The 115343-nt window shown below is 47.0% G+C and carries 110 protein-coding genes, 3 pseudogenes, 1 riboswitch and 1 other annotated feature; of the genes and pseudogenes, 76 read left to right on the top strand and 37 right to left on the bottom strand.

Translation table 11 applies throughout. The features are described from left to right. Positions 1–272: 272 nt before the first annotated feature. Positions 273–641, top strand: coding sequence for an O-methyltransferase (locus IEY34_RS11620; protein ID WP_189011556.1), 369 nt, complete (start codon positions 273–275; stop codon positions 639–641). 77 nt (positions 642–718) lie between these two features. Here the strand turns inward: IEY34_RS11620 and IEY34_RS11615 are convergent, their stop codons facing one another. After that, positions 719–958 (bottom strand): alpha/beta-type small acid-soluble spore protein, encoded by a 240-nt coding sequence (locus IEY34_RS11615; protein ID WP_189011554.1) that lies wholly within the window; start codon positions 956–958, stop codon positions 719–721. 161 nt (positions 959–1119) lie between these two features. Here IEY34_RS11615 and IEY34_RS11610 point away from each other — a divergent pair, with 161 nt between their 5' ends. The 6 genes from IEY34_RS11610 to ilvD all read left to right on the top strand — a co-directional run bounded on the left by IEY34_RS11610 (position 1120) and on the right by ilvD (position 7906). After that, complete coding sequence (locus IEY34_RS11610; protein WP_189011553.1) at positions 1120–1632, top strand: hypothetical protein; 513 nt, start codon at positions 1120–1122, stop codon at positions 1630–1632. Then, positions 1619–2266 (top strand): ribonuclease H, encoded by a 648-nt coding sequence (gene rnhA, locus IEY34_RS11605; RefSeq protein WP_189011550.1) that lies wholly within the window; start codon positions 1619–1621, stop codon positions 2264–2266. Before IEY34_RS11610 ends, rnhA begins: the two co-directional genes overlap by 14 nt. Before the next feature lie 164 nt (positions 2267–2430). After that, a complete protein-coding gene (locus IEY34_RS11600) occupies positions 2431–3528 on the top strand; it encodes a sugar ABC transporter substrate-binding protein (RefSeq protein ID WP_189011548.1) in 1098 nt (365 codons plus the stop codon). 69 nt (positions 3529–3597) lie between these two features. After that, entirely contained in the window at positions 3598–5109 is a 1512-nt protein-coding gene (locus IEY34_RS11595; RefSeq protein WP_189011546.1) for a sugar ABC transporter ATP-binding protein, read from the top strand. A 1-nt stretch (position 5110) separates the two neighbouring features. Beyond that, complete coding sequence (locus IEY34_RS11590) at positions 5111–6097, top strand: ABC transporter permease (protein ID WP_189011544.1); 987 nt, start codon at positions 5111–5113, stop codon at positions 6095–6097. Between the two features lie 123 nt (positions 6098–6220). Then, positions 6221–7906: a dihydroxy-acid dehydratase gene (ilvD, locus tag IEY34_RS11585; RefSeq protein WP_189011542.1), complete on the top strand. Its 1686-nt coding sequence runs from the start codon at positions 6221–6223 to the stop codon at positions 7904–7906. A 462-nt stretch (positions 7907–8368) separates the two neighbouring features. Here the strand turns inward: ilvD and IEY34_RS11580 are convergent, their stop codons facing one another. Then, on the bottom strand, positions 8369–9439 hold the full coding sequence (locus IEY34_RS11580; protein WP_229757606.1) for a permease: 1071 nt from the start codon (positions 9437–9439) through the stop codon (positions 8369–8371). A gap of 287 nt (positions 9440–9726) precedes the next feature. Continuing rightward, positions 9727–9995 (top strand) — a binding site (T-box leader). 46 nt (positions 9996–10041) lie between these two features. On the opposite strand from IEY34_RS11580, the gene trpS reads away from it, so the two are divergent. Continuing rightward, entirely contained in the window at positions 10042–11022 is a 981-nt protein-coding gene (gene trpS / locus IEY34_RS11575; RefSeq protein ID WP_189011540.1) for a tryptophan--tRNA ligase, read from the top strand. A 69-nt stretch (positions 11023–11091) separates the two neighbouring features. Here the strand turns inward: trpS and IEY34_RS11570 are convergent, their stop codons facing one another. Continuing rightward, positions 11092–11274, bottom strand: coding sequence for a DUF5325 family protein (locus IEY34_RS11570; protein WP_189011538.1), 183 nt, complete (start codon positions 11272–11274; stop codon positions 11092–11094). 153 nt (positions 11275–11427) lie between these two features. On the opposite strand from IEY34_RS11570, the gene IEY34_RS11565 reads away from it, so the two are divergent. The 3 genes from IEY34_RS11565 to IEY34_RS11555 all read left to right on the top strand — a co-directional run bounded on the left by IEY34_RS11565 (position 11428) and on the right by IEY34_RS11555 (position 13898). Further along, a complete protein-coding gene (locus IEY34_RS11565; protein WP_079409854.1) occupies positions 11428–11661 on the top strand; it encodes an alpha/beta-type small acid-soluble spore protein in 234 nt (77 codons plus the stop codon). Between the two features lie 138 nt (positions 11662–11799). Further along, positions 11800–12984, top strand: coding sequence for an NAD(P)/FAD-dependent oxidoreductase (locus IEY34_RS11560; RefSeq protein WP_189011536.1), 1185 nt, complete (start codon positions 11800–11802; stop codon positions 12982–12984). Positions 12985–13037: 53 nt separating this feature from the next. Continuing rightward, on the top strand, positions 13038–13898 hold the full coding sequence (locus tag IEY34_RS11555) for an RNA polymerase sigma-70 factor (protein ID WP_189011534.1): 861 nt from the start codon (positions 13038–13040) through the stop codon (positions 13896–13898). 49 nt (positions 13899–13947) lie between these two features. On the opposite strand, the gene IEY34_RS11550 is transcribed toward IEY34_RS11555, so the two are convergent. Further along, positions 13948–14931, bottom strand: coding sequence for a metal-dependent hydrolase (locus IEY34_RS11550; RefSeq protein ID WP_189011532.1), 984 nt, complete (start codon positions 14929–14931; stop codon positions 13948–13950). 156 nt (positions 14932–15087) lie between these two features. On the opposite strand from IEY34_RS11550, the gene IEY34_RS11545 reads away from it, so the two are divergent. Then, positions 15088–15381: a hypothetical protein gene (locus IEY34_RS11545; RefSeq protein WP_189011530.1), complete on the top strand. Its 294-nt coding sequence runs from the start codon at positions 15088–15090 to the stop codon at positions 15379–15381. A 50-nt stretch (positions 15382–15431) separates the two neighbouring features. Here the strand turns inward: IEY34_RS11545 and gerQ are convergent, their stop codons facing one another. The 7 genes from gerQ to urtA form a co-directional block, all read right to left on the bottom strand. Beyond that, positions 15432–15887, bottom strand: a complete 456-nt coding sequence (gene gerQ / locus IEY34_RS36730) for a spore coat protein GerQ (protein WP_229757590.1) — start codon at positions 15885–15887, stop codon at positions 15432–15434. Positions 15888–16108: 221 nt separating this feature from the next. Beyond that, positions 16109–16798, bottom strand: a complete 690-nt coding sequence (locus tag IEY34_RS11535; protein WP_189011528.1) for a response regulator transcription factor — start codon at positions 16796–16798, stop codon at positions 16109–16111. Between the two features lie 222 nt (positions 16799–17020). Beyond that, positions 17021–17716 (bottom strand): urea ABC transporter ATP-binding subunit UrtE, encoded by a 696-nt coding sequence (urtE, locus tag IEY34_RS11530; RefSeq protein ID WP_189011526.1) that lies wholly within the window; start codon positions 17714–17716, stop codon positions 17021–17023. Next, the gene (gene urtD / locus IEY34_RS11525; protein WP_189011524.1) at positions 17709–18500 is read right to left on the bottom strand and encodes an urea ABC transporter ATP-binding protein UrtD; all 792 of its coding nucleotides are present in this window, start codon (positions 18498–18500) and stop codon (positions 17709–17711) included. Before urtD ends, urtE begins: the two co-directional genes overlap by 8 nt. Positions 18501–18546: 46 nt before the next feature. Next, positions 18547–19623 carry an urea ABC transporter permease subunit UrtC gene (urtC, locus tag IEY34_RS11520; protein WP_189011521.1) on the bottom strand — a complete coding sequence of 359 codons (1077 nt, stop codon included), beginning with the start codon at positions 19621–19623 and terminating at the stop codon, positions 18547–18549. A gap of 19 nt (positions 19624–19642) precedes the next feature. After that, positions 19643–20548, bottom strand: a complete 906-nt coding sequence (gene urtB, locus IEY34_RS11515) for an urea ABC transporter permease subunit UrtB (protein WP_189011520.1) — start codon at positions 20546–20548, stop codon at positions 19643–19645. A gap of 93 nt (positions 20549–20641) precedes the next feature. Beyond that, positions 20642–21916, bottom strand: a complete 1275-nt coding sequence (gene urtA, locus IEY34_RS11510) for an urea ABC transporter substrate-binding protein (RefSeq protein ID WP_229757589.1) — start codon at positions 21914–21916, stop codon at positions 20642–20644. A gap of 281 nt (positions 21917–22197) precedes the next feature. Here urtA and IEY34_RS11505 point away from each other — a divergent pair, with 281 nt between their 5' ends. From IEY34_RS11505 to IEY34_RS11470, 8 genes are all read left to right on the top strand, one after another. Further along, positions 22198–22500 carry an urease subunit gamma gene (locus tag IEY34_RS11505; protein ID WP_189011518.1) on the top strand — a complete coding sequence of 101 codons (303 nt, stop codon included), beginning with the start codon at positions 22198–22200 and terminating at the stop codon, positions 22498–22500. Positions 22501–22525: 25 nt separating this feature from the next. Beyond that, complete coding sequence (gene ureB / locus IEY34_RS11500) at positions 22526–22909, top strand: urease subunit beta (protein ID WP_189011516.1); 384 nt, start codon at positions 22526–22528, stop codon at positions 22907–22909. Then, on the top strand, positions 22890–24605 hold the full coding sequence (gene ureC / locus IEY34_RS11495; RefSeq protein WP_189011514.1) for an urease subunit alpha: 1716 nt from the start codon (positions 22890–22892) through the stop codon (positions 24603–24605). Before ureB ends, ureC begins: the two co-directional genes overlap by 20 nt. Positions 24606–24641: 36 nt before the next feature. Then, on the top strand, positions 24642–25364 hold the full coding sequence (locus IEY34_RS11490; RefSeq protein ID WP_189011512.1) for an urease accessory protein UreF: 723 nt from the start codon (positions 24642–24644) through the stop codon (positions 25362–25364). Between the two features lie 36 nt (positions 25365–25400). Continuing rightward, positions 25401–26060, top strand: coding sequence for an urease accessory protein UreG (gene ureG, locus IEY34_RS11485; protein WP_189011510.1), 660 nt, complete (start codon positions 25401–25403; stop codon positions 26058–26060). After that, complete coding sequence (locus IEY34_RS11480; protein WP_189011508.1) at positions 26053–26913, top strand: urease accessory protein UreD; 861 nt, start codon at positions 26053–26055, stop codon at positions 26911–26913. Before ureG ends, IEY34_RS11480 begins: the two co-directional genes overlap by 8 nt. A gap of 264 nt (positions 26914–27177) precedes the next feature. Next, on the top strand, positions 27178–28155 hold the full coding sequence (cyoE, locus tag IEY34_RS11475; protein ID WP_308423003.1) for a heme o synthase: 978 nt from the start codon (positions 27178–27180) through the stop codon (positions 28153–28155). A 17-nt stretch (positions 28156–28172) separates the two neighbouring features. Continuing rightward, the gene (locus IEY34_RS11470) at positions 28173–28805 is read left to right on the top strand and encodes an SCO family protein (protein ID WP_189011505.1); all 633 of its coding nucleotides are present in this window, start codon (positions 28173–28175) and stop codon (positions 28803–28805) included. A gap of 30 nt (positions 28806–28835) precedes the next feature. On the opposite strand, the gene IEY34_RS11465 is transcribed toward IEY34_RS11470, so the two are convergent. Both IEY34_RS11465 and IEY34_RS11460 read right to left on the bottom strand, forming a co-directional pair. Further along, entirely contained in the window at positions 28836–29189 is a 354-nt protein-coding gene (locus IEY34_RS11465) for a toprim domain-containing protein (RefSeq protein ID WP_189011503.1), read from the bottom strand. 168 nt (positions 29190–29357) lie between these two features. Next, positions 29358–30524 carry an MFS transporter gene (locus IEY34_RS11460; protein WP_189011501.1) on the bottom strand — a complete coding sequence of 389 codons (1167 nt, stop codon included), beginning with the start codon at positions 30522–30524 and terminating at the stop codon, positions 29358–29360. A gap of 111 nt (positions 30525–30635) precedes the next feature. Here IEY34_RS11460 and IEY34_RS11455 point away from each other — a divergent pair, with 111 nt between their 5' ends. From IEY34_RS11455 to IEY34_RS11420, 9 genes and pseudogenes are all read left to right on the top strand, one after another. Next, positions 30636–30791, top strand: coding sequence for a hypothetical protein (locus IEY34_RS11455; protein WP_189011499.1), 156 nt, complete (start codon positions 30636–30638; stop codon positions 30789–30791). A gap of 53 nt (positions 30792–30844) precedes the next feature. Next, positions 30845–31279 carry a hypothetical protein gene (locus tag IEY34_RS11450; RefSeq protein ID WP_189011497.1) on the top strand — a complete coding sequence of 145 codons (435 nt, stop codon included), beginning with the start codon at positions 30845–30847 and terminating at the stop codon, positions 31277–31279. Between the two features lie 26 nt (positions 31280–31305). Continuing rightward, a complete protein-coding gene (locus tag IEY34_RS11445; RefSeq protein WP_373291228.1) occupies positions 31306–32454 on the top strand; it encodes a transglutaminase family protein in 1149 nt (382 codons plus the stop codon). Between the two features lie 160 nt (positions 32455–32614). Further along, on the top strand, positions 32615–33340 hold the full coding sequence (locus IEY34_RS11440) for an HAD-IA family hydrolase (RefSeq protein WP_189011495.1): 726 nt from the start codon (positions 32615–32617) through the stop codon (positions 33338–33340). 18 nt (positions 33341–33358) lie between these two features. Then, positions 33359–35425, top strand: coding sequence for a peptidoglycan D,D-transpeptidase FtsI family protein (locus tag IEY34_RS11435; RefSeq protein ID WP_189011493.1), 2067 nt, complete (start codon positions 33359–33361; stop codon positions 35423–35425). Positions 35426–36257: 832 nt separating this feature from the next. Further along, entirely contained in the window at positions 36258–36812 is a 555-nt protein-coding gene (locus tag IEY34_RS36725; RefSeq protein ID WP_229757588.1) for a penicillin-binding protein 2, read from the top strand. A gap of 53 nt (positions 36813–36865) precedes the next feature. Beyond that, complete coding sequence (locus IEY34_RS11430) at positions 36866–38197, top strand: peptidoglycan D,D-transpeptidase FtsI family protein (RefSeq protein WP_229757587.1); 1332 nt, start codon at positions 36866–36868, stop codon at positions 38195–38197. A gap of 73 nt (positions 38198–38270) precedes the next feature. After that, positions 38271–39626 (top strand): annotated as a pseudogene (locus IEY34_RS11425) (CRISPR-associated endonuclease Cas3''); the annotation flags it as partial. 10 nt (positions 39627–39636) lie between these two features. Then, positions 39637–39966 (top strand): annotated as a pseudogene (locus tag IEY34_RS11420) (IS66 family transposase); the annotation flags it as partial. A gap of 82 nt (positions 39967–40048) precedes the next feature. Here IEY34_RS11420 and IEY34_RS11415 read toward each other — a convergent pair. Both IEY34_RS11415 and IEY34_RS11410 read right to left on the bottom strand, forming a co-directional pair. Further along, positions 40049–40219 (bottom strand): hypothetical protein, encoded by a 171-nt coding sequence (locus IEY34_RS11415; protein WP_189011489.1) that lies wholly within the window; start codon positions 40217–40219, stop codon positions 40049–40051. Between the two features lie 9 nt (positions 40220–40228). Next, entirely contained in the window at positions 40229–40387 is a 159-nt protein-coding gene (locus IEY34_RS11410) for a hypothetical protein (protein ID WP_189011487.1), read from the bottom strand. A 258-nt stretch (positions 40388–40645) separates the two neighbouring features. On the opposite strand from IEY34_RS11410, the gene IEY34_RS11405 reads away from it, so the two are divergent. The 6 genes from IEY34_RS11405 to IEY34_RS11380 all read left to right on the top strand — a co-directional run bounded on the left by IEY34_RS11405 (position 40646) and on the right by IEY34_RS11380 (position 47724). After that, positions 40646–41449: a DUF6973 domain-containing protein gene (locus tag IEY34_RS11405; protein WP_189011485.1), complete on the top strand. Its 804-nt coding sequence runs from the start codon at positions 40646–40648 to the stop codon at positions 41447–41449. 95 nt (positions 41450–41544) lie between these two features. Then, positions 41545–41982 (top strand): hypothetical protein, encoded by a 438-nt coding sequence (locus IEY34_RS11400; RefSeq protein ID WP_189011482.1) that lies wholly within the window; start codon positions 41545–41547, stop codon positions 41980–41982. A gap of 851 nt (positions 41983–42833) precedes the next feature. Continuing rightward, the gene (asnB, locus tag IEY34_RS11395) at positions 42834–44708 is read left to right on the top strand and encodes an asparagine synthase (glutamine-hydrolyzing) (RefSeq protein WP_189011480.1); all 1875 of its coding nucleotides are present in this window, start codon (positions 42834–42836) and stop codon (positions 44706–44708) included. 36 nt (positions 44709–44744) lie between these two features. Continuing rightward, complete coding sequence (locus IEY34_RS11390; protein WP_189011478.1) at positions 44745–45488, top strand: Cof-type HAD-IIB family hydrolase; 744 nt, start codon at positions 44745–44747, stop codon at positions 45486–45488. Between the two features lie 40 nt (positions 45489–45528). Beyond that, positions 45529–46008, top strand: coding sequence for a DUF456 domain-containing protein (locus IEY34_RS11385; protein ID WP_189011476.1), 480 nt, complete (start codon positions 45529–45531; stop codon positions 46006–46008). 27 nt (positions 46009–46035) lie between these two features. Further along, positions 46036–47724 carry a putative polysaccharide biosynthesis protein gene (locus IEY34_RS11380; RefSeq protein ID WP_189011474.1) on the top strand — a complete coding sequence of 563 codons (1689 nt, stop codon included), beginning with the start codon at positions 46036–46038 and terminating at the stop codon, positions 47722–47724. A gap of 33 nt (positions 47725–47757) precedes the next feature. Here IEY34_RS11380 and IEY34_RS11375 read toward each other — a convergent pair whose 3' ends face one another. Further along, positions 47758–49023 (bottom strand): DUF2515 family protein, encoded by a 1266-nt coding sequence (locus IEY34_RS11375; protein WP_189011472.1) that lies wholly within the window; start codon positions 49021–49023, stop codon positions 47758–47760. Positions 49024–49217: 194 nt separating this feature from the next. On the opposite strand from IEY34_RS11375, the gene IEY34_RS11370 reads away from it, so the two are divergent. Genes IEY34_RS11370 through IEY34_RS11355 form a run of 4 tightly spaced genes read left to right on the top strand, consistent with a single transcriptional unit; the run spans position 49218 to position 52362 of the window. Beyond that, entirely contained in the window at positions 49218–49604 is a 387-nt protein-coding gene (locus tag IEY34_RS11370) for a GntR family transcriptional regulator (protein WP_189011470.1), read from the top strand. Continuing rightward, positions 49601–50290 (top strand): ABC transporter ATP-binding protein, encoded by a 690-nt coding sequence (locus IEY34_RS11365; RefSeq protein WP_189011468.1) that lies wholly within the window; start codon positions 49601–49603, stop codon positions 50288–50290. Before IEY34_RS11370 ends, IEY34_RS11365 begins: the two co-directional genes overlap by 4 nt. Next, positions 50287–51120 carry a hypothetical protein gene (locus IEY34_RS11360; RefSeq protein WP_189011466.1) on the top strand — a complete coding sequence of 278 codons (834 nt, stop codon included), beginning with the start codon at positions 50287–50289 and terminating at the stop codon, positions 51118–51120. The genes IEY34_RS11365 and IEY34_RS11360 overlap by 4 nt, the downstream gene beginning before the upstream one ends. Positions 51121–51132: 12 nt before the next feature. Next, positions 51133–52362 (top strand): hypothetical protein, encoded by a 1230-nt coding sequence (locus IEY34_RS11355; protein WP_189011464.1) that lies wholly within the window; start codon positions 51133–51135, stop codon positions 52360–52362. Positions 52363–52459: 97 nt separating this feature from the next. Here the strand turns inward: IEY34_RS11355 and IEY34_RS11350 are convergent, their stop codons facing one another. Next, the gene (locus IEY34_RS11350) at positions 52460–52654 is read right to left on the bottom strand and encodes a type II toxin-antitoxin system antitoxin (RefSeq protein WP_189011462.1); all 195 of its coding nucleotides are present in this window, start codon (positions 52652–52654) and stop codon (positions 52460–52462) included. Positions 52655–52665: 11 nt separating this feature from the next. Next, positions 52666–53505, bottom strand: coding sequence for an SPFH domain-containing protein (locus IEY34_RS11345; protein WP_189011460.1), 840 nt, complete (start codon positions 53503–53505; stop codon positions 52666–52668). Positions 53506–53738: 233 nt separating this feature from the next. Here IEY34_RS11345 and IEY34_RS11340 point away from each other — a divergent pair, with 233 nt between their 5' ends. The 7 genes from IEY34_RS11340 to IEY34_RS11310 all read left to right on the top strand — a co-directional run bounded on the left by IEY34_RS11340 (position 53739) and on the right by IEY34_RS11310 (position 64048). Then, on the top strand, positions 53739–57665 hold the full coding sequence (locus tag IEY34_RS11340) for an FG-GAP-like repeat-containing protein (protein ID WP_229757604.1): 3927 nt from the start codon (positions 53739–53741) through the stop codon (positions 57663–57665). 182 nt (positions 57666–57847) lie between these two features. Next, positions 57848–58192: a thioredoxin family protein gene (locus tag IEY34_RS11335; protein WP_189011456.1), complete on the top strand. Its 345-nt coding sequence runs from the start codon at positions 57848–57850 to the stop codon at positions 58190–58192. A 248-nt stretch (positions 58193–58440) separates the two neighbouring features. Continuing rightward, the gene (locus IEY34_RS11330) at positions 58441–59340 is read left to right on the top strand and encodes a COX15/CtaA family protein (RefSeq protein WP_189011454.1); all 900 of its coding nucleotides are present in this window, start codon (positions 58441–58443) and stop codon (positions 59338–59340) included. Positions 59341–59783: 443 nt separating this feature from the next. Beyond that, positions 59784–61547 (top strand): UbiD family decarboxylase, encoded by a 1764-nt coding sequence (locus IEY34_RS11325; RefSeq protein ID WP_189011755.1) that lies wholly within the window; start codon positions 59784–59786, stop codon positions 61545–61547. Continuing rightward, the gene (locus IEY34_RS11320) at positions 61544–62506 is read left to right on the top strand and encodes a DMT family transporter (protein WP_189011452.1); all 963 of its coding nucleotides are present in this window, start codon (positions 61544–61546) and stop codon (positions 62504–62506) included. The genes IEY34_RS11325 and IEY34_RS11320 overlap by 4 nt, the downstream gene beginning before the upstream one ends. A gap of 32 nt (positions 62507–62538) precedes the next feature. Then, entirely contained in the window at positions 62539–63249 is a 711-nt protein-coding gene (locus IEY34_RS11315; protein ID WP_189011450.1) for a Cthe_2314 family HEPN domain-containing protein, read from the top strand. 7 nt (positions 63250–63256) lie between these two features. After that, a complete protein-coding gene (locus IEY34_RS11310) occupies positions 63257–64048 on the top strand; it encodes an SDR family oxidoreductase (protein WP_189011448.1) in 792 nt (263 codons plus the stop codon). 530 nt (positions 64049–64578) lie between these two features. Here the strand turns inward: IEY34_RS11310 and IEY34_RS11305 are convergent. Further along, entirely contained in the window at positions 64579–64824 is a 246-nt protein-coding gene (locus tag IEY34_RS11305; protein WP_028558591.1) for a NifU family protein, read from the bottom strand. A gap of 95 nt (positions 64825–64919) precedes the next feature. Between IEY34_RS11305 and IEY34_RS11300 the strand changes: the two genes are divergently transcribed. Further along, positions 64920–65174 (top strand): YuzB family protein, encoded by a 255-nt coding sequence (locus IEY34_RS11300; RefSeq protein ID WP_189011446.1) that lies wholly within the window; start codon positions 64920–64922, stop codon positions 65172–65174. On the opposite strand, the gene IEY34_RS11295 is transcribed toward IEY34_RS11300, so the two are convergent. Then, positions 65175–66239 (bottom strand): NAD(P)/FAD-dependent oxidoreductase, encoded by a 1065-nt coding sequence (locus IEY34_RS11295; RefSeq protein WP_189011444.1) that lies wholly within the window; start codon positions 66237–66239, stop codon positions 65175–65177. Positions 66240–66283: 44 nt separating this feature from the next. Next, positions 66284–67384 carry an aminofutalosine synthase MqnE gene (mqnE, locus tag IEY34_RS11290; protein WP_189011442.1) on the bottom strand — a complete coding sequence of 367 codons (1101 nt, stop codon included), beginning with the start codon at positions 67382–67384 and terminating at the stop codon, positions 66284–66286. A 340-nt stretch (positions 67385–67724) separates the two neighbouring features. Between mqnE and IEY34_RS11285 the strand changes: the two genes are divergently transcribed. From IEY34_RS11285 to IEY34_RS11275, 3 genes are all read left to right on the top strand, one after another. Beyond that, on the top strand, positions 67725–67901 hold the full coding sequence (locus IEY34_RS11285; protein ID WP_189011753.1) for an aspartyl-phosphate phosphatase Spo0E family protein: 177 nt from the start codon (positions 67725–67727) through the stop codon (positions 67899–67901). A 148-nt stretch (positions 67902–68049) separates the two neighbouring features. Beyond that, on the top strand, positions 68050–68421 hold the full coding sequence (locus IEY34_RS11280; RefSeq protein WP_189011440.1) for a HesB/IscA family protein: 372 nt from the start codon (positions 68050–68052) through the stop codon (positions 68419–68421). 446 nt (positions 68422–68867) lie between these two features. Continuing rightward, positions 68868–69548 carry a glycoside hydrolase family 73 protein gene (locus IEY34_RS11275; RefSeq protein WP_189011438.1) on the top strand — a complete coding sequence of 227 codons (681 nt, stop codon included), beginning with the start codon at positions 68868–68870 and terminating at the stop codon, positions 69546–69548. 72 nt (positions 69549–69620) lie between these two features. Here IEY34_RS11275 and IEY34_RS11270 read toward each other — a convergent pair whose 3' ends face one another. Next, positions 69621–69782 (bottom strand): mechanosensitive ion channel protein MscL, encoded by a 162-nt coding sequence (locus IEY34_RS11270; protein ID WP_189011436.1) that lies wholly within the window; start codon positions 69780–69782, stop codon positions 69621–69623. 341 nt (positions 69783–70123) lie between these two features. Between IEY34_RS11270 and IEY34_RS11265 the strand changes: the two genes are divergently transcribed. Next, positions 70124–70279 carry a sporulation histidine kinase inhibitor Sda gene (locus tag IEY34_RS11265; RefSeq protein ID WP_189011434.1) on the top strand — a complete coding sequence of 52 codons (156 nt, stop codon included), beginning with the start codon at positions 70124–70126 and terminating at the stop codon, positions 70277–70279. 106 nt (positions 70280–70385) lie between these two features. On the opposite strand, the gene IEY34_RS11260 is transcribed toward IEY34_RS11265, so the two are convergent. Next, positions 70386–71387 (bottom strand): NAD(P)/FAD-dependent oxidoreductase, encoded by a 1002-nt coding sequence (locus tag IEY34_RS11260; protein ID WP_189011432.1) that lies wholly within the window; start codon positions 71385–71387, stop codon positions 70386–70388. Between the two features lie 418 nt (positions 71388–71805). On the opposite strand from IEY34_RS11260, the gene IEY34_RS11255 reads away from it, so the two are divergent. Beyond that, positions 71806–72996, top strand: a complete 1191-nt coding sequence (locus IEY34_RS11255) for an NAD(P)/FAD-dependent oxidoreductase (protein WP_079409798.1) — start codon at positions 71806–71808, stop codon at positions 72994–72996. Positions 72997–73023: 27 nt separating this feature from the next. Then, positions 73024–73305: a hypothetical protein gene (locus tag IEY34_RS11250; RefSeq protein WP_189011430.1), complete on the top strand. Its 282-nt coding sequence runs from the start codon at positions 73024–73026 to the stop codon at positions 73303–73305. Positions 73306–73423: 118 nt separating this feature from the next. On the opposite strand, the gene hemQ is transcribed toward IEY34_RS11250, so the two are convergent. Continuing rightward, positions 73424–74170 (bottom strand): hydrogen peroxide-dependent heme synthase, encoded by a 747-nt coding sequence (gene hemQ, locus IEY34_RS11245; RefSeq protein WP_189011428.1) that lies wholly within the window; start codon positions 74168–74170, stop codon positions 73424–73426. An 87-nt stretch (positions 74171–74257) separates the two neighbouring features. On the opposite strand from hemQ, the gene IEY34_RS11240 reads away from it, so the two are divergent. Next, a complete protein-coding gene (locus IEY34_RS11240; protein ID WP_308423002.1) occupies positions 74258–74656 on the top strand; it encodes a YuiB family protein in 399 nt (132 codons plus the stop codon). 73 nt (positions 74657–74729) lie between these two features. After that, a complete protein-coding gene (locus tag IEY34_RS11235; RefSeq protein ID WP_229757586.1) occupies positions 74730–75611 on the top strand; it encodes an alpha/beta fold hydrolase in 882 nt (293 codons plus the stop codon). A gap of 62 nt (positions 75612–75673) precedes the next feature. On the opposite strand, the pseudogene IEY34_RS11230 reads toward IEY34_RS11235, so the two are convergent. Then, positions 75674–76155 (bottom strand): annotated as a pseudogene (locus IEY34_RS11230) (zinc-binding dehydrogenase); the annotation flags it as partial. Positions 76156–76355: 200 nt separating this feature from the next. On the opposite strand from IEY34_RS11230, the gene IEY34_RS11225 reads away from it, so the two are divergent. The 5 genes from IEY34_RS11225 to IEY34_RS36720 all read left to right on the top strand — a co-directional run bounded on the left by IEY34_RS11225 (position 76356) and on the right by IEY34_RS36720 (position 80114). Then, the gene (locus IEY34_RS11225) at positions 76356–76721 is read left to right on the top strand and encodes a winged helix-turn-helix transcriptional regulator (RefSeq protein WP_189011424.1); all 366 of its coding nucleotides are present in this window, start codon (positions 76356–76358) and stop codon (positions 76719–76721) included. Between the two features lie 183 nt (positions 76722–76904). Beyond that, positions 76905–78425 carry a replication initiation and membrane attachment family protein gene (locus IEY34_RS11220; protein ID WP_189011422.1) on the top strand — a complete coding sequence of 507 codons (1521 nt, stop codon included), beginning with the start codon at positions 76905–76907 and terminating at the stop codon, positions 78423–78425. Between the two features lie 99 nt (positions 78426–78524). After that, a complete protein-coding gene (gene dnaI / locus IEY34_RS11215) occupies positions 78525–79475 on the top strand; it encodes a primosomal protein DnaI (RefSeq protein ID WP_189011420.1) in 951 nt (316 codons plus the stop codon). A 4-nt stretch (positions 79476–79479) separates the two neighbouring features. Then, complete coding sequence (locus tag IEY34_RS11210) at positions 79480–79713, top strand: hypothetical protein (protein ID WP_189011418.1); 234 nt, start codon at positions 79480–79482, stop codon at positions 79711–79713. Continuing rightward, positions 79710–80114 carry a hypothetical protein gene (locus IEY34_RS36720; RefSeq protein ID WP_229757585.1) on the top strand — a complete coding sequence of 135 codons (405 nt, stop codon included), beginning with the start codon at positions 79710–79712 and terminating at the stop codon, positions 80112–80114. The genes IEY34_RS11210 and IEY34_RS36720 overlap by 4 nt, the downstream gene beginning before the upstream one ends. 198 nt (positions 80115–80312) lie before the next feature. Here the strand turns inward: IEY34_RS36720 and IEY34_RS11200 are convergent, their stop codons facing one another. Both IEY34_RS11200 and IEY34_RS11195 read right to left on the bottom strand, forming a co-directional pair. After that, a complete protein-coding gene (locus IEY34_RS11200; protein WP_189011416.1) occupies positions 80313–81314 on the bottom strand; it encodes a globin-coupled sensor protein in 1002 nt (333 codons plus the stop codon). A 142-nt stretch (positions 81315–81456) separates the two neighbouring features. Then, positions 81457–81600 (bottom strand): YqzM family protein, encoded by a 144-nt coding sequence (locus IEY34_RS11195; protein WP_189011414.1) that lies wholly within the window; start codon positions 81598–81600, stop codon positions 81457–81459. Between the two features lie 178 nt (positions 81601–81778). Here IEY34_RS11195 and IEY34_RS11190 point away from each other — a divergent pair, with 178 nt between their 5' ends. The 3 genes from IEY34_RS11190 to uvrC all read left to right on the top strand — a co-directional run bounded on the left by IEY34_RS11190 (position 81779) and on the right by uvrC (position 84705). Then, entirely contained in the window at positions 81779–82186 is a 408-nt protein-coding gene (locus IEY34_RS11190) for a MerR family transcriptional regulator (RefSeq protein ID WP_308423001.1), read from the top strand. Between the two features lie 144 nt (positions 82187–82330). Next, complete coding sequence (trxA, locus tag IEY34_RS11185) at positions 82331–82645, top strand: thioredoxin (RefSeq protein ID WP_189011412.1); 315 nt, start codon at positions 82331–82333, stop codon at positions 82643–82645. Positions 82646–82740: 95 nt separating this feature from the next. Then, positions 82741–84705, top strand: a complete 1965-nt coding sequence (gene uvrC, locus IEY34_RS11180) for an excinuclease ABC subunit UvrC (RefSeq protein ID WP_189011410.1) — start codon at positions 82741–82743, stop codon at positions 84703–84705. On the opposite strand, the gene IEY34_RS11175 is transcribed toward uvrC, so the two are convergent. Continuing rightward, complete coding sequence (locus IEY34_RS11175) at positions 84665–86299, bottom strand: CPBP family intramembrane glutamic endopeptidase (RefSeq protein ID WP_189011408.1); 1635 nt, start codon at positions 86297–86299, stop codon at positions 84665–84667. The two genes, uvrC and IEY34_RS11175, sit on opposite strands and share 41 nt — an antisense overlap. 209 nt (positions 86300–86508) lie before the next feature. On the opposite strand from IEY34_RS11175, the gene IEY34_RS11170 reads away from it, so the two are divergent. The 4 genes from IEY34_RS11170 (at position 86509) to IEY34_RS11155 (ending at position 90614) form a co-directional block, all read left to right on the top strand. Continuing rightward, on the top strand, positions 86509–87861 hold the full coding sequence (locus tag IEY34_RS11170; RefSeq protein WP_189011406.1) for a TrkH family potassium uptake protein: 1353 nt from the start codon (positions 86509–86511) through the stop codon (positions 87859–87861). A 10-nt stretch (positions 87862–87871) separates the two neighbouring features. Then, the gene (locus tag IEY34_RS11165) at positions 87872–88534 is read left to right on the top strand and encodes a potassium channel family protein (RefSeq protein WP_189011404.1); all 663 of its coding nucleotides are present in this window, start codon (positions 87872–87874) and stop codon (positions 88532–88534) included. Next, positions 88534–89802: a cation:proton antiporter gene (locus tag IEY34_RS11160; RefSeq protein WP_189011402.1), complete on the top strand. Its 1269-nt coding sequence runs from the start codon at positions 88534–88536 to the stop codon at positions 89800–89802. The genes IEY34_RS11165 and IEY34_RS11160 overlap by 1 nt, the downstream gene beginning before the upstream one ends. A 77-nt stretch (positions 89803–89879) precedes the next feature. Continuing rightward, complete coding sequence (locus IEY34_RS11155; protein WP_189011400.1) at positions 89880–90614, top strand: response regulator transcription factor; 735 nt, start codon at positions 89880–89882, stop codon at positions 90612–90614. Between the two features lie 1067 nt (positions 90615–91681). Here IEY34_RS11155 and IEY34_RS11150 read toward each other — a convergent pair. Continuing rightward, a complete protein-coding gene (locus IEY34_RS11150; protein WP_189011397.1) occupies positions 91682–92578 on the bottom strand; it encodes a LysR family transcriptional regulator in 897 nt (298 codons plus the stop codon). A 294-nt stretch (positions 92579–92872) separates the two neighbouring features. On the opposite strand from IEY34_RS11150, the gene IEY34_RS11145 reads away from it, so the two are divergent. The 7 genes from IEY34_RS11145 (at position 92873) to IEY34_RS11115 (ending at position 100590) form a co-directional block, all read left to right on the top strand. Beyond that, the gene (locus IEY34_RS11145) at positions 92873–93526 is read left to right on the top strand and encodes a succinate dehydrogenase cytochrome b558 subunit (protein WP_308423000.1); all 654 of its coding nucleotides are present in this window, start codon (positions 92873–92875) and stop codon (positions 93524–93526) included. 16 nt (positions 93527–93542) lie between these two features. After that, complete coding sequence (sdhA, locus tag IEY34_RS11140; protein ID WP_189011395.1) at positions 93543–95306, top strand: succinate dehydrogenase flavoprotein subunit; 1764 nt, start codon at positions 93543–93545, stop codon at positions 95304–95306. A gap of 2 nt (positions 95307–95308) precedes the next feature. Then, positions 95309–96073 carry a succinate dehydrogenase iron-sulfur subunit gene (sdhB, locus tag IEY34_RS11135; protein WP_079409779.1) on the top strand — a complete coding sequence of 255 codons (765 nt, stop codon included), beginning with the start codon at positions 95309–95311 and terminating at the stop codon, positions 96071–96073. A 408-nt stretch (positions 96074–96481) separates the two neighbouring features. Next, positions 96482–96591: riboswitch (guanidine-I (ykkC/yxkD leader) on the top strand. 64 nt (positions 96592–96655) lie between these two features. Further along, on the top strand, positions 96656–97678 hold the full coding sequence (locus IEY34_RS11130; RefSeq protein WP_189011393.1) for an ABC transporter substrate-binding protein: 1023 nt from the start codon (positions 96656–96658) through the stop codon (positions 97676–97678). A 19-nt stretch (positions 97679–97697) separates the two neighbouring features. Then, on the top strand, positions 97698–98516 hold the full coding sequence (locus IEY34_RS11125) for an ABC transporter permease (RefSeq protein ID WP_189011391.1): 819 nt from the start codon (positions 97698–97700) through the stop codon (positions 98514–98516). A gap of 3 nt (positions 98517–98519) precedes the next feature. Then, positions 98520–99332 (top strand): ABC transporter ATP-binding protein, encoded by an 813-nt coding sequence (locus IEY34_RS11120; protein ID WP_189011389.1) that lies wholly within the window; start codon positions 98520–98522, stop codon positions 99330–99332. A 199-nt stretch (positions 99333–99531) separates the two neighbouring features. Next, positions 99532–100590, top strand: a complete 1059-nt coding sequence (locus tag IEY34_RS11115; protein ID WP_189011387.1) for a LacI family DNA-binding transcriptional regulator — start codon at positions 99532–99534, stop codon at positions 100588–100590. A gap of 51 nt (positions 100591–100641) precedes the next feature. Here IEY34_RS11115 and IEY34_RS11110 read toward each other — a convergent pair whose 3' ends face one another. The 5 genes from IEY34_RS11110 to IEY34_RS11090 all read right to left on the bottom strand — a co-directional run bounded on the left by IEY34_RS11110 (position 100642) and on the right by IEY34_RS11090 (position 107342). Next, a complete protein-coding gene (locus tag IEY34_RS11110; RefSeq protein WP_189011385.1) occupies positions 100642–101601 on the bottom strand; it encodes a cation diffusion facilitator family transporter in 960 nt (319 codons plus the stop codon). Between the two features lie 507 nt (positions 101602–102108). Further along, entirely contained in the window at positions 102109–103869 is a 1761-nt protein-coding gene (locus tag IEY34_RS11105) for an alpha-glycosidase (protein WP_189011383.1), read from the bottom strand. A 45-nt stretch (positions 103870–103914) separates the two neighbouring features. Further along, positions 103915–104730 carry an SDR family oxidoreductase gene (locus IEY34_RS11100; protein WP_189011381.1) on the bottom strand — a complete coding sequence of 272 codons (816 nt, stop codon included), beginning with the start codon at positions 104728–104730 and terminating at the stop codon, positions 103915–103917. Between the two features lie 54 nt (positions 104731–104784). Then, positions 104785–105549 (bottom strand): NAD-dependent epimerase/dehydratase family protein, encoded by a 765-nt coding sequence (locus IEY34_RS11095; RefSeq protein WP_189011379.1) that lies wholly within the window; start codon positions 105547–105549, stop codon positions 104785–104787. A 920-nt stretch (positions 105550–106469) separates the two neighbouring features. Beyond that, positions 106470–107342 (bottom strand): Rpn family recombination-promoting nuclease/putative transposase, encoded by an 873-nt coding sequence (locus IEY34_RS11090; protein ID WP_189011377.1) that lies wholly within the window; start codon positions 107340–107342, stop codon positions 106470–106472. A 496-nt stretch (positions 107343–107838) separates the two neighbouring features. Between IEY34_RS11090 and IEY34_RS11085 the strand changes: the two genes are divergently transcribed. Further along, the gene (locus IEY34_RS11085) at positions 107839–108849 is read left to right on the top strand and encodes a zinc-dependent alcohol dehydrogenase (RefSeq protein WP_189011375.1); all 1011 of its coding nucleotides are present in this window, start codon (positions 107839–107841) and stop codon (positions 108847–108849) included. Positions 108850–108924: 75 nt separating this feature from the next. Then, complete coding sequence (locus IEY34_RS11080; protein ID WP_189011373.1) at positions 108925–109803, top strand: AraC family transcriptional regulator; 879 nt, start codon at positions 108925–108927, stop codon at positions 109801–109803. 59 nt (positions 109804–109862) lie between these two features. Here the strand turns inward: IEY34_RS11080 and IEY34_RS11075 are convergent, their stop codons facing one another. The 3 genes from IEY34_RS11075 to corA are packed head-to-tail and all read right to left on the bottom strand — an operon-like array spanning position 109863 to position 115121. Beyond that, the gene (locus tag IEY34_RS11075) at positions 109863–111017 is read right to left on the bottom strand and encodes a response regulator (protein ID WP_189011371.1); all 1155 of its coding nucleotides are present in this window, start codon (positions 111015–111017) and stop codon (positions 109863–109865) included. Between the two features lie 24 nt (positions 111018–111041). After that, entirely contained in the window at positions 111042–114158 is a 3117-nt protein-coding gene (locus IEY34_RS11070) for a hybrid sensor histidine kinase/response regulator (RefSeq protein ID WP_189011369.1), read from the bottom strand. A 12-nt stretch (positions 114159–114170) separates the two neighbouring features. Next, positions 114171–115121 (bottom strand): magnesium/cobalt transporter CorA, encoded by a 951-nt coding sequence (gene corA / locus IEY34_RS11065; RefSeq protein WP_189011366.1) that lies wholly within the window; start codon positions 115119–115121, stop codon positions 114171–114173. Between the last annotated feature and the right edge of the window lie 222 nt (positions 115122–115343).

Below are 115343 nucleotides of genomic sequence, written 5' to 3'. Positions count from 1 at the left end.
CCTCGCGAAATTTGTTTATTTATGCAGGAAAATGCGGGTTATGTTTGAAAATTATAACACTGAATTTGGAAACATTCTACATGATTTCGACAATAATCGTCTGTTTTATAGGATAAATTTGGGATTTATAAAAAAATAACCTAAAGAATAGCCGGAATTGGCTGAAAATTGGAAAAAAACCTGTTGAAAAGTGTAATTTGAATGGATATAATAGGTCTACAGTCATATAATTTACACATTTAGTAAAAAATAATAATTTAAGGAGGAAAGTAATGAATTTGGAGCATATCCCATTAGCGCGGCAGATTGATTTGGTGTTTAGGCAGATTAAAGAGGAGTTGTCACATGTCAACTCGGGGACTGTATTCGTACATATTCGCAACAATGAAATTGGAAAGTTTGGTATCAAACATCTGCCGTTCGAGAGCAAAGACGGTGAACTGCCAACAACTCCGATGAAAGGTTTGACGGAATTGCAGTATCAATCTTTTCGCAAAATGGCGATTGAATCTTTGAAACGGAAGAAAAGCTGGACGCATGGTGAAATTTTGTTTGATTTTACGATTAGACAGAACATGGTATCGGCAAGTATTATGTTTGAAAGCAACTATAACATGGCGAACATGGCAAGAACGATTTAGCACTTATACCTCATATCGCAAACAGCCCTAGTCAGTTGAATGACTGGGGCTGTTTTGTGTAAGTATAAGAAAATCTGTTATCTGCTGCTACGGTTAGCACTACCGCCTGCAAGTTGCTGTTCAGCAATTTGAACGAGGCGACGAGTAATGCTTCCGCCAATGGAGCCTGTGTCACGGGAAGTCATGTATCCATAGTAGCCGTCTTGAGGAATTTGGATACCTAGTTCTTGAGCAACTTCATATTTCAATTGATCCAAAGCTTGTGAAGCTTGAGGAACAACGAGGGAGTTGCTGCTGCGAGATTGTCCTGATGCCATCTGATATCACCTCCAGTAATAGGTAGTATAATCGTTTTTCGAAAATATACTCACGAATTAATTGGGAATTTTCACCATGCAATTGAATGCCGAAAGCAGAATGAGGCAGTCTTTGTTATAATAGGAAAAGTGAGTACATGGAAGAGATGGAGGCGGGGATAATGTTTGATGTTTCCATAAAGGGCTGGTCCCACGATAAGGATTTGCAAATTATTCAAGCGGATGTCCTTATGGCGGTGGATGACAGTGTTCTTGTAGAAGAGCCGCTTTGTGTGGATGTTGGGCTTCCGGCTTTCCTATATAGCGCACTGCACGATACAGCTCCGAATCGGTTTGCGCCTCCCGATCAATGGGAACGGATGCCGTTCTTTGTGTGCGGCTGCGGAGATCCCGAATGCAGAGGGTTTTCGTTTGTTGTGCATCATCTGGCAGACGCGCAAGTTGAACTTATTGAGGTTGAAGAACGCACGAACGGCACCTACCGCGAGCTCGAAACACACCTAATTTCGAGCATCGATTATACGAAGCAAGTGCTCGCTGTTGGCGAAACGTATCTTCAATTTATTCAAGGCCTGGATTACAGACCCTTTCTGGCGGATACGGTAAAAGTCGTGGAGGGATTAGTGGATCAATTACATCAACAAGTACGGAGTGAATCAGATGGCGGCAGTTAAATTTTATGTGGTTTGGGTAGGACATAAGCCAGGTATTTATAAAAGTTGGGCGGATTGTCAGGCACAGACGAAAGGGTATCCGCAGGCGAGATTTAAATCCTATGAATCGGAGGCGGAAGCTCGTCAAGCTTTGGAAAAAGGCTGGCAGAAGTCGCTGAATTTCTCGGGCAAAGGAAGCAGCGCAGGGAGTTCAGCCAGCAAATCGGCTACGCCTGAAACTGCGCCGGAAGTTGATTATGACAGTATTTCTGTCGATGTTGGCTGCTCCGGAAATCCAGGCATTGTGGAGTACAAAGGGGTTGATACGAGAACGGGTGAAATCATTTTCTATCAAGGCCCTATTTCCAAGGGGACGAACAATTTAGGCGAGTTTTTGGCGATCGTCCATGGGTTAGCTTATTTGCAGAAGCAAGGAAGCGATAAAACGATTTACACGGACTCGGTGACAGCTTTGAGCTGGATTCGGAAAAAAGAAGTATCTACAAACCTGGTTAGAGATTCATCCACGGAAGACATTTGGACGCTTGTTGACCGCGCTTTGAAATGGCTGCACAGCAACCGTTATGCAAATAAAATTGTGAAATGGGATACGAAGAAATGGGGAGAAATTAAGGCTGACTTCGGACGCAAGTAGAAGAATGTCGGAAAATAGCGTCGAAAATAGCAAAGATCACTCCAAAACTATTGACGAGATATCCTTCCGATGCTAATATAAGTTAATTCCTACTAATCAACTCGGTATATTAATCCGATAGATTGGGTGGGACATAGAGATGAGCATGGATCGGGAGGGTAATCATGAAAAGAACAAGATTGATTAGTTTGTTTGTTATTTTGGCGGTATTTGGAAGTTTACTTGCAGCCTGCGGACAAAAAGAGAGCAGCAGTGCTACAGCATCGCCAGCGGCAAGTGCGAAAGCGACAGAAACGGCGAAAGCTGCTGCTGATTTAAGCGGAAAGAAAATTGCACTTATCATGCAATTTAATACAGGCACTTTTTCTTCTCAATATGTGGAAGGCGTGAAAGAGCAAGTTGAGAAGCTTGGCGGTAAAGTAACGGTGTTCGTTGCGGACACGGATCTTGCCAAAATGGCTTCCAATCTGGATGCAGCAATTAACCAGAAGTTCGATGGCATCTTGATCGACCATGGTACGGCAGAAGCGCTTGAAGCGGGTGTGAAGAAAGCGCTGGAGAAGAAAATTCCGGTTGTCAGCTTCGACTCCATCCTGACGGTTCCAGGTGTAACTTCCCTGGAGCAAGGCGACAAAAAGATGGCTGAAACCACGTTGGAGCAACTGGCTAAAGATGCTGGCGGCAAAGGGAATATCGTTAAAGTATGGGTAGCAGGCTTCGCTCCTATGGAGCGCAGACAAGAAGCTTACCAAGCTTTCCAGAAGAAATATCCGGATATCAAAGAAGTAGCGGCTTTCGGTACAGCCAAAGATCCTGCGTTGGATACACAAACGCAAATGGAAGCTATTTTGAAGAAATACCCGAACAAAGGCGATATCACAGCGGTATGGGCAGCTTGGGACGAGTTCGCCAAAGGAGCATCCCGAGCGATTCAACAAGCAGGCCGTACAGAGATTAAAGTATACGGCATCGACTTGAGTGATGAAGACTTGCAGCTTCTGCAAGATCCAAAAAGCCCATGGGTAGCATCTGCTGCTGTTGATCCCAAAGATATCGGACGCGTTCAAGTGCGTTACCTGTACCAAAAGCTGCATGGCGATCAAACCCCTGATAAAGTCGTTCTGGATCCCGTGTACGTTTCCAGAGACCAACTTCCTAAGGACAAGCAAGTGAATACAACGCAGCTAAGCGAATTCGTAAAAGGCTGGGGCGGAAGCCAACAAGGCTACACGGATTGGTTGAAAGCAGCAGAAAAAAAATAAGAGGAACCCTGGGGTCCCATCGCCTAATCTGCGATGGGACTTTCAGATTGCCGAAAGAGGTGAAGGCGGATGTCGATGAAGGATCGTGCAGCTTTATTACAGATGAGTGGCATCTCCAAATCATTTGCGGGTGTGAAGGCGCTGCAGGAGGTTGATTTTGATCTGCATGCGGGTGAAATTCATGCCTTGCTGGGTGCGAATGGCGCTGGGAAGAGCACATTGATGAAAATCTTGTCCGGTGCTTATACCTGCGACGTCGGTCAGATTGCGATAAGCGGTAAGGCACAATCGATTCAAACACCTAAGGAAGCTATGGCTCATGGCGTCTATTGCGTCTATCAGGAAGTAGATACAGCACTAGTTCCTGAACTTACGGTTACCGAGAATGTGATGATGGATCGAATGGTTCAAGGGGGAGCCTGGATCAGTTGGCGCAAGCTGCATAGCGAAGCCGAAGCGATCCTTGCCAAGATCGGGGCGACGTTCTCTGTGCGTCGCAAGGTGGATGAGCTGAGTATTTCGCAGAAGCAGCTTGTTTTGATTGCCAGAGCGATGGCGCACAAGGCGAAGATCATGATCTTCGATGAGCCGACAGCCCCACTCAGTCTGGAGGAATCGGAGCGGCTGTTCCAGATTATGGACAGCCTCAAGCAAGAGGGAGTGGGGATTATCTTCATCTCCCACCGCTTGCAAGAAGTGTTCCGGGTGTCGGACCGGATCACGATCATGCGCGACGGCCGCCAGGTGCTCACGCAGGCGGCCGCTTCGATGGACATCGCCGGCGTTATCGAGGCGATGCTGGGCAAGACCTTCACCGAGGAGTTTCCCAAAGCCAATGTGCCCATTGGCGAAACGCTCCTCGAGGTGAAGGGCCTGCGCCGCGGCACGAAGGTGCGCGGCGTCAGCTTTGCCCTCCGCCGAGGTGAAATCCTCGGCGTCGTGGGGTTGGTCGGCGCCGGCAAGACGGAGCTGAGCCGGCTGATCTTCGGCGCCGACGCCGCGGACGGCGGCGAGGTGTGGCTCGGCGGCCGCAAGCTCGCGCTGCGCCAGCCGGACGATGCCGTGCGGGCGGGCATCGCGCTCGTGCCCGAGGAGCGCCGCAAGCAGGGCGTCCTCGTGGAGGAGACCGTGAAGCGCAATTTGTCGCTTCCCATACTGCGCAAGCTGAGCTCGCTGGGCTTCGTGCGGCAGCGCGAGGAAAGTGAGCACGCGACTAAGATGGTGTCGCAGCTCGGCGTGCAGCCCGGCGATCCGAATCGCGTCGTCAAGCATCTCAGCGGAGGCAACCAGCAGAAGGTTGCGGTAGGCAAATGGCTGCCGACGAATGCGGATGTCTATATGTTCGATGAGCCGACCAAAGGCGTTGATGTAGGCGCCAAAAGCGATATTTTCCGCCTCATCGGACAACTGGCTGCAGAAGGCAAAGGCATTATTTACTTGTCGTGTGAACTCAATGAAATTATAGGAATTGCTGATCGCATTCTAGTGATGAGCTATGGTTCTGTCGTGAAAGAGCTCTCCCGCGAGGAAGCGACGCAGGACCTCATTTTAACGTATGCAAGTGCGGGGGAGGCCGAATAACATGAAAGAAAAAAGCTTGGATTTTTCCTTTAAATACGGCGCGTTGTTCATTATTGCTTTGGTCATCGTTGTTTTTTCCATTATTAATGAAAATTTTATGACCTATGACAATATCGCTGACATTTTGCGGTCGATTTCGATTGTTATGTTCGTCGCCATTGGGGTTACGTTATCTCAGATTGTAGACGGCTTTGATTTGTCCGTAGGTTCGACGGTTTCCATGTCAACGGTGGGTGCGGCAGCTTTGATGGTGTGGTACCAACAGCCTTTGATTATCGTTATTATCGTGCCTCTAATCATTGGGGCTGTGATTGGACTTTTGAATGCACTGTTGATCGTCAAGATTCGGATACCGGATCTGCTGGCAACGCTAGCTGTTATGTACATCATCGGCGGTGTCCAAAAAACCTACACCAAAGGCTTCTCCATCTATAACAATATGAGATTCCAAGATGGAACGGTGGCCAAGGGGAAATTCACGCCTGAGTTTCTCTGGATCGGACAAGGCAAGTTTCTTGGCGTGCCAGTGCCGGTTATTCTCATGCTCGTAGCAGTTATCGCTGTTCATATTTTCCTGACCTATACGCGCTGGGGCAGACAATTGTACATGACAGGCGGCAATCGTGAAGCGGCTCGCTTGTCTGGTATTTCCGTGAACAAAATTCGTATGGCCGCTTACGTATTATCCGGTATATTTGCTGCATTCGGTGGCATTCTATATGCTTCTCGGGTAGGTTCCGGACAGATTGACGCGGGGGCGCCGCTCTTGATGGAAGCTGTTGCCTCCGTGTTCGTCGGGTATTCCGTGCTTGGCGCCGGGAAGCCGAATGTGATCGGTACGTTCTTCGGGGCTGTTCTTATTGGTATCCTGCTCAACGGTTTGACGATGCTGAATGTTCCTTATTTTGGCTTCGATATTGTCAAAGGTGGCGTCCTGGTGCTCGCTTTGGCCATTACTTTTGTCCATTTGAACCGCAAGAAAGCTTAGGGTTTTCTATCAATTCCTAACACATTGACGCGTCAACACACTAAAGGCAGAATTTTGCCGAAAAGTGTGGTATGATAGATTCATTGTTGTCTCAAACGAAAAGAATTCTAGGAGGAATTGAGTATGGCTCATCCAAAACAGCGCAGCGACATGATTAAAAAAGGTTTCGACCGCGCTCCGCATCGCAGTTTGCTGCGTGCAGCCGGCGTTAAAGAGGAAGATTTCGGCAAGCCGTTTATTGCCGTTTGCAACTCTTATATAGACATTATTCCAGGACATGTTCACTTGCAAGAGTTCGGCAAAATTGTGAAAGAAGCGATCCGTGAAGCTGGCGGCGTGCCTTTCGAATTCAACACAATCGGGGTAGATGACGGGATTGCCATGGGGCATATCGGAATGCGTTATTCTTTGCCAAGCCGTGAAATTATTGCCGATTCCCTGGAAACGGTCGTAAATGCGCACTGGTTCGATGGACTTATTTGTATCCCTAACTGTGATAAAATTACACCGGGTATGATCATGGGGGCTCTTCGCGTCAACATCCCAACGATGTTAGTCAGCGGTGGACCGATGAAAGCCGGTAAAGATAAAAACGGTAAATCCATTTCCCTTTCCTCCGTATTCGAAGGCGTTGGAGCTTTCCAAGCGGGGAAATTGGACGAGGCTGGTTTGGAAGAGCTTGAGCAATATGGCTGTCCGACTTGCGGATCTTGTTCCGGTATGTTCACGGCGAACTCCATGAACTGTTTGGCTGAAGGTCTTGGACTGGCTATGCCTGGCAACGGTACGATTCTTGCTGTTGCTGAAGAGCGCAAGCAATTCGTTAAAGACTGTGCGAAACAATTGATGGTGCTGATCGAGAAAGACATCAAGCCGCGTGACATCGTTACGATTGATGCGATCGATAATGCTTTTGCTCTGGATATGGCGATGGGCGGTTCCACGAACACGGTTCTTCATACCCTTGCTATTGCACACGAAGCTGGCGTGGATTACCCGATTTCCCGTATTAACGAAGTAGCAGAACGCGTGCCTCATCTTGCGAAAATTGCTCCGGCTTCCGATTACCATATCGAAGATGTGCATTTGGCAGGCGGTGTGAGCGCGGTTATCAATGAATTATTGAAAAAACCGGGCGCTTTCAACGGTGATTGCTTGTCTGTAACGGCGCAAACACTCCGCGAAAATGTCGCTGGATGCGAAATTCAGAATACGGACGTTATCCGTCCTCTGTCGGATCCGCATAGCGAGCGCGGCGGTTTGGCTGTTCTTTTCGGCAACCTGGCTCCAGAAGGCAGTATCGTTAAAGTTGGCGCCGTGGATAAATCCGTTGGCGGACGTCACGTAGGTCCTGCGATTTGCTTCAACTCCCAAGACGAAGCGTTGTACGGAATTGCGAACGGTAAAGTCAAAGAAGGCCATGTTGTCGTTATCCGCTACGAAGGCCCTAAGGGTGGACCTGGTATGCCGGAAATGTTGGCTCCAACGTCCCAAATCGTCGGTATGGGTCTGGGCGCGAAAGTCGCTTTGATCACAGACGGACGTTTCTCCGGCGCATCCCGCGGTATCTCCATCGGGCATATGTCACCGGAAGCAGCTGAGGGTGGACCTCTGGCTTTCGTAGAAGATGGCGACATCATTGATGTGGACATGGATGGCCGCAAAATCGAGCTGCAAATCAGCGACGAAGAGTTTGCGAAGCGTCGCGAGGGTTGGAAAGATTTCGAACCGAAGATCCAAACTGGATATTTGGCGCGTTATACTAAAATGGTAACGAATGCTAGCGCAGGCGCTATCTTGAAATTTTAATCATTGGTTCGAAAAAAAGGAGTCTCGCGATGGTTGCGAGCTCCTTTTTTTCGATTTGAGGGAGCGAGGCTTCCCTCTTGCTTGGTGGGGATGAAGGGAGCCTCGCTACCTGACCAGCCGGACCTGCCCCGATGCGTCAACTGGCTGAACTATCTTCGCTGCCCAACTGCCCCGACTGCCTCAACTAGCTGACCTCCCGACCTGCTCCGACTCCCCCTGACTTACATTAACCCACGAAAGGGAACTATGTTCCCTTATTTTTAGTAAAAGCAGACATTTGGCTAGTCAGGCGGAACTAGGGTACGCTAATTTGTCTAATTTGGTGGATTTTGTACCTGTAGAGGTGAAATAAGGGATCCTACTTCCCTTTCGACTGCAAATATCCGCTTTTGAGACAAATAGAGGATTATAGTTCCTTTCCGCAGGAGGTTACGGTATTTTAGTTGATTGGCTTTTGCTTGATTAGGTTAAAGAGAAATGCATAAATAGCAAGGAGCCAGTCAAGACGGTAACGGCAACGAGTATGGATAGGGTGAGAACGAAACGCGCTTTAAAGATGGATAACAGCATCAAGGTGCTTTTGACGTCAATCATGGGGCCGAAGACTAGGAAAGCGAGCAGGGAGCCTGGAGAGAATGTTTTGGCAAAGGAGACAGCCACGAAGGCGTCGGTCGTGGAGCACAGTGAAAGCATGTAGGCAAAGCCCATCATGAAGACATGAGAGATGAAAGCTCCTTGGCCAATGCTCGAAAGGCTGTCCTGCGCTACGAAGGTTTGAATCAAGGCGGTTAGGAACGCGCCTAGCATCAAGTATTTGCTCATTTCGAGCAGTTCCGTCGTACCGTGGCTTAGTATTGTCATGGCTCGACCGCCGTGCGCGTGGTCGTGATGGTCGTGATGGCCGTGGTGTTCGCGGACTTGGTGGTGGCCATGATGCTGATGTTGATGATCGTGGTCGTCGTCATGGTGGTGGCCATGATGCTGATGTTGATGATCGTGGTTGTCGTCATGGTGATGGCCATGATGCTGATGTTGATGATCGTGGTCGTGGTCATGGTGGTGGCCATGATGCTGATGATGATGGTCACGGTGGCCATCATCATGCTTATGCACATGCGTGCGCCTATGAGCATCACCAGCATTCGATTGGATTTGAATAGGGTGGCGAAGCGGATTGCTCCTCAGGAAGCGCGTCAAAAAAAGTCCAACGACCAAGGCGACGCCAAAGGTTAGTCCCATGCGTGAGTAAGCCATAGCTGGATCACCGCGGAAGGCCATGAAGGTCGAAGCAAAGACGATCGGATTGAGGATCGGCCCGACCAGGATGAAGATGACGGCGATGTACACGGGCATTCCTTTTTGCATCAGACGACGCACGAAAGGAATCATACCGCATTCGCAAAGTGGGAACATGATCCCTAGAACACAGGCAAATAGGATGCCTCCGATGGGATGTTTGGGGGTCATTTTGCGGATGAAGCCTTCCGGGATGAAGTTTTCGACGACGGTGGATAATAAGACACCCAGAATCATGAACGGTAAAGCATCCAGGAAAATATCCAGAAACGCTGTGAAAACCTGCTTTCCTTGAAACATGACCAAGCCCATTGGCGGCAGCTCTCTTGTTGTGATGATTAGGAAGAGCAGCAGTGCGCATATCATCGTGGAGATCGGTAGGCTCCATCGATATAGAGTTGATGACAATTCGTCGACACCCCTTTGTCCATAGATTGTATGATCTATCCTATGTACAGGTTGTGCCAGATAGGACAATGTCCTTGGTTGACATTAGGAAGTCAAGGTGTATAATAATAGAAAATCAATAAGCGATGATAGGAACAAGTAAATTTGTCTCCCGTTTCTCAGAGAGCCGGTGGTTGGTGTGAACCGGTGGAACGCGCAAATCGAATGGATCCTTGAGCTTGAGGCTGAACACAGTATGTAGGTTGCCGGAACCTAGGCCGGTGAACGATCTGCAACTGACTAAGTATGCCAAACGGTAGCTCTCCGTTATCAGAGCCTGAAGGTCTTAGAACGTTGCTATGTTCACAGACAAATTAGGGTGGTACCACGGTCTCTCGTCCCTTGCGGGGAGAGGCCTTTTTGCGTTTTCCAAAATGAGGAGGGTTTTTCAGATGAAACGAGTTTTATCCGGCATGCAATCCAGCGGCCAGCTGACGATTGGTAATTATATTGGCGCACTTCGCAATTATGTTAAGCTGCAGCATTTGCACCGCTGCTATTTTATGGTGGTCGACATGCATGCGATTACGGTTCCGCAGGATCCTGCGGCTTTGAAGGAGCAGACGGAATCCGCTGCTGCGCTGTATATTGCAGCGGGGCTTGACCCGAATAAGGCGTCCATTTTCCTGCAATCCCACGTGCATGCGCATGCGGAACTTGGCTGGATTATGACGACTTTAACGAATATGGGTGAACTGGAGCGCATGACGCAGTTCAAAGATAAGTCCGAAGGCAAAGAATCCGTAGGCGCAGGCTTGTTCACTTATCCTTCTTTGATGGCTGCCGACATCCTTCTGTACAATGCAGACCTGATCCCGGTCGGTGACGATCAAAAGCAGCATCTGGAGCTGACGCGTGATTTGGCGAACCGTTTCAACCATCGTTTCGGCGAAATGTTCGTGATGCCGCAGCCGTATACGCCGGAGATTGGCGCGAGAATCATGTCCTTGGACGACGCGTCCAAGAAGATGAGCAAAAGCAGTCCGAATGCAGGCAGCTTCATTGGAATGCTCGATGAGCCGTCTGTCATTCGCAAGAAGCTGAGCCGTGCGGTAACGGATTCCGGGCGCGAAGTGAAATATGATCCTCAGAACAAGCCTGAGGTTAGTAACTTGATCTCGATCTACTCCCACTTTGCAGATATGAGTGTGGCTGAGATTGAGGCTAAGTACGACGGCCAAGGTTATGGTCCTTTCAAAAAGGATTTGGCGGAGCAAGTAGTAGCCGTCCTAGAGCCGATTCAGCAGCGTTACCATGAAATCCGCAAGTCGGGTGAGATTTTTGATATTTTGAAAAAAGGTGCCCAGGAAGCAGCCGAAGTGGCTGATCAAACGCTGCTTGAAGTGAAGAAGCGGATGGGATTTGTTGTTTAGCTTAGGTGGCAGAACTAGAAGTGACGAAAAACCCTCCACTCCGATTATGGGGTGAAGGGTTTTCTGCGTTTAAGGCCGACTATTTCTTTTGCGAATTTTGGCTTTGACTGCAAAGCCGTATCCGATGAATCCCAAAGAGACGATGCAGCAGAGAAGCACCAGCCAAGGCTGACGAAGGGCGATAAATAAGCTGATACCGGCGAGCAGAAGCGTGCCGACTACAGCGAACAGAAGCGCGAGAGGTTTGCTCATGAATGTGACCTACTTTCTAGAAGATTGAAACATATCTTCTTATTTTAAACTTTTTTCAGCGCTATGCATATAAGTTCATTTTCTCCACATACTATCTTTGCAAGCTTGCAAATACATCAAAGATCATAGCTGACTGAAAGGAGTCTGATCCTTATGGGTACAGGACAATCTCGCAACAGCAATACGCTGGTAGTTCCACAAGCCAACCAAGCTTTAGATCAATTGAAGTATGAGGTGGCTCAAGAACTGGGCATCCAAATTCCTCAAGACGGTTACTATGGCTATATGGCAACTCGTGACACCGGAGCAATCGGTGGACACATTACTCGCCGGTTGGTACAAATCGCCGAACAAACGCTAGCAGGTCAATCCGGCTTCCGCAGCTAGGCAACCTGATTTCGTTCATAGCTTTTACCGAATATGGTGAAATAAAACCTAGAGGAGCAATCCTCTGGGTTTTTTATGTGTCACAAAACAGGCAGCTCTGTCGTTACATGGGTAATTCGTAATTAAGGAGCTGATTATATGCGTGAACAAACGTGTGTTATTGTAGGTGGCGGCTATGCTGGCATTCATACGATTAAAGCATTGCTCAAAGGATTTCAAGGGAAACCAACCGGTAAGAAACTCCGTATTCTTTTAATCGATAAAGAATCTTATCACCTTCGTAAAGTGCTGTTATTCAAACCGGCTGCTGGAGGCGAGAATATTACGATTCCTTTGACGGATCTATTTCCGGAAGGAGTCGAATTCATTCAAGGGACGGTAACGAAGGTGGATAGCGAGAGCAAGCAGCTCCATTACACCAGTGCGAAAGGTATTGCGTGTTCGCAGAATTACGATCAGCTTGTTATCACGGTTGGCAGCATAGTTCGGCAGACAGATCCTGATCTGGGAGGGATTGCGTTGACGAATCTGCAGACGGCGGAACAGATTCGTGTCCAGTGGAGAACGAATTTGCAGAAAGCTATTCATTGTCAGGATGAGAAGGAACGTGAACGCCATCTCAGCGTAGCTGTAGCAGGTGCAGGGATAAGCGGAATAGAGGCTGCTGCCGAATTGGTGTACACGATGAAGCAAGAGGCAAAGGAACAGGGGCTGGACCCGTCAGCGGTGAAAGTGTATCTTTTGAATGCGCAAGAGCGGCTTTTTCATGAGGGACCTGCTAAGGTGGGGCGGAAGATTGAACACATACTCAGGAATGCGGGTGTAATCGTGCGGCACGGCTTCAAAGCGCTATATGAGAAGGACGGCAGGTTAACTCTGTCGAATGGGGAGCAGCTTGCTGTAGGTCTATCCATTTGGACGCTTGGGTTGCTGCCGAATCCAATTCTGCGCACGCTAGGCCTAGCCACTACCAAGGAGGGGCAATTGATCGTGGATGCATGCTATCGGGTTCAGGGAACAGTCGGCATCTACGCGATTGGCGACTGCGCTCTCATCATCGATCCTACGACAGGGCAAGCGGATCGGTTGACTTGCAAGGAAGCGACCGCGCAGGCTGCGCGCTTGGCTAAGGTCATTAGCGCTGACCTCGAAGGGACGCGAGCGCCTGAGCATGCTTCGTTCATGGATTTTTTCTGTATTGGCTTAGGCCCAGGGCGGGGCATGGTGTGGACCCGCAAATGGGGCTTGGATCTCATGATTACGGGCAAACTTGGTTGGAAAGTGCGAAAGTTCACCTGGGATCAAGCGAGTTTGTTACAATAGTTAGGTAGGCGAGCTGGCATGCCTAGTACTCCATTTGATGAAAGGACTCGATCATGGATACTTTTTATGCGCAATATAAACCTCTGTTATTTACACTTGCTTATCAGCTTTTGGGCTCATCGGCAGACGCGGAGGATGCTGTTCAGGATGTCTTCGTTAAGGCTTATGATGTTCATCTGGATACGGTTGAGCATCCCAAGGCTTATCTCTGCCGTATGGTAACCAACCGTAGTCTGGATCAACTCCGATCGGCCAAACGCCAGCGGCGTCATTATGTTGGGCCTTGGCTGCCGGAGCCAATCCCTACATCGGATGAAGATGCATTGGAATCTGTTGTGCGCAACGATTTGTTGTCTTATGCGATGTTAGTGATGCTGGAACGTTTGTCGCCTCGGGAGAGGGCTGTCTTTGTACTGCGAGAAGCACTTATGTTCGATTACCCGACCATAGCAGGTCTCCTCGATCTCAGCGAAACGAACTGCCGCAAACTGATGAGCCGCGCCAAAGCGAAGATGGGGATTACCGAGGAAGAGACAGTCTCAGCGATGGCTGAGGCAGGAGAATGGGTTGGCCGCTTCATGTCAGCCCTTGAGCAGGGCAATCTGGATACGTTGTTATCTCTGCTCTCTGAGGATGTTGTGTTGTTCTCGGATGGAGGCGGTAAAGTGACAGCGGCCATTCAACCGGTAGAAACGAGTATGCGTGTTGCGCGTTTTCTTATTGGGATTAAGAACAAGTTCGCGCAAAGCGATGAAGCTATTCAAGCGGAGTTTAAGGAAGTGAATGGGCAGGCAGCACTGCTGATTCGCACTGAGGCTGGTATCGACTCAATTATTCTTCTCCATGTAGAACGGGAGCGGATTCGTCATGTGTATCTCATCCGAAATCCAGATAAATTGAGGTTGTTACGCTAAGAAAGAAGCAACAGACCTGATGGCCTGCTGCTTCTTTTTTGTTTGCCCGCTAGTAGAGATCGACACGCAGTTTCTTCTCCAGTCGGGTATCATTCACCCAACCGACATACGAATCCAACGTTTGATAGTTGTGATCCATCAGTATGACGCCGACGAAAGGATATTGCTTGCGGTGGCGATAACGGACATCCGCCCATCTGACTTCGTAGCCCCAACGATGCTCTTTGACCTCGGCGCAGGTGAAGGATGAGAAGTAGAGGAGTGCTTGAATGTCCTCATGCTGCTTGGACGCTTCGATTGCTGGATGATCTTCACATTTGACGGTATCAATCCATCTAAGCTTTGCGTTTTTGAGTTCACCCAACTGATAGGTGCCATCCGTCCTCCGTTTCACAACATTCCATACATACAGGTTGAATGTTACAATAAGCGTGTATTTATCTCCGGGCTGATGGGTTGGATCTTTGCGGTAAAGCCCTTTTTCAACAATGTAATGATCAAGTGAACGCCATATATAATAGAGGGCAAGGACTCCGTACAACGACGGGAATACCAGCTTGGGACTTGCAATGTGAAAGGACCACATGAAGATCGCCGCGATATGGCTTGAAAAGATAAAAGGGTCAAATATGTGAATAATGTTCCACGACACCCACTTTTCTGAAAAAGGCCGTATCGCTTGTGTCCCATATGTGTTGAAACAATCGGTGAAAACGTGAAAGCAGACTGCGATGCCTACCCACATCCCAAGGTGCAGCAGCGGGACTCCGTGGAAGAATAGCGCGAGTGCTCCGGTAATAAGCAGCGTCCAAAGCAATAGCGCCGGTAAAGAGTGCGAGCGACCGCGATGATTGCGAATGTACGTGGCGTTTCCTTTGAAACGAAGCAGCCCGTCCACATCCGGAATCTGTGAGCCAATGACCGTTCCGATGAAGACCGCTGTAGTGGCTGCTGAATCCGCCGAAACGCTAGGATCAATTTGCGACAGTCCTGCTAACCCTAAACCAATAACTAGGTGAGTTCCTGTGTCCAACTTGGTTTCCTCCTAAGCGTTTTCCATAGGAAAACAATTCTCGTAAACAAGGCTGATAGTACGGTTGGAAAATGGGCTTCCGTTGAAACCACTTTTTCCGTCTTCTTATTAGTTTACCATTTTAGAGCAAAAAATAAATCGGAGGGAGATCTAAAAATGTCTAAAGTTTTTGTAGAGTATGCCATAAAATCGGCTTTTCGGGAGTCATTTCTCATCTATATGCAGCAATGGCGGCAGAGGGAAGGGCGTTTGGAGCTATTGGAGGGAACGGACCAAGAGGGGCTTTATGTAGAAATTTGGCATGACGTCACCTATGAAGAGTATACCCAATTCAAGCAGGAACGACTCCAAGATGTGGAAATAGGCACGCAGCCAGCGTGGGAGGACTGGGTAGAAGGCGGTTTGCGCAAATTGCATATGTGGCATTTCGCAGAGGTTCCGAGCACATAGCGAAAAAACCGCTGCTCAGCAAGCGAGCAAGCGGTTTAATCCTAGTGCGATTATCTTTGTGGGCCAGCGCCGCCCGCGTATGGATAGAAGTATTGAAGCTCCTGGTCGAATGTAATGTAGTCTAGATTAACCATAAGCAGTAAGTAGCGCATGCCTGTCGCTGGATCGCTGATGATGATATGATCACGTCCTGCAGCTTCTAGTTTGCCCTTGAAAATCTTGGCATTCCATTCGGAATTGTTCTCGTAGGTCATGTAGATGGTAGCAATTTTGCCTAAGTTCAGCCGAAGTATGTTTTCGATGTAGGATTCTTCCAAAGGAAGAAGCCCGGGAGGGTTCACGCCTGCGGGTCCAGGATTGCCAGTTGGCTGCAGGAATGAGCCATTGGGTGTTTGCGGTACGACTTTGTTCGTAATCGTCGTGGGAACCGGATAGGCAGGGTAGGGATACCCGTACTGCGCTTGCGGGTTGGCTTGGTTGCCGATCTTGAAAGGGTTATTCAACATAAAAGTAAATCCTCCTTAAGCTTTCCTTGTGAAAGCTTTCTTCTGATCTTCTTAGATATGCGAAACTATGCTTTTCCTAGAACCTTGTGCGCCGCGATTTTAGCTTTTTGAAACGGCCAGCTTCAGCAAGGTCATTTTCCATAATCATCATATTGTGCGTTTGCCTATATGGTGACTGTTTTTCAGCATTTTTTGGCAAACAAAAAAGCCTCAGAAGAGGCTCAGGAGAATAAAAATTTATAGCCGACTCCCCAGACTGTCTTGATGTACTTCGGTTCTTTGGGGTCTATTTCTATTTTTTTGCGAAGGTTGGCGATGTGGACATCGATAGCACGTTCCGTTACATAAGAATCGAAGCCACGAACCCGGTTCAGAAGTTCCTCGCGGCTGTATACGCGTCCTTGATTTTGCCACAACAGCTTCATAATTTCGAATTCAGAGAAGGTCGTTTCGATCAATTTATTTTGGACAAACAGACATCGTTTCTCGAAATCCAAATGGACAATGGGGTCAGGTGATTCCTCCGTCTGAGCCGTTGGCGGCACAAAGACATGGGAACGGCGCAGTAGAGCTTGTAGGCGTGCCGCTAGTTCTCTCATTGAGAAAGGTTTGCATAAATAATCGTCAGCGCCGGTCTGCAAGCCTCTAACACGGTCGGAAACTTCGCTTTTCGCAGAAACCATAAGAATAGGAATCATCGAGGCGGATCGAAAGTGCGTACATAGCTGAATACCATCCACATCAGGCAACATAATGTCCAGCACGATGACATCAGGCTCAAAGTCACGGAATAGGGTTTCACCTTGGCGGCCAGTTTCTGCCCGCATGACTTGATAACCTTCTTCGTACAAATAAATGGACATCATTTCACCAATGCTTAAATCATCTTCAATGATTAAAACTTTAGACATAAACGTTCCCCTCCCTTTCCTTCAAAAGGCTTGGTCCTCGATATGCCGGACGCAATAATTGTTTTCTATAGTCATGTTATCATTATCCATTTTGTGACGTCCAGTGTTATGCTAATAAATAGGTCATTTTGCAGAAAAAAAGAAACTGGGGGGTACTTGATACCTACTGCCTAGGTCAAGTATTCCAGCTTCTTCGTATAGGATGGGTCATAACTACCAAAATCATACAGTCAAATGCTTCCGGACTTGATCTTCACTTAGATGCTCGGCCTGGCCTTCTGCAGCAATGGTACCCCGATCCAAGACATAATAATAGTCGGCGATGCTGGTTGCGAATTCCAAGCTTTGTTCCACGAGCAGTACGGCGATTTCACGATTTCGCTTAATGGACGCAATGATCGCCTCAATTTCCATCACAATGGAGGGTTGAATGCCTTCCATCGGTTCATCGAGCAGCAGCAGCTTAGGACCGGGGGCAAGAGCGCGTGCGATGGCTAATTGCTGCTGCTGTCCACCGCTGAGGTCGCCTCCTTTGCGATGAAGCATCTGTGCAAGTACGGGAAACGTCTCGAAGAGGGAGTCAGGCAATTTTTTTCGGCCATCGGTTGCAGCTTCTAGGCCGAGCAGGAGGTTTTCTTCTACACTAAGCTGAGGGAAGATTTCACGTCCTTGCGGTACGTAGCCGATCCCCGCCTTGGCTCGCCGATCCGGGGGGGACGCTGTGATATCCCGTTCATTGTAGGAAATTGTGCCAGACTTAGGCTTAATGAGCCCCATGATCGTCTTCATCAGCGTAGACTTCCCTACGCCATTACGTCCCATGAGACAGACGATTTGCCCAGGCTTTACCTGGAGATTGACGCCCCGCACAACCATGCTTTCGCCGTAACCGGCTTCCAACTTTTGAAGTTTAAACACCGCGCTCCACTCTCCTTCCCAGATACACTTCCGCAACCTTGTCATCATGCTGGATTTCTTGCATGGTGCCTTCCCGCAGGACAGTACCTTCATGCAGCACAGTAACGGTTCTGGCGAACTGCCGAACGAACTCCATATCATGCTCGACAACGATGATGGTCTGAGTGGCCGCGATTTCGTGCAGCAGCTCGCCTGTTTTCTCAGTTTCACTGTCTGTCATTCCGGCAGCCGGTTCATCGAGCAGGAGCAGATCAGGCTCTTGCATCAGCAGCATACCGATTTCAAGCCATTGCTTCTCTCCGTGTGAGAGGGAGCCTGCGCGCTCCTTGCTCTTGTTGTGCAAACCAATCATCCCAAGTCTGAGATGCAATCGATCCAGTTGCTCACTCGTAGTCTTCGCCCATAACGCGCTGAGAAGACCGCGTTTTTGCTTCATGGATAGGGCCAAATTTTCGAAAACGGTGAGGGTCGAGAAGACAGAAGGCGTCTGAAATTTACGCCCGATGCCGAGCTGAGCGATTTGATGCTCTTGATGCTTCGTTAAATCAATGGCATCTTTGAAATAAACATGGCCGTGTGAAGGTTTCACTTTCCCGCAAATGACATCCAGGAGCGTTGTTTTTCCTGCTCCATTCGGTCCGATGAGGAACCGCAGTTCTCCGTATTGCAAGGAAAAGTCCAGGTTCCGTAAGGCTTTGAAACCATCAAAGCTGACCTCAAGTCCTTTTACGCTCAGGATCTTCTCGCTGGCTGCAGGTTCATGCTTCGCTAATTGTCCTAGCATGGGGAATTTCCTCCTTCATTGTTCAGAAAACGTTGATTTTACAGGGCTAGCTGACTTCTTGCGAGGAAGAGATCGGCTTGGGAAGCACGGGCTTTTTCCAATTGGATGTGTAGTGGGTGATCGTTCCCACAATGCCTTTGGGCAGCAAAAGTACGACAATAATGAACATGGCTCCTAACATAATCGGCCACCATGCGGGATAAGCTTCACTGAATGTAGTTTTCGCTGCATTGGTGACCAGCGCTCCGAGAACAGCGCCTCCGATCGTAGAGCGCCCACCGATAGCAACCCACAACACCATCTCGATGGAGGGAACGATGCCCATTTGCGCAGGGGAGATAATCCCTTCCTGGAGGACGAAGAGCACGCCGGCAAGGCCGGCTAATCCGGCAGATGCGCAGTAAATAAATACTTTATACGTGACCGGGTTATAGCCGATGAAGCGTACGCGATTCTCTCCATCGCGAATGGCAGTCAGGATGTTGCCTAGGCGGCTGGTGACAAGGATGCTGCACAGGATCAGGACGAGAGCAACGATGGCAAGTGTGAGATAGAAAAATAACAGTTTTGTGGATTGTGCTTGCAAATCTAAGCCAAGGAACGTGCTGAAATTCGTGAGTCCATTCGTCCCTCCGGTATACCCTTGTTGACCGACGAACAAAGTGACCGTAATGATGACGAGCGCTTGGGACAGAATGGAGAAAAAGGCGCCCTTGATCCGATTTCGGAAAGTGAAATAGCCTAAGATAAAGGCGACAATCATCGGTACGATGAGGGCGAGCAGGAATGCCGCTCCCGCATTGTGAAAGGGGACCCAGAACCAAGGCAAGCTTTCGACACCGCTCCAGGACATGAAGTCCGGCAGTTGGTCAGGTGTAGCAGCCAGCTTCAGATGCATAGCCATGCAATAGGCGCCTAGTCCGAAGTAAACGCCATGTCCGAGACTTAGAATGCCTGTGTATCCCCAAATGAGATCAATGCCCATGGCAATAATGGCATAAGCGAGAAATTTGCCGAGCAGTGAGAGACGGAACTCAGACAAGAAGAGTGGGGCTAGTGCGATAGCAATCAAGAAAACGGTATACACGATAAGTTTGAGTTTGGATTGTCCGGCTAAGAGCATGGAGGCGGCACATCCTTTCTTAATCTAAGGATCTGGAACGGATCGTTACAAGTCCCATCGGTTTCCATTGCAAGAAGGCGATAATCAGCGTGAAGACTAGCACTTTGCCGAGCGTAGCGCTCGTGGTGTATTCCAAGGCTGTATTGAAAACGCCAATGCCTAATGCTCCTGCTACGGTTCCGATGAGCTTGCCAATACCGCCAAGCACAACAACCATGAAAGCATCAACAATATAATAAGTGCCAATGGTCGGGCCAATCGGTCCCAACAGCGTTAAAGCACATCCTGCAATGCCAGCCATGGCCGAACCGAAGGCGAATGACTGAGCGTCTACTCGGCGTGTGGATATGCCCAAACAAGCGGCCATTTCACGATTCTGCATGACAGCTCTCATTCGTCTACCGCCTGCGGAGTGATAGAGATACATATAAATAATGAGAATGCAAAGCGCCACTAAGGCGATGATGAAGAGTCGCTTGTAAGGAAGAATAAGGTCGGCTGTTACATGCCACCCGCCTTCCAGCCATTCCGGCGCTTTAACCGCTACGTTCGGCGCGCCAAAGATGGTGCGCGCGAGCTGCTGCAGCGCAAGGCTCACGCCCCAGGTTGCAAGCAAGCTATCCAGCGGTCTTCCATACATGAAGCGGATCAAGCAAACCTCGAGCAGCCAGCCGATGCAGAAGGCTACGGCAAAGGCGACACCCAGAGAAATAATGAAGTACCACCCGAAAGCGGAGGCTGGCAGCATTTTCTGAAACCATTGTTGAACCAGATAAGCCATATAGGCGCCGATCATAATAAATTCGCCGTGCGCCATATTCATCACATTCATAAGACCGAAGGTAATCGCGAGACCGATGGCAATCAGGAGCAGAATGGAACTAAGACTTAAGCCGTTGAACAGTTGAAGAAGCAGCAGACTCATAACAATCCTCCCCAGTGAAGCCCGAGTAAATGATGAAATCCAGGACTGCCGCAAGGCAGTCCTGGCTCCAAGTGCGATCTTCCTAAGTTGCTCTTATTTTTTCGTTACTTCTCCGCCCCATGGGTATGTTTTGAGGAATGGATCTGGTTTAAGCGGTTGGCCGGAGTTCCAAATTTCTTTGATTTGCCCATCAGCCGTAATTTGACCGATACGCGCTGTTTTGGATATATGTTGATTCTCGCCGTCGATAACGACCTTCCCTTCAGGTGCGTTGAATTCGATGCCCTTGGCAGCGGCTTTCACTTTCTCGACCTCGAAGGAACCTGCTTTTTTGACCGCGGCTGCCCATAAATAAACAGCTGTATAGCCTGCTTCAATGGGATCATCCGTTACACGGTCTTTCCCATATTTGGCTTTGTAAGCTTCAACGAATTTTTTGTTCTCTGGCGTATCCGTTGTTTGGTAGTAATTCCAAGCCGTATAGTGTCCATCCAAGACAGACGCGCCAATGCCGCGCACTTCTTCTTCCGCAATACTGACGGACATCGTTGTTATGTCTTTGGCTGTAATGCCGGCATCTTTCAATTGTTTGAAGAAGGCAACGTTGCTGTCACCGTTCAATGTATTGAAAATGACATCCGGTTTGTCTTTTTTGATCTTGCTGATGATTGTGTTGTAATCCGTGTGTCCAAGCGGAGTGTATTCTTCAGCAATGAGCGTACCGCCTTCGGCTTTCAACTGCTCTTTAATGATTTTGTTGGCAGTTCTTGGGAAGACGTAGTCAGAGCCTAAGAGGTAAAATTTCTTTCCTTTGTTTTGCAGAAGCCAGGTTACAGCGGGGATAATTTGTTGGTTCGTTGTTGCGCCAATGTAGAAAATATTCGGTGATGATTCCACGCCTTCATATTGGACCGGATACCAAAGCAGTCCTTTGTTCTGTTCGACGACCGGAAGAACGGCTTTGCGGCTCGCTGATGTCCAGCAGCCAAAGATCGTTACAACGCTGTCCTTCTGCAGTAACTTCTTAGTTTTCTCTGCAAAAGTCGGCCAATCGGATGCTCCGTCTTCAATCACGGGCTTGATTTTCTTGCCTAAGAGTCCCCCGGCTGCATTAATTTCGTCAATGGCCATCAGTTCGGCATCTCGAACGGATACCTCGCTTATGGACATCGTTCCTGTTAGAGAGTGAAGAATACCAACAGGTACGGTATCATCCTTCGAATCTGCCTTTACCTCCGCAGCTGTAGACGCCTTAGGTGTAGTTGATGTTGATGCCGTCGGAACCGATTTGGCACAGCCCGCGATGACCAACATGATAGCCATGCTCAAAGCGACTGTGAGTTTACCTTTGTTTCTTATCTCTCTCATTCCCTTACCACTCCCTTACTTACAAGATTTGGATTACAAGGCCTATGATAAGTGGGAAAAGAAGATGGTGTCAATATACATGACACAAATGAATTTTTTTTTGTGTTTCATGCACAAACGTCGTTAAATCCTTTGGGATAATCACATAAAAGCGAAATATTTTTTCGGAATACCCCGTTTTCATGTAACTATATATGACATATAAGATTTACAATCGTTAAATACACGAATATAATGAGTGTAAAGGATTACCATCATTCGGTTTTTGAAGAGGTGAAGATGTGCATTTAACGGAGAGAGAGAAAGAAAAATTACTCATTACAGTCGCCGCAGACTTAGCTCGCAGAAGACTTGGAAGAGGCTTGAAATTAAATTATCCGGAAAGTATAGCGCTGATCACATCGGAAATCATGGAAGGAGCCAGAGACGGGTTGACCGTTGCAGAATTGATGTCGTTCGGGACAACGATCCTGCGGGCTGAGCAAGTCATGGAAGGAGTGCCACAAATGATTCACGAGGTTCAAGTCGAAGCGACATTTCCTGATGGTACGAAGTTAGTGACCGTTCACGAACCAATTACCTAGATGATGAAAGGAAAGGGGCGACAACATGGTTCCGGGAGAATTTCGAACAGGTAAGGGCTATATTGAACTGAATGTAGGCAGACAGACGGTCGATGTGATCGTAACTAATACAGGAGACCGTCCCGTACAGGTAGGTTCCCATTTTCACTTTTTTGAAGTGAATCGCGCCTTGGCATTTCCGAGAGAACTTGCCTATGGGATGCGGCTTGACATTCCGGCAGGTACTGCGGTCCGATTCGAGCCTGGCGAGCAGAAGCCTGTCCAGTTAGTTGAATTAGGCGGAGCCAAGGTTTCCTATGGTCTGAATAACCTGAGCAAGGGCTCGGCTGTCAAAGGGCAAATGCCCGATGAGGTGAAGGATAGATTGCAAACATGGGAGGGGAATCCCGGTGAATCGAATAGATCGTAAGAGCTATGCTTCGATGTTCGGTCCTACAACTGGAGATGCCATTCGATTGGCAGATACAGAATTATGGGCACAGATTGAACATGATTACACGGTATACGGGGATGAATGTAAATTTGGCGGCGGTAAAGTGATTCGTGATGGCATGGGGCAATCCAGCGGCGCTACACGCGATCAAGGCGTTCTTGATACCTTAATCACGAATGCCGTTGTTATCGACCATTGGGGCATTGTCAAAGGGGATATCGGTATCCGAGACGGTCACATTGTTGGCATCGGCAAAGCAGGAAACCCGGACATTATGGATGGCGTTCATCCCAATATGATCGTAGGAGCCAGCACGGAAGTGATTGCTGGAGAAGGTAAAATCGTGACAGCGGGCGGCATCGATGCCCATATTCATTTCATTTGTCCGCAGCAAATCGAGACAGCCCTGTCCTCTGGCGTGACAACGATGATTGGCGGTGGAACGGGGCCAGCCACGGGTACCAATGCCACAACGTGTACACCGGGCGCATGGCATATGCAGCGAATGTTGGAAGCGTCGGAAGGATTTCCGATGAATTTGGGTTTTACGGGGAAAGGGAATGCCTCATTTCTTGCTCCTTTGGTGGAACAAATCGAAGCTGGAGCTATTGGTCTGAAGCTGCATGAAGACTGGGGAACAACACCGGCGGCGATTGATACATGCCTGGAAGCAGCGGATCAATACGACGTTCAAGTAGCCATTCATACGGATACATTAAATGAAGCGGGATTTCTGGAGGATACGCTGTCGGCAATCAAAGGCCGTACAATTCATACGTATCATACAGAAGGAGCGGGCGGAGGCCATGCGCCGGATATTATCCGCGCGGCTGCTGAACTTAATATTCTCCCTTCTTCCACGAACCCGACGAGGCCATATACGATCAATACGATCGAGGAACATTTGGATATGCTGATGGTTTGTCACCATCTAGATAGTCGTATTCCGGAGGATGTCGCTTTCGCGGATTCACGGATTCGCCCGGAGACGATTGCAGCGGAAGATATCCTGCATGATTTGGGCGTATTCAGCATGCTGAGCTCGGATTCGCAGGCCATGGGCAGGGTTGGCGAAGTCATTATCCGGACATGGCAAACAGCGGATAAGATGAAGAAACAGCGTGGACCGCTGTCCCCGGATACGGAGGAAGGCGACAATTTCCGAATCAAGCGCTACATTGCCAAATATACGATAAACCCTGCGATTACGCATGGTGTCTCGCATCTTGTCGGTTCGATTGAACCTGGCAAGTTCGCGGATTTGGTTATTTGGAGTCCGATGTTCTTCGGCGTCAAACCGGATCTCGTGCTTAAAGGAGGCAGCATTGCCTACGCCCAAATGGGGGATCCCAATGCGTCCATCCCGACGCCGCAACCTGTCTTTGGCAGACCGATGTTTGCTGCTTTCGGCAAAGCGTTGACACAAAGCTCCATTACATTCGTATCGCAAGCCGCCTATGACCGCGGGATAGCGAAGAAATTAGGTTTGCAAAAGCGGGTGGAGCCTGTGAAAGGCTGCCGTGATATTTCGAAAAAAGACATGATTCATAATAACGAGACACCTTCCATTGAAGTGAATCCCGAAACGTACGAAGTGAAAGTGGACGGCGAAGCCATTACCTGCGAGCCGGCGACGGAGCTGCCGATGGCGCAGTTATATTTTTTATTTTAAAAAGAGAGGGGAAGTCCCTGGTGGAGGTGAGCACAAATGACGGCAACTGGAACGACTTCACAGCAAACGACCCCAAAGTTCCACTGGCTCGCTTATCAACAGCTGCTTGACTCCGCTCTGCCGATTGGCGGCTTCTCTCACTCCTTTGGTTTGGAAACGTTAGTTCAGCAAGGTCGTTTGCAAACGGTGGATGAGCTTGAAGCTTACATCGGCACGATGCTAGCGAACAGTTGGGCATCCTCAGATGCGATGGTGATCAAAGCCGCGTATCAACATATGCCGAACGAGTCATGGGAGCAGCTCTGGGAGATCGACCACATGCTGCATGTGCAGCGGGCGTCAAGCGAAGCCAGAATCGGTGTTCAGAAAATGGGGCGCAGACTGCTTCAGCTAGCTAGGTCCATATATCCGGATCTGCCTTGGCAGCCGCTCGACGAGGCTGTGAAGGCAGGACGTTGCAGTTCCAATCATCCGATGATTCATGGATGGGTCAGTTATCAGCTTGGAGTGCCGCTGGATCAAGCGGTGGAAGGATATTTATACAGCTGCATCATGACCTGCATCAACAGTGCGCTGAGACTCATGTCCATGGGTCAGACGCAAGGACAGATTCTGCTTGCCAAGCTGGTTCCGTTGACTGAACGGGAGTGGCAGCGTGTGGCTCACTTAGATCCGTTGGATGCGTATACGAACTCGCCAGCCGCTGATTTGGCTATGATGCAGCATGAAACCCTATATTCGCGATTGTTTATGTCTTAGGGCTAACACCCTAACCCAATTTGAGGAGGAATGGCTATGTGTCAAGGTCAAGGTCATCATCATCACCCGTGGGAAAAGCCAGCTGTGGACCGGAGTCGTCCGATGCGTATCGGGATCGGCGGTCCCGTAGGTTCCGGCAAAACAGCTTTAGTCGAGCGATTAGCCCGTAAACTGAATGACCGCTACAGCATTGCGGTTATTACGAATGACATCTACACGAAGGAAGATGCTCGTATTCTGATTAGTTCTGAGGCGCTGCCAGAGGATCGCATCATTGGGGTAGAGACCGGAGGTTGTCCGCATACCGCCATTCGTGAGGATGCTTCGATGAACTTCGAAGCGATTGAGGAATTGGAGCAGCGATTCGACAATCTCGATATTATCTTTATTGAAAGCGGCGGCGATAATTTGGCGGCGGCGTTCAGTCCGGAATTGGTCGACCGCTTCATCTATATCATTGATGTGGCGCAAGGCGAGAAAATTCCGCGCAAAGGCGGCCCTGGCATCATGCGTTCCGATATGTTGATCATTAACAAAATCGATCTCGCCCCTTACGTGGGCGCCAGCCTGGAAGTGATGGATTCGGACACGAAGAAGATGCGCGGCGACCGTCCTTATATTTTCTCCAACCTGATGGGCGGCACAGGGCTTGATGACATTGTTGCATGGGTGGAAACGGAGTTCAGCCATGCCTAGCGTGACCGGGGAGATTCAAGCGGAATTTGCGGTGCGCAGCGGCTTGACGCAGCTCGTACACAAATATCACGCCTCCCCGCTCAAAATTGCCAAAACGTTTCGATATGAGAACGATTCGCTCACTCTGGATACACCTCCCGCGGAGCAGTTGGGCGTCTATATGATGGACTGTTCCCCAGGCCTAATGTCTGGGGATCATTACGAAATCACGATGCGCCTGAGGGAAGGTGCCCGTGTATTTCTCACGAACCAGTCGTTCACGAAGGTTCATCCTTCGGTTGCCGGTTCGGGGAGTACACAGCGGCAAACGCTGCATTTGGAAGCGGGTGCGCTGCTGGAGTATATACCGGAGCCGCTGATGCTGTACAAGGAGGCCAATTTGGCTGCGGAGATGGAAGTTCATCTTGCTCCGGGTTCTGCGCTTATCTTATCGGATGTTCTCTGTCCTGGACGAACGCAGCGCGGTGAAATCTTTCACTATACCCGATATACGAATCGGTTGAAGGTTTGGCACGCCAACGAACTCATATTTTATCAAAATCAGAGAATTGAACCGGCGGCTATGCCATTGGCCGCGCCGGGTTGTTGGGAGCACGAAACGCATCTTGGCAATCTGTACGTGTATTCGGACCGTCTCAAACACCAGCATCTCGAGGCGCTGATGGAGTGCCTGGTGACGCTGAATGGCGAAAGCAGCCATGTGCGTGTTGGAGCCAGTCTGACCCATAAATATGGGCTGATTGTCTCGGTCTTGGGGCGGCATGCCTGGGAAGTGCAAGTCGCGTTGTCGAAAGCGTGGCACGAGATTCGCCGCACCTTGTTTGCCTTAACCCCATTAATGGTGCATAAATAATCGTTGTTCGCTGAAAGGAGCCCTTGGGCTCCTTTTTGCTTTGATGGCGCTGTGGATCGGGAGAATCTATGTTGTTCCCGACTCTGTCAAAGGATTTTCGAATGGCAGAGAATGGCAAGCGCTTTTTCCACGCATACTGGTAGGAGAATCGACAATATGATGACAACTGGCTGCACTTCATTGTCAAACGTTGTATGGGTTGGTATGATGAAAGTGGTCTTAATTCAAATAGCTCGGAAGTTCGACATAGAGGAGGGCAATAACGTGGAAAATCAAGCAAGCTATGACAGAATAACTAGCGGCTCGACACAAGGATCTGTAGGGACCGAATCCATAGATGCTAGCAATAAACATTCATCTGCAGAGCCTGTAACGGCAAAAGAGTTTTATCGCTTGGTGAAACCAGGCATTATTTATTCGAATCTGATGACCGCATTTGCCGGATACTGGATGGCGGCACGCTGGGATGTCAGCTGGATGCATCTGATTTGGACGATGCTGGGTACAGCGCTTGTGATGGCAGGCGGCACGGTGTTGAACAATTTCCTGGATCGTGAAATGGATGCGAAGATGGAACGGACCAAGAACAGAGCCTTGCCAAGCGGTAGACTTAGCGCCAATGTCGTTCTGTGGTATGGCATTATTTTGGGCATAATCGGATTGTCCGTTTTATATTTTGCTGCTGCATCACCGCTGGCAGCGCTTATTGGCTTGCTTGGATTGTTCTTGTATGTATGGCTCTACACCGCCTGGTTCAAACGAACCTCAGTATGGAGTACATTTGTAGGGGCATTTTCCGGGGCGACGCCTCCGGTAATCGGGTATTGTGCCGTTACTGGCACGGTGGATGCGGGAGCTGTTTTACTATTTGCTTTCTTGTTCTTGTGGCAGCCGCCTCATTTCTGGGCGTTGGGTATTCGCCGGATGGAAGAGTACCGCGCAGCTGGTTTTCCACTGTTACCTGTGGTTAAAGGTTCTTATGTAACCAAGATCAGCATGGTACGTTATGTCGTTCTGCTCGTACCAGTTACCGTGATGTTAACGGCCTATGGTTATCTAGGCTATGTATTCTTAATTGGATCAACAGTTCTTGGTTTAATCTGGGTGTTGATGTGTGTCAAAGGGTTCAAAGAGAAAGGCGAAGCTGAAGTACAATGGGCTAAGCGTACATTCCTATTTTCAATTATGTATTTAACGTTTTTATCGATCCTCATGGTCGTTGATACTGTGAATTTAAGCTAGAATAGAGGGCTAACAGAATGAATACTTTTTTTGAGAAAAATTGGTTCAAATTAGCGCTTGGTGTCATTCTCATTGCGATGATCGCGTCATTCGCCTACAAATTGTGGGCGAACAGCAATGAAGCTGACCCTCGGTTGACGGCAATGAAACAAGCGCCTGCTTTTCAATTGCAGGATCTGGATGGCAAATCGGTAGCTTCCCAGGATACGGACGGCAAGGTTCGCTTGGTCTATTTCTTTTATTCTTTCTGTCCCGATGTTTGCTTGCCTACAACATTCCGTCTCACGCAAGTACAGGAAGAACTGAAGAAAAAAGGTTTGTTCGGAACGAAAGCAGAAATTTTATCCATTACGGTGGACCCAAACCGCGATACGCCTGAGGTGCTGAAGGAATTCAGAACCAAATTTGAGTCCAAGCCGGATCCGAGTGGATGGATGTTCCTCCGCGGCGAAGAAGCGAAGATTCACAAGCTTGCTGAAGATTACGGCATTATGGTCATTAAAGAGAAAGACGGCAACTTCTCGCATTCCAACGCCATTTTACTCGTTGATCCCAAAGGGAAAATCCGCAATTATTACGATGCAAGTAGACCGGAATTAGACGCTGACCACATTGTCAAAGACGTGGTGACCTTGTCTAAAGGGAAATAACGCGCAAAACGCAATCATTAATAGCATTAACTATTCAGCAGCAGGTTCTGTCGAAGGGTATATAATATACTCGTCCAGGCCTGCTTTTTCTAATTGCTGGATGATATATTCCTCTGGCGTTCCTTCCACTCCGGCATATCCTTTGCGGGTATAGATTTGTTCAGCGTCTGGGAACGTATCCCGCAGCAGGGATCTGATTTTTTTGCCTGAAGCGTCATTATCCGTGAATAAATAAACATGCTTGTGCCCTGCTTTTTTCCGCAGTTCGTCCAGCGTTAAGGAACTGGGGGTGCCGAATGTACAGAGGATGAGAACACTGTCATCCACCACGCGTTTTAAGCGGCTTTTGTCGTTTTTACCTTCTACAATGATAGCGATCGACATCGGATCTCCTCCAACCAGGTTTTTTTGTAGTATAACCCGTTTTGGCATGTGTTCCAAGGATTTGATTCGACGTTTGCCAAATAATCCGTTTCCATTTCCCGGGAAATGACACAGATTGACAGCACAAAGACGGCCTGATTGGCTCAGGCCGCCCGATAAAATGGCTGTTTACGTCGTTACGGGTGCTTTAAAAGAACGCAGAGGGAGAAGGGAAAGAGCGAGCATTAAGATAAAGAAAGCGATAAAATAGGAGGAAATATGGTCGCGGAGCTGCCCAGCCATCATCGGACCAATAAAAGCTCCGACAGAATAGGAAATCGACAGCAAAGAAAAGACGCGGCCATAGCGATTGCTGCTCGTTATGCTGGCTAACAGAGCAGCTAATGCCGGATAAATGACGCCTTTGGCCATACCGATCAGGAAGAGAGAGACGGTAAGCGGAATTGGCCATTGAATCGCTAATCCGAAGAAAACGACGGCAAGGGATAAGCTGCCGCAGACGGTGCGAATAAAGGGCGGCACTTTATTAAGGAACCAGAAACTGATGCTTAATAATGCGCCCAAGCTGATTAAAGTGAAAAATACGCCGGAAGTAAGAATCGATTCTCTGGCAGATTTCATTAAAGGCAGCTCAAAGAAAAGGATGCCTTGCGAACAGGAAAGAGCCATTGGAATGAGGAAAAATAGCCATGGCATGGACACGCCGTCTGGCACATCGGAATCTTTATCCGGCAGTTCATGTCCATGAGGATCCAATAAGACGGACTTATTGGCTGTTTGTCCCAAAAGCTGCTTCTCATTTACCCCGAAAATTGCTAAGATTCCTGTAATAATAAGGACCCATCCCAAGACAGAGAAAGCCGTTGTGAACCCGATTTTGGCAACAAGGACTGCACCAGCGGCTGGGGAAACGACAGATGCCAAGGTGTGAACAAGCCCGTTGCCTGCCATTAGCTTGCTCTGATGGATGCGGTCTTTGGCGATGCGAGCGAGCAGAGTTAAGCAGGCTGGCGATAAGAAGGCGAGCACAAAGCCGCTGATGGAGCGGATGTATAGCAAGTGCCATGGATCTTTGACGTTGGATTGAAAAAGCAAGATGATCCCTGCTACAATCAGGCTAATGACGATAAAAAATTTACTGCCGTATTTATCCACGCCGTAGCCCGCAAGCAGATTGCCAGGTAAGTGTGTGAGGGAGTAAACTCCCATGATAAGCCCGATAAATGAAGGAGCTGCGCCCAAAGATAAGGCGAAGGGGGAAAGAATCGGGTACTGCGCGTGCAAATCAAAAAACGCCACAAACATAAATAAATACAACCATATTGCTGTTCGCATGTTCTTGCCACCTCGATTCATTAACTTGTCTCTTCTTTAGATGTACGCCGCTCGTCCTATAGATATAACCTTTCCAACCAAATGACACAATTCATCGCAAAGGAGGATTTCATGGATACGTATGTCATTGTTTTACTTGCTTGTGTAGCGATATTTCTTATCTTCCGGTTGAGACAAGCTTTTCGCAAGACGAGGGGCAGAATCGATAAAACGGAAGAAATTGAGCAACGATTAGCCCAGTTAAGGAAAAAAAGAGATGAAGACTAAGCAGCCTGTGTAGTATGATAGGAAAGACTTTTGGATAATTAGGAGGGGTTTGTTTGGATCAGTGGATTACTTTTGCACAGGATCGTTGGTACTTAATTGTAGCTGCTATTATTGTGCTTTTTATCGTAGTTGGTATTGTGAAAACCGTTGTAAAATGGGTCGTTGTTCTAGCCATTGTCGGGGCTTTGGTTGTTTATGGAGCGAGTTATAAGGATAAAATAAAGGATATTGGGGCAAGCGTGGTTTCCCAAGTCGGGAATGAAGTTACGGAGAAGGCAGTCAGCACTCTGACAGAAGAAGCCAAGGATGCGCAGTTCAAAGCCAATCCGGACGGCTCCTATCTCATAACAACAAAGAGTTTGAAAGTGGAAGGAAAGTCAGGCTCTGATGAAGTGCAGGTTACTTTCCTCGGAAAAACGTTCAAAATGAATGCCAACGCTGCGATAAATACTTTTATTGAGCAAGCGAAGAAGAATGCCAAGCCATAAGTAGCTAGATAGGATGGTGAGAAATCATGACGGATATGACGTGGTTCCAAGCAACTTCAATAAATCTGATATCCATCGTGATTGTGCTCCTATTCGCAGGTTCCATCATTCAAGGATTTAGACGGGGAGGATCAGGATCAGCGAAGCATCTGATTTCTATGCTTGTGGAAGCTGGCGTCGCTGTTATCTCGATGTTTATCGCCTGGAAAGGCGTTCAACTGTTGTCTCCCTTGATTCAAACCTGGCTTAAAGCACAAAACTTACAAATTCCAAGTGCTGATATTGGCATTCTGAAACAGACCTACTATACGGCAATAACGAGTATTCGCGATTTTCCGCTGTTGCGATTTGGCGTGCTGTTCTTGCTTGGCTATATGATCGTCAAACAATTGCTTAACCTGTTGGTGTATCCGTTAATCGGCACTTGGTTGGCTGAACGCTATACGTCTCAGGAACGCAGGAAATCCATACTCAGCTCCGTTTCGGGCGGAGCGATAGGTTCTGTTGCAGGCTTCGCCAGAGCACTCATGCTTATTGCTGTTCTGTTCATTTATGTGACACTGTTCCCGCATTCCTCGGTTACAACGTATATTGAATCTTCCCAGATGTATCAAAAAGGGGCTAAAGAAGTCATTGCTCCCTTTACAGGTGATTTCATAACCGAGAAGGTGCCTGTTTTCACGCGTGCTGTGGAAGATGAATTCACGAATATTTTACAGCGTAAATATGAAGTGCTTGATGCCAAGATCCCAGGCAATATTGCCGATGCCGCCAAGGAAGTAACGGCCAGCGGAACAACGGATGAAGAGAAGGCGAAGCTGCTGTATAGCTGGGTAGGCAGCCGCGTTAAATATGATTGGGACAAGGTTAAGCTGTATGAAGAGAAACGAATCTGGAAGGAGCAGACGCCAGAGGATACCTTTAACACGCGCGAAGGCGTTTGTATTGATTATTCCAGACTATATGCCCAAATGGCCAGATCGATTGGCCTTGATGTGAAAGTCGTGACGGGCTTGGGCTATGATGGGCAGGGAAGCTATGGACCTCATGCTTGGAATGAAGTTTATTTGAAGGAAACGAATCGTTGGGTACCACTGGATTCCACATGGGTGGCAAGCGGAGGCAATTGGTTCAATCCGCCGAATTTCGATCAAACCCATGTGAAGGACGCTTAGAAGATTATTAGCATAAAGCATGCAGAGAAGCCTTTTCTTTAGAACGTTAAAGAGAGGCTTTTTACATTTGTGAATAATCATTTGGCTGCTTTTTCTCATCCCCAAATAAATGTGGTACACTAAGTAGGTGCCATTCTGATGATTGTGAAAAGGAGAAAGTATGCGCAAAGCAATTCAGGACTATCCCATGATTTATCTGGATGCGGGGGACACGTTGCTCACCATTCCAGCGGCTCAAACGATTTTGAAACAATATCTGCAACTGAGGTCCGTGGATCGCGATGAATCCCATATCAATGAACTTTTTACCGAAGCTTTTCGTCTTTTTTATTACGTGAATAAGCAGGATAATTTCGTTGTTTGCAGTCCGGAATCGGACCGTGAATTCTGGGTTCAACTATATAAATATGTGCTTCATAAACTAGGGATTCACGAGGAATGGACAGAGGAAGAGATTTTCGATTGCTGTCATGAACTCTATGATATTTTTACAGCACCGGAGTATTATGAACTATTTGACGATGTGAAACCATTCTTGGAACAGTTGAAAGAACGAGGCTTTCGAATCGGAATTATCAGTAATTTCGCGCCTACGCTTAAAGCGATTCTGGCAGATAAGGGGATCCTGCATTACTTTGATCCTGTTCTCGTATCGACTGAGGTGGGACTGGAGAAGCCGGATCCGGCGATCTTCAAGTTGGCTTTGGAGCGGGCAGGCATAGAGGCTAAGGACGTTCTCTATATCGGTGACCATGAGACGAATGATGTTTGGGCGCCAAATCAGGTAGGGATCGATGCGATTCGCATTATCCGCTACTCCTATCATACCGGGGAAGGTATTCGTACCCTGCTCGAACTTTTTCAAGATCAACAAGCAATTGGGTAAGAAAGGATCTGAGAAGTGATGAAGTCATCCATTATGGATGATCCGAAGAAAAAGGAAATCACCAAAAAACGGCACTTTTCGTTTCGGATCAATATTTTTTTCTTTGTAACATTCGTGTTGTTTTCCGTGTTAATCGTGCGGTTAGCCATTTTACAATTCGTGCAAGCCAAAGATCTCAAAGCGGCCGAGAATACAAACACGAATCAGACGAACAAAATTGCGCCTATCCGCGGCAATATTTATGATTCAACCAAGTCCCCGCTCGCTTATACGATCCCTGTGCAGTCTTTATTTTTCCGGATTGAGCCAGGTCAGCAGGATAAGGCAGAAATTATTAATCTTGCGCGTCGACTCAAGACGGATGTTTTTGATAAATACGGCAAGAAGACGTCTGTGCAGCCTACACCGGAAGAAATTGTGCTAGCCATGGATTTGGGTTATGACATTAATCAAAATAAAGTAAAGGACCCCAGCTATTACTGGGTTCCCCGTAAAATCAAGACGGACCTGTCCAAGGAAGAAATTGCGTATTTATTAGAGCATCGCGATGAATTCAAATGGCTTGAAGTCACGGAAGAAAGTATTCGTACCTACGAAATGGACGATGACGGCACAACGACAATTGCCCCGCAGTTGATTGGATATCTCAATAAGTACTCGACACAGTCTGCACAGGAGATGTACAAAGATAACCCGGAAAGCAAAGAATATTTGCCTGCGGAAAATGTTGGTTTTGACGGCATCGAAAGAATGTACCAAGATGATTTGCGCGGTAAAAATGGGTACAAAGTGTATCCCGTAAACGCGGCTATGAAAATTATCGGCAGAGCGACAGTGACCAAACCGATCAAAGGCAACAATCTATACCTATCTATTAATAAGGATATTCAGAAAACAACGGAGAAAGCCATCCAGGATCAAATCGCTTTCCTGCATACGCCTTATGCGCGGAATGATGCTTTTATCAAATTTGGAGCAAATGCGGAAGCCGGTTATGCGGTAGCGATGGAAGTCGATACAGGGCGCATCGTGACGATGGCCAACTTCCCCGACTACGATTCGAATGTGTGGACGGGCGGGATTTCACAGGTCAATTTGGATAAAGTAGGGTCCTTCATCGCCAATGGCTCGATTACGACAGCCTATCCGAAATACACCGATAAAGAACGGCCGAAGCACCCGTCCTCCATCGTGTTCATGGGATCTACGATCAAGCCGTTGTCGGTACTAATCGGATTAACGGAGAAACTGATTACGCCTTCGAATCAATATTATAACGATACCGGAACATTTACGTTCGGTAAAACCGGATCGACGAGCTCGATCTCAAATTCCGGGAAAGTGGCTTACGGCAATCTAGATGCCGCTGGCTCTATCGAGCATTCCTCGAATACGTATATGTCGGCCAAAGTGGGTATTCCCTTCTATTCGAAGTATGGCGGGGAGAACGTCAAAGTCACCGATAAATGGGCGGAATACTTAGCCAAGTTCGGGATTGGCGTTAAAACCGGAAGCGGATTGCCGAGTGAGAACGCAGGCTCTAATGATTTTGCGAAAAATGCCAAAAAAGATAGCTATCAGTCCGCCATGGTTTACGCTTCCTGGGGGCAAAATGAGAAAACGACCACACTGCAGCTGGCTCAATTCGCGGCGACATTAGCAAGCAGAGGGAAGAAAATGAAGCCTTTGTTCGTTGATGAAATCCGCAGTTTTGAAGGGGATTTGGTCAGGAAAGTCGAACCCGAGGTCATGGAAGACTCGACGGCTTTATTCGCCAAAGGTGATTGGAACACGATCATTCACGGTATGAAGAGTGGAGCGGAAGGTATCGAAGAGCTGCCATACAATGTAGCCCGGAAGACGGGAACGTCGACGCAAGCTGTGTCAGGCGGGACGATCGACAACGCCGTATTCATCGCCTTCGCGCCTGTCGAGAATCCGAAGCTGGCGATTGCTGTCGTCGTGCCGGAAGGCGGATACGGACGTTACGGAGCGTCGCCGATTGCTGCGAAGATTTTTCAAGCGTACGATGCCGCGAATGATGGCATCCTGACGAAGCTCGGCGGCGGCAAGAAGCCGTGGTAAGGGATTAGAAGCTGTTTCCCAAGGTTGAAAACCTGGGGAGCAGCTTTTTTGCGTTGTTGGCGGAGTTGAATGAGCACGATGAACGGCAATTCAGGTGAGTTAACGCTGAGAAACAGCGTTAAGGTGGCGGCTGAGGCCGAAGTGAGAGCGGTAACGTTGAGAAACAGCGTTACCGTCACTGGATGAGCACGATGAAGGGCAATTCAGGTGAGTTAACGCTGAAAAACAGCGTTAAGGTGGCGGTTGAGGCGGAAGTGAGAGCGGTAACGTTGAGAAACAGCGTTACCGTCACTGGATGAGCACGATGAAGGGCAATTCAGGTGAGTTAACGCTGAAAAACAGCGTTAAGGTGGCGGTTGAGGCCAAAGTGAGTGCTGTAAGGTTGAAAAACAACTTTACCGTCAGTGACTGAGCACGATGAAGGGCAATTCAGGTGAGTTAACGCTGAAAAACAGCGTTACCAGCACGTCCGCCCACCGCCCACGCTGCCCCACTATCAACCTGCCATCTAATGAACTGTATGATGCTTAAAGACGAGAAATTGGCTACTTTGGAGATCTAATGAACTGAATTGGCGTTATCGAGCAGATTATAGGTGGAATGGTGATCATTTTCTTGAAATAACGTATATGGAATTCGTTCGATTTTCCAAATGGACGATTTTGGGTCAAATAAAGGTTATTGAGTTCGTAAGAACCTTCCCCGTAAGATGATTTGATATTAAGGAAACTTTATCCAACTATTTTCCATAAATTGTGAACTCTTCTTAGAATTGTTCCGTCTTTTTTATGAAATTAAAAAGGGGCATATGCCAAAGAGAGGTCTTAGTGGAATGAAATCATCCTTCATGGATGATCCGAAGAAAAAAAGACTTACCCAAAAGCAGCACTTTTCGTTTCGGATCCATATTTTTTTCTTTGCAACGTTCCTCCTGTTCTCCGCACTCATAGTTCGTCTAGCTATGTTGCAGTTCATTCAAGCCAAAGAGCTGAAAGCCGCAGAAAATCGCAACGGCAATCAGACGAACCTCATTGCACCGATTCGTGGCAATATTTATGATTCGACGAAATCACCTTTGGCCTATACTATTCCTTTGCAATCATTGTTTTTTAGGGTCGAGCCAGGACAACAGAATGAAGATGAGATTATTGCGCTGGCCAAACGGCTCAAGGCCGATGTTTTCGACAAATTTGCGAAACCGAACGCAACAAGTCCAACCATGGAAGAAATCGTGGTAGCGATGGATTTAGGATATGATTTGCACAAAAAAGAAATCAAAAAGCCAAGTCATTACTGGGTGCCACGACGCATAAAAGCAGATTTATCCAACAATGAGATCGCCTATCTGCTTGAGCATAAGCCAAAACGATCTACAGAGATAACATAAACAGTAAAGAATATCTGGCCTCTGAAAATGTAGGATTTGACGGTATCGAAAGAATGTACCAAGACGAGCTTCGCGGCCAGAATGGAAGAAAGAAGTATCCCGTCAATGCGGAAATGAAAATTATCGGCAGGGCTGCTGTCACTCCCCCCGTCAAAGGGAATAATCTGTATCTCACCATTCATAAAGATGTTCAGAAAGCGGCTGAGCGCATATTGGAGGCGCATATCAAGTATTTGGGCAGTCGATCTCATGCCAATGACGAATATATGAAGGTAGGTATGAAGGCTACTTCTGGTTTTGCGGTTGCGATGGAAGTGGATACGGGACGAATCGTCACCATGGCAAATTATCCGGATTATGACGCGAATGCTTGGACCGGCGGTATGTCGCCAACCATTTATAAAGAGATTGAACCTTATATATCGAATGGCTCGATTAAAACCGCTAAATCCAAATACCCCGATGAAAAAGAAAATGCCAAACATCCGTCTTCGATTGTTTTCATGGGGTCGACGATCAAGCCTTTGTCTGTATTAATTGGACTCAAAGAGAAGCTTTTCACGCCTTATGAGTATTATTATGATACAGGATCATTTAGCTTTGGCAAGGGGGGCACAAGCACCATCACCAACTCAGGTAAAACGCCCTATTGGAATATCAATGCGGCCGACGCTATCGCTCACTCTTCCAACACGTTTATGTCCGAAAAAGTAGGTATTCCTTTCTGGGCTAAATTCGGTAGAGAGAACCCGGCAGTCACAGCCAAGTGGGCTGATTATCTCTCCAAATTTGGTATGGGTGTCAAAACAGGCAGCGGACTTCCGGGGGAAATCGCGGGTACGAATGATTTTATTTTGAATGCCAAAAATGATAGTTATCAATCTGTCATGGTCTATGCTTCCTGGGGACAGAATGAAAAAACGACAACCCTTCAGTTGGCTCAGTATACAGCTACTTTGGCCAGTCGCGGCAAGCGGATGAAGCCCATTTTCGTAGATGAAATTCGCGATTATCAAGGTGGCTTGGTGAAAAAAGTTGAACCCGAAGTCATCCAGGATTCTTCGACTGAGTTTACCAAAGAAGAATGGAATCCGATTTTCCATGGGATGAAAAGCGGTGCTGAAGGTATCGATGAACTCCCTTTCAACGTGGCGCGAAAAACAGGGACCTCCACACAAGATGTGGCCGGTGGGAAGGTGGAAAACGCCGTATTCATCGCCTTCGCACCCGTTGAAAACCCCAAGCTTGCGGTTGCTGTCGTTGTGCCCGAAGGCGGATTCGGACGCTATGGAGCGTCACCGATTGCTGCAAAGATTTTTGAAGCTTATGATGCCGCGAATGATAGTATTTTGACGAAAATGGGCGGCGGGAAGAAGCCTTGGTGAAGGGATCTAATTAGAGAAGAAGCCATGTCCTGCATGATTCGCTATAGAAAGCCAATAAATAGGGGGGATTAATATGGGGTATATCGCACATATCCGTGAAAGTGACGGAAAAATTCAGACTGTTGAAGACCATTTGTCAGGCGTACAAGCCTTAGCGGAAGTATACGGGGAAAAGCTTGGTGTTAAGCACGTAACTGGTCTTGCAGGGCTCCTGCATGACATGGGCAAGTACACCGATGAATTTAAATCTTACTTACTCGAAGCCGTGAACAATCCTGATGCTCCGCCGAAGAGAGGCAGCGTTGATCATTCCACCGCAGGAGGAAAGTTGTTGCATATCTTGTTTCATACGGACAAGCTGTCAATGTATCCTGCGTTGTTGGCAGAAATCGTGGGAAACGCCATCATTTCGCATCATTCGTATCTACATGATTATCTAAGTCCGAAATTGGAATCCCCCTATTTGAATCGCGTCGAGAAAGCATTGGATGTACAAGAGTTTGAACGGTCCAAGGGGTGTTTTTTCAAATTGGTGATGAGCGAGGCTAAGTTGGAGGAGTACGCAGCCGAGGCAGCCAAAGAATTGGAAATTTATCTGGATAAGCCATCTCCAGCAACGATAGAATGCAAGCTGATGTTTTTGAGTAAATTTATATTTAGTGCTTTGATCGATGCGGATCGTACGAATACCCGCTTGTTCGAAGAAAATATCGCAGTAGAGTCGCAGCAGGATCGGAATGTATTATTTGAGTCTTACTATGAAAAATTGATGAAAGAAATTAATGCTTATCAAGCTCGTGAGGATGCACAAACACCTATCAATTTGCTTAGAAGGGAAATGTCGGACCAATGCGACGCATTCGCTGAGAAGCCCTCAGGAATTTATACGTTATCAATTCCGACAGGTGGAGGCAAGACGTTGGCAAGCTTGCGCTATGCCCTCAAGCATGCCCGTTTGTACGACAAGAAGCGGATCATTTATGTGGTGCCTTTCACCACGATTATAGAGCAGAACGCCAGAGATGTCCGGCGAATTTTGGATGACGATGCGCATATCCTGGAGCATCATTCCAATGTCGTAGACGATGCGGACGATGAAGATGAGGAAATCGACGGTTTAATCAATACCCGGCAGAAGTTGAAGCTGGCTAAGGATAACTGGGATTCGCCGATTATTTTTACAACGATGGTGCAGTTCTTGAATACGTTCTACGCCAAGGGCAGCAGGAATATTCGCAGGCTTCACAATGTAACGGAGTCTGTCCTCATTTTCGATGAAGTGCAGAAGGTTCCAGTTTCTTGTGTATCCTTATTTAACCAAGCACTCAATTATCTCAAAATATATGGAGAAGCAAGTCTTATCCTTTGTACCGCCACCCAACCTGCGCTTGATTATGTTGAGCGCAAGCTGGACATGAATGCTGACGCATAAATTCCTGTTTTGTAACCAGCTTTTTGCTATTGATCGAGAGTTGAAGGATGTCACATCGGAGGAACGTTATACCATTCGAATGGAGCGCAGTTTGCCTATTTTGGATGCTTATTTGGCACTGCTGCGTCAAGAGCGATCCCGAACTTTGCCGAAGAGTGCACTTGGACAAGCCATCATATATAGCCTGAACCAATGGGACAAGCTGACGGCATTCCTGAAAGATGGTCGTTTGGAGATTGACAACAACCTTAGCGAATGGGCAATTAAACCATTTGTTACCGGCCGGAAGAACTGGCTATTTGCTAATACGCCTCGCGGTGCAACAGCAAGTACGCTGACTTGTCGCGAGTTCAAATCTTAATAAAAGATGAAACAGCCCTCAACTTGATGACAAGGTGGGGGCTATTTGACGCTTACATCTAAACTAGCAAACAGCTGGGATATTTGTAATATACCCTTGCATTCCAACCAAGATCAACGACTTCATGCCAAGGATAAGACAAGATTTGTTCTATTGTGAATTCCAGATTGTAAGCGTCCTTCTGATGCTTTACAACTATCTCCGCGACCTTCATTTGTATTTGGCTCATTTAATAAACCTACTCTGCTGTTCGTTTAATGATATCAACTGGTGTAAAAAGTTCTAATACTTCAACCTGCAAAAAATCCCCTTCCTTTATTTCCAGTTCTGCCTCTTTGATTACTTTCGCAAGGCTGATTAGCATCCTCTTTTGAACCTGTACCAAACTTGTAGACATAATATAGTTATTCACTCCTTCTTGCACATCAACTTTTACCGTTATGCTGTACTTACGGTATAACAGAGTAACTGTGATTCGGCAAGGAACGTACGGCTTTGTTCGCTTGATTAATTGAGTTTACTAGCAGGTATTAATCAGTATTCACCATATATACATATTTGTAAAAATTTATATTAAAAATCTATAATTCGACAATATATTCGGAAATTCCGTGATACTATAAAATCCTATTCTAGTAATAAATGGGAGATGATAATGTTGAATTTAAAGAAATCATTAGTTACTTTATCCGCTGTCACTATGTTGGTTGCAAGTATCGCGCCTATGACTGCCTTTGCTGAATCTAGCGAAAAAATTGCTACAGCCAACGAATTGGAGCAGAATTCCAATGTACAAAATCAAAAATCTCTAACCGTAGATGACGTTCTTAATAACCCGCAATTCAAGAGTTTGACTTTTGATGATGATACAGTAAAATTATTTAAAGAGATTGAAGAATTCAAGAAAAATAATCCACAAATGACATCTAATGAAATCATTCAACATTTCGACAGCAGATTGGATAACCGTCAACAAAATAATCTCTTTAGTGCAAGGGCAATTTATGATCCTTATGTTGCTAAATGGAAAGAACTAACTAATGCTGAAAAGGTGTTAGTAATCACCACTCCTGGTCAAGCTCTGATCGTAGACTCATGTAGGGATAAAGCGGTTGATTATTCAAATAACAGTGCATACGGTTCTTTGGATGGAAATGGTACTAAAAAGGATGCATTTCGTCACGCCATATGGAATGCTTTAATGTGTAAATATATTAACAAATTATCAGCATATGCTTGGGCAACTGCTCACGAAGCACAAGATGATCCGAACTATTATACTACAATTTTCGATGGTTTTACGGGATTACAACATAAAAACATGGACCTGCATAATAATGAAAAAGGGAGAGATTGCTGGAACATTATCACAGACGGTATTCTATGGACATCAGATCAAACTCTGCAAAATCGAGTTGCAGCGAAGATTCAAGCTTGGGAAATGGTTGTTCTTAGATAAAAAGCGATAGAATTAAGTTTTTAATATAACTAGAAGAGGGAAAGAGGAAGTCTGCTTTCCCTCTTCTTTATACTTATAAGAGAGGACATCAATTAATGAGAATCATGTTATTTAGCTTGTGGATATGTTGTTGTTTGCTCCTCAGTTCCTGCGAATCGATCTTTAGCAGTACTCGCAATAAACCAATGCCTACTTCTACAGCTCATGTTGAAAACACGGATATTGCCATTCTCGCTAAATATCATACCTACCGCTGGGAAGCGGAAAAGGATTATGGCGATTCGGCAGCCATTGATGTTGATGTTGAGCCTGTCGTCATTCCGCCTCATTCAAAAATCGTCATTTCGTTCGATAGAAGTCCTAAAAAAATAGGTACAATTCAGGAAGTTTTTAATGGAAAAGAAGCAGTTGTACTGGACAATTCAAAAAATGAGATTCTTGTTCCATATTCCGAAGGAATTCATACCTACTATTACACTGCTGAATGGTCTGAAGGAAATGTTGCATTTGTAATCAAAGTGGAAGTGAAGTGATCATGGCTTTCACCATCGTTTCACCGACATGATCTAATGAGAAACTAATATTTATATTTATATTCACCAATAACTAAGCTTGTTTTTACAGCTCTTTTGATGACACTAGTAAATGTAAATGCAATTAAGTGTTGGCACTTGGTAACAGCTTCGCTGGAATTGAGCCTGAAAATACAACAAAAAAGCAAGCCACCGTTTCCTAGTGACTTGCTTTTTATTGTCCACTTGATTTGTTTAAGGTGGCTAGCAGTCGGTTAGCTTCTTCCTCTGGCGGGTGCGTGGATTGAAATGGTATGATTTGCTTTGATGACGGAAACGACACGAGTCGTCCCCCAACACGGGTGGGGGATTGAAATTGCTTCGTGGGGTAGATCTTAAATAATGGATCACTTCGCACCCTGTGTGGAACAAGCAAGTTGTGACTGCTCAAAATGCATTGGTCGATGGAGCGTAACGCCGCTTACGGAGGTTTACATCATACGGCTCACTCTTCCAATTGTTTTCATGCAAAAACCGGACCCTCACCGCTGGCTTGTTAAAAGCAATATCCAAGGGGAGGCACCAATCGGCAGCCGTAAGCATATCCTAAAGAAAGGGGAATGACCTTCGTCTACCCCGAAAGTTGCCCCAGGCAAATATTTGTGCATGAAGGAAAGGTGGTGCAGTCCTATGAAAAAGATGCGGCTCTCGGCTTCATTGAAACGACTACTCATTTCCATCATTTTTCTATAGAATTCGCCTGTTCCCGTGCTTTCATCGTATTTCCAGTATGACTGGCTGATATGGTATACTAATGTATCGGTTGTCGTTAGAGAAAGATTGATGAATGGTACGGAGGAGTGAGTTTCACCATGTGCGGTATTACAGGTGTCATGTATTTTGAAGATAGAGAACCAACGGTAGCTATGCTGCAGCAGATGACAGATGTGATTGTGCATCGCGGACCGAATGATTCCGGGTTTTGGACGGATAATCGGATCGGCCTCGGCTTTCGCCGGTTGTCAGTAATTGACTTGAAAGAAGGGCATCAACCCTTAGCTAATGAGGATGATTCCGTATGGATCATTTTTAACGGGGAGATTTATAATTATAAAGCTTTACGCAGCATGCTGCAGGAGCGTGGTCATCAATTCCGCACGCAAAGTGATACGGAGGTCATTGTTCACCTCTATGAGGAGTATGGAGAGGAATGCGTCAAGCACATGCGCGGCATGTTTGGTTTCGTGATTTGGGACAAGAAAAAGAAGCAGCTGTTCGGAGCGAGAGACCACTTCGGCATTAAGCCGTTTTACTATCATGTCAATGATCGTCAGTTCTTGTTTGGCTCAGAAATTAAGAGCTTGCTAGCTGCGGACGGCATGAATCGGTTGATCCATACGGACAGCTTGCTGAACTACTTGACGTTTCAATACGTGCCAGAGCCTAATACGATGTTTCATGGCATACATAAGCTGCCTCCTGGGCATTCCGTGAAGATCACGTTTGACGGTGAAATGACCCTACATAAATATTGGGACCCAATGTTTGAGCCGGAGGATCGCCCGTTTGATTATTATGTGGAACAAATTCGTGAAACATTGAAAGATTCGGTCAAGCTCCACATGGTCAGTGATGTGGATCGTGGTTGTTTCTTGTCGAGCGGGATCGACTCGACAGCGATTGCTACGCATATGCGCAATATTGAACCAATCCGCACGTTCTCGGTTGGCTTCGAAGGCGCCAACAACGAAACGCCGATTGCCGCGCAAACCGCAGCGACGCTCGGCACGGAGCACTACGACAAAATCATCACGAAGGATGATTTCTTCAACACGATGCCGAAGGCGATCTGGCATCAGGATGAGCCTGTCGCCGATCCTTCGGCAATCGCCCTGTATCACGTGGCGCAGCTCGCGCGCGAGCACGTGACCGTGGTCTTGTCCGGCGAAGGCGCGGACGAGCTGTTCGGCGGCTATCGCATTTACCGCGAGCCGCAGTCGCTGCGGCCGATCGATCAGCTGCCGCCATCGGTGAAGCGCATGCTGAACCGCTTCGCGCGCATGCTGCCAAGCAGCGTGAAGGGCCGCAACTACGTCCTGCGCGGTACCACGCCGCTCGAAGAGCGTTTCCTCGGCAATGCGAAGATCTTCTCCGAGGATATGAAAGCCGAAGTGCTTCGCCTCGACAGTGAAATGCTGCGTGCTTATAAGAATCCGGTACAAATTGCCGGCGATTATTATAATAAAACGAAACATCTGGATCCGGTTAGCCGGATGCAGTACATCGATATGAATTTATGGATGCCTGGCGATATCTTGATGAAAGCCGATAAGATGACGATGGCGCATTCCCTGGAATTGCGTGTTCCGTTCTTGGACAAAGAGCTGTTCGAAGTGGCTCGGCGTATTCCGGCGAAATACCGGATCGCGAATGGCACGACGAAGTACATTTTCCGTAAGGCGATGGAAGGCATTATTCCGGATCCGATCCTGAATCGTCCTAAGCTGGGCTTCCCGGTACCTTTGCGCGATTGGGTGAAAGGTTCGATGGGGAATGTGCTGCTCGAGCAAATCAAATCCAGCGGCATCGAAGATTATATCAATATGGAAGCTGTGGAACGTATGCTCCATAAGCATAAGAATGGGCAAGGCGACTACGCGCGCCGGATCTGGACTATCTATATTTTTGCCCTCTGGCACATGACATTCATGGAAGAACTGCCTAAGAAAGTGCTCACTGCTTACTAGGTTTACTACTGATGTAAAGACAGGGGATGGATGAACGTGGGAACTTACAAATTAATTGCTCTTGATATGGACGGCACACTGCTGAACGAGGATAAGAAGATCTCGGATGAGAATCGTGAAGCGATTCAACAGGCGACTGCTTTGGGTAAGACTGTAATTATGTCTACAGGCCGCGGGGCTATTAGCGCAATGCCCTATATTGAAGAGCTGGGGCTTAACACGCCTCTTGTCGTAGTCAATGGCAGCGAAGTATGGGAGTCACCGACGAAGCTGCATAAAAGGACCCTGCTGGCCACAGAAACAGTGCGTAATTTGCATACACTGGCTCAAGAACACGACTGCTGGTGGTGGGCTTATTCTGTGGATCAAGGCGTCTTTAATCGCGAAAGCGAGCAATTGGACATTGAGGGACAAGCTTGGTTAAAGTTCGGATTCTATACGGAAAATCCAGAGAAATTGCAGCGAATTCGCGGTATCGTCGAAAACTGGGGAATTCTTGAGATTACGAACTCGCATCCAAGCAATATTGAGTTAAATCCACGCGGCATTAGCAAGGCAAGCGGTGTTGAGATGGTATGTCAGCTGCTCGGCATTCAAATGTCCGAAGTCATTGCGATGGGCGATAGCGAGAATGACATCACGATGATTCGTGAGGCAGGTCTAGGCGTCGCCATGGGGAACGCTCAGGACGAAGTGAAGCGCATTGCGGATGTAACGACCGTGACGAACGAGGAACATGCGGTTGCGAAGGTCATTCGTACGTATATGCTGCAAGATTAAGCATGTTTAATGCCTCAAAGAATGAATGGAGGTCCTGACCTTGATCGCTTTAGGCTGGAGTTTAGTTATTATTTTATTTGTTGTCGGGATGATTGGCGCGGTTTATCCGGTTTTACCTGGCGTCTTAGCCATCTATGGGGCATTTTTTCTCTATGGCTGGTTAATTAGTTTTGAGCCTTTCACTGTTTTTTTCTGGATTATTCAGACCATTATTGTTGTGATCATATTGGTGGCGGATTACGCGGTAAGCGCGCTTGGCGTCAAGAAATTTGGCGGTTCCAAGGCCGCGATTATCGGTAGTACCATCGGACTGATCGTTGGGCCTTTTGTGTTCCAGGCATTCGGTTTGATCATTGGCCCTTTCATCGGGGCAGTCATTGGCGAGATCATCATAGGGACCAATTGGAAAAAGGCGGTCAGCGCCGGCGTCGGCTCTGTCGTCGGTTTCTTCGCTAGCAGTGTGGTGAAAATTGTCCTGCAATTGGCTATGATTATTGTTTTCTTGATTTGGGTTTTTTGATTACAGAATGAGAGAGAAGGAACGGACTTGACGAAGGAAACCAAAGATTCTCTTGTAAAAGGGACGCTCATTCTCACCGTGGCCGCGCTCGTAGCGCGGTTTCTCGGCGTTTTTCAGCGGATTCCGCTGGTGCATTTGCTGCATGAGGGTGGCATGGGCAGTTATTCCATTGCTTTCAATTTGTACTCCATCCTGCTTGTTGTCGCAACAGCTGGTATTCCAAGCGCGCTAAGCAAGATGGTGTCCGAGAAGTATGCCATTGGCAGGCCTGCGGAAGCAGAACGGATCTATCGCGCAGCCATTTGGTTTGCGATTGCAGCGGGCGTTCTGATGACGGTTGTGCTGTATTTCTTTGCTCCTATTTATGCGGAACGAATTTCGCATGGAGGTCCTGATGCAACACTAGCTACCCGTGCGATAGCGCCGGCGATGTTGTTCTTCCCGCTTATAGCTATCATGCGAGGATATTTCCAGGGCAGACAGAACATGATGCCTAACGGGGTGTCTCAGGTCGTGGAACAAGTATTCAGGTTGGTTACATCCATTGGACTTGCATTTCTACTTTTAAATATCAGTTTAGGTTGGGGAGTTGCGGGCGCTTCTTTCGGCGGAGTGATGGGTGGTATAGCAGCCCTTGCCGTCATGCTGTATTATGCGTGGAAAATGAAGCGCAGAGATGCGCAGTCGCTGAAAGGCGGCGCGACTCAAGCTGCGGTTAACCAAACGGCGGCAGCGGGGAGCAGCGCCTCCCAACAAGCCCCGGCGAGATATCGGGATATTTACCGCAGCTTACTTAAACTTTCGATTCCAATTGTTATTTTCTCGGTAACGGTGACACTGGTTTATGCCATTGACACATCGATCATTATCCCCCTCTTAGAGGGGGCGATTGGCCGCAGCGAAGCGCTTGGCTTGGTTGGTATTATTGGTGGACGGGCCCAATCGTTGGCAGGTATCCCGATCATTTTGGCCATAGCCTTGAGTCAATCGGTTGTACCTATCATCTCAGCGGCGTATTCTCGCAAAGATTTGAAGCAAGTTGGCCACCAGACGACGAGGGTGCTGCAACTGTCCATTTTATCTGGATTGCCTGCTGTGCTTGTGATCGCAATTGCTGCTCGCCCACTGGACTTTTTCATATTCGGACATGAGGATACGGCATATGGCATGAGCCATGGACCCTACATGATCTCTCTGCTCACTTTAGGCGCTATGTTTCAAATTGTGATGCAAACTTCAGGCGCCGTCCTGATGGGGATGGGCCGAATGAAGCCGCTAATGCTTCATGTTGGCGCGGGTATTGCGGTTAAGCTTGCTGGAAGTTTCTTGCTTGCTCCATGGCTTGGTATTTATGGAATTATCATTTCGACAGGCCTTTGCTTTATCGCGATGTCATGGCTTAATTTGCGAACTTTACGCAAGGAAGTCAAGTTTACAATCTTAGGTAGACGATTCATCGGCTTGTTCGTCACTATTCTGGTTATGGTTATTCTTGGCTATGCGGCAGAATGGCTCACCCATACCTATATTCAGCCAACAAGCTGGTATCGTTTGAACGAAGGCATTAATGCTGTGCTCGTCTGTGGCTTCACAGCTGCCTTGTATCCCGTTTTGTTGATGGCAACGCGTGTTGTTGCGAAGGACGACGTGAAGAACTTCCCTGCACCTGTTCAGAAGCTTATCGCTAAGGCTGGCAAGGTTTTGAAACGCTCCTAGGCGATCCTAAGCGCACATAGCTTTGTCTTACAACTACAGCAATTCCTTAGCACATATAGCCAGCTCTAATTTATTAAGCCCACCAAATATTTCGTTCGTCATATCAAATGGTACTGGAACGGGAATGGCCGTCAAATGGGATAGCGGCTTCGACACATCCGTGAACCAGTCGCCAGGCTCTACTGGCGCCAAAAGCCTATCTGGCCACGCTTGAGCAAGCGGCGGACTATACAGCGGTACGGCATCCGCTTTCCATGCTGAACCATCCAACCTCCTCTGATACTTCGTATCAGGGGAGGTTTTTGCTATGGGGGAGTAGTGCTCAGGCCAATAGTCGGCACGTGATCCTGTATGAGGTGTAGAGGAAGCGAACCTGACTACGCCTTGTAGGACTTCGGGCACACCGTACATAATGGCGTATAAGCTTTTCCCAAACTCAATGCGCTCTGAGAGATGTGCAAAATGCTCCAGAATCAGACCGGCAAAATGCCAGGGATTTCCCGGTTTATTAGCAGACAGCAGCTTAAAAGGAAAGGCGACTTGGTTTAGTTGCAGAAAGGCTTGGCTTTTGAAAAGCAGCTGATCTAGTACTGTTTCTTGATAAAACTCATTCTGAACGATACGTTGTTCGATGAAATTTTGCTCGTTAACAATGAGCGAAATGGTGAGGACGGCAGCATCATGGCTGCGCCAAAATTCCTCCCAAACCGGCAGCATCCATGAGGAAACTCCCAGCGCAGCGAGAAGATGGAACAAAGGCTTGTTTCTCTTTTTGCTTTCTTGATACAGAAGCAGCTGCGGGTAAGCATCGTGGAAAATTAAGCTGTTGGCTCGTTCCAAGAACGCAAACAAACTGTCAGCAAGCTTAGCAGGGAGCAAGCGCGGCAGCATATCCCCTTGCAAATCCGTCATGCACCAACCGCCATTGCGGGAAACCATGTGAGCGAGGAGTGCCCAGTGGAGCTCCGGATTCTCGGCATAAATGTGCCAATAGGCTTCGGTTCGCGTCACATTATTTCTGTTTTTTTGTTCCGTAATCGTCCGTATCTGCTGTAAGAGCTGCCTTTCTTCCTGAACAGCCTGCCTGCTTACTACACCACCTTGTGTGAGTTCAAGCTGCTTCGTCCATTCAGAAGCCAGTCGCTCAGCGGTATTTTTGGATACCGGTACAGGCTGAAAAAACGAAGGCTTTTCTTTCGAGTGCAGCTCGATGAAGTGCCATAGCTGATGAGGAAATTGCTTTATTTTGGCCCAAAGCGCTGTATCCTTCCACTTCCTCTGTTTTGATGTTCCTCCCACTGTTTCACCTCCCGAATCTCTCTTGAAGCCCGTTGTCTCTTTATATGTTTCACCCAAATTGCTTCTGCTATGTGTAGGTTTGCAAGGGATCGCTTGACACATTTGCTGTATTACGTGTATAGTACACTTCAAGGTGTATTAATCGAGTAATACACTATCAAAGAGAGACTGGGCGCAAGCAAGGAGATGGATAGATGAACCTTTCATTTAACAACCGCGATCCGGTGTATCTGCAGGTGGTCAGATATTTCAAAGAAGAGATCGCAACAGGGAAGCTTGCTGCAGGCAAGGAAATTCCTTCGAGACGTGAATTGGCAGGGATGTTTCAGATCAACCCCAATACCGCGCAGAAAGCTTACAAAGAGATGGAGGAACAAAAATTGATTACTACCGAAGGTAATTCTCCCAGCCGAATTACGACTGATGCACATATCTTGAACTCGATTCGCGAGGAGCTAATCAGAGAGGCTGTGGAGGTCTTCGTGCAATCGATCCGTAAAATGGAGCTGCCAACCGATGAACTTTTGCGCTTTGTCAAAGAGAAGTATGAATCTGAGCGCACAGGGAGGGATACCGAGTGATTGAAGTAGATCGAATAGGAAAGACTTACGGACGTAAAAGAGTGCTTGATGAAGTTTCTTTCACGGCAAAGAAAGGGCAAATTACTTGCCTGATCGGGATTAACGGCGTCGGAAAATCGACGATTATGAAAGCTATTATGGGGCTGACACCGATCCAAAGCGGTCAAATCCGGATCGACGGTAAGCCTGTGGACAAACATACCTACGAGAAGGTTGTTTTCATACCGGACACGTTGACGATGCCTCCGCAATTGAAAATTGAAGAAGCTATGCACTTTATGCAGGATTTCTACACGACTTGGAACCAACAAAGGGCAGAGGAACTGCTCACTTTTTTCAAATTGAAAGCCGACGAGCGAATTGGCAGTTTGTCCAAAGGAAATTCAGCGAAAGCCAATTTGCTGCTCGGACTCTCGCTCGATGCGGATTATCTGCTCATGGACGAACCGTTTTCTGGTATCGATATGTTTAGCCGAGAATTGATTGCCAGCGTTTTTACCAGTCATCTGATTGAGGATCGCGGTGTTCTGATCACGACGCATGAAATCCATGATATCGAACATTTGATTGATCAGGTTGTTCTGCTCGATGAGGGCCGCGTCATGAAGCAGTTTGACACAGAGGATATGCGCTTGACAGAAGGTAAATCCGTTGTGGATGTCATGAGAGAGGTGTATAGTCGATGAGCCGCTACAGGAAACTGCTGAACTGGGAAATCTTACGTTTTAGCAAAATTTATGGTGTTCTGGCTTTAATCACGCTGGTTGCCCAATTTGTCGGGATATGGTCGAATGCGAATTCCTATATGAACAATGCGCAAGAAATCATGCGGCTCCGATCCTTATCGGTGACCCAGTATGTGGCACAGTTTGGTCCGGCCAAAATGGTCAGCAACTTCCAATCCCTCTGGTTCGAAGGCTCGATTGCGGTGTGTGCCGTTACACTTCTGCTATATATCTTTTGGATATGGTACAAAGAGTGGCTTGGCAAAAATACGTTTGCGTATAGGCTGCTTATGCTCCCTACATCCAGAATGAATGTCTATTTGGCTAAATTGAGTGCCCTGATCTTATTCGTCTGGGGAATCGTTGCCCTACAATTTATCCTGCTTCCGATGGAGCTTGCGCTGTTCAATCGCATGATTCCACTGGACTTGAGACAAGTCACATCGGTCGTTGATGTTATTAGAAACAATACGTTGTTGCATATGGTACTACCAACGTATTTCACGGAGTTTATTCTGTACTACGGAGCTGGCTTGATGGGAGTTGCCGTGGTGTTTACGAGCATTTTGTTGGAACGCAGCTATCGATGGAAAGGAATCGCGGCGGGTATTGTTTACTCAGGAGCAACTGTTATTATAATCCTATTGCCGTTTCTCCTTCCTAACAATTGGGTTGATGAACACTTGTATCCAAGCGAAGTTCTGCTGTTTCAAACGATTGTGGGCATCGGCATCACAGCTCTTTCGTTGTGGTTTAGTTCCTATTTATTACGCAAAAAAGTTACGGTTTAAAGGAGGTACAGCATGAAACGTTACTGGCTGCTTATTGTATTGATTGTTTTTTCTGTGTGTTCTATGGGTTATTACTATGTGGCAGAAGCTCAATCGCCAAAACCTGAGTATTATTTGAAAACGATCGCTGGTCAGGAAGAAGACGCGGCAAAAGTCGTTGTTCAAGGCAGTTATGAAGTTGAAGCGATTTCGGTCTCAACGAAAGGTAGTTATTATCCCAGTGATCATCAAACGTATTGGCAAACGTTGGATTCCAGTACTTACTTCTTGGATGATTTGACTGCCCTGCGGGAACAGCATCGTTCTTTCATGCGAGGGAAGCGGGATGTGAATGCCTTTTTTGAGGATGATAAGGTCATTGGTTATGCTGGCTCAGAGTCACCGTTTGGTCTAGAGAAAGAGCAATCCGATATTCTGAATATTGCTCTATATGAAAAAGGACAGAAAAAGCAAAGCGCGGATTTCAAAGTACAAATCAAGAAAAACAAGGATGAGTCCATAAGTGTCACAGACGTTCAAGTGAAAGAGCGGACGATGAAGGTGGTTGTGGCTTACCAACCTAAGTTCCACAGTGAAACGGAGTTTGCAAGTACAGAGTATCATCTGTATACCATCGATCTCGACAAGCGAAGCATTGCGGCGCATGAGCGCATTGAGACAGGTGCCAAGCAGGATGCGAAGCTTAGAACGATTGTTTATAATGTGTGGGGAACTCAGCCACTGAGCGCGAGTGGATATATCATTTTTGATCAAATGACTTATGCCTTGAAAGATGTCAAAGATCATAGGCCGGATACAAGAAATGACGAACTGCTGAATCATGAGATATTTGCTTATGATATTTGGAAAGGTCAACTGACCAAAATTCAAAATGAGTCTATTCAGAAACTTTTGATGAAAAGCGGTGATGATTTAATCATCCGTCAGGCGGGGGATAATTTGTATTTCAACCTGTTTTCAGAATCAGGCCCATCAGAAGTCCTTAGCTACAGCATCTCCGATAATAAAGTGAATAGTGATGTGATCCTGGATCTCCAGTCCTTGCAAAGTGAGTGGGGACGGACGGGGATATTTCAAATTGTCAATAACCGCTTGTATATGCTGATGTTCGGGAAGCAGAATCCTGCTATTGCGATTGTTGATTTGGCGACCAAGAAGACAATTTACCAAGGTGTAATTGAGCGTAAGGATATGGTGAAAGTGGACAAACTGGCGTTTTCTGACATAACCGTTAAAGAATAAAGAAAGAAGAGGCTGCCTCAAAAGGTTAAATACCTTGTGAGCGGCCTCTGTTTTGTGTTGATGCCCTGCTGGGGATAGGTAGAAACAACGGAGAGATTCATTGCTGTTGGTCGGGATCTGAAACGGGCTGTGCCGGACCAGGTTTGGGCAAGCGTCCTGTTCGATGAAGAGCTTCGCGCAGGACGTATTCGATGTGACTGTTCACGCTGCGGAATTCATCCTCTGCCCAACGCTCCAAAGCCTCATAGAGCTTGGGATCGAGGCGGAGTGCGAAGTTTTTCTTAGGTGCCATAAAGCATCCCGTTAATACAACGAACCGGTATTGATGACCGGGCTCGCTGAGCGGTCAGATACAATTGCAACGAGCAAATTGTTAATCATAGCCGCTTTTCTTTCTTCGTCCAAATGGAGGCCTTCTGCTTCCAAGCGAGCAATAGCCATTTGAACCATGCCGACGGCACCATCGACAATGGTTTGGCGAGCAGACAAGATAGCAGACGCCTGTTGACGCTGAAGCATAGCGCTGGCAATCTCTGTGGAATAAGCCAGATGGGTTAAACGGGATTCAATAACCTCAACACCGGCAACAGATAGGCGATGCTGTAATTCAAGGCTGAGCTCAGCGGCTACTTCATCGGCATTGCCTCTGAGGGAGTAGCCTTCGCCATCGAAGCGGTCGTAGGGATATTTGCTGGCGACATGACGCAGTGCGGTTTCGCTTTGAATTTCAACGAATTTCTCATAGCTGTCTACATCGAATAGAGCTTTGTATGTGTCGACGACTTTAAAAACAACGACAGCTGCAATTTCGATCGGATTTCCTTCAATATCATTTACTTTCAACTTAACGCTGTTAAAGTTACGCACGCGCAATGAAATCTTCTTGCGTGTAGAGAAGGGGATGATCAGCCAAAGTCCGCTCGTGCGAATCGTGCCCTTGTAACTGCCGAAGAAATTGATGACTGAGGCTTCGTTGGGCTGAACGGCGGTGATATTTGAAACGAAAATAATGCCTATCACGATCAAAATAACGCCGAATGCAAAGTATTCTTGCGTAAGAAGCAGAACACCGACTCCAGCACCAATAACAAATAATAATAATCCTAGAAATCCATTGATAGACCAAGCGCTTGTTTCTTTCATCGGGCAACAACCTCTCTTAATTCACATATTGTTTTGATATTTAAATGATATCACTTATTCCTTTAAATGTAAATATGGCAAGCGCATACTCTAGAGGATTTATATTGTGTTCTTAATGCTGCATAGAGTCAGATTGGTGACTATATTTATATTGATCAACTGGAATATTTTATGGTATGTTTGCACTAGTAAACGTGTCGAAATATGTAAGGGAGTTGGATATTTTGAGAATTATGTCGAAGAAAGTTAGTTTTAGGAGATTGAAATTAATTGTTGTAAGTTTATGTTTATTTGTACTTATTCTACCTACTACCGCATTAGGCATATCAAACTTTGAAAGAGCTGAGAATTTCAGATTAGGCTCTCAGCCTAATGCGACCGCTGTTGGTGATTTTAATCAAGATGGACTACCTGATCTAGTAACTGCGAACTCGTATGAGAACCAGATTTCTATCCTACTTAATGATCGTGCTGGTCATTATCAGGAGAAACAATTTCCGGTTGGTATTAATCCCAGTGATGTAGCTGTTGGCGATCTGAATGGGGACAATATCGTAGATATTGTAACAGCTAACAGTGGGGATGGAGATAGTGATAGTAATTCTAGTACGGTTTCTGTATTGATAGGTCAAGCAGGCGGGGAGTTTAAGTCCACAGTAAACTATAATGTCTATATCAATAGTGCTGAATACAAAACATTTACGCCTAATTCAGTAACGATAGGGGATTTCAACAAAGATTCGATTATGGATTTGGCTGTATCTAACGGTGACTCTAGTACAAATGAATATCATATTGTATTGCTGCTTGGTAAACCTCCAGAATCCGATGGGACGCTTGCATTTAGTGAGCCGATCCCGATTCGAGTAGGATATAAGCCTAGTTCTATTACTGCGGGTGACATTAACGGGGATGGCAGCTTAGATTTTATTGTTACCCATAGCGGAGCTGGGAAAGTCTCTGTTTTAACAAATGATGGGAACTTGAGGGGAATGTTAACTGCTGAATATCCTGTAGGGAATAACCCCAAAACATCTGTTATTGGAGATATGAATGGGGATGGTCATGCGGATATTGTTGTGGTTACTACTGGAGATTCGGCTGGAATCTCTATTCTTCAAGGTGACGGACACGGTTTCTTTGCACCTGCCGTTAAATTTAAGGCTAGCTGTTCAAATTCATACGTACCTGCTCTCGATGATCCCTACTCGCTTGCACTCGCTGATCTAGACGGTGATGGTGATCTTGATCTGGCCGTTGGTTGTTCGGAGGCAACTCAAGTATCCATTTTATTAAATGATAGCGTAGGATCAAGGTTATCATTGCAAGCTGCAGATCGATATATTGTACAAGGTTCTTTCTCTCAAGTAGTTATTGCTGATTTCAATTCTGATAATAAAATGGATGTAATAGCTACAAATTATGATGAGTTTGGTAATAATATCAATTTTGCTGCCATTTTACTGGGTAGAGGAGACGGAACTTTACTTGCATCCGTTAATTATGATGTTAGTGGCAGTCTACCATTGTCAGTTACAAGTTTCGACTTTGACGGAGATGGTAATTTGGATATAGCAACGGCAAATTATAATTCTAATAATGTGTCCATCATGCGAGGTAATGGAAAAGGTCAGTTTGCAGCCGCCATTAAGTATGCAGTTGGGAGTAAGCCTGTTCAACTATTGTCAGCTGACCTTAACCACGATGGTAAACCAGATCTGGTCATTGCTAATTCGGGTGATAATACCATAACACGTTTATTAAACGATGGGACAGGATCATTTATTAGCAAAAAATTTGATTCTAGCATCGTACCTAATTCTAAAGCTAGAACAATTACTGTTGCTGATTTTAATGGGGACAATAATCCTGATCTAGCCGTAGCCCATACAGGATCCAACCAATTAAGTGTGATGCTTGGAGACGGCAAAGGGGAATTTGAGTTGGAGGATCAACCAGCTGATAATCGAATCGCCTCGCCCAATTCCATCGTTTCGGGTTATTTTAATGATGATGACAAGATCGATCTAGCTATAGCTAACAAGGGAACGAAGAAAGTATATATTTTGCATGGACAAGGGGATGGGACGTTTACCTCTGGTGGCGAATATGGGGGCATCAGCGAGCCAAGTGAGCTTGCTACAGGTGATTTTAATCGTGATGGATGGGCTGATATAGCGGTTGCTAATAATGGTCCGTCAGAATATTCACTTCATATTCTCTTTGGTGATCAAACGGGCACATTCCGAGATGAAGCGATTTCTTCATTGCCGAATCAGGTTTATTCATTAGCCGTTGGTGATTATAACGGGGATGAGAAGTTGGATATTGCAGTTCCTGCTTTATTACAGTCAATATCTGTATTTATGGGCGATGGTACGGGCAGTTTTAGCTTGGAAAATAGTTATAGTACCGATGTTGCGCCTCGGTCGGTTGCGGCTGGCGATTTTAATAACGATGGTAAAGATGATCTAGCAACGGCAAACGACTTTGCCGGCAATGTCACGATTATCAAAAGCTTCCCTCCTAAATGGAAAGTGAAGCTGGCTGCAACAACCTATAGTGCTAAAGAGAATAGCGGCAGCGCGAAGGTTACTGTTAGTAGGGAAGGCAGTAGTACAGGCGTAACAAGTGTTGTATATGCGACTTCGGATGGAACTGCTATAGCTGGTGTCGATTATACGGCAACTACGGGTACGTTACAGTTCCAAGATGGTGAGACTAGCCAATTTTTTATGATACCGATCGTGAACAATCATATAGTCGCGGGCAATAAATCGTTGAATGTTCAAATAAGTGCTCCTTCGGCAGATGCGGTCATCGGTACTCCTTCAACGGCAGTGCTCCAAATTGAAAAAGAAGATCGTTCATCCTCGAATTCGGAAAGTGGATCATCAGCCATACAACCAGGCAACCCTATTATATTGGATGGTGTAAAGCTAGATAACTTGACGACGTTGAAAGAAGTTGTTGTTGGAGGACAATCGACGACGATTGTGTCCATAGATGCTGAGAAATTGATTGCTGTACTGGAAGGTAAAAACAATCAAACACTCCTTATTCCAGTAACTTCTAAATCAGATGTAATCCAGACAGAATTGAACGGTAAAATGATTAAATCATTGGAGAAGACAAATACAGTTATTGAAATCCGTACCAATGATGCGATTTATACCATCCAATCGAATCAGCTGAAAATTGATCAAATCGTGTCTCAGTTTGGCAATAACGTGAATCTAGAAGACATTAAGTTAAGCATTCGAATGGGAAAACCTTCTGCTGAAAGTAAGAAATCGCTTGATTCTGCCGCTGCTAACCAAAATGTGACTTTGGTTGCTCCAGCGATTAATTTTGAAATTAATGCTACGTATGGGGATCGTACCATTAAGATCGATCAATTCGATCATTATGTGTCACGTGAGATTGTATTGCCGAATTTAATCGATTCCACTCAAATAACAACTGGTGTTGTATTAAATGGAGATGGAACAATATCCCATATACCAACAAATGTCTTTACAAAAGACGGCAAACCACATGCCGTATTGAATAGCTTAACGAATAGTACCTATTCGATTTTATGGAACTCGAAGAAATTCGCCGATGTGCAAGGGCATTGGAGTCAAAATGACGTCAATAACATGGCTTCACGCCTCATTGTTGATGGTGTTACAACAACATCCTTTCAACCTGATCAAGATGTCAACCGTGCAGAGTTTCTCGCGATTGTTGTTAGAGCATTGGGCTTGAAGTCAGTGGGGCAAATCAACTTGCCACAGGATGTGAAGTCCTCAGATTGGTATGCATCTGTTGTACAAGCGGCTTTAACGTATCAACTTGTTCAAGGTTATGAGGATAATACGTTCAGACCGTATCAGACGATTACAAGGCAAGAAGCCGCTGTGATCTTATCTAGAGCGATGGCGATCACTTCGCTTGCATCGACCGTAACAGATGCCGAGGCGAATACTGCATTAAGTCCGTTTGAGGACAGTCAACAAGTTTCTGGTTGGGCGAAGAGAGCCGTAGCACTTATGGTCATCAACAATATCATGCAAGGCGATAATCAACAACTTACAGCAGCAAGTCACCTAACACGTGCACAAACAGCTGCAGTTGTAACAAGATTGTTACAGCAAGCAAAGTTGATTAATAAGTAATCACATAAAGAGAGCCGCGGACTATTCCCCGGCTTTTAATGGGACGGCGAAGCGCCTTCTGAAGGGATAAATACTGGACATTGACTAACGAACTTTATTTCCTGAATCATTGACTTGATCTGACTTTTGGGGCATGCTAAAGGCTACAAGTTATACATTTTCCATGCAGTGAGGTGCTCGCTATGTTGAAAGTTTCCAATGACCAAGCATTCCAAGAACAAATCTCGCAGCCTGTTTTGACCGTGGCCATCTTCAAGACAACATGGTGCAAAGATTGCCATTATATCGATCCCTTCATGCCGTCTGTTGAGCAAGACTATGCTGGGCGTATCACCTTTATTGAATTGGATCGTGATGAAGTGCCGGAGCTTTGTGAACAGCTGAATATTCTCGGTATTCCTAGCTTTATTGCTTTCCAGAATGGCAAGGAACTAGTCCGTTTCGTTAATAAACTGCGCAAAACCCGCGAAGAAATCGAACAGTTTCTTGGTCGTGCGTTGGAAGTTTCGGCTGCTTTGCATACCTAAAACCGACCAAAATCTCTCTTTTCTGTACAAGGGGTCTTTGACCTTGATGTACGGGCAAGAGAGATTTTTTTGAGCCGCCAATTTGAATACGTGAATAGATGATGAACACGCAAGCCGGCTTTAGCTTGGTTTCGGAGCTTTGTAACAATTGCGAATGGATTTGCCTTGTTTTTAAAGCTATAATTGAAAACGGAACTCCCTTTTTCGACATGATGGACAGAAGTCACGACATAAAAGTAGGTGCAATCATGCAAAAACTGATTCAAAGATTAGCGAATCTTTCCGCCATCGGCATGTTTCTCATTCTTGCTATGGGCGCCTTGGTCACCAAGGCGGACGCAGGCAGAGGCTGCGGAGATGAGTGGCCGCTATGTAATGGGAAATTCGTCCCTGCGCATACGATCTCATCGATGATCGAGTACAGCCATCGCTTAGTAGTTGGTATTGTAACCTTAATTCTGGTTGCCACATTCATTCTTGTTTTTCGCTATGTGAAACGTAAAGATGCTAAATTTTTTATTTCTGCCACCGTATTGATGACGCTGATTCAAGCAGCGATGGGAGCAATGGCTGTTGTATGGCCGCAGTCTTCCCTCGTACTGGCGCTTCATTTCGGACTCTCTTTGCTAGCTTTTGCTTTTTCATTGCTCTTGGCGCTTGTATTTACATCGTGGGGGCAATTCCAGCGAGATACCGCCATCCGCAGCAGCTTCAAAGCTATCGTGTGGATTACAACGGTATACAGTTATGTTGTTGTGTATTTCGGAGCATTTGTACGCCATACGGTTTCGTCGGGCGGTTGCTCAGGCTGGCCTCTATGCAATGGCGCAGTCATCCCTGAACTAAGTGGTTCTACGGGGATTGTTTTTACTCATCGCATCGCGGCGCTGCTGCTCTTTATTTGTATCCTGTTTCTGTATTTGCAAGCCAAAAAGCATTATCATGACTCGGACAAGCTGCGCTTTGGCAGCAAATGGTCGCTCATTCTTGTTTCCCTGCAAGTGGCTAGCGGCGCGGTTGTCACTTGGTCGATGGGCAACGAAGTGGCCTATCTGTTCACCGGCATGATCCATGCGGTTATTGTCGCTTGTATGTTCGGATTCTTATGTTATCTGTGCGTCTTAACTTTATATGACCGCAAAGCTTAGTGGCGTCGAGCAAGCTCCTTGGGAGCATGATGCACAGGAAGCTTTGTGGAAGAGAAGGCCTTCTTAGGGAAGGCTATTTCCTTTTATTAAATTATAAAGAGTTTATATGTTTTGGAGTGAATGCAGAGCTCCAGCTGCCTCGCGCGGACGTAAGGGAAACTACGGTGCGCTATTTTAGCCAAAAGTGTCAGTATCGGGAGGTTGAGGGAACTACAGGACGCTATTTTGCTGCTTCAAGGGAATTTCAACGCTTTTTGTGGAAATAAGACCGTGTAGTTCCGCTATTACCCTCGCAGCCCTACTTTTTGCCTAATTAGCGTCCCCTAGTTCCCTCCCTCTGTACTTAGCCGCTAAGAAGAGACTGATCTATCAGGGCGGCGAAGCCGTTTTTCTTACACGATAATTAAAGGAATACGACGATTTTGGAAAAGGGGGAGATTCTCATCGTTTCAACGAATTTGCGAGTTTTTCTGGATGTGTTGCGCCGCGAGAATGAATTGATTGAAATTTCGGTTCCCGTGGATCCGAATCTGGAGCTTGCCGAAATTCATCGCCGTGTCATTGATGAGCAGGGACCGGCTTTGCTGTTCACGAATGTCAAAGGCAGCTCGTTCCCGGTCGTTACGAATCTATTCGGAACAAAGCGTCGTGTTGAGCTTGCGTTCGGCACAAAACCAGAGCAATTCATGAAAGCGGTTATCAACGCAACAAACACGTTGCTGCCGCCTACGCCCCAAGCGCTCTGGGGCGAGAGATCATTGCTCTTCGACCTGCTGAAGGTGGGGACGAAGAAACTGCAGCCCAATCAAGCGCCCATTCTTGGGGGCTTTAAGCGTGACCACCCACTCGCTGGACTGCCCGTCCTGACGAGCTGGCAAGAAGACGGCGGCCCGTTCGTTACGATGCCGCTCGTCTATACGGAGCATCCGGATGGCCGTCATCATCATTTGGGCATGTATCGCATGCAGGTATATGATGACTCGACGACCGGGATGCACTGGCCAGTACATAGAGGCGGCGGCGCCCATTACCACGAAGCGGAGCAGCGGGAGAAACCGCTGCCCGCCACCGTGTTCCTGGGCGGCCCGCCCGCGCTCATCGCTGCGGCGATTGCGCCGGTGCCTGAGCTTCTGCCTAAGCTGATGCTCGCATCGCTCATCCTCGGGCAGAAGCTCCCCATGGTGGAGAATCCCCATGGGGGGCACCGCCTCGCAGCCGAGGCGGAGTTTGCGATATGCGGCGTCGTTCCGGCGCATACTAGACGTGCCGAAGGGCCGTTCGGCGACCATTTAGGGTATGATTCACGCGTCCATGATTTACCCATTTTCCATGTGAATCATGTGTGGCACCGCAGAGACGCGATCTATCCCGCGACGATCGTCGGCAAACCGCGCCAAGAGGATTACTTCCTAGGTGACTTCTTGCAAAGACTGCTGGGGCCCGTGTTTCCTCTGGCGTTGCCGGGGGTGCAAAGTCTGTGGACGTACGCTGAGACAGGGTACCACCCGTTAACTGCTGCTGTCGTCCGCGAGAGCTATAGCCGTGAAGCGCTTGGCACGGCATTTCGAATCTTGGGCGAGGGCCAGCTGTCGCTCACGAAATTTCTGATCATCACGGATCAGCCAGTAGAGCTGGCCAATTTCAAACAGCTGCTCGAGAGCGTGCTCGAACGTTTTGATCCAGCTCAGGATTTGCTCATTTTCAACCAAACATCGCAGGGTGCGCTTGATTATACAGATGACCAGCTCAATCGCGGCAGTAAAGCCGTGCTCCTCGGCACAGGGGTGCCTGTGCGCGAGCTGCCAAGGGCCTACACCGCAGGCGAGCTGCCCGAGATCCAAGACATTGCCGTTTATTGCGGCGGCTGTCTGGTAGTCTCAGGTGCGTCCTACGCGGCGGAGCCGGAACTGCCTCAGCGCTTGCTGGCGAATGCGGCAAGTCGTCTCACAGATTGGCCGCTGATCATCCTGGTGGATGAAGCCAGTGCCATCGTGAATGACCAAACCAAGTTCTTGGGGACCGTATTCACATGTTTTAATCCGGCCAGCGATATGTATGCTGCATCGCAAGTTAACCGCCATCATATTGCCTATGAATTGCCGATCGTGATGGATGCCCGGAGGAAGCCGGGGCATCCCGCGGAATTGTTCCCACGCGAGGATATCGTGGGATTGGTTGAACGCCGCTGGAAGGAATATTTCGCATGAATTCAGAGCGGCTTCGTTCCTTTTATCCACACATCGGCTTCGTCCTTGTTTACATACTATGGGGGATTAATTTAGCTTCGCTAAAAATCGGGGGGAGAGAATGGGATTCCCTCGTTTTCAACGGACTTCGTTTCGCAAGTATGATTCCAATCCTCTGGGTCTATACTTACTTCTATTATCGTTCCCGTTCTCTCCGGATGCAGATTGATCCCAAAGATCTTTTGCTCATATGCGGATTGGGGATTCTGAATGCAGTAGGCATGGAAGCACTTCTGCAGTATGCGCTGCAGTTTTCCAATTCAGCTAATGGAGCCGTCCTAGGCAGAGGCTTTATGCCGGTCATCACGGTGATTTTTGCTTTGATCGCAGGTCAAGTTCGCCTCACTTGGCGCATTCTGCTCGGGATTCCCCTCGCCTTAGCCAGTGTCATTATTATCGTTTCGGGTGGACCTGATGGTTTTCACCTCGGAGGGGATACGTTCAAAGGGGATATCTTACTCGTCATGCGCAGTGTGATGGGAGCCATCTATTTAATTGGGATGAATCGTTTGGTCGTGCGATATCCGCTGCCTTTGCTCATTTCCCTGGAAATGACAGCAGGCGCCCTATCCTTATTGCCCTTTGTGCTTATGCGCGCAGACGGCGCGTATTTGGCAGCGATTTCATCGACAGGGTGGATTACCTTAATCTATACTTCCCTGCTGGCTACAGCATTAGGGTTTTCAATTCATAATTGGAGCCTGTCCAAGCTAGGACCGTTTAAATCCTCTGCGTATGGCTATTTGCTTCCAATAACAGCAGCTATTGCAGGCTACTTTTTTCTGCATGAATCGATTTCGTTGAATCAAGTATTTGGCGGTGTCGGGGTACTTGCAGCTATGTATTTGGTTCAGAGGGACCGTGCGCAAGCCATTAAGCGGAAAATAGAAATGAGTGACCATGCTAGCGAGAAAGCTTGAATTTTACATTTTAATCAATGGAGGGGTGCCTGATGCTGCGCGTACTGTTTAATGAACCGAAACGGGTGGATAGCGGGCTTCTTCTAGAAGCAGGCAATGCCGTTAGAGTATATATTGAACAACTGGAATCGAGAGAGAACAACCACTTAACATCGGAATATGCCAAATATCATAGACAAGCCATCTGGAGCAAAGGTTTTATTGATGCGCTGGACGAGCTGGAACAAAGCAAATATTGCTGTGAACGCTACGCTGAGCTTATTCACAAAACCTTTCTTGAAGAAATGGATGCTCAGGAGATGGAATCGTATCATCGTTTTGTTTATTTTTATAAGAATGCCCTTATTCGCTTATTTTCCATTTTAGATAAATTGGGTACGTTTATGAATGATCTCTTCGAGTTGAAAACGGAGACGTTGAAATCTCGATTTTCGTATTTTACCGTTTTGCGTCGGATGCATGAGAAACATATTCACGGTTCATTGGAAGTTCAACTGTACAATTTGAAAATGGATCATAAAGCCGCGCTGGATCGATTGCGCAATCAACGAAATATGGAAATTCACTATATCAATGCCGAGATGCTGGATGATCTTTTGCAAAAAGAGCCGTATCCGGGAGATCGGATTCACGTTGAAAACGTCAGATCCAATGTTGTAGACCTCCAGCAGGGATTTGATATGGCATGCCGAACCTTACTAATAGCGTTTACTTATATTACGGCAAATGTGGCAAAGGGGTAAGTGGACCATGGAATTAAAAGGCCGAACCGTTCTTATTACAGGCAGTGCGAAGGGGCTCGGTAAAATGACCGCCTTGACCCTGGCCCAGCGGGGATGTCAGGTCGCTGTTAATTATGTAAATAGTGAAAAGGAAGCTGCTGAGCTAGTCCTTCAACTGGAACATATGGGTGTTCGCAGCCTAGCCGTTCAGGGCGATGTTGCCAAGCGGGAGGACATTGTCCGTATGGTGGAGCAAACCGCTTCACGGCTGGGGCCAATCGATATTCTTGTCAATAATGCAGGGCCCTTTTTCCGGGAACGGCGCTTCTTTGCTGATTATGGCGTCGATGAAATCGAATATTTGATGCGTGGGAATCTGCTCGGTGTGATGGAGCTGGATCATCTCGTTCTGCCCATGATGCGTGAGAGACGCTGGGGCCGCATTATTCACTTTGGCTTCGGCAAAGCTGCCGAGGCAAGAGGTTGGACGCATCGTGCCGTCTATGCCGCGGCCAAAGTGGGTTTGGTTTCTTTCACCAAAACCTTGGCGGAAGAAGAGGCTAGCCATGGGATTACGGTCAATATGATTTGTCCGGGAGACATTCGGGGCAAGAACAAGGAACGTACGATGGAGGAAGCGCGATTGGAAATCGATGAGGAGACTCCAGTGGGAAGACCAGGGACAGGCGAAGACGTGGCTCGTGTAATCGACTTTCTCTGCTTGCCGGCATCTGATTTCCTTACTGGCAATATCATGGATATCTCTGGAGGATTGGATCCAATTCAGCCGTTGCCTGCGCTTAATCAGCGCAGGACTTGAGCGGAATCAGAACCAGGAACCAGAACCTGCGTAAAACCAGAACTAAAGGCTCCGGCTTTCCAAGTCAACGAACTTTGAGCAGCGCCCTCTTACGAACTCAAAAACCTTTATTCGCTCAAAATCGTTCACTTTGAAAATCTAACGAATTTCCGATGCGTTATTTCATGTAAATGATCACAATTCAACCTGTAAGCTACTCGATAACGTCTATTCAGTTCATTAGGTTTTCAAAGTAGCCATTTTCTTGTCAATAAGCATCATACAGTTCTTTAGACTCTCTTTGAGGCCGAAAAGTCCATTAGATTGCTTATTTATCCCCGAGCGCATAATTGTAGATGACCTAGCCGCAGGCTAGGTTTCTTGCGTTTAACGGAGAGGTTATGGAGTGGATTCAGTTGGTTCGCCCAGAATGAAAAAAAGCCATCCAAATGCAGGATGGCTGTCATGCTCGTATTATAGATACAGACTGTTGTATGGAATTGTTGGAAAAATCCATACAACAGTTGGTAAGCTCTTATGATATAGTCGTATTAGAATACCTGTACGACTTCAGTTATACCTTCAACTTCTTCAACAAGTGCACGCTCAATACCGGCTTTCAACGTAATTGTTGAGCTCGGGCAGCTGCCGCAGGCACCCATGAGTTTCAGCTTCACGATACCGTCTTCTACGTCAACGAGATCAACGTCACCGCCATCGCGTTGTAGAAAAGGACGGAGTTTATCTAAAACCTCAAGGACTTCATCATAAATTGCTTCTTTTGTTTTTTCAGTCATTTGATTCATCTCCTTTCTTTTATTATTATAGTACAATACTGTTTAAATGAAAATGGTTTTCAACTCGAATATCAACATAAGGTGGAATTTTTATTATGAGACCGATCATTGAATTTTGTGCAAGCAATATGCACCATGGCACCGACAAAGTCATGAAAGCACTGGAAGAAGATCCAGATTATGACGTTATCGAATACGGCTGCCTTGGCAATTGCGGGCAATGTTATATGGAACCCTATGCGCTGTTGAATGGGGAAATTGTTGCGGCAGAAAGCGCCGATGCTCTCCACGAACTCATTATAGCCAAAATTAAAGAGATTGAAGCGATGTACGATCTTCTTGGTGATTAATTACCCGAAGTGGCGCTTGGATTTCCACAGCACACCGCTTTTGAGAACACGGGCAATTTTGCCGGTCATCAGCGTACGTTTACCCATAATCCCGAAACCGCTTTTCTTGCCGAGAGACCCAAGGGTGCCTCTTAGCTTTATTTTACCCAGACGCGGTGTGTCGCCTTTCCAAATCGCTTGCATGACTTCGGCAATTTGCTTGCCTTGCGCTTGCGCAGCTTGGGCACTCGGTGAGAATGGCAGTGAAGCGCAATCCCCAACCACATAAACTTCTGGATATTCGGCGATTTGGTGGTATTCATTGAGCACGATGCGACCTTGACGGTCTTTGGGCACATTGAGCGCTTCGACAATGGGATTAGGCTGAATGCCAGCTGTCCAAATCGTTGCATCTGTGCGAATAATTTCTTCTTGATTGTATAAATCCCCGCCATCCAAGCGAACTAGCGAGACTTGTGGACGTAATTCAATATGATGCTCTGTCATCCATTCGCGCACGTATTGCTGTAGATTATTCGGGAACGCTGAGAGCAAGCTTGGCCCGCGATCAATCAAACGAATGTTCAGATCAGCCCGGCTTTCACGCAGTTCTGCTGCCATTTCAACACCACTTAGTCCGCCGCCAATAATTGACACTTGCCCATAAGGGGCGATGTTGTTAATGCGTTGATAGGTAGCACGTGTTTGTGCAAGTGTTTGGATACTGGATGAATGCTCCTCTGCGCCGATGATGCCATGATAGCTATCCACACAGCCCAGCCCGACGACTAACCAGTCATAGGTGATGGGTTCTTTGTCCGTGAAATTAATCATCTTGCTGTTCAAATCAACAGAAGACACTTCTCCATACGTAAGAAGCAGCCGAGGATCATCCGGATAAGCGACTCGAATATGAGTTTCAGCGATAGTTCCTGAAGCTAAGGCGTAATATTCTGTTTTTAGTCCTTGAAAAGGGCTCCGGTCGATCAATTCCAACACCGTGTCTTCCGGCAGATCCTTTTCCAACATGTTCAAGGCTATGGTCAGACCGCCATAACCTCCTCCGAGAATGACAAACTTTTTCATGCTATCCAATATCCCTTCTGAACAATATCTCTTCTCTAGTATGACTAATAAACTTTGATTTCATTATAAAAGGTATCACGCTCAACAGGGACACGTCCTGCGCCTTGAATTAACCAAACCAACTCATCGCGCGTAAGACCTTCGGGAGATAGTGCTCCTGCTGCATGCGAAATTTTCTCTTTCACGATCGTTCCATGCGCATCCGATGCGCCGAAGGTGAAGGAAAGCTGTGTTAATTTGGTACCAATATTAATGAAGTAAGCTTTAATATGAGGGAAGTTATCGAGCATCAATCGGCTAATCGCAATGGTTTTCAGCTCGTCCCAGGCAGGAACGCGTCGCTTGAGACCCGCATTCTTGCTTGCCGGTTGAATGGAATTCGGAATGAAGACAAGGAAACCGCCGGTTTCGTCTTGCAGTTCACGCAGGAGGATCATATGGCGAATACGTTCCTCTTTGGTTTCGATAGAACCGTACAGCATCGTTGCATGTGTTTTCATGCCCAGAAGGTGAGCGTTGCGGTGAACATCGAGCCATTCTTCTGAAGAAGCCTTTTCCACGTTCATTTTCGTGCGGTAACGTTCGGTCAGGATTTCGGCTCCTCCGCCTGGAAGCGTGGATAAGCCAGCATCCATCAGCGTTTTGAGGACATCGCGGTAGCTAAGTCCGCTGATCCGGGAGAAGAATTCAATTTCAGCCGCGGTGTGCGCCTTAATGGTTACATCCGGATAAGCTTGCTTCAATTGACGAATGCAATCCACATAATATTCAAAAGGCAAATGAGGGTTATGCCCTTGACTGATATGAAACTCTCTGATTTCGGGATTGAAGTTCTCGGCTACATAATCCAACATTTGGCTCGGTGTGAGCGTGTAGGAGCCTTCTTCACCTTCATCGCGGCGGAAATGACAAAAAGCACAATGCTCTTCACACACATTCGTGAAGTACAAGCTCATATTTTGCACAAAATAAACCTTGTTCCCGTTCATTCGCGTATTTACTTTGTTTGCTAATTGACCAATAGTCAGTAGATCGTCGGACTCATACAAAAAGAGTCCATCTTCCATGCTAAGACGTTCGCCGTTCTCAACCTTCTCAGCAATCTCCGCCATCCGTTTGATGGGGTCTGTGGTGATCACACTCATCCTAACTCCTCCTATGAATACAAAATAAAGCCCATACTGAATGGACGCATAGAGCTCAGCAAGAATTCAATGCGCCTTGCGATGTGAGTGGCTCGCATACCTGTCAGCCAGTTCGGTTCAGGAATTCACACCCGTTTGATTCATAAACGTACAAACCATCCCTTCTATTATAAACCTCCGCGTTGGGAGGGGCAACATCAGGATGATGAAGATAAATTGACAATCTACGAAATGATAGAAATTTTTCATTTATTTTCAGAAAATGTTATTCCCAATATTAACAAATTCCTGTATACTATTGCAATGTGATTACGTAGGGTTAAAAGGTGATTATATCGTGATGCCATTTTTCGTGACCGAACCGCAGGAACGATTGAACATAGAAATCGAGCAGTTAAGAAGCCAGATGGTTATCCTTGGCAGCACACACGGGTTTCTGCACCCAGATGTCCAACAGTGCAGCCAGGAGTTGGATCTGTTGCTCTTACAGTACTACGCTTTGCGACCTAAGCAGTAAATAGCTGGCTATTCTGGTTACTGAACGCTGTGCAACTGCCCTTGAGCTATGCGCGGATTAGGAGTATACTTGACAGTAAGCATTACGAAAGCAAATGGATAATGCCAGTTTTCTTTTTAAAGAGAACTTCTAGGGAGGGATTTCCGTTATGATTAACATTAGTGAATCAGCAACAGATAAAATTAAAGAACTTCTAGCATCTGAAGAATCATCGAACCTGTTCTTGCGTCTTGGCGTAAAAGCGGGAGGCTGTAGTGGTTTCTCCTACGGCATGGGCTTTGACGATGATCAGAAGGCTGACGATAAAGTGTTTGACATACATGGTCTCAAAGTCGTAGTTGACGATGACAGCTCCAAATATTTGTACGGTGTAGAAATTGATTACACGGACGCAGGTATGGGCGGCGGCTTCTCCATCAACAACCCTAATGCTGTAGCATCGTGCGGGTGCGGCTCTTCCTTCAAGGTGAAGGATGAAGAGGGCTTGGTTGAGAAGTGTGACGATAAGGTTGAGGCTTAATAAACTCTTTGCAATTGAGATATTTTAAATGAGACTTTCTAATTGGTGGGCAACCACTGATTGGAAGGTCTTTTTTTTGAAATATAAGAGTTTATATGTTTTGGAGTGAAAGCGGAGTTGCTCTAGCTGCCTCGCGGGGACGTAAGGGAACTACGGTGCGCTATTCTAGCCAAAAGTGTCATTATCGGGAGGTTGAGGGAACTCCAGTACGCTATTTTGCTGTTTCATGGGAATTTCAATACTTTTTGTGGAAATAAGACCCTGTAGTTCCGCTATTACCCTCGCATGCCTACTTTTTGCCTAATTAGCGTCCCCTAGTTCCCTCCCTCTGTTCCTTGCTAAGTAGAGACGGATATATCAGGAGCATGAGCGGAACCATTTGCGAACATGAAAGAATAGAATATATAGAAAGAAGAGTTAACCATAGAAGTGGAGGAGGTGATGGAATGGCGACAAGGCAAGCGTTTATTGACCTCATCGCGCCTATTGCGGTGAAGCTTCGTTTAGAGGGTTCGCCGATTTATCCATCTGTGCGCATTGCGCAGGCGATTCTGGAGACGGGTGGAAGTGTGAACGCGTGGAATAACCTAGTCGGCTACAAAGTGGGCAGAGGGGTGCTGACCCCTTATTGGCAAGGCGCTCACGTATCGACGATTACGTGGGAAGTCATCGATGGCACAAGGCAGGATAACGTTCCTGGTGATTTTCGGGCGTACCCCACGCTTGAAGCGGGGTTTCGCGATCAGGATTTACTATTTGGCTCGTCAAGATACGCTGGTGTTCGATCGGCAGATAGTCCAAGTGAGCAGGCGCTAGCCTTATCCAACAGTGGATATGCCACGGACCCGGCTTATGCGGCAGAGCTAATGGCCATCATTCAAACCAATCAGCTAACACAATACGATGAGGAGGTTGCAAGCATGCTGGAGAAATTGCAGGAGCAAATCGAGGCGTTGCAAAACAAAGTTGCCGCTTTAGAAGGGCGAATGGCACTGGATACCATACCTGATTGGGCTGAGGCGGCAGTGAATGCAGCTATTCAAGCAGGTTTAATCGACTCGCCGCAGAATGGCAGCTATGATTTCTATCGATTGTTAACCGTGCTGCATCGCAAGGGAATTGTTTAAGGTCGCTTTAGGGTTGTTGAAAAAGTGTCAGGGGAGTAAAAAAAGGGCCGCGGGTGAAGTTAGGATACGATCCTAATACACCATGCGGCCTTTAATTTTAACGTTTTCTCCATATTTAGCTTGCATAAGTTTGCTTTGTTCCAACATAAATGAGTAGATTTCTTTCAGACGGTTTTTACGAGGTTTAATCGTTTCTTTAATTTCTCCGTTTACTACAATGTCATACACGAGCATGGTCGATTCACTCCTTTGATTTGTCTTTCTACTATCATTGTATGCGATGAATGTTAAATGACGATTAAAATTTCTTTTCAAATATGTGAACAACCTTAAGGTTTTGTTAAGTGAGAGTTAAAAGAACACGAAAAATCGATCAATTTTTTTTATCACTTTGAGGGAAGCCTAGCGTGTGTATAACTTTATACACATTATACCCTGTACTTTTAAAGAGTTTTAAGGACATATCAACAATCTACCCACAGGATATACACAATGTTCTGTGGATAACGGAACGCTTGTTCTAATTTTGCCCCCATGATAATATAATTACAAATTATAGGATAAAGGTGATTTCAGTGAGACAAATTAGCGATGAAACATTGATCGATTCCTACTACAAAGCACTGGACTTGAGATTAGAAACAGATTTTGTTGACCTGCTCCTCGCAGAAATTCAAAGAAGGAATTTGAAGCTGCAAGTGTACACGAAAGATGAGACGCCTCTGAATTAGTATTTGAATTAGCCTTGCCAACCAAACCGGACATATATAAGAAAAGGGGTATTCCTCCTAATCGGCAGATTAGGAATAGAATACCCCTTTTTATGTAGATAGATGATTAAAATTTAAGGTTGCTGCTGTGTCCAGGTGAAAGTTTAGCTGATGGATCAATGTAGACTTTGGCATTGTTAATCGCCGTAGGCGCTTCACCGAAACCTACTGCAATCAATTTCAATTTACCAGGGTAAGTTGTGATATCCCCAGCCGCAAAAATACCTGGAATGTTCGTTTCCATTCGGGAATCGACAACGATAGAGCCGTTTTCGATTTCAAGACCCCATTCGGAGATCGGTCCAAGGGAAGATACGAAACCGAAGTTAATGATAACGGCATCCACATCATGCACCGTTTCTTCACCGGATTTGATGTCTTTCAGCGTCACTTTCTCAATGCGGTCCGTCCCTTGCAGTGACGTAATTTCTGTAGGTGTCACAATGTTAACCTTGGAGTTCATCAAATTTTCAACACTGTGCTCATGGGCACGGAATTTATCTCTGCGATGAATAAGGGTAACTTTCTCAGCAATTGGTTCAAGCATTAACGCCCAGTCAACCGCGGAATCGCCGCCGCCGCTGATTAATACTTTTTGACCAGCGAATGCATTCAAATCGTTAACGAAGTAATGCAGGTTTTTTTTCTCGAATTGGGCTGCTTCAGGAAGCTCCAAGCGACGCGGTTCGAAGGCCCCAACCCCGCCAGTAACGATAACAGCGCGGCTGTAATGAGTGCCTTTGTCTGTCGTAATTTCGAACAGGCGCTCTTCGTTTTTCACCACTTGGTGAACTTTCTCTTCCAAGCAAACATTGATGGCAAAGTGCTTCATCTGAGCTAGCAAATTGTTCACTAACTCCTGTGCAGTCACTTTCGGGAAACCTGCTACATCATAGATGTACTTCTCTGGATAAAGGGCTGCAAGTTGCCCGCCGAGCTGCGGCATACTTTCAATAATTTTAACGGATGCTTGACGCATACCTGCGTAAAAAGAAGCGAACATCCCAGCAGGGCCGCCACCAATTACAATAATATCGACGATGTCTTGATTTGTTTCTTTCTGGCTCATTTGCTTAAACTCCTCCGATTCATTTCCTTTGATGTGAGTAAGAATAATTCTCAGTTCAGTCACAATCATTATACCATTATAAACGTCTCTTCAAATGAAGGAAACAGAAAAGTGTGATTTCTTTATATAAATCGCTTATATATATGATAAGTTATGCTTACAATGCATGGACAAGCTAGAATGCTCCTCACGCCTTATTTTAAGCCAAAATAGCACTTGATATTTACTTATGAAAATTATATTATATCATGAGAATCGCTTTACGCATGTTGTGACGAATTTCAGCCTGTTTCATCATAATTCGCTGCCCGTGAGTGCAAACTAGAAGCAGTATACTACTTTTGAAGCTGTTTGTGTAATTTTTCACAAAATAGAGAGATCATAGGACTATAAATACGGATATGGAAGTGAGAGAGATATGAGTAGAATACCAAGAATCGTTATTTTGGGCGCCGGTTATGGCGGGATTCTTTCTGCGATTCGTTTGCAAAAAGAGTTAAATTACAATGAAGCTGACGTTACGCTCGTAAACAAGCATGACTACCATTATATCACTACCCATCTGCACATGCCTGCGGCAGGAACGGATAATCCTGAAAATGCACGCGTGAACATTTTGAAATTAATCGATGAATTTAAAGTGGACTTCGTGAAATCCACCGTTACCCAAATCCGTCCGCACGAGAAAAAGGTTATTCTCGAAGACGGTACGCTTTCTTACGACTATCTGGTTATCGGTCTCGGCGGCGAGGCGGAAACTTTCGGCATCCCGGGACTCAAAGAAAATGCACTGAATATCCGCAGTATCAATAGTGTTCGTTTCATTCGTGAGCATATTGAGTATCAATTCGCCAAATACAAGCGTGAACCGGACCGCAAAGATTACCTGACATTCGTGATCGGTGGAGCTGGATTCACTGGTATCGAGTTCATTGGTGAACTTGCTGACCGTATTCCACAGCTGTGCAAAGAGTTCGACGTAGATCCTTCCCTCGTGAAGATTTATAATATTGAAGCAGCACCAACCGCACTGCCAGGATTCGATCCTGAGCTTGTTGAGTATGCGATGAAAGTACTGACGGACAAAGGCATTACGTTCAAAATCGGTACAGCAATCAAAGAATGCACGCCTGAAGGTGTTCTGATTGCCGGCGATGAGTTCATCAAAGCAGCTACGGTGGTATGGACGGGCGGTATCCGCGGCAACCACATGCTGGATGAAGCAGGCTTCGAAACGATGCGCGGCCGGATCAAAGTTGACGAGCATTTGCGTGCTCCTCAATTCGATAACATCTATGTGGTGGGTGACTGTTCCATCGTGATGAACGATGAAGGCAGACCTTTCCCGCCAACAGCGCAAATCGCAATGCAGCAAGGTGAAGCTGTTGCGCACAACCTGATTGCTTCCATTCGCGGATCGCAAATGAAAACATTCAAGTTCTCCAACAAAGGAACAGTAGCTTCCCTAGGCAAAGGTCAAGCGATCGGTATTGTTGGTTCCCGCAAATTGAAAGGCAACGTTGCAGCCATGATGAAAAAAGTAGTCGATATGCGCTACCTTTACATTATCGGCGGTATTCCGCTTGTAATTCGCAAAGGTCGTTTCTAGTCATCTTCAAACAACGGGGGGATCGCCATGCGGCACTGCAGTGTCCAAGTAAGAGGACTTCTTACCCGGGATGAACTGGATCGTTACAACGCCCTGATCGAGGTCGGTCATTTCTTAGAGACTGAGAAACGGTACGATCATGTAGCTGTTGTACAAAAAGAAATAGATATTCTGATTCTTCCTGCCATTGAACGTCTCAAGGAAAAAGGCCGTCAACGTGACCGGGATACGGAAGTTTATCTGGCGCGCAAAGCGCAGTTGGAAGCCGAGCTAGCGGCGGCACTGCGCGATGATGACGATGAGGAATAGAATTGAAGCGATAAGAAGCATTGCTCACTACGGGGCAGTGCTTCTTTTTATACTTGATGTATGCGATTGAACAAAAAAAAGTGACAGACCACGGGGTCTATCACTCTTTGACTATATCTTAAACTTGAATCAGCTTGGCGAATTTCTCCGGTGAAAGCAGGTTGCCGACATAAAAGTCTCCGAACTCGCCGAAACGAGCGCTCACTTCATCGAAACGCATTTCATAAACGAGCTTCTTGAAGTGAAGCGGGTCTTCGGAAAATAACGTAACGCCCCACTCCCAATCATCCAAGCCAACAGAGCCGGTGATGATTTGTTTTACTTTACCAGCGTATGTACGTCCAATCATGCCATGGCTGCGCATCATCGTTTTGCGATCATCCGCAGGGAGCATGTACCAGTTGTCATTGCCATCGCGGCGTTTGTTCATTGGATAGAAGCAGATATGCTTCGCTTTTGGCAGAATCGGCTTCAAGCGTGCTTGCAGCTCTGGATCTTCCGCAGGATCAACACCCGGTTTGGCCAGGTAACTGCTTAATTCGACGATAGATACATAGGAATAGACCGGAATTGTGAAAGCGGCGAAGCTGGATTTATTGAAAGCATTCTCCAGATCATTCAAATCTTCTAGTGTTTCACGCATTTGCATGAATACGAAATCGGCTTTCTGACCAACGATGCTATAAACGGCTGTGCTGCCGATTTTATCGTTTTCGACTTGCTGCCACTGGGACAGGAAAGTGTTCAGCTCTTCTGTTGCGTGTTTACGCTCTTGTGGGGTTGCAGCATGCCATGCGTTCCAATCGATTAGACGGAAATCATGCAGCGCATACCAGCCTTCCAGCGTTTGTACGGCTTCACTCATGAGTGGTTCCTCCATTCAAGGCTAATATCCCCTACATTGTATCCAATTCATGGGGAAAGGGCAAATGAACAAAGGGTGAAGAATGAAATGTTCAATTTGTGTACACTTTACCTGTACCATTTCGTAGATTACAATTATAAGGAAGCTGGGCAAAGCAAACGAAAGAGTTTTGACAAGTTTAAGGGGGTACATACATTGCTGCAAATGGTTATTGCCACTGTCTTGATGATGGTGTTATTTTTTGGAATCGGTTTTATTTTGAACATGTTAATGAAAACGACTTGGTTTCCACTCTATGCATTCCTTGCACTCGTCGTTGGAGTCGTGATTTATGGATCTGTAGGAACGGCTTCGGCTTCTTTTCTATCCAGCGACGCGAGCTTTACGATTGTCGATATCGTTCCGGCTATCGGTGGCTTGGCAGGGGCGATTCTTAGTGGATCGGCAATTAAGGCGCTTCGTATCCGCGGTTTCAAAATGTTTTAATTATCATAAAAGCAGGCAGAGTTGGTCAGGCTAAGGTGGGAATGCCCAACTTGATCTGATGGAGGAGACGACTTTGCCTTTCGCTTATGTGAATGGGACGATACTGCACTATGAAAGCACGGGAACCGGCACACCTCTTGTCTTCATTCATCCGCCTTTATTAACCTCACAGGCATTCGCCTATCAAAAAGAACAGTTATCCGGTCATTTCCGAGTTATCACTTTTGATATTAGAGGCCATGGGGCCAGCAATCCATCCCAAAGAACCTTCAACTATGCCCTTATTGTAGAGGATATTTGCCAACTGATGGATTACCTAAGCATTGAGAAAGCTTATCTATGCGGCTATTCGACAGGCGGATCGGTCGTTCTCGAAGGCTTGCTGGCGAATCCAGAACGCTTCCTAGGCGGCATCGTCGTAAGCGGGATGTCGGAATTAACGGATGCCTATAATAAAGGCAGGGCCTGGCTCGCATCGCGGATGGCAGGTTCAGAGCTGCTTCTGAAGCTGCTCCAAAGAGCCGTCATCTATGGCAATGCGGACAAGGAAACGACGTATCGGCAGCAGCTTGAAAGTGCTAAACATGATGCGCCAGACAATGTCAAAGCTTATTTCGAGCAGTCCATTACGTATTCATGCACGCGTTGTTTAGGCCACATTGAGCATCCAGTCCTTTTGATTTATGGTCAGAAAGACCATGGATTTCACCGGTATGCGAACATGCTGCATGAGAAACTGCCGCACAGCTCGCTTTATTTTCTCAAGGATGCCAAGCATCAAATCCCTTTCAGAAGCGCCCCTAAGATGAATGACTTGATTCGGCTTTGGGTGGAGAGCTTGGAGGATGTTGCAACGGAGCGAGTACAGTTGGATTGGACAATTGCCAGAAAGCTGAATCCCGCTATGTATGGGGAGGCAGCGCACGAACAAGACGTACAAGATGCACAAGATTGAAAAAACCTCAACGCCACTCATGTGGAATTGAGGTTTTTTTTCTGCTTGAGTGTGACTCTGTATCAAAAGTATTCTAAAACAACTTTGCCAACGGTTGAACCTGCTTCGAGGATCGCATGAGCTTTGCGCAGATTGGCTGCGTTGATGGGAGAGAACCTTTCGGCTAAAGTGCTGCGAAGGGTTCCGGCTGCGATCAATTGAGCTACTTCATCGAGCAGATGATGTTGTTCAATCATATCGGCTGTTTGGAACATCGAGCGAGTGAACATGAGTTCCCAAACAAAGGTAACACTTTTATTTTTGAGCAAAGTCAAATTCAAAGGCTGTTCGGTTTCACCCAAGCGGCTGACTCGGGACGGGAGGCCGTGCCGACAACGGTAAGTCCGACATGTTTGGCCAGTTGGGTGGCAATGGAACCGACACCTCCGGCAGCTCCGATGATGAGGATGCTCTTGCCAGCATTGTTGTCTCTGGTCTTGGACACGCCGAGTCGTTCAAATAAGGCCTCCCAGGCTGTGATAGCCGTCAGAGGCAGTGCAGACGAAAATTGCCTTGACGTGTACGAGAATTTAAATATTGATAAAGGCCCGCCGCTTTCATTGTTTCTTTTGCAATCATATGCTCATCTCCTAAAAAATCATTGTTTCTATGGTTGTTAGTTTAATCGATCCGTTCTAGAATAGTAAGTACGCACAATGATGTTATGTAGTATCAATTTGTATACCGTCAAGGAGTTGGCTCTGATTGCGTGATCGCAAAAGTGGATACGGAGATAGTCCGAATAAGGAAGCCTGTCCAGTTGAATATACATTGGATGTCATAGGCGGCAAATGGAAAGGTGTGCTTCTGTATCATCTGATCGGAGGGACCAAAAGATTCAATGAATTCAAAAGAATCTGTCCGACGATCACCCAGAGAATGCTGACTTTGCAGCTAAGAGAGTTAGAGGAAGATGGCGTGGTCCACCGTGAGGTTTATCATCAGGTTCCGCCAAAAGTAGAATACTCGCTGACGGAATTTGGCCAAACGTTGGTGCCGATTATTTTGCTCATGAAAGAATGGGGTACCAGCTACAAAAAACAAACGGAGTGCGCATCTACCGGAGATTAATAGGAATTTTTCAATTATTCGGCCAACAGCATAGTTGGTTTTTTCATTGTTTTATCTTTTTAGGTAATATTATCTTTTCTCCGGTAGATACCAAGATTGTCGATTTTTGTGGTAGACTAATAGAGAGAAACCGAGTAGCTTTTGGAGCTGTAAACGGTTGAGGCAGGATGGTGCTGTAACGGGATGCGAATGACGAATATGCTGCATTTCACGGAAAATCACAGGTTTTGTGTGAGCCGTGAGTTTTCTTTGAGCAGTTTGGATTATAAAATGTTGGCAATGATGTATCAACCGATGATAGGCGGATTGGCAATTAGCCTCTATCAAGCTCTCTATCAGCAGATGAGTGCAGAAAAAGTCGGATTTTCACCGATGGAACAACAGCGCAAATTATTCTTGCTGCTTGAGCTTGAACAAGGAGAGCGCGGCCGCAAGTATTTGATCGAACAATCCTCCAAGCTGGAGGCCATTGGCCTTCTGCAAACGACCCGCAAGTTTCTGCCAGGTGAAGAAGACTATGTGTTCGTTTACACCTTGTTCCAACCTTTGAGTCCGAATGAGTTTTTCCGCAATCAGCACTTAACGCTGCTGCTGCGCGATAAGGTTGGCAAATTCATGCTGCTGTCTCTGCGGGAAGATCTGTTATCTCCAGAGCCTGAAGAGTGCCGCGATGCCAGTGAAGAGAACCTGTCGGTACCCTTCTACGATTTGTTCCGTCTCAATACCCAAGTGGTCGACTATGAACTGGAACAAGCGCTGTACGAGGCTTCTGCGAGCAAGCAGGGGGACGCGCGAATGGATGTCACGACCAAAGGCTTCCAGTATGCCGACATCATCATGAGGTTCCCTCGCGGAGCGAGCAATCGGGTATTCGTTGAGGCGCTTAAGCATAAGCCGGATCAGATGGCGGCTATTAATATCGTCGCTAAGAAATACAACCTGTCATTGCAGGAAACATGCCGTTTGCTTGACGAGGATGGCGTGTTTGCCGAAGATGGCGAGCTCCAGATGGATTTGATGCAATACAATGCAAACCTGTTCTACAGGCAGAGCAAGAAGCGCGATGAGGACCGCGAGCGGACAATAGCGCGTTCAGAAGACAAGGCGCAAGGCAAAGAATCGGATATTTCCGAAGACACGGCAGGCGATAAGTCCGTTGAAATGGCCTATTATCTGGAAGTGCCGCAGCAGCTTCGCGGCGAATGTACAGACCATCAGTACAATTACATTATGCGTAACGAGCCGTATACCGCAGTCTTGAAAATGTTTTTCACTCAGGGCTCGATACCTGACGGTGTACTTAACATATTTGAGAAAATTGATTTGAATTATAAATTAAACGAAGAAGTCATCAATGTACTGATCCACTTCCTGCACATTGACCGTCGTTCATGGGCCAAATCTTCGATTGAAGCAGTCGCTTCAGATATGCTGGGCAAGCAAATCAGTTCCTATGAGCACGCGGTCGAGTACGTTCGCGAGAAGATCAGCTACAAACTGAAAGCCGCATCCAAGGTGGAAGCAGCCAAAGCGAGCAGCGGCTCTGTAACCAGAGGTCGTCAAGGCAAGACGCAGAAGCCGCACATCCCGATTGTGGTGCCGGACGCCGGTGCCGCAGCCTCATCGAGGCTGACGGAAGAAGAGCTGGAGGCAGCGCGCCGGATGGCGCAGAAGCTGGATGAGCGCTTTAATCGCAAAAGCTAGCCAAGGGCCAAGTGGGTCCGTGAGGTAACGGGGAGTGTCGCTCATTTTAGATAAGTAATTTTAAGTAACATGCCTGATAAATTAGGAGGTGCCGCAAGCATGGAATCCCTGTCGCACTTACTCAAATCAATGCCGAATTCCGAATGGAGACGGAAGGCAGAAGACAAAATCAGGGCAGTCATGGACGATGCCTTGGTTCACAAATTTCGCCAGAAGTACCCGTTTGTCGATGACTATACGGTCAAGATTAATATGAACAAGCTCTACCAGTACGTAACCGAGTTCAAAAACTGTTCGAATTGCCCTGGCTTGGACCGATGTCCCAATGATATGACAGGACATTATACGATGCTTACGGCTGACTTCGTGAATGAGAAAGCTTTTATTCATGAGGAGAAGGTGGCCTGCAAGAAGTTCAATGCGAAGCAGCTGCAAGATGCGATCAGCAGTCGTATTCGTACTTTTCACGTGGATCCGCGGATGATCTCGCGCAGCTACTCTTTCGGAGAAATTCTGGAAACGGATTTGGATCGAGCCAAAGCGGTCATGCAAATCAACGACTATGTCAGTCTGACGATGGAAGACGGGCTGCAGCCGCGTGGATTATACCTATCTGGATCGTTCGGGACGGGAAAAACGTTTCTGATGGGTTACATGCTGCATCAATTGGCCAAGGTCGGTATGACAGGCGCTATTGTCTATATGCCGGATTTCGCGGAGGACTTGAAGGGGATGTTCCAGGAGCCGAATAAGCTCAAGGAAACGATTGACCTCCTGAAAGATACGGATCTGCTGGTTTTCGATGATATTGGCGCAGAAAACTTGAATCCATGGCTGCGGGACCATGTCATAGGCGCCATCGTGAATCATCGGATGAACCGGAAGCCGACCTTTTTTACTTCAAACTATGCGCTTCACGACTTGGAGAAGCATTTCAGCTTCACCAACAAGGATGGCGATGAGGAGTACAAAGGGCAGCGCATCATGGACCGTATTCGCCCTTTTGTTGATGTCGTTGAGGTGACGGGGACGAATAAGCGGGGGAAATGATGGGATGGCAGGGACTGCTGGAACCGCAGGGACAGGCGGGACGGGCAGGACGGGCAGAACGGGCAGAACGGGCGGAACAGACGGGACGGGCAGAACGGGCAGAACGGGCAGAACGGGCAGAACGGGCAGAACGGGCAGAACGGGCAGAACAGGCGGAGCGGGCAGAACAGACAGAACAGACAGAACAGACAGAACATGCAGAATAGGCGGAACGGGCAGAATAGCTGGAAACACTTGACCCGCAAGACCCGCAAGACCCGCAAGACCCGCAAGACCCGCAAGACCCGCAAGACCCGCAAGACCCGCTGGCCCCGCAAGACCCGCTGGCCCCGCAAGACCCGCAAGACCCGCAAGACCCGCAAGACCCGCAAGACCCGCAAGACCCGCTGGCCCCGCAAGACCTGTAAGAACCGCTGGCCCCGCAAGACCTGTAAGAACCGCAGGACCCGCTGGCCCTGCAAGACCCGCAGGACCCGCTGGACCTGCAAGACCTGTAGGACCCGTAAGACCGCTGAAAGGGAACTAGGATCCGCTATTGAGGAGAAAAGTGGTGGATTCAAAGTGAAACGGAACTACAGGGCGCTATTTGCCATAATAAGCAGGCTTCAGAAGCCAAAATCGGCAAATAAGGGATCGTAGTTCCGCTTGGATAGCTATTTGGTTGATTTTCGACAAAATAGAGGATCGTAGTTCCCTTTAGCGGCGTTGGGATGGAAAAGTTGCTCCCGCACTGGAATAAGCATGCTATCGGCAGGATTAAGCATACTACCGCCGGTTTTAAGCACACTAATTAAAAGGACCGTCAAGAGGAACAATCCCTCCTGACGGTCCTTCTCGCTATTTCTTCAACTTCTCCAGCTCAGCTGTCACATTCTCAATCATTTGCACGAAGGAGGTCAGCTCCTGAGCGCTGGCAGCTTGGGTACGCGCGTAGTGCGTAGTTTCCTCGGAGCCTTTCTTGACCAGGTCAAGCTTCTGCGTAATCAGCTTTAGCTTGGATTGAATCTGATCCAGCGATTCTCTGGAGTGGGAAGCGAGTTTGCGCACTTCGTTGGCGACGACTTCGAAGCCGCGGCCATGCTCGCCGGAACGGGCGGCTTCAATGGCTGCGTTCAATCCGAGCAGATGCGTCTGATCGGAGATTTCTTTCATGACGGAGCCCATCTTCGCGATGTCTTTGATCTCATTGTTGAGCTCATCGATGCGCGTGTTGGAGAGCTCTTGGGATTCAGCAGTCTGAATCGCCGTATCAGCAACCGTCTGGCTGCTGCCGCCAAGCTCAACCATCATGGAAGCAAGATCTTGGACGGCGCTGGTGATCGTCGTCAACATTTTATTTTGCTCATCTGCCAGCGTTTGGATCTTCTGTTTCTCCTCGTGCTCGTAAGCCTCGAGGACAAGCTGAGAATCCAAGTTAAACATTTTGCTCAACGAATGAAGAACTTGAGCCCAGTCATCAGGAAGATGCTGCTTGAAATGAAAGGTAGCTAAATCTGCATATTTTAAATAAGTGCCGAGGTACCAGGAAGTCGTTAAGCCGATTCGCGAATGGACGTTTCCAATAAAAAGCCGTTTTTTGATATATTCTTCATCAATCACACCGGATGCCATAGATAAGAAATACCAACGTTGTGTTTCCTTAAGGCGTTCAATGGTACTGTGTTTCTCAATAAGGGCGACGAGCTCAGGCCATCTAATAATCTCTGCATACAATTCGTCTACAAGCTTGTCCACGACAAGCTGAAAAGCGGCTTGTTTGCTTTTCAAAAGCTGTAGATCCGCATCGGTTAGGCCAATGAAGGACATAAGTTTCTGGCGTTCTGGTTGAACTTTAATCATGGAATAATTGGTCTCCTTCTGTCTTAACTGTAAGTGGTGGCCCGTTGCTTATATCTTACATCCTGTTGGACAAGCAAACTGCAAGAAAAAAACCGCTTCACAGGTGAGTGCAAAGCGGCTCTGTTGCTAGGCTTGGACGATTCTATTTCATAACTTGAATCACTGTAGCAATAGCTGCAATAATAAACAAGACTGCGAAGAATCCGCCAAAGCCAATGCCTACATCCATTAAATCGTTACGCGGTTCTTCATACACGTGAAGCTCAGGGTGTTTAGGATCGCTCATGTGGTTACCCCCTAACGTCCGACATTCGTAGTTTAAGCTTAGTATACCCAAATTCGTCGAAAGTTGTAAAGCTAATCGAGGTGACAATTATGAAAACAATCACCGTTAAGAGCGGATTCTGTAAAATAAGACTTGACTCTAACATTAGTGTCATGGTTTACAATGAGTACATCCTTACTTGATCAAGGAAAAGGTGAAGGCGATGCGGATTAGTGAATTATCCAAGCTTACCGGTGCCAGCATTCGTTCATTGCGGTACTATGAAGCCAAAGGACTCATCACGACACAACGCGAAGAAAATGGCTACAGAGTCTACAACCAGATGGTTGTGGAACGCGTGAAAACCATTCAATTCTATTTAAGTTTAGGCTTCACGACCGAGCAAATCGAAAGCTTTCTCAACTGTGTCATGAAAAATCAGGAGTCGTTGTGCGATGATTTGCTGCCACTCTACACAGAGAAGCTGCAAGACATTGAGCGACAAATGGAAATGCTGCAGCTGCTGCAAGCGAATTTGAAGGATCGTATCGCTTATATTGAGCAGCAAAGGCTTCAGGGGCTGCCTGTAGGTTTACCGACGATCTAGGAATGTTTTCAACTGCTTGTGGCTAAATGTTGGCTTGGTTGAAATGACCTAGTGGTGTGGTATACTTTACTTGTTGACGTTCATCGGTAGCTATGTCCTACTTGATGCTATAAATCAAATCCATTCTTAGAAGGAGGAACTATCATGTCAATCGTGAATGTTTCTGATAACAGCTTTAAAGCAGAAGTTGAAGGAGAAGGTACAGTACTTGTAGACTTCTGGGCGCCTTGGTGCGGACCTTGTAAAATGATCGCTCCTGTATTGGAAGAACTTGATAAAGAAATCGAAACTTTGAAAATCGCAAAAGTTAACGTGGATGACAATCCAGAATCCGCTGCTCGCTTTGGCGTTATGAGTATCCCAACACTGATCGTTTTCAAAGACGGACAGCCTGTTGATAAAGTTGTGGGCTTCCAATCCAAAGAAGCACTCAAAAATGTAGTATCCCGTCATCAATAATTTGTTAGAAACTAGAAACAATTGTTCGTGTGAAAAAGCTCTTTTTCTGCTATGCTGAGAAAGAGCTTTTTTGTTGTGTGAAAGGAGACGAGGGCATGACCGAGCAGGAACAGGAAGACCCCAAAGTCCGTGAACAAAGTTTAGAAGTGATTAAGCACAAGCTATCTTTATTGCCTGACAAACCGGGCTGCTACATTATGAAAAACCGCGAAGGCACTATTATTTATGTGGGCAAAGCCAAAGTTTTGAAAAATCGTGTGCGTTCCTATTTCACAGGAAGTCACAGTGCAAAGACGCAAAAACTAGTCAGCGAAATCCGCGACTTTGAATATATTATTACGTCCTCGAATATGGAAGCGTTAATTCTCGAGTGTAATCTGATTAAGCAGCATCATCCCAGATACAATGTCCTGTTGAAGGATGACAAGACGTTCCCTTACATCAAGATTACCAATGAAGCGCAGCCGCGTCTGGAAGTCACGCGGCGGATCTATAAGGATAAGGGCAAGTATTTCGGCCCTTATCCGAACGCTTTTGCGGCCCAGCAGACGAAGAAACTGCTGGATCGGCTTTATCCGCTGCGCAAGTGCAAGACTATGCCCGAGAAAGTATGCCTATACTATCATATCGGGCAGTGTCTGGCGCCATGCGAATTCGATATCACCGCGGAGACGAACGAGCGGATGGTGCAAGAGATCAGTCGTTTCCTTAACGGGGGACACGACGTTATTAAGGAAGAGCTGACCACCAAGATGTTGGCGGCAGCGGAGGAACTGAACTTTGAGCGCGCGAAGGAATTGCGTGATCATATCTTGAACATCGAAGCGGTGATGGAGAAGCAGAAGATCAACTCCGTGGATGCGCTGGACCGCGACGTATTCGGCTACGCAGTCGACAAGGGCTGGATGGCTGTGCACATTCAATATATGCGCCAGGGCAAGCTGATCGAGCGCCATGTCTCGCTCTTCCCTTATTACGGCGATGAATACAGTGATTTCATGACTTATGTGACGCAAGTCTACAGCGAGAATCCGGCGCTGCCTAAGGAAATCTTCCTTCCGACCATGCCTGTGCAGGGGGAAGAGGCTTCAGCCGTGAGGGAAGCGACTTCTGTCGCAGAGGAAGCGACTTCTGCCGTAGAGGAATCTGCGGAAGCCGTGCCCACGAAGGAAGCTGCTCAAGCGGAAGCGGAGGAGATTGATGTCCGCGAAGCATTGGAATCCTGGCTTAAGGTCAAGGTGCATATTCCGCGGCGCGGACTCAAGAAGCAAATGGTTGATATGGCTAAGGACAACGCGCGCAATGCGCTGGACGAGAAGTTCCGACTAGTAGAGCGGGATGAGAAGCGGACAACCAAAGCGGTTGAGAATCTGGGCGAATGGCTGGGTCTTGGAACGATACGCCGGATTGAAGCGTTCGATAATTCCAATATTCAAGGGACTAACCCAGTGTCGGCGATGGTTGTTTTCGTAGACGGTCGGCCGGATCGCAAGGAATACCGCAAATATAAAGTGAAGACGGTCGTTGGACCGGATGATTACGAGACTATGCGCGAAGTTATTCGGCGCAGGTACGAGCGGGTGCTCAAGGATAACCTGACGATGCCCGATCTGATCGTCGTAGATGGCGGGAAGGGGCAAATCTCGGCGGCGGTGGATGTACTGGAGAATGAGTTGGGCCTCTTCATCCCGATCTGCGGACTGGTCAAGGATGCGAAACATAAGACAGCACAGCTTATGATCGGTGATCCCGCAGAGATCGTTCCATTGCCGCGGGATAGCCAGGAGTTCTACTTGCTTCAGCGGATTCAAGATGAAGTCCACCGATTCGCCATCACGTTCCACCGGGAAACAAGAGCGAAATCGATGGTCGTGTCCCAGCTCGATGCCATACCGGGTATTGGTGAAAAACGGCGCAAGGCGCTGCTCAAACATTTCGGCTCCGTGCGCAAAATAAAAGAGGCTGAAGTTCAAGACTTCAAGCCTCTGGGTATCGGTGAGAAATTGGCGGGCGAAATTATCAAAGCACTTCAAGGCGAGGCGGCAATTCCCCAGGAGTAAGGGGCGGCCGTCTTTTTCCATGTATCCAAGCCAACAGTAAACCAATGAGCGCCGGCAGCAGGAGATAGAAGATACCGGCTAGAATATCGCTGATGTGCCCGAGCGAGAAGAGCGACATGCCCATCAGAATGCTGTCCATACAGGCATGTGCGAATACAGCGGTGATGAAACCGTATTTGAGGAATACATAACCAAGAATAATGCCAATAATCGTAACCTCAATTAACCTTGTATATACCGGATAAATCGGATACTGGGTATGGCTGGCTGCCCATATGATACTAGGAATCAAGACAGCAATGAAGTTGTTGCGGAACAATTTTTTGAATAAAATAATGCCGAGCAGCCGGTAGGTTGCCTCTTCCGAAATCGCCGCAACCCAGGCCATCAGCGGGAATAGGCGGGGTTCCAGCATATTGAGTACCGAATCCGTAGGGTCATTGACGGCCCAGACATCAAAGCTCGTTTCCCCGGCATAGAACAGCACCTGCTGAATGCCTAGAATGAAGAGGGCCAATAAATAGCCGCGTCCCATACCGTGGAAGACATCGCTGCCGAACCTGCGCTCTTTCCAAGCGGGCCATTTGTTTTGACCGGCAGCAGCCCACAAACCGTTGCCGGCTACTAGTGCGAAATAGAGCGAAACACCTAACAAAACCGTAACCACGTCCATGAAAATGATGGTTGCCCATGTAGCGAATTCGACGTTCACTGTACCGCTCACGGACCGAAAAGCTGGATACATATTAAAGTTGTTCGTAATATAAATGGCTAGGAATATGGCGGTTAAATATAAGCCTCTGCTGAATCTCATATGTTTTCTATAAATGATAGCGAAGACGATGGAGGCAAGGGCCATAAGGATTGTGAAGCCCATAGAAATCCAGGTCATCACGGAAGCCGAGTGATCCTGTTGGTCGATCCAGGCCTTATGGGAGGAAGGTAAGCTGAATTGAGCCGTATAGCCAACCAGGCTTTTCTCATCGAATTCCATGCGCACCTGAAACTTAGCCTCGCCCAGAGGCGCAGAGGTTTTCTCGTAATAAAGCGTTGTACCGTTATCTTCATCAGCTTCTGATTTGTCAACGTCGATGAGGGTCATTTCATCGGGATTAAGTCCCTGCGTCCGCATTTCCTGCTTGGCCAAAATATCGGCTTTCTGCTTGCTGATGAGCGCTCCTTGGGGAGAGGCGAGTATTTCGTGCCAACCGATGACGGAGGCATTCGTATAATTAACTTCAACGATGAATTGACGATTCGTTTTCTTGTCATTTACACTAACTTGATAATAATCAATCGGGTAACGTTCCCCATATGTTTTATTATAAGGTTCGAGTAATTGTTCCTTTTGCAAATAACCGCTGCGGTCTTTTTTGGACTGATACACGACGAAAGTATCGGAGGCTTTCACGCCATATCGCCCACTTATGAATTGTGTCGCGCTGTCTGCGGCGGCGGCCTTAGTGATCGAAGGATTGTCACCGGCTGATGCTTCTTCGGTTTGGAGTCCGTATAGAATGGTTATGACAAGATATAACGCGATTCCGATACTGGCAAGTAAGAGGAGATGACGATTTAAGGTTGGCCTTGGCATAGTGAATTTCCCTTCTGGTTCACAATTATGAAACCCATCTTTTCACGTTACCACAGTTTAAAAAGATTGCCAATTCAGTGGTAAAGAAACCTAAACAGTTATATAATACCTATCAATTGCATGACAAGCCGAATTTCTTCATGAGAACGGGGAATCCTACCGGGAAAGCACTGGAAATTCAGAGTTTTTTGCTTAATACGGGAGGCGTTATGATTAAAAAATTGAAATTCAGGCCAATGACACCGCCTCAAATTTTAGTGCTTGGGTTTGCCGTTATCATTTTATTGGGAACCTGCCTTTTGATGCTTCCGTTTGCTTCGGCAACAGGCCAGTCTATTCCATTTATCGATGCGCTCTTTACATCAACTTCAGCGACTTGTGTAACAGGACTTGTTGTTGTGGACACAGGGAGCACGTATACGATGTTTGGACAAGTTGTTATTGTATGTTTAATTCAAATTGGCGGCTTAGGATTCATGACAATGGCTACCTTGCTAGCTTTTGTATTTCGCAAAAAAATTACGCTCAAGGAGAGACTTGTTCTGCAAGAAGCCTTCAACCAAGGCAGCATGGAAGGTATCGTGCGATTGATTCGCAGAGTCTTGATTTACTCCTTAACGATTGAAGCTATAGCTGCAGTCATTTTCACGATTCGTTGGTCATTTGATTTGGGTTTCTCAAAAGCTTTGTACTTTGGCATCTGGCATGCCATTTCTATGTTTAACAATGCGGGCTTTGATCTGTTTGGAACGGTAGATGCTCCTTTCATTTCATTAACGGGATATGTGGATGATTTTGTGATCAACTTCGTGGCAATGGCTCTCATCGTGCTTGGGGGTATTGGCTTTATTGTCATGTCCGACGCTATTGATTTCCGCAGCACCAAGCGGCTTTCGCTCCATTCAAAGGTCGTGTTAAGCATGACTGGCCTGCTCATTGTACTAGGTGCCCTCATCATCTTTATATTCGAATATACGAATAACAGAACAATAGGTTCGCTGCATATGGGCGGGAAAATTCTAGCCTCATTCTTCCAATCTGTTGCCCCGCGTACAGCGGGTCCGAATACGGTAGATATCGGCGCTATGCGGCAAGCTTCGCAATTTTTCATGGTTATTCTAATGTTCATCGGGGCATCGCCCGGTTCAACAGGAGGCGGTATCAAGACCACGACGTTCACGATTCTTATAGCTGCAATCATCACGATGATCCGTGGGAAAGAAGATATCGTTATCTTCCGCTACCGTTTGGCTAAGGATCGCATTCTCAAAGCGATTACCCTAACGATGGTCGCCTTGTTTCTGGTCATTATGGTTACGATGCTGCTGTCAACGACGGAGGATTCGCAGCTGCTAAAAATATTATTTGAAGTCACCTCGGCATTCGCAACAGTCGGATTAACGATGGGGCTGACGCCGGATTTAACGACATTTGGCAAAATTCTCATCTCTATGACGATGTTTGCTGGTCGATTAGGCCTGATTACACTGGCGTATGCGCTTCAACCTAAGCAAGAGAAAGAATTATTTAGATACCCTGAGGGTAAAATCACGATTGGATAGGGGAAAGAAGATGAAAAAGACGCAGTATGTGGTCGTAGGACTCGGACGGTTTGGGGCGAGTATTTCCAAAGAACTTATCAAACTAGGCAACGAGGTGCTTGGTGTAGATAGGGACGAGGAAGCTGTAGACGAGATGAGTCATGTGCTTACCCATACCGTAGTAGCTGATGCTACAGACGAGGAAGTACTCAAATCATTAGGTGTACGTAATTTCGACTGTGCGGTGGTTGCCATTGGTGATGACATTCAATCCAGCATTTTGGCGGCGATTGTGCTCAAGGATTTGGGCGTCAAAAAGGTTGTTGCCAAAGCGCTATCTGAACTTCATGGGAAGGTATTGCAGAAGTTAGGGGTTGATCGGGTGATATATCCGGAGCGGGACATGGGCATCCGAGTAGCGCATCAATTAAACTCGCCGAACTTGCTGGACTATATCGAAATTTCCAAGGATTACACGATTGCCGAGCTGTCTGTACCCAAACGATTGTGTGGACTAACGATAAAAGAACTCGACCCGCGAGCCAAATTTGGCTGCAGCGTAGTCGCTATTAACAAACAAACAGGCGTCATTATTGCCCCGACCTCTACGGATGTCGTCAATGAGAATGATATGATGGTGATCATCGGAACGAATGAACAAATTGATAGGTTTGAGAGTGAAGTAATCGGGTAATGGAAAATACAACATCCCACCTTATTGAACATGTACTTATTCTGCTCGTTTTAATTTTTGGTTTGGGCATGTTTTTCGGCAAAGCTGCGCAATGGTTAAAGCTGCCTGATGTGGCTTTATTCCTTGTGGCGGGAATGTTGGCAGGTCAAGCTTTTCACTGGATTGATGAGACGAGCACCTCGTTCACGAATCAATTTATTCTTGTTCTTGGATCGTCGTTAATCCTTTTTGACGGGGGACGCAATATTAGACTGACTGGGCTGCGTAAAGTGTGGCTGACTGTTGGTTTATTAAGTATACCGGGTGTATTGCTTACTTGTGGCGCAGTCGCGGTTATAGCTCATCTGCTCTTAGATTTACCTTGGCTGTATGCTTTGCTGCTAGGGGCAATTATTGCTTCTACGGATCCAGCCACACTCATTCCGGTATTCAAACAAGTGAAGATCCGCACGAAAGTGAGGGAAACGGTAGAGAGTGAATCCGCATTTAACGATGCGACGGCATCCATCTTAACCTTCTCCTTGCTGGCGATTATTTTGGGGACAGAGAAGATTTCTATAGCCTCAGGTATTTTAGATTTTGTGAAGACTGCGCTTGGCGGACTCGCATTGGGAGCGGTCATAGGGTTTGGAATGACTTACTTGACTGCCCACTCGCGATTAGGATTATTGAGAGATTATGCGACGATTGCGATGGTTGTTACTTCTTTGGGGGCTTATATTGCGGGCGAATATGTGGGCGTCAGCGGTTTTATGGCAACCTTCACGGCTGGTTTAATGTGGGGGAATGCCGAAACCTTCAAACTGAATATGCAAGACAAACGGCATGAGATGGATCATTTTTCCGATAATATGACCGTTATCATGCGAATGTTGATTTTCATTCTCTTGGGCAGCCAAGTGAATTTTCCTTTGATTGTGGCGAATCTCTGGACGAGTCTGGGTGTCATCTTTGTTTTTATTTTTGTTGCGCGACCTCTTACCGTTCTAGCTTGTACATGGCCTGATCGTAAAGCCGGCTGGACTTGGCGGGAAATTTTGTTTATGTTTTGGGTGCGTGAAACAGGCGTTATTCCTGCCGCATTAAGTGGGATGGTTGCAGGTTTGGGCGTAGCGCATAGCGAATTAATTGCAAGTGTTACGTTTATGGCGGTCTTGATCACTATTTTATTCCAGGCTAGTACAACAGCTTATGTAGCCCGTAAATTAGGACTTGAAGTAAAGGCTGAGGGAACCGATATAAAAGGAAGTACGCAATCTGTCAGATGAAGGATATCTCAACTTTTTAGCCCTCAACTTTAGCAATGTGCACAACGAGAGAATGACGAGGCGAAGGTGGACCCCTAATGTATAAAGTATTAATGATTGAAGATGACGCAATGATCGGCGATATGGTATCTATGTATTTAGGTGAAGAAGGCTTTACAGTCATGCGTAAAGAGAATGGTCAAGATGGGGCGGAAGCGATCTATAAGTTTGCCCCGGACATTATTTTGCTTGATCTGATGCTGCCTGATATGGATGGACTTGAACTTTGCAGACGGGTTCGTCAAACATCTGGTGTGCCGATTATGATTGTTTCGATGAAGAATAAAGTCGTTGAACGGGTCAATGCACTTGGAGCTGGCGCAGATGATTACATGTGCAAACCGTTCAGCATGCATGAAATGAGTGCGCGGGTGCATGCGCTCATCCGCCGTTCCAATACGTATCAGAAGAAAAGCGATTTCCCTGCCGTTCAGTCCATCGCTGTCATGGAGGTGCAGCCCAAAGCAGCGGTGACGAAGAAGGACGGAGATAAGAGCATCATGCTCAATCTGCATACTCGTTCTATGCTGGTTCGCGGTCAGATCGTTGAGACGACCTATTCGGAGTTCGAAATCATGAAGTGCTTCGTCAACAATCCAGGCCGCGTATTCAGTCGAGAAGACTTGCTCCAAACGGTTCGCGGCTTCGATTCCTATGTGACGGATCGGGCGATTGATGTGCATATTGCTAATCTTAGGAAAAAAATCGAAGATAACCCCAAGGAACCGCAGCGAATTAGAACGGTTTGGGGAGTAGGGTATAAATATATGTAAATGAAAAGCCAACCTCGATGTGAATGCGGGTTGGCTTTTTGGTTTACCCGGACGGCCTCGAGCGGAGGGAATTCCAGTGCGCTATTTTGCTGTTAAGGGGTTCCCATTATTAGTTGGCGTCCACCGCAGGCTAGGGTTTTCTTGCTGACGTCCAAAGCAGACTTCTTCGCTTTAGGGCTTTTCGGTCTCAAAGTGTATCTAAAGAACTGTAGGATGCTTATAGACCGGAAAATGGCTGCTTTTGAGATTTAATGAACAGAGTTGGCGCTAACGGGCACTTTATTGGCGGAAAGGTGATCATTTGTTTGAAATAGGGCATCTGGGATTCATTAGATTTTCAGAATGAGCGATTTTGGGCGAATAAAGAGTATTGAGTTCGTTAGGGGTCTTGGGTTTGCCTCAAGGTTCATGGGCTGGGTGACCTAACCGCAGGCTGGGGTTTTCTTACTGAGGTCCACCGCAGACTTCTTCGCTTTAGGGCTTTTCGGTCTCAAAATGCATCTAATGAACTGTAGGATGCGTATAGACCGGAAAATGGCTGCTTTTGAGATTTAATGAACGGAGTTGGCGCTAACGGGCACTTTATTGGCGGAAAGGTGATCATTTGTTTGAAATAGAGCTTCTGGGATTCATTAGATTTTCAGAATGAGCAATTTTGGGCGAATAAAGAGTATTGAGTTCGTTAGGGTCTTGGGTTTGCCTCAAGGTCCTTTGACTGGGTGACCTAGCCGCAGGCTGGGCTTTTCTTATTGATGTCCACCGGAGACTTCTTTGTTATGGCGGATTTCGGTCTCACAGTGCATCCAATGAACTGGAGGATGCTTATAGACCGGAAAATAGCTACTTTGGCGATATAATGAACTGGATTAACGATATCGAGCAAATTTTAGGCGGAAAGGTGATCATTTGGTTGAATAGAACTTCTGGGATTCATTAGATTTTCAGAATGAGCAATTTTGGCCGAATAAAGAGTATTGAGTTCGTTAGGGGGCATGCGAAGGTGCATGGACTTGAAGACCTAGCCGCAGGCTAGGTCTTTCTAGTGATTGACCTACCGGCTGATGCAGCTATTTATGCTTCGCAAAGCAGGTGACAGCCTGGTTTATGAATTTCATGGCTTCTGGATTATCAGAAGTATGATCGGAGTAGATCAGGGATGTCGTTCTTTTGGTTTGCTCCAATTCGACCAGTTGACGCAAGATCAGCTCGTTATTGCGAATTAAATCTTCCCGCAAATAGGATTTCGGCAGCAGCGTGGCTGTTTTGCAAGTGGAAACGAGCCGAATAATGGCTTCGAAGGAGTCGATTTCCATTTGGACGTTGGGGAAAATCGTATAGCGATGGAAGAGTTCATCCATCAAGATGCGATACCAGGTTCCTTTGGAGAACAGAATCATCGGCAGCTCGTTCAAATCATCCATGGTAATCACGCTGCGATCAATGAAGGGATGTCCAAGCGGCAGCACAAGACAGAGGTGATCATCGAACAAAGGCTCGCAGTGCAGGCTGGAAGCATTGATTTGGGAGGCGACGACACCGATGTCGACCTTGTGCTCTTTGACCATGGTGACAATTTCATGGGTTTTGCCGGTCAGAAGCTTAATTTCGGTTAACGGATATTCCTTCAGATAGTCTGTAATGAGATCGGGGAGCGTTGCTTGCAAGGTAGTGAGGCTGGCTCCGATGGTGATGGAGCTGTGGCTGCCCGCAGCTTTGTACATCTGGATGGTTTGTTTGAATTTACGCTCCAGATGACGAAGCTCCAGGGCGTGATCGTAGCAAATCTGTCCTACTTTGGTCAACTCCAGTCTTTTGCCTTTACGAATGAACAGTTCTACTCCCAGCTCTTCTTCCAGCTTCATGATTTTACGGGATAGTGCCGGCTGCGAAATATTCAGCAATTGAGACGCTTTGTTGAGGCTTACCTGTTCGACAACAACCGCGAAAACGTCCAAAAGTTCCATGGCGTTATCAGCTCCTCTTTCATCTTTATATGTGAATTAGTTATAAGTGTATATAAAAAAACGGCACTTCCATTATAAGCGTGAAAGAGGTACGATGTACATGTCACTTTTTATTCACATTTATTGGCTGGCCGTGTATATTCGTTCACTGCTTTAGCGCAAAATAGGCGTGGATGATTATGGGTTGACGCTCGTTTGCGGCGAGAGTACAATGGTATGTGGCTTGTTTTGTCTAAACTTGTCAGATGGTAGTTTTAGTTTATGAATTTTGTTGAGGGGGGAATTGGTTACATTATGGGTAATTCGTATTACTTTCGAAAGATCCACTCTTTGCTAGGTGTCATTCCGGTGGGCTTCTTCCTTATTGAGCATTTGCTCACTAACTACGAAGCAACCAAAGGTCCAGCAGCCTTCGTGGATCAAATTAATTGGCTGAACGGTCTGCCATTGGTTCTTCTCTTGGAAATCGTGGGGATTTGGCTTCCGCTTCTTTATCATGCCGTTTATGGTCTCTATGTGGCTTATCAAGCCAGAAATAACGTGTCCAGCTATGGGTATTTCCGCAATCAAATGTTCATGCTTCAACGCGTAACCGGCGTTCTCACGTTCTTGTTCGTTGCTTGGCATCTCTTCGAAACGCGTTTACAGGTTGCTCTAGGCAATGTAGCGCATGAGGATCTTGGTCGAACGATGCACGATATTGCGACGAATCCAGTTATTTTCACGATTTATGTCATTGGTGTTGTTTCAGCAAGCTTCCATTTCTGTAATGGAATTTGGTCGTTCTTGGTTAGTTGGGGGATTACAGTTGGACCGCGCGCGCAGCGTTATTCTTCCATTATTTGGATGGCTCTGTTCGTTGTGATGTCCGTTATGTTTATTATGTCTTTGGTCGCTTTTACAGGTACGGAATTTTCAGTTCCGGTAGAAGCACATTCGGGGCATTAAGGGAGGGTGAACAGAAGTGGCTAATTCGAAAATCATCGTCGTTGGTGGAGGCCTTGCGGGACTCATGGCGACAATTAAAGCAGCAGAAGCCGGGGTTCATGTGCAATTGTTCTCCTTGGTACCTGTGAAACGATCCCACTCCGTATGTGCGCAAGGCGGCATTAACGGTGCGGTAAATACCAAAGGTGAAGGTGACTCCACATGGGAGCACTTTGATGATACAGTTTATGGCGGAGATTTCTTAGCGAATCAACCGCCTGTTAAAGCATTATGTGACGCAGCTCCAGGGATTATTCACTTGATGGACCGGATGGGCGTTATGTTCAACCGTACACCAGAGGGTCTTCTTGACTTCCGCCGTTTCGGTGGAACCAAATATCACCGTACGGCATTCGCGGGCGCAACGACCGGTCAGCAGCTCTTGTACGCGCTGGATGAGCAAGTACGCCGCTGGGAAACAGCAGGTCTCGTAACGAAGTTCGAGCACTGGGAATTCCTCGGTTCCGTTCTGGACGATGACAATGTTTGCCGTGGTATCGCAGCGCAAGATTTGCGCAGCATGGAAATTCTAACGTTCCCGGCTGATGCGGTTATCTTGGCGACTGGCGGTCCTGGAATTATTTTCGGGAAAACAACGAATTCCGTTATCAACACGGGCACAGCTGCAAGTGCGGTTTACCAACAAGGCGTTAAATATGCCAATGGAGAAATGATTCAAATTCACCCGACTGCGATTCCGGGAGATGACAAGCTTCGCTTGATGTCTGAATCTGCGCGTGGTGAAGGCGGTCGTATTTGGACATACAAAGACGGTAAGCCTTGGTACTTCCTGGAAGAGAAATATCCGGCTTACGGCAACTTGGTGCCGCGTGATATTGCAACGCGTGAAATCTTCTCCGTCTGTGTGGACCAGAAGCTGGGCATCAACGGCGAGAACATGGTTTACCTGGATCTTTCTCATAAGGATCCGAAGGAGCTTGACATTAAGCTTGGCGGCATCATGGAGATCTACGAGAAATTCATGGGCGACGATCCACGTAAAATCCCAATGAAGATTTTCCCAGCGGTTCATTATTCCATGGGCGGAATCTGGGTTGACTATAATATGATGACGAACATTCCAGGTCTATTCGCAGCAGGTGAGTGTGAGTATCAGCATCACGGCGCAAACCGTTTGGGTGCGAACTCACTCGTTTCCGCGATCTATGACGGCATGGTTTCCGGTCCTAAAGCGGTTGAATATATCCGTGGCCTAGAGAAACATGCCGACGACACGTCTTCCATCGTGTATGATCGTGAGAAGAAACGTCATACAGATCGTTATGAGAACTTGCTCAAAATGAACAATGGCACAGAGAACGCCTACGTTCTGCACAAAGAGCTTGGCGACATGATGAACGCTAACATGACGGTTGTTCGCTACAACGATCGTTTGGAAGATACCATCGGTAAAATCAAAGATTTGAAAGAAAGATACAACAACATCAACATCACGGATACAGCACGTTGGAACAACCAAGGGGTTGCGTTCACGCGTCAACTTTGGAATATGTTCGAATTGGCTGAAGCGATGACGCTTGGCGCACTGCTGCGTAACGAGAGCCGCGGCGCGCATTACAAGCCGGAATTCACAGAGCGTGATGATGAGAATTTCATGAAAACGACAATTGCCGATTGGACGCCGGATGGCCCGAAAATCAGCTATGAAGATATTGATGTATCTTTGATTGCACCGCGGAAGCGTGACTACTCCACGGAGAAGAAAAAGGGAGGACATTAATCATGGCTGAGACACTAAGCGCACAAAAAACAGTGAAGTTTATCGTGACTCGTCAAGAGAGTCCAGATTCCAAACCTTATACCGAGGAATTTGAAATTCCTTATCGCTCCAACATGAACGTCATCAGCGGCTTGATGGAAGTTCAGCGTAATCCGAAGAACGCCAGCGGCCAAAAGACGACTCCGGTTTGTTGGGAATCCAACTGTCTAGAGGAAGTTTGCGGAGCTTGTTCCATGGTTATCAATGGCAAACCGCGCCAAGCTTGTTCAGCGCTTGTTGATAAGCTGGAGCAGCCAATTCGCGTAGCGCCAATGAGCACGTTCCCGGTAATGCGTGACTTGGTTATCGATCGCGGACGCATGTTCAACGCTTTGAAAAAGGTAAAAGCATGGGTTCCAATCGATGGTACGTATGATCTTGGACCAGGGCCGCGTATGGCCGAGTCGAAGCGTCAATGGGCTTATGAGCTGTCCAAATGTATGACATGCGGCGTTTGTTTGGAAGCTTGTCCGAACGTCAATGACAAGAACTCCTTTATCGGACCGTCCGCGTTATCCCAAGTTCGTCTCTTCAATGCGCATCCAACGGGTGAAATGAACAAAGACGAGCGTTTGGATACGCTGATGACAGATGGCGGTATCGAAGGTTGCGGCAACTCGCAAAACTGCGTGCGCTCTTGTCCGAAAGGCATTCCGCTTACGACTTCTATCGCAGCGTTAAATGCAGATACAACGAAACATTTGTTCAAGAAATGGTTAGGCGTGTAAGTGATAAAAATAAAGCCCGATACCCTGATTGCCAGGGTGTCGGGCTTTTTCGTAGGTGAAGAGGCTAAGATGAAGAGGGGAAAGCCGTTGTTGTCGCACAATCACTGTTATTTATAGGGGCAATATAGGGAGGATGCTGGGAAGTTGGATGAGCTTCTTGCAAGTCAACTTGAATAGGATGCTCTAAGGGTGCAGAAGCTGGTTTAATTGGCTGAATATCTAACATATAAATATGGTAGTGAATCGAATACATCGTAAACACCTCCGATTAATCATTTATATGTTATATAATATTACATTAAAGGTGTATATGACAACAAAATATTTATTTGTGTTATATATATTGACATATATTTAAGTTGAAAGTATGATAAGAACAAATGTAAGACTCCGTACCAATTTCATAGCACACATGTTTTCTAGGGTTCCGCGGCAGAATGAAGGCTGTTGGTCTGGTCCAAGAGAAGACACACGATGACGCATCATCGTGCACACGGAGGGATAAAAGCCCGGGAGGATATCAGAATATGATATCATCCTGGGCTTTTCTTTTTACCAGTTCATAGGGAGAGGGAGATCAGAATGAGACAAAGAATGGTATTTCTGATGATGGCCGTGTTATTGACGTTTACGGTAGTTAGCGGGTGTGCGAGCAAAGAGGCGGCAAGTACGAAGTCAGGAGGCAGCGCAGAGCCGATCAAATTGGCGCTTAGCCCTTGGCCAGGTTGGTTTGTCTGGTATTTGGTGAAGGAGAAAGGCTTCTTTGAGAAAAATGGGGTTAAGGTCGACCTCGTATGGTTCCCGGTCTACAGCGATTCCTTATCGGCGCTAGCCTCTGGCAAGGTCGATGCGAATAGCCAAACCCTGAGTGATACGCTTGCTCCAGCGAGTAAAGGCATTAAGCTGAAAGCGGTGCTGGTGAACGATAATTCCAATGGCGGAGACGGCGTTGTTGTGAAGCCTAGCATTAACTCGCTGAAGGATTTGAAAGGGAAAAAAGTCGCGACAGAACTGGGCACCGTTGACCATCTATTAATGCTTACTGCCTTGGAAAAAGAAGGGCTTGGCGAGAAAGACGTCGCCTATACGAATATGACGGTGAACGATGCAGGTCCAGCATTCATCTCAGGCAATTTGGATGCCGCCGTATTATGGGAACCTTTCCTGAGCAAAGCGATCCAAGAGGGCAAGGGCAAGCTCTTATTTTCATCCAAAGACACACCTGGACTTATCCCTGATCTCCTCGTTTTCAAAGAAGAAATCACGAAAAATCGTCCGGAAGATGTGAAGAAAATCATCAATGCCTGGTTCGATGCGCTCGATTATTGGAAAGCCAATCCGGAGGAATCTTTGCAAATTATGGCCAAAGCGGCAGAAACGCCGGTTGACGAATACAAAGCGGGTGTGGACAGCGTGAAGATTTTCCAACTTGAGGATAACGTGAAAGCTTTCCAGAAAGGCGATTCCTATGAATCTCTTGCATTCACGTCACAGAAAACGGCCGAGTTCCTGAAAAGCCTGGATATGCTAACTTCCATTCCTAAGGCTGAAAGCTTCCTGGACAGCCACTTTGTAGAAGAAGTGCTGAAGGAGCGCAAGAAATAAAAGTGAAGTGAGGTGCTCTATGGAGACGACTATCAAAAAAAGACGCAAATCAACGTTGTTTGCCATACGGGGCGATATTGATCGTAAAACGTATATCTCAGGTGTTGTGCTGATTGTGGCGTTGGTACTGGCGTTCTGGAGTTTGCTTAGTTACGGCAATTTCGTCAATCGCACGTTTCTGCCAACGCCAGATCAAGTTCTGCGTCAATTCATCATTCAATTGCAAAACGCTGTGTTTTGGCATCATGTGGGAATGAGTATTTTCCGCGTAGGAGCAGGGTTCTTGCTTGCTTGTATAGTGGGGATTCCGCTTGGCATACTGGCGGGGACTTTTCGTTTCGCCGAAGCGCTGCTAGTGCCTCCGACTGAATTTATTCGCTATATGCCAGCTACGGCTTTCATTCCACTGATTATGGTGTGGGCAGGCATTGGCGAATGGGCAAAGGTAATCGTAATCTTCATAGGCTGCTTTTTCCAACTTATGCTAATGGTTGCTGACAATACGCGATCCGTCTCGAATGATCTGCTGCAAACTTCGTATACCCTCGGGGCGAATCGCTGGCAGGCTATTGAAAAGGTGCTGATCCCAGCGCTCTTGCCGGATCTAATGAATACGATGCGCTTGATCATCGGTTGGGCGTGGACGTATCTGGTTGTCGCTGAATTGGTTGCGGCTAGCAGCGGACTTGGCTTCTCGATTATGAAGGCGCAGCGGTTCCTCAATACCGATCTCATTTTCGTAGGGATTATCGCCATTGGCTTGCTTGGTTTACTTACGGATCGCACATTTGCCTATTGTCACCGGAGATTTTTTCCTTGGCTAGAAGGAGGGCGTTGACAGATGCAGGCATTGAATCGAGAGCTGTTGAGTGAAAATGTGGCTGTGGTGAGTAAAATTAGCGCCACCGATGTAACAAAAGTATACAGCACGAAGAAGTCTCAGTTCGTTGCTTTGGATAGAGTCTCGTTTCATGTGGATGCTCATGAGTTCGTTAGCTTTGTGGGTCCATCTGGTTGTGGGAAGTCTTCCCTGCTGAGAATTGTTGCGGGCTTGGAGACGATGACGACAGGATCGCTCAGCATCTCTGGCCTTGAAATAGATGGGCCTGGCGCCGATCGCGGCATGGTGTTCCAGAGCTATACGCTGTTCCCTTGGTTGTCCGTGAGGGAGAATATCGAGTTCGGACTGACGCTTAAGGGAGTGCCATTGTTCGAAAAGCGGGCAATCTCCGATCATTTTATGGCGTTGGTCGGTTTGCACAAGTTCGCGAGATCGCTGCCGAAGGAGCTTTCGGGAGGCATGAAACAGCGTGTTGCGATTGCCCGGGCGCTGGCTAACAATCCGGAGGTGCTGCTGATGGATGAGCCGTTCGGCGCGCTTGATCCGCAGACCAAGAATGCGATGCAGGAACTGCTGCTGCGCATTTGGGAGAAGGAGAAGACGACGGTCGTCTTCATCACGCATGACATCGAGGAAGCGATCTTCCTGTCGCAGCGCGTTTATGTGATGCAGGCGCATCCAGGCACGATTCGCAAAGAGATCGTCATTCCGCAGGGGCTTCGCGAGGTCGAAGGCGTGAGAGATTCCGAAGCTTTCCTGAAGCTGAAAAAGCAGGTGATTTCGTTGATTGGGCATCATGATGCCGACGACTAGGCCTAGAACAATCCCGAGAATAGCCCTGAGAGCAGCCCGGAAATGAGCCCGTGCGGCCGAGGGCTGCTTTCGGGTTTTTTTTGCCTGACCCAGCTCAGCCATTACTTTCAATCGGCCGTTGCACAAAATGGCGATATTTGACGAGCGAATTGCTTCTCGATAAAATGAATTAAAGCGTTCTAAGAATGAGGGAAGTCTGATGAACAAAAGTAAACAGCCCACAATTATCGATGTGGCTTCAGAAGCCGGTGTTTCCATTGCAACGGTTTCTAATGTGATTAACCGCCGCAAGGTTCCTATGGCACAGGAAACGATACGTAAAGTGGAGGCGGCGATTGTAAGGCTAGGCTATAGACGCAATGTTATGGCAACGAATCTGAGCCGTCGTCGGTCCTATGAATTAGGGCTTATTATCCCGCATTTTGGCGGCTATTATGGCCGCTTTGCGGAGAGTTTGGAACAGAAGGTGCATCGGTTCGGGTATCACTTATCCGTATTCTCGGCTGCAGGGATGGATGCTGAGATCGAACAGCGTCATCTCGAACATCTGCTGCAGCGCAGAGTGGACGGTCTCGTGAGCCACGGCTTGGCGATGAGTATGCAGTCCACGCAGCAGTTGGTCGGAGTGGGGACGCCGCTCGTTATTTTTAACGGCTGGGGCTGGCCAGGGGAAATCGTGCAGTTGGCCGTGAATTTGGACTTTGCGAAGGCTTCCGTAGAAGCCGTACAGTATTTCTTGCGAAGCGGCTGCCAATCCGTCATCTACGTCGGCAAACGCAATGGCATGGGAGCCAATGATCAGCGGATCCAAGGCTTCCTTGCGGGGCTTGGCGATTCTGCGGAATCGACGGTTCATGCGCTCCTAGACGTGGGGGAGCTGGGTATAGCGGGAACGCTGGATGAGGCGCTGCGCTTGAGCGGAGAGAGCCGACCGATCGGCATTTATACGTTCAATGATGCGCTGGCGTTGGAAATTCTGGCCTTGTGCCACGAGCGAGGCGTTCATGTGCCAGAAGATGTGCATCTTATCGGCATGGACAATGAACTGTATTCAAGGGCTAGTTACCCAGCGATTACTAGCTTCGATATGCCGGTTGATCTGCAAACCAGCCTAGTTGCGGCCTTCCTGATGAAGCAGATCGGCGAGCCCTTGGACGAGGAGAGTGCGGCGCTGCTGGAAGAACATCTGCCTCGCGTACAAGGGCATGAGCTGCTGATTGATTTGGACATGATCGTGCGTAAATCAACGATGGCTTGACGAAAAGACCGCAATCCTACTCTCTGGTGAGAGCGGGTGAGCGGTCTTTGTTCACCTATAGTTACCGTTCAGCTGCCGCTGGTGTCGCAAGAACTCCTTGCCGTATTCGCCATGCGGATTAATGTCGGCGTGTTCGATTTGGATCGTGGAATGTGCGATGCCATACTTGTTTTTCAGCGTCTCATTAATCGCAAGAATGACGCAGAACGGTTGTATGTTCGGGCTGATGAACACGTGAGCCGTTAAGGAATAGTGATTCGTGGAAACAGCCCAGAGATGCATCTCATGGACATCCTCAACGCCTTCCACTTGGCTAATCGCTGCGCGAATGTCATCGAGATTGAATTGATCCGGAACGGATTCCATCAGAATCAGGTAGGATTCCTTGATGATTTTGGCCCCGCCCGTAAAAATAATACCGCCAATGACCATCGAAATCAGAGGATCAAACCAGAGGTAACCGGAGTAATAAATCGCAATGGACGAAATAATGACGCCAGCAGAGCTGAGGAGATCCCCGAAAAAGTGCCATAGCGCACTTTTGACATTCAAGTTATCCTCTTCTTTCACACTGTTATGGAGGACGAGGGTTAAGACGAGATTCACGACGAAACCGATAGAAGCAATCACAAGCATCAGGCCCAGTTGAATCGGCTGTGGATCGATCATGCGCTGAATGCCTTCAATGAAAATACCTAGAGCAATCACACAAAGCGCTAATCCGTTCAGAAAGGAAGCGATAATCTCAAACCGCAGGAAACCGAAAGTGAACCTGGCATTGGGTTGGCGCGTAGCAAGCTGCAAGGCAATCATACTTAGTCCCAAGGCAATCACGTCAGAGATCATATGAGCGGAATCGGACAGCAGCGCGAGTGAATTGGAAAGCACGCCGCCAATAATTTCAACAATCGTGAAAAAGGCGGTCAGTATGAGTGTGACCCACAACGTTTTTCTTGATTTGCTCTGTTCTTTCACATGGTGCAGATGGTGGAAATCATATTCGATACTCATACAGGCTCCTCCTTATTTATAATAATTCTAATTAAGTTATAGTTATTATATGCCAGCATCCTCGCTGGTGCAACTAAATTTCTTGTAAAAATAATGAAGATCAAGAAAAAGCCTGATTTCTCAGGCTTTCTCCAAGTGATTATCGTACACGCCAGAACGAGTGATTGAAGAGTTACGGCAGCCGCCTCGCGCGGGGATATGGGAATGCCAAATTGTTATTCCAGCCATTCTAGCCAAAAGTGTCCCTTGTCGCGAGGCTGAGGGAACTACAGTACGCTATTCTAGCTCAAAGTGACATTATCGCCAGGTTGGAGGGAACTACAGTACGCTATTCTGTCGTTTGATGAGATATTCAGCGCTTTTCGCGGATATAAGACCCTGTAGTTCCGCTATTGCCCCAGCATCTCAGCTTTTTGCCTAAATAGCGTCCTGTAGTTCGCTTATTAGGATTTGTTGCTTATAAGAGGCTCATCTCTCAGGGCAGCGAAGCCGTTCTAATCATTAAGATTAGTTAGGCAGGGATCTGCGCAAAATGCGAAATCCGAACGGCTCGAGTTCCATGCTGATAAATCCATCAATGGGCTTCACGGGTTCACCGCTGAAAGCATCCTGCCAATCTTCCGTCTCGAGATCGGCAGGCTGGGCAAGAATTGAAGTTTCCTCCGCATGGTTCATCCAGATGGTGAAGACTTCCTTCTCATTGCTGCGTTCATAAATAATTCTGCCATCCTCCGCATCTGCTCTCAAGAAAGTGAAACGGCCGAAACGGAGCACCTCATGTTCCTTGCGAAGAGCAATCAAGCGCTTATAAAAATTAAATAAGTCCTTATCCTGTCTGGATTCATCCCATTCCATACACTTGCGGCAATCGGGGTCTTGCTCGCCCTTCAAGCCAATTTCGTCCCCATAGAAGATACAGGGAGTTCCGAGATAAGTGAGCAGAAACGTAACGGCCAGCTTCAGCCGGTTTTTATTTTCTTTGAACATCGTTAATACGCGCGGCGTGTCGTGACTGCCCAGCAAATTAAACAGGACCTCATTGGTTGGCGTCGGATAGCGCATGAGAATGTGATTCATATTTTCGGCAAAAGAGAGTCCATTGGGCTGTTCCGCTTGGAAAAATGGCAGTACGCGATCCGAAAATGGATAATTCATCACGGAATCGAATTGATCTCCTAGCAGCCAGCGCAGGGAATCGCTCCATGCTTCTCCGATGATATAAGCCTCCGGATTCGCGTGTTTGACGACTTTGCGAAAATCACGCCAGAAGGAATGGTCGATTTCATTCGCCACATCGAGCCGCCAACCGTCAATCTTCACTTCCTTGAGCCAATGCTCGGCGACATCCAGTAAATATTGCTTGACCTCGGGGTTTGTGGTGTTCAGTTTGGGCATGGAAGCGAAGAAGCCGAATGTTTCGTAGTTGAGTGGACCCTCCTCTTTGACTTCAACCGGAAAATCGCGTATATGGAACCAGTCCACATACTTGGATTGCTTGCCGTTCGTCAGCACATCCCTGAATGGAGGGAAGTCAACGCTCGAATGGTTGAACACAGCGTCCAAAACAACCTTAATCTCTTGGGCATGGCAGGCTGCGACCAATTCTTTGAGCAATGCGGTGTCTCCAAAATGGGGATCTATCTTTCTATAATCTACCGTATCGTACTTATGATTGCTGGGCGCTTCAAAAATAGGCGTCAAATAAATAGCGGTAACGCCTAATTCCGTCAAATAATCGAGATGGTCAATGATCCCCTGCAAATCGCCGCCAAAATGAGAATTGATGGTAGGCTGCCCGCCCCATTCAAGCACGCCTTCCGGATCGTTGCTGGTATCCCCATTGGCGAAGCGATCCGGCATAATTTGATAAAAAATCGCGGACTTGGCCCATTCCGGAGCCTTGAAGCCGTCGATTTCGTGCATATAGGGCATTTCATAATAACCAGCAGGAGGGTGAGGCTGTTCCTCATAAATTCCTGACTCCGTCATCCAAATCGTTTCCTCTTGGGACTGCAGACGGAATGCGTAGGAGAACCGCTTCTGCGCGGGCGACAGCTCCGTTTCCCAATAGTCAAAATAACGATCGGTCGCAATTTTCAACATCGGATAGTCATTATGGTAGTTGTCCCAATCGTATTTATCGCCAGTGATCGCGGTTACTTCGTTGACATCATTTTTCTTGGTTCGCACGCGAAGATGGAACGTACTGCTATCATAGGAATAGGCCCATTTGGTATGGGGGGAATGATATAAGCTTTCAATCTGCATAGTGGAGTCTCCTTTGTCTGCGAGATGAACGCGTGCGTGTGCGGACTATCCATGGAGTAGAGATTCAGCGCCGTCTATGTAAACGGGTGTTCCAGTAATATGACTGGCTTGCTCGGAAGCGAGAAAGTACACCAGATTAGCAACCTGCTTAGCCGATCCGGGCTTATGCTCCAACGGTTGATCGCCTTCGGGATATTCGACAGGAATCGTAATTTCCTCAAGCTCCGGCCTGCGGTCTGTATTTTCGCCAATGTTAGTGTGAATGGCCCCCGGACAAATCGCGTTGACGCGAATTCGGTAGCGGGCTAGTTCCAGCGCAGCCATTTTCATAAAAGCAACCTGCCCCGCCTTGGACGTACTGTAAGCACTCATCCCAAAATTGGAGAATACCCGGTTGCCATTAATTGAACTGGTAATGATGATGCTGCCTCCTTGCTGCTTAAGAGGCTCTACCGCATATTTGACACACAGGAACGTCCCCGTCAGGTTAATATTAATCGTCGCGTTCCAGTCGTCCAGCTCCATATCGGCAATAGGCGAAAGCACGCCATTAATTCCGGCATTGGCTACCAAGACATCGAGTCGGCCCCAGTGGTCCACCACCGTCTGAAAGGCTTGTTTCACTTGCTCTTCGAAGGCAATATCGGCGGGCAAAGAGATCGCTTCTCCGCCGGAAGCTGTAATCTTGTCTACAGCCTCATCCAGTTCACTTCCTGGGCGGTTGAGCAGGCCAACTTTGTAGCCTTTTTCAGCCAGCAATATGGCCGAAGCCAAGCCAATGCCGGATGCGGCGCCAGTGACAATGGCGACTTTGCCCGCCTCAGCGGATGGTTGTGAATGGGTTTGATCTTGAATGGTCATCGTATGGACCTCCTCAAAGTTGAACGGATTATATAGTCACTTACCCTTGCTCAGCTAGTTCGAATCGCGTTTGCTGTCATGAAAATGAATGTGATTTCTTTCAAAAGCATTCGTTTTGGGGTTATAGTCGACCAAAGCTTTGGTTTCCGTTAGATCGAGCCGCTTGAAGCGGTTGTCCGATATGGCATGCAGGATCGTGAAGGGACCTAGGTTCGTAGACAGAATCGTTTTGAAAATGAGATCGCACAAGTCCGCCGGATGGAGGTAAGCGCTCATATCCCGTGCCGTCAGGTTTTCCTCTTCCGCAGGCGAGTCATCGAAAGCTCCGATGCGGATCGCAATGCTTTGCAAATGCTCCGCATACCCGAAATAGCAGGCCAGCGACTCGGCAAAGCATTTGCTCACCCCGTACAAATTATGGGGACGCGTCGGCATATTCGCATACAGCTGCGAGTCGAGCGGGTAGCCTTCAATCGTCTGCACGCTGCTGGCCGTGAGGATGCGGCTTATGCCTTGATCTTTGGCCGCCCGGAACATGTTGAACGTTCCCTTGATGTTGTTGTCCAAGAGGGATTCGTAGAATCCCGCTTTGGGTGAAGGGTCCGCAGCCAAGTGGATGACCACGTCAATGCCTTGGCAGGCTCGTTGGCAGGCCTCGACATCCGTGATGTTGAGGGCTATGTATTCGTGATCGCCGCCAGGGTAGCGGGTGAGATTCGCTGTTTCGAGATCCGCGAGACGGAGCGTGAAGCGGTCTTTGAGGTAGTCGGCCAGGACGCTGCCGATCCGGCCGGCTGCTCCGGTGATTAGAATTTTCATGGGGGGTTCCTCCTGGGAGATGAATGGTTATCTTATTCATTAACCAATATGGAGAAAATAAACGCAGGGTGTGGGCGGAATGGTGAATTTGATGGGGGACGGATGGTGAGAGTGACAGAGACAGAGACAGTGACAGTGACAGTGAAAGTAGCAGGGACAGTGGACTGCAGCTTTCGTAGGGGATGAGGTTAGATGGAATAGCTCCTGCTATTCTTAGCTTTTCTGCTGAAAAAGACCGATTACCGGGAAAAGCTCCAGCAAATTTTGATTGTTTCTGGCTGAGGAGGGGGTTTGGGCTGTTTTTAAAGGAGCTTTTCCTGCTAATTGAGGATGTTACGCTACTTAGGCTTGAATTTGCTGGAGGAATTCCTGTTAGGGTTAGCTAGATGGGGGATTAGAGTAGGATAATGAGGTAAAATATCGCAGGAAATAAAGCGTTTTCTAATTTGTAATATAATTGAAACATTCTTGTTATGGTTTCATAATGTTTAGGAGGTATTATAATAACCAAGACCCCCTTTTTAATATAAACTTTTGAACCCGGCCCCGTTGGCTGGGTTCCTTTTTTTGTCTGGATATCTGGGATTTAATGTTTGAAAGCAAATCGGATCAGTTAGAAGATAAAGTCAGTAGATAATGAAAAAATAGAGGAGGATTTTTGCCGTAAATCTGCTGTAATAGATGCCGCCGCAGTGAGCTCGGTTCCCGCATATGTGCATGTTAATGTGATACTATTTCAATTCATACTTTATCGCTAATAAGTCTTAATCTTTTATTATATATAGTCTGATGACTGTGCTTCAAATGGATAATTATGCTTGTTTTTGCAAAGCAAAAAATGAGGGAGACCCCTGCGTAACAGGAGGTTCTCCCTCATTTTCAGTGTACTTTGAGAAAGCATCCTAGCACACCGATGGAGATTACTGAATCAATGACAAATTTTCAATATCCTCTTCTGACAGGCCCGTTACTTCAATGATAAAAGAAATATCCATCTCTTTTGCGATAAGTTTTTTTGCTAGAGCGATTTTAGCATGTTGTTGTCCAATTTCTATTCCCTTTTCTATTCCCTTTTCCATTCCCTCGGCTTTAGCTCCTTCAATCAACGATGCTTCATCATGGAGTGCTTTTTGCCGCATTTCATAAAGTCTTCGAGCTTCTTCATTTTGGCTCAAAAATTCCAACGTATCCATTGCCTTTTGTAGCGCGGGTTCATTCATGGCAAGTACCTCCCAATTTTCTTTTTCGGTTCCTTTCAAGAACAGCAGCCAGTTAACCAAGCCACCATTAATATAGATGTTTTGTTCGTTCAGTTTAGCTAATTCTAAAAAATGAATTTCAATATCTCTCGTCAAAATTATATTCGTGTGATCTTCACGAAGGTGGAATATATTGTGATAACGTTCATTGACTATATAGTTGAAATTTAAAATGTTGATTGTAATCGACTTTTTTAATTCTTTGTAGGACTGACCCTCCGTTAATTGACCAGAATAGAGTTTGCTCCAATAGAAGAGCGTTCTTTTGTCAATATCATATCGGTTAAACAACTGTATCTCAATATTTATGAGTTTACCATCGATCGTTTTAGCATGAATGTCTAAGATGGATTGCTTGTCGTGCAAAGCATCCTTATCTAAATATGGGTTCAATTGAATAATCTCGGTGAGTGGAGATTCGTTGGAATCGATCAATGTATTATTCAGAAATGCAAGTAGTACATCTTTGTTCTCATCACTGCCGAAAATTCGCTTAAATACAAAATCATTTCGAGGATCAAGCAAACGATGCATCTATGATCAACTCCATTCCTTATTATCATTATATCACAAACATGGGAACAAATAATCGGCCATGAATATGTAGGCTCTCGGATATGGCGGCTTCTTCTTGTTTGGTCAAAGCTCGCTTTGAACCAGACTAAATAGCGTACTGGAGTTCCCTTGATGGTATTTATTGGAAGTATTCGCCGCTTGTAAGAGGCTCAACTCTCAGCGAGGAGAAGCCGTTTATCTCATCACGTATGGCTGTTTGTAACCAGGGGCTGCTCTCTACGACCAATATCAAGCTGCACCTGATCCACATAGACCCGAGTACGCAATGTGTCGTTAGAAAGGGTCGAGATGTACCGCAGTAAGTGACGGCTGCCAATACCCGGAAAGCCAAAAAAACATAGCTCAGCCCCAGCATCGTACTTTTAGATAAAAAATCATTCTCCACGTCAAAGACACCCCCAATAAAAACAACTATATTGAAGGAGAGATGATCAATAAGGAGTGTTGGGCAGCGGTGAAAAATACAAAGGTCGTATTTCAGGGGCCATGGCAAGTGGAGACGGTTGAGGAGATATTTTCGCAGGAGATAGGTCCGCAGGAAGTGTTGGCCAAGAAGCTGTACACGCTAATCAGTCCAGGTACGGAGTTGGCGATGCTGTCAGGGAATGAAAGCTGGTTTCAGATGCCCGGCATTCCAGGCTATGCGGCAGTCAGCGAAATTGTGGAAGTCGGGGAAGGCGTGTCGGCTTATCAAGAGGGCGATATTATTTTCCATTATGGGAATCACGCCAAGTATGAGGTTACGGGGACAAACGGAACGTTTCTGAAAGTTCCCAAGAGTTTGAACTTGCAGTGGGTGCCCTTTACACGCATGGCGACGGTGGCAACAACGGCGATCCGGGTTTCGAATATTGAGTTTGGCGATTATGTAAGCGTCACCGGGCTAGGTCTCATAGGCAATATGGCTGCTCAATTGGCGCAGGCGCAAGGCGCGACGGTAATTGGCATCGATTTATCGGAGGAGCGGCTGCGTATTGCCAAGCAGTCTGGTTTGCACGTTGCCATCAACGGGAAAGAGCGCAATGTAAAGGAGAAAATTGCCGAGATTACACAGGAGAAGGGTGTTTCTACCCATATCGAGGCTACGGGTGTGCCCCAAGTAGCGGTGGAGAGCCTGGCGTACATAGGCAAATTAGGTGAGATCATTTTCCTAGGCAGTCCTCGCGGCGAGTATCAGACAGACATCACGGATGTGCTGAATTACTGCCATCTGTATAACCGAGGCTGCATTACGTTCAAAGGGGCGCATGAATGGCGCTATCCCGTTGAGCCTAATGAATTCGTGAAACATTCTCTAGTCCGAAATTCGACGATTGTCTTCGAGTTGATGAAGCACAATAGGCTGCAAATCGCTCCGCTGATCAGCCATGTTCTGGAGCCGAGACAAGCCAAAGAGGCTTATGAGGGGCTAAAGGTAAACAAGAATCAATACAGCGGCGTATTATTTGATTGGAGTACGGTATAGGCTTCCGTTATACTGAGAAAAGAAATGACAAGCGAGGCATTAAGCCATGATGTTGCCAGAGAGAGGGAGGAATGTATGGAGACTTGGATGAATGAGCTGTCCCCTTGGGTCAGGATGGTCAAGATCCATAAATCAGTATCTCTGGCAGGGAAATGGATGGACTATGACCATGTCTATACGTATATCGAGCAAGGGGAAGCCGAGTTTTTCATGGATGGCATTACGTATCAGGTTCAGGAAGGGGACGTCTTGCTGATGCCCCCTTTTTTGACGCATCTGATTCGCTCGACGTCGCCGGAACCGTTGATTCAGTATATTGTTCATTTTGATTTATTTTATGAGGAACAACGGAGTTTATGGAAGGATCAGTCGATTACGGCTGAACGAAATGTGGTGGCCCCGAATGAAATGCCATTCTCCTACAAGCAGCCAATCGCTCATTTATCAGCAACGGACCGAATGGAGCTCAAGAAACGGTTTCTGATTCTACATCAGGAATTTCTCGCCCAAAGACCAGGGTACCCCCTAATCACCAAAGCGATCTGCTTAGAATTATTGGTTTTATACCTGCGGGCTCAGGCAGGTGTCATTGGGAAAGAGGGCAAGGTTACCAAAGGCTGGGTGTTTATTGAGAATACGATAAAATACATCAATGAGAATTTTGCTAACCCTGAGCTCGATAATGCTTCGATCAGCAGCTATGCGGGGGTTTCAACGAATCACCTGTCCTTTCTATTCAAGGATCAATTAGGTATGACGATTCATCAATATTTGACGCATACCCGGATTGAGCAAGCCAAGATTCGGATTATGGCTGGTGATCAAACCTTAACAGCTATCGCGGAACAGGTGGGTTACTCCAGCATTTATCTATTTAGCCGATCTTTCAAGGCGCATGTTGGCGTGATGCCTAGCATGTTCATGGCGATGAACGCGGACATACGGAAGCATTAAGCGCGCATTCTGCTCGAAAGGCCGCTTGAAACGCCGCAACCAGACCCATCGCCAAATCCTCACTTCATTGCTGTCATTTGCTTATGCATGCGTGCGATGCGTTCGCTCGGCTGCAAGTTCAGCCCATCTCGCAGCGCAGCCTCTATTTTGCCATAGTGAAGCAAAAAAGCAGACCTATCTTTTTTGCGCAAATAGTGCTCCAAAATTTGCTCCTGTACGTCCTCATCATAAGGAAAGTCGTTGCCCAAACGATGCAGCAGTTCTATGGCGCTGGTAGCTTTATCCAACTGTCTGTAGAACTGAGAAAGCGCCTTGGCGGTGTCTGCGAATTTGCGCTGCAATCGCTCACGCAGCGGCTCGCACCAACGGTAATCCTTGCCCCCAAACAACCCCCCTTTATAAACGCTCACAGCCTGTTCAAGGCGTTCAATCTGAATGTTTGGTTGATGATCAGTTAATCCCGATAATTCTACGGCGTTATCAGCCGCTTGCTCGAAGGTGAGCCAATCACACTTCACTTGTTCCCCGAGCGTCATACGGTAGCTGCCTCGTTGGGAGTGCCACTGCGCAGGAAATACAGACTCGGTTAATGTTTTCTTCAGGCGGTGCACGCAGGTGTGCAGGTTCTGCTCCGCTTTAACGGGTTCATTGTCAGGCCAGAGCTGTTCGCATAGCACCCATTTGGATATGTGGTTATCCACGTGTGCCAGCATGTAGGCGAATAGCTCTTCTGCTTTGGCGGTTTGAAAACGAAGGGGCTTTTCCTGACCGGTTGGGTACACTTCAAAGCCTCCCAAGCCTGTGATGTGCGCAGCTGTTGTGTCCGTTTTCGGGGGCGCTTGTAGAATGGGAGACAGCCGCTTTTTGAGCTTTTGCACGGCCCGGATGAGATCATCCGTATCCACCGGTTTGAGCAAGTAATCGATCGCATTCGCTCGGAAGGCTTGCAAAGCATATTCGTTATAGGCGGTCACCATAATAACTTCCATCGCGGGATACGTCTGCGTAAGCTCGGAAGCCAATTGGAGGCCATTCATACCCGGCATCTCAATATCCAGAAATGCGGCATCGAAGTGTTCTTTGCTTGCAGCAGCCAGCGCTTCCGATGGTTTGGTATAGAGGCCAGATACTTGCAGGTCGGTATGTTTCTCAAGAAGCAGGCGCAGCCTTTGCAGAGCGGGCTGTTCATCATCTACTAGCATGATAGTATACATGGGGGTTCACCTCGTCTTTCCAATTTATACATTCGTGATCATGCGGAAGCTAACTTTGGTTCCGATGCCTGGTCGGCTGTACATGTGCAGCCCTTCCCCATATTTGTGCACGAGCCTGCGATGAATGTTCGTAAGCCCGATGCCTTGGCGTTGTTCGGAGGAAGATGTTCGTTGGTTGATAAAATCGGCAAAGCTGTCACAGGTTGTTGGCAGCCCAATCCCATTATCCTCAACGGTCACGTGAATGTAATTTTCTTCCAGGGTTATCCGAATGGTAAGAAGACCGCCATCTTCGCGCTTCATGATGCCATGCCGCACCGCATTTTCTACAATAGGCTGGATGGTCATGGTAGGAATATGCTGTTGGGCCGCTTGCTTATCGCAATCCAAGTGGAACTGCAGTCTATCACCGAAGCGGGCTTGTTCAATAAATAAATAAGCTTGGACCAGTTCCAATTCTTGTTCCAACGTCACGGTTTGCTCACGGTTATGAAAGTCAAAGCTGCTTCTTAAATAATAGCTTAATCGTGTAAGCAGCCGCTGCGTCTTGTGCAGATCGGTGTCACTTACAGCTAATATCGTATTCAGCGTATTAAATAGAAAATGCGGTTTAATTTGCGCTTGCAGCAGAGCTAGCTCGGAGGCAACGGTCTCACTCGCTGACTTCTTCATCGCCAGCAGCGTGCGAATGCGAGTGCGAAGCTCTCGTGCATCGACAGGCTTGCCCAGGAAGTCATTGGCTCCTGCCTCAAACCCGGCAAGCATATCCTCGGGGCGGCTGCGAGCGGTTAGCAGCAGGACGGGAAGTTCAGATAATGACCACCTTTCCCGGATGTGCTTGCAGACGTCAAGTCCTGATAAACCAGGCATCATTAGATCTAGAATGACTAAATCATAGTGACCTTCCTTATTCGCTAATTGCCACAAGGCTAATTCCCCATTTTCGACGGAGGTGACGGACATGCGATCAATGGACAGCAAGTTTTCAAGCACTTTTCTATTCGTCGGATCGTCATCCACAACGAGGATGGAAGCCGTGGAGCTGTCTGCCGTCAATGGCCACTCTGATCCCCATAAGGCTGTTTCTGAAGATGATTCGATGGGAGAAGCAGCAGGAATCCTGTTTTCGGCGGTTTGCAAGGAAGAGCTCAGTTGTGCATCAGCAACAGGCAAGGAGAAAGTAAAGGTCGAACCTGCGCCCAGCTGGGATTCCACGGTTAACGTGCCTCCATGCAGCTCTAATAATTTGCGGGTAATGCTGAGTCCAAGTCCGATGCCGCTGTATTCGCCTGGGCTTAACTGTTCATAAGGGGCAAAGATAGCCGCTTGCCGGTCGGCAGCGATGCCGATGCCTGTGTCAAAGACAGAGACATAAATCGATTTGTCTCTATGCTCAGCGGAAATTCGAATGACGCCTGCGGCTGTGAATTTAAGCGCATTGCCAACCAAATTCGATAAAATTTGGACCAATCGGTCTTCATCAACTTGCAGGAGCGGAAGGTCGCCCGGAATATCTTGCAGTAGTTGAATCGGCTTGTTTGCTGCCAAAGATTGATGGACATGAAAGACATGCTGGACAATAGGCGCAAGAGCCAGAGGACGCGGCCGAAGGATTAACTCTCCATGACGAATCCGCGACATATCCAAAATGTCATTGATTAAACGAGCCAGCCTTTGTCCTGTTGCGACAATCAGGGAGGTGTTGCTCCGTTGTTCCGCATTCATAGGACCCGCAGCGCCATCAAGCAAAGATTGCGATAAATTAATGATCCCGTGCAGCGGTGTCCTCATCTCGTGGGACGTATTGGCTAAAAATTCGTCTTTCTGCTGATCCGCAGCAAGCAATTGGCCAGAGAGCTTCTCGACAGATTCGAAAGTTTCGGTCAACCGGCTCGAGAGCAGCAAAACCTGCGAATATAAGGCTGTTGCAACTGGAATGGGCAGCAGGAGGGATACGTGTGTGTTGCCAAGCACTTGCAGTCTATAGAGAATCGCTAGCACTAGGATGGACATGGCCCCAATCATCATATAGACAGCCCCTTCTTCGCGTTTGATTGCACCAACCAGCATGACGCCGACAATAAACAGGAAAGTTATACTAGTTAACCCGATGGAAAAGGATTCTATTGCGGAAAATAGGGTCATCGGTGTTACCGATATGTAAACCAGTCTGAGGACAATGCCAACGAAGATCATGTTCGTGAAATAGACAAAGACCTTATGAAGACGATGAGTCACTGTGATTTGGGTATAGCGCAAAAGAAAAAATTCACCAAAAATCCCTGAGAGGTATTGGACTCTCAAAAATACGGGATAAGGTAAACTCGGCATGAGCAGCGTCAGTAATTTTTCACCTTGGGTAAGGGAAAATAAACAGCAGGCTAGACCAAATAAGCCCAAATATAGCCAAGGCAGCTCCTTGCGGCGAAGCGGGTGAAGCGCAAGCAAGTAAATCCCTAGAAGCAGCAGGCCAGCGGAAATAGCGGTATCGCGCAGCAGGCTGCGCTCCCGCAAGGTCTGAATGCTCATCTGGCTTCCCATCAAGATGGAATGGGTAATCCCGCCGACAAAATATTCGTAATTCGCGACCTGGATGACAATTTCTACTGTATTGTCAACCGTAGAAAAGTAACGTACATAAGGCGCATTGAAAGTAGTCGTTGCGGCCAGACTGGTACCCGGCTGGCCGCTTCCGCCGATCATGGAACCGTTGATGTACAAGCTATGTGATGATTTAATATTGTTGACTTTGATGCCATACAGGGTAGGTGTTGCACCATCTGAAGGTGCTAAACGAATGTGCAGGCGAAAGGTCGCATACCCTTTGGCGGAGCGCGCCGAGCTGAAATTTTGCTGTTTGTCCCAGCGATGTGGGACGAGCGCATATTCAGGCGCAGATGTTCCGTTCGCATTCAACTGGAAATCCGCAGGCGTTAACATTTGATTCGGATAATACTCCCACTGACCATCCAGAGCAACGATATTATCGAGTGCACGGCTCGCTTTCGTAAGATCGAGGATGCCTTGAGCGGCAAGCGGTCCTTTGCGGTCAGATGCGGTTAACTGCGATGTATAGTAGCCAACGGCGATAATAAGCAGCAGGCATATCATGACGATGGAGAAACGAAACGTTTTGTTCATGCCCAATCTCCCCTATTTAAACCATCCTTTTTTCCGAAACCAGAGAAACATGCCGAACCCGATCCCGAACATAATGAACAGGATGCCGAAATACCCCCAGTGCCACTCGAGCTCGGGCATATGAGCGAAATTCATTCCGTAAATACCAGCAATAAAGGTTAGCGGCATGAAGATTGTCGTAATCACCGTTAATGTTTTCATAATGCTGTTCATCCGGTTGGAATTCAAGGAGATGTAGCTGTCTCGCATATCTGCGGTCATGTCGCGATTGGATTCAATCATTTCGGAAAGCTTGAGCAGATGGTCATGGATATCCGTGAAAAAGACAAGATGCCCGCGGATTTGATCGATCCGATCCGTATTAATGACTCTGTACAGCAGATCGCGCATAGGTACGATAGTACGACGTAATTTTAATAATTTACCGCGTATTTCGAAAATATGGCTCATCAGCACCTCGGTGGCTTCCGAGTTCAAATTGTTTTCAATATCGTCCAGCTGGTCTTCAATTTGATAAACACTGGGAAAATATTGATCCACGAGGTTGTCCAATACGAGATAAGCGGCATAAATATGCCCTTCACTCCGCAGGTTCTCTTGTTCGGATACACGACTCCAAGCATCTTCGATTTCTCGCGACTCATGCAGGTGGAATGTGACAATAAAGTTGCTCCCCAGAAACATGTCCACTTCTTCAGCAGCCAGTGTTTTGGCATTAATCGCATGCATGACGAAGAAATGAATCTGTTCATAATGATCCATTTTGGGGCGCTGCAGCAAATAAAAGCAATCCTCGATGGCCAAAGGATGGAAGTGGAAGTGATCCTTGAGGTGCAAGGCATCCTTCTCACTGGGATTATTAAAATCAACCCAATACCACTGGATATTCGGATCGTCAAGTTGGTCAAGAGGTACATTGTGAAGGACTTTGAAGTCCTTGGTTATGGCAAGGGAGCGAATCATTGAAAACTCCTACATTCGTATTTTCGTTATTTCTATCTACTGTATTTTACCATACTAATGAAAGAAGATCAGAACGTTCTGCCGATGCCCACCTTAAAAAAAACTACGACAGTATAATTAACTAACCGTTCAATAAATCCCATTTTTGCTCTAAATCATTGAGGTAACCTTCGGTATTGCGATTAAATTTCTTGCGTAATATAACGCTGGTTAAACGCTGAT

Source organism: Paenibacillus marchantiophytorum (assembly GCF_014640555.1).
Classification (GTDB): Bacteria; Bacillota; Bacilli; order Paenibacillales; family NBRC-103111; genus Paenibacillus_E; species Paenibacillus_E marchantiophytorum.
The sequence above is the reverse complement of the archived record's forward strand: the minus strand, read 5'-3'. Positions and strand labels throughout refer to the sequence as shown.

Excerpts from the sequence above, each read along its gene's own strand:
- IEY34_RS11620 (WP_189011556.1), top strand. The coding sequence starts at position 273 with ATGAATTTGGAGCATATCCCATTAGCGCGGCAGATTGATTTGGTGTTT.
- IEY34_RS11615 (WP_189011554.1), bottom strand. The coding sequence starts at position 958 with ATGGCATCAGGACAATCTCGCAGCAGCAACTCCCTCGTTGTTCCTCAA.
- IEY34_RS11610 (WP_189011553.1), top strand. The coding sequence starts at position 1,120 with ATGTTTGATGTTTCCATAAAGGGCTGGTCCCACGATAAGGATTTGCAA.
- rnhA (WP_189011550.1), top strand. The coding sequence starts at position 1,619 with ATGGCGGCAGTTAAATTTTATGTGGTTTGGGTAGGACATAAGCCAGGT.
- IEY34_RS11600 (WP_189011548.1), top strand. The coding sequence starts at position 2,431 with ATGAAAAGAACAAGATTGATTAGTTTGTTTGTTATTTTGGCGGTATTT.
- IEY34_RS11595 (WP_189011546.1), top strand. The coding sequence starts at position 3,598 with ATGTCGATGAAGGATCGTGCAGCTTTATTACAGATGAGTGGCATCTCC.
- IEY34_RS11590 (WP_189011544.1), top strand. The coding sequence starts at position 5,111 with ATGAAAGAAAAAAGCTTGGATTTTTCCTTTAAATACGGCGCGTTGTTC.
- ilvD (WP_189011542.1), top strand. The coding sequence starts at position 6,221 with ATGGCTCATCCAAAACAGCGCAGCGACATGATTAAAAAAGGTTTCGAC.
- IEY34_RS11580 (WP_229757606.1), bottom strand. The coding sequence starts at position 9,439 with ATGATTCTGGGTGTCTTATTATCCACCGTCGTCGAAAACTTCATCCCG.
- trpS (WP_189011540.1), top strand. The coding sequence starts at position 10,042 with ATGAAACGAGTTTTATCCGGCATGCAATCCAGCGGCCAGCTGACGATT.
- IEY34_RS11570 (WP_189011538.1), bottom strand. The coding sequence starts at position 11,274 with ATGAGCAAACCTCTCGCGCTTCTGTTCGCTGTAGTCGGCACGCTTCTG.
- IEY34_RS11565 (WP_079409854.1), top strand. The coding sequence starts at position 11,428 with ATGGGTACAGGACAATCTCGCAACAGCAATACGCTGGTAGTTCCACAA.
- IEY34_RS11560 (WP_189011536.1), top strand. The coding sequence starts at position 11,800 with ATGCGTGAACAAACGTGTGTTATTGTAGGTGGCGGCTATGCTGGCATT.
- IEY34_RS11555 (WP_189011534.1), top strand. The coding sequence starts at position 13,038 with ATGGATACTTTTTATGCGCAATATAAACCTCTGTTATTTACACTTGCT.
- IEY34_RS11545 (WP_189011530.1), top strand. The coding sequence starts at position 15,088 with ATGTCTAAAGTTTTTGTAGAGTATGCCATAAAATCGGCTTTTCGGGAG.
- gerQ (WP_229757590.1), bottom strand. The coding sequence starts at position 15,887 with ATGTTGAATAACCCTTTCAAGATCGGCAACCAAGCCAACCCGCAAGCG.
- IEY34_RS11535 (WP_189011528.1), bottom strand. The coding sequence starts at position 16,798 with ATGTCTAAAGTTTTAATCATTGAAGATGATTTAAGCATTGGTGAAATG.
- urtD (WP_189011524.1), bottom strand. The coding sequence starts at position 18,500 with ATGCTAGGACAATTAGCGAAGCATGAACCTGCAGCCAGCGAGAAGATC.
- urtC (WP_189011521.1), bottom strand. The coding sequence starts at position 19,623 with ATGCTCTTAGCCGGACAATCCAAACTCAAACTTATCGTGTATACCGTT.
- urtB (WP_189011520.1), bottom strand. The coding sequence starts at position 20,548 with ATGAGTCTGCTGCTTCTTCAACTGTTCAACGGCTTAAGTCTTAGTTCC.
- urtA (WP_229757589.1), bottom strand. The coding sequence starts at position 21,916 with ATGAGAGAGATAAGAAACAAAGGTAAACTCACAGTCGCTTTGAGCATG.
- ureB (WP_189011516.1), top strand. The coding sequence starts at position 22,526 with ATGGTTCCGGGAGAATTTCGAACAGGTAAGGGCTATATTGAACTGAAT.
- IEY34_RS11490 (WP_189011512.1), top strand. The coding sequence starts at position 24,642 with ATGACGGCAACTGGAACGACTTCACAGCAAACGACCCCAAAGTTCCAC.
- ureG (WP_189011510.1), top strand. The coding sequence starts at position 25,401 with ATGTGTCAAGGTCAAGGTCATCATCATCACCCGTGGGAAAAGCCAGCT.
- IEY34_RS11480 (WP_189011508.1), top strand. The coding sequence starts at position 26,053 with ATGCCTAGCGTGACCGGGGAGATTCAAGCGGAATTTGCGGTGCGCAGC.
- IEY34_RS11470 (WP_189011505.1), top strand. The coding sequence starts at position 28,173 with ATGAATACTTTTTTTGAGAAAAATTGGTTCAAATTAGCGCTTGGTGTC.
- IEY34_RS11465 (WP_189011503.1), bottom strand. The coding sequence starts at position 29,189 with ATGTCGATCGCTATCATTGTAGAAGGTAAAAACGACAAAAGCCGCTTA.
- IEY34_RS11460 (WP_189011501.1), bottom strand. The coding sequence starts at position 30,524 with ATGCGAACAGCAATATGGTTGTATTTATTTATGTTTGTGGCGTTTTTT.
- IEY34_RS11455 (WP_189011499.1), top strand. The coding sequence starts at position 30,636 with ATGGATACGTATGTCATTGTTTTACTTGCTTGTGTAGCGATATTTCTT.
- IEY34_RS11445 (WP_373291228.1), top strand. The coding sequence starts at position 31,306 with ATGACGGATATGACGTGGTTCCAAGCAACTTCAATAAATCTGATATCC.
- IEY34_RS11440 (WP_189011495.1), top strand. The coding sequence starts at position 32,615 with ATGCGCAAAGCAATTCAGGACTATCCCATGATTTATCTGGATGCGGGG.
- IEY34_RS11435 (WP_189011493.1), top strand. The coding sequence starts at position 33,359 with ATGAAGTCATCCATTATGGATGATCCGAAGAAAAAGGAAATCACCAAA.
- IEY34_RS36725 (WP_229757588.1), top strand. The coding sequence starts at position 36,258 with ATGAAATCATCCTTCATGGATGATCCGAAGAAAAAAAGACTTACCCAA.
- IEY34_RS11430 (WP_229757587.1), top strand. The coding sequence starts at position 36,866 with ATGTACCAAGACGAGCTTCGCGGCCAGAATGGAAGAAAGAAGTATCCC.
- IEY34_RS11415 (WP_189011489.1), bottom strand. The coding sequence starts at position 40,219 with ATGAGCCAAATACAAATGAAGGTCGCGGAGATAGTTGTAAAGCATCAG.
- IEY34_RS11410 (WP_189011487.1), bottom strand. The coding sequence starts at position 40,387 with ATGTCTACAAGTTTGGTACAGGTTCAAAAGAGGATGCTAATCAGCCTT.
- IEY34_RS11405 (WP_189011485.1), top strand. The coding sequence starts at position 40,646 with ATGTTGAATTTAAAGAAATCATTAGTTACTTTATCCGCTGTCACTATG.
- IEY34_RS11400 (WP_189011482.1), top strand. The coding sequence starts at position 41,545 with ATGAGAATCATGTTATTTAGCTTGTGGATATGTTGTTGTTTGCTCCTC.
- asnB (WP_189011480.1), top strand. The coding sequence starts at position 42,834 with ATGTGCGGTATTACAGGTGTCATGTATTTTGAAGATAGAGAACCAACG.
- IEY34_RS11370 (WP_189011470.1), top strand. The coding sequence starts at position 49,218 with ATGAACCTTTCATTTAACAACCGCGATCCGGTGTATCTGCAGGTGGTC.
- IEY34_RS11360 (WP_189011466.1), top strand. The coding sequence starts at position 50,287 with ATGAGCCGCTACAGGAAACTGCTGAACTGGGAAATCTTACGTTTTAGC.
- IEY34_RS11355 (WP_189011464.1), top strand. The coding sequence starts at position 51,133 with ATGAAACGTTACTGGCTGCTTATTGTATTGATTGTTTTTTCTGTGTGT.
- IEY34_RS11350 (WP_189011462.1), bottom strand. The coding sequence starts at position 52,654 with ATGGCACCTAAGAAAAACTTCGCACTCCGCCTCGATCCCAAGCTCTAT.
- IEY34_RS11345 (WP_189011460.1), bottom strand. The coding sequence starts at position 53,505 with ATGAAAGAAACAAGCGCTTGGTCTATCAATGGATTTCTAGGATTATTA.
- IEY34_RS11340 (WP_229757604.1), top strand. The coding sequence starts at position 53,739 with ATGTCGAAGAAAGTTAGTTTTAGGAGATTGAAATTAATTGTTGTAAGT.
- IEY34_RS11335 (WP_189011456.1), top strand. The coding sequence starts at position 57,848 with ATGTTGAAAGTTTCCAATGACCAAGCATTCCAAGAACAAATCTCGCAG.
- IEY34_RS11330 (WP_189011454.1), top strand. The coding sequence starts at position 58,441 with ATGCAAAAACTGATTCAAAGATTAGCGAATCTTTCCGCCATCGGCATG.
- IEY34_RS11320 (WP_189011452.1), top strand. The coding sequence starts at position 61,544 with ATGAATTCAGAGCGGCTTCGTTCCTTTTATCCACACATCGGCTTCGTC.
- IEY34_RS11315 (WP_189011450.1), top strand. The coding sequence starts at position 62,539 with ATGCTGCGCGTACTGTTTAATGAACCGAAACGGGTGGATAGCGGGCTT.
- IEY34_RS11310 (WP_189011448.1), top strand. The coding sequence starts at position 63,257 with ATGGAATTAAAAGGCCGAACCGTTCTTATTACAGGCAGTGCGAAGGGG.
- IEY34_RS11305 (WP_028558591.1), bottom strand. The coding sequence starts at position 64,824 with ATGACTGAAAAAACAAAAGAAGCAATTTATGATGAAGTCCTTGAGGTT.
- IEY34_RS11300 (WP_189011446.1), top strand. The coding sequence starts at position 64,920 with ATGAGACCGATCATTGAATTTTGTGCAAGCAATATGCACCATGGCACC.
- IEY34_RS11295 (WP_189011444.1), bottom strand. The coding sequence starts at position 66,239 with ATGAAAAAGTTTGTCATTCTCGGAGGAGGTTATGGCGGTCTGACCATA.
- mqnE (WP_189011442.1), bottom strand. The coding sequence starts at position 67,384 with ATGAGTGTGATCACCACAGACCCCATCAAACGGATGGCGGAGATTGCT.
- IEY34_RS11285 (WP_189011753.1), top strand. The coding sequence starts at position 67,725 with ATGCCATTTTTCGTGACCGAACCGCAGGAACGATTGAACATAGAAATC.
- IEY34_RS11280 (WP_189011440.1), top strand. The coding sequence starts at position 68,050 with ATGATTAACATTAGTGAATCAGCAACAGATAAAATTAAAGAACTTCTA.
- IEY34_RS11275 (WP_189011438.1), top strand. The coding sequence starts at position 68,868 with ATGGCGACAAGGCAAGCGTTTATTGACCTCATCGCGCCTATTGCGGTG.
- IEY34_RS11270 (WP_189011436.1), bottom strand. The coding sequence starts at position 69,782 with ATGCTCGTGTATGACATTGTAGTAAACGGAGAAATTAAAGAAACGATT.
- IEY34_RS11260 (WP_189011432.1), bottom strand. The coding sequence starts at position 71,387 with ATGAGCCAGAAAGAAACAAATCAAGACATCGTCGATATTATTGTAATT.
- IEY34_RS11255 (WP_079409798.1), top strand. The coding sequence starts at position 71,806 with ATGAGTAGAATACCAAGAATCGTTATTTTGGGCGCCGGTTATGGCGGG.
- IEY34_RS11250 (WP_189011430.1), top strand. The coding sequence starts at position 73,024 with ATGCGGCACTGCAGTGTCCAAGTAAGAGGACTTCTTACCCGGGATGAA.
- hemQ (WP_189011428.1), bottom strand. The coding sequence starts at position 74,170 with ATGAGTGAAGCCGTACAAACGCTGGAAGGCTGGTATGCGCTGCATGAT.
- IEY34_RS11240 (WP_308423002.1), top strand. The coding sequence starts at position 74,258 with ATGTTCAATTTGTGTACACTTTACCTGTACCATTTCGTAGATTACAAT.
- IEY34_RS11220 (WP_189011422.1), top strand. The coding sequence starts at position 76,905 with ATGCGAATGACGAATATGCTGCATTTCACGGAAAATCACAGGTTTTGT.
- dnaI (WP_189011420.1), top strand. The coding sequence starts at position 78,525 with ATGGAATCCCTGTCGCACTTACTCAAATCAATGCCGAATTCCGAATGG.
- IEY34_RS11210 (WP_189011418.1), top strand. The coding sequence starts at position 79,480 with ATGGCAGGGACTGCTGGAACCGCAGGGACAGGCGGGACGGGCAGGACG.
- IEY34_RS11200 (WP_189011416.1), bottom strand. The coding sequence starts at position 81,314 with ATGATTAAAGTTCAACCAGAACGCCAGAAACTTATGTCCTTCATTGGC.
- IEY34_RS11195 (WP_189011414.1), bottom strand. The coding sequence starts at position 81,600 with ATGAGCGATCCTAAACACCCTGAGCTTCACGTGTATGAAGAACCGCGT.
- trxA (WP_189011412.1), top strand. The coding sequence starts at position 82,331 with ATGTCAATCGTGAATGTTTCTGATAACAGCTTTAAAGCAGAAGTTGAA.
- uvrC (WP_189011410.1), top strand. The coding sequence starts at position 82,741 with ATGACCGAGCAGGAACAGGAAGACCCCAAAGTCCGTGAACAAAGTTTA.
- IEY34_RS11175 (WP_189011408.1), bottom strand. The coding sequence starts at position 86,299 with ATGCCAAGGCCAACCTTAAATCGTCATCTCCTCTTACTTGCCAGTATC.
- IEY34_RS11170 (WP_189011406.1), top strand. The coding sequence starts at position 86,509 with ATGATTAAAAAATTGAAATTCAGGCCAATGACACCGCCTCAAATTTTA.
- IEY34_RS11165 (WP_189011404.1), top strand. The coding sequence starts at position 87,872 with ATGAAAAAGACGCAGTATGTGGTCGTAGGACTCGGACGGTTTGGGGCG.
- IEY34_RS11160 (WP_189011402.1), top strand. The coding sequence starts at position 88,534 with ATGGAAAATACAACATCCCACCTTATTGAACATGTACTTATTCTGCTC.
- IEY34_RS11155 (WP_189011400.1), top strand. The coding sequence starts at position 89,880 with ATGTATAAAGTATTAATGATTGAAGATGACGCAATGATCGGCGATATG.
- IEY34_RS11150 (WP_189011397.1), bottom strand. The coding sequence starts at position 92,578 with ATGGAACTTTTGGACGTTTTCGCGGTTGTTGTCGAACAGGTAAGCCTC.
- IEY34_RS11145 (WP_308423000.1), top strand. The coding sequence starts at position 92,873 with ATGGGTAATTCGTATTACTTTCGAAAGATCCACTCTTTGCTAGGTGTC.
- sdhB (WP_079409779.1), top strand. The coding sequence starts at position 95,309 with ATGGCTGAGACACTAAGCGCACAAAAAACAGTGAAGTTTATCGTGACT.
- IEY34_RS11130 (WP_189011393.1), top strand. The coding sequence starts at position 96,656 with ATGAGACAAAGAATGGTATTTCTGATGATGGCCGTGTTATTGACGTTT.
- IEY34_RS11125 (WP_189011391.1), top strand. The coding sequence starts at position 97,698 with ATGGAGACGACTATCAAAAAAAGACGCAAATCAACGTTGTTTGCCATA.
- IEY34_RS11120 (WP_189011389.1), top strand. The coding sequence starts at position 98,520 with ATGCAGGCATTGAATCGAGAGCTGTTGAGTGAAAATGTGGCTGTGGTG.
- IEY34_RS11115 (WP_189011387.1), top strand. The coding sequence starts at position 99,532 with ATGAACAAAAGTAAACAGCCCACAATTATCGATGTGGCTTCAGAAGCC.
- IEY34_RS11110 (WP_189011385.1), bottom strand. The coding sequence starts at position 101,601 with ATGAGTATCGAATATGATTTCCACCATCTGCACCATGTGAAAGAACAG.
- IEY34_RS11105 (WP_189011383.1), bottom strand. The coding sequence starts at position 103,869 with ATGCAGATTGAAAGCTTATATCATTCCCCCCATACCAAATGGGCCTAT.
- IEY34_RS11100 (WP_189011381.1), bottom strand. The coding sequence starts at position 104,730 with ATGACCATTCAAGATCAAACCCATTCACAACCATCCGCTGAGGCGGGC.
- IEY34_RS11095 (WP_189011379.1), bottom strand. The coding sequence starts at position 105,549 with ATGAAAATTCTAATCACCGGAGCAGCCGGCCGGATCGGCAGCGTCCTG.
- IEY34_RS11090 (WP_189011377.1), bottom strand. The coding sequence starts at position 107,342 with ATGCATCGTTTGCTTGATCCTCGAAATGATTTTGTATTTAAGCGAATT.
- IEY34_RS11080 (WP_189011373.1), top strand. The coding sequence starts at position 108,925 with ATGGAGACTTGGATGAATGAGCTGTCCCCTTGGGTCAGGATGGTCAAG.
- IEY34_RS11075 (WP_189011371.1), bottom strand. The coding sequence starts at position 111,017 with ATGTATACTATCATGCTAGTAGATGATGAACAGCCCGCTCTGCAAAGG.
- IEY34_RS11070 (WP_189011369.1), bottom strand. The coding sequence starts at position 114,158 with ATGAACAAAACGTTTCGTTTCTCCATCGTCATGATATGCCTGCTGCTT.
- corA (WP_189011366.1), bottom strand. The coding sequence starts at position 115,121 with ATGATTCGCTCCCTTGCCATAACCAAGGACTTCAAAGTCCTTCACAAT.